Origin of the sequence: Psychromonas sp. SP041 (genome assembly GCF_000470315.2) — a bacterium.
Classification (GTDB): Bacteria; Pseudomonadota; Gammaproteobacteria; order Enterobacterales; family Psychromonadaceae; genus Psychromonas.
The window spans coordinates 1-96,696 of the sequence record NZ_CBRF02000018.1 but is presented as its reverse complement, the minus strand read 5'-3'; the positions used below and the strand labels follow the sequence as shown (position 1 = coordinate 96,696).

The 96,696-nt window shown below is 35.7% G+C and carries 84 protein-coding genes, 1 tRNA gene and 1 pseudogene; 46 read left to right on the top strand and 40 right to left on the bottom strand.

The window, feature by feature from the left end; genetic code table 11:
• Positions 1–143 precede the first annotated feature (143 nt).
• From SP041_RS11765 to SP041_RS11755, 3 genes are all read left to right on the top strand, one after another.
• Positions 144–770 (top strand): suppressor of fused domain protein, encoded by a 627-nt coding sequence (locus SP041_RS11765; protein ID WP_137297846.1) that lies wholly within the window; start codon positions 144–146, stop codon positions 768–770.
• A 153-nt stretch (positions 771–923) separates the two neighbouring features.
• Positions 924–1,673 (top strand): hypothetical protein, encoded by a 750-nt coding sequence (locus SP041_RS11760; protein ID WP_137297845.1) that lies wholly within the window; start codon positions 924–926, stop codon positions 1,671–1,673.
• Between the two features lie 121 nt (positions 1,674–1,794).
• A complete protein-coding gene (locus SP041_RS11755) occupies positions 1,795–2,037 on the top strand; it encodes a hypothetical protein (protein WP_137297844.1) in 243 nt (80 codons plus the stop codon).
• A gap of 220 nt (positions 2,038–2,257) precedes the next feature.
• Here SP041_RS11755 and SP041_RS11750 read toward each other — a convergent pair whose 3' ends face one another.
• The 11 genes from SP041_RS11750 to SP041_RS11700 form a co-directional block, all read right to left on the bottom strand.
• Positions 2,258–3,268, bottom strand: a complete 1,011-nt coding sequence (locus SP041_RS11750; RefSeq protein WP_205961195.1) for a nickel/cobalt transporter — start codon at positions 3,266–3,268, stop codon at positions 2,258–2,260.
• A gap of 9 nt (positions 3,269–3,277) precedes the next feature.
• Positions 3,278–3,919, bottom strand: coding sequence for a DUF1007 family protein (locus SP041_RS11745; protein ID WP_205961194.1), 642 nt, complete (start codon positions 3,917–3,919; stop codon positions 3,278–3,280).
• Between the two features lie 129 nt (positions 3,920–4,048).
• Positions 4,049–4,999 (bottom strand): metal ABC transporter substrate-binding protein, encoded by a 951-nt coding sequence (locus SP041_RS11740; RefSeq protein ID WP_137297842.1) that lies wholly within the window; start codon positions 4,997–4,999, stop codon positions 4,049–4,051.
• Between the two features lie 30 nt (positions 5,000–5,029).
• Positions 5,030–5,902, bottom strand: coding sequence for a metal ABC transporter permease (locus SP041_RS11735; protein WP_137297841.1), 873 nt, complete (start codon positions 5,900–5,902; stop codon positions 5,030–5,032).
• Complete coding sequence (locus tag SP041_RS11730) at positions 5,899–6,729, bottom strand: metal ABC transporter ATP-binding protein (RefSeq protein ID WP_137297840.1); 831 nt, start codon at positions 6,727–6,729, stop codon at positions 5,899–5,901. The genes SP041_RS11735 and SP041_RS11730 overlap by 4 nt, the downstream gene beginning before the upstream one ends.
• Positions 6,730–7,390: 661 nt before the next feature.
• Entirely contained in the window at positions 7,391–8,641 is a 1,251-nt protein-coding gene (gene sbmA / locus SP041_RS11725) for a peptide antibiotic transporter SbmA (protein WP_137297839.1), read from the bottom strand.
• Between the two features lie 928 nt (positions 8,642–9,569).
• A complete protein-coding gene (locus SP041_RS11720) occupies positions 9,570–10,997 on the bottom strand; it encodes an anti-phage deoxyguanosine triphosphatase (protein WP_240791459.1) in 1,428 nt (475 codons plus the stop codon).
• A gap of 348 nt (positions 10,998–11,345) precedes the next feature.
• Positions 11,346–11,909: a YceI family protein gene (locus tag SP041_RS11715; RefSeq protein WP_137297838.1), complete on the bottom strand. Its 564-nt coding sequence runs from the start codon at positions 11,907–11,909 to the stop codon at positions 11,346–11,348.
• Between the two features lie 50 nt (positions 11,910–11,959).
• Positions 11,960–12,475, bottom strand: a complete 516-nt coding sequence (locus SP041_RS11710; RefSeq protein WP_240791458.1) for a cytochrome b — start codon at positions 12,473–12,475, stop codon at positions 11,960–11,962.
• Between the two features lie 84 nt (positions 12,476–12,559).
• On the bottom strand, positions 12,560–13,192 hold the full coding sequence (locus tag SP041_RS11705; protein WP_137297836.1) for a glutathione S-transferase: 633 nt from the start codon (positions 13,190–13,192) through the stop codon (positions 12,560–12,562).
• Between the two features lie 417 nt (positions 13,193–13,609).
• A complete protein-coding gene (locus SP041_RS11700; protein ID WP_137297835.1) occupies positions 13,610–14,305 on the bottom strand; it encodes a cation transporter in 696 nt (231 codons plus the stop codon).
• A 106-nt stretch (positions 14,306–14,411) separates the two neighbouring features.
• Here SP041_RS11700 and SP041_RS11695 point away from each other — a divergent pair, with 106 nt between their 5' ends.
• The 8 genes from SP041_RS11695 (at position 14,412) to SP041_RS11660 (ending at position 24,844) form a co-directional block, all read left to right on the top strand.
• Entirely contained in the window at positions 14,412–14,822 is a 411-nt protein-coding gene (locus tag SP041_RS11695) for a MerR family transcriptional regulator (RefSeq protein WP_137297834.1), read from the top strand.
• 377 nt (positions 14,823–15,199) lie between these two features.
• Positions 15,200–17,230, top strand: coding sequence for a TonB-dependent receptor (locus SP041_RS11690; RefSeq protein WP_137297833.1), 2,031 nt, complete (start codon positions 15,200–15,202; stop codon positions 17,228–17,230).
• 22 nt (positions 17,231–17,252) lie between these two features.
• The gene (locus SP041_RS11685; RefSeq protein WP_137297832.1) at positions 17,253–17,789 is read left to right on the top strand and encodes a YfiR family protein; all 537 of its coding nucleotides are present in this window, start codon (positions 17,253–17,255) and stop codon (positions 17,787–17,789) included.
• Positions 17,790–17,803: 14 nt separating this feature from the next.
• A complete protein-coding gene (locus SP041_RS11680; protein WP_137297831.1) occupies positions 17,804–20,590 on the top strand; it encodes a response regulator in 2,787 nt (928 codons plus the stop codon).
• 48 nt (positions 20,591–20,638) lie between these two features.
• On the top strand, positions 20,639–22,723 hold the full coding sequence (locus SP041_RS21365) for an EAL domain-containing protein (RefSeq protein WP_137297830.1): 2,085 nt from the start codon (positions 20,639–20,641) through the stop codon (positions 22,721–22,723).
• 572 nt (positions 22,724–23,295) lie between these two features.
• Complete coding sequence (locus tag SP041_RS11670; protein ID WP_025562681.1) at positions 23,296–23,772, top strand: acyl-CoA thioesterase; 477 nt, start codon at positions 23,296–23,298, stop codon at positions 23,770–23,772.
• A gap of 240 nt (positions 23,773–24,012) precedes the next feature.
• Complete coding sequence (locus SP041_RS11665; protein ID WP_346763646.1) at positions 24,013–24,333, top strand: DUF2007 domain-containing protein; 321 nt, start codon at positions 24,013–24,015, stop codon at positions 24,331–24,333.
• A 106-nt stretch (positions 24,334–24,439) separates the two neighbouring features.
• A complete protein-coding gene (locus SP041_RS11660; RefSeq protein ID WP_025562679.1) occupies positions 24,440–24,844 on the top strand; it encodes a GNAT family N-acetyltransferase in 405 nt (134 codons plus the stop codon).
• Between the two features lie 84 nt (positions 24,845–24,928).
• Here the strand turns inward: SP041_RS11660 and SP041_RS11655 are convergent, their stop codons facing one another.
• Entirely contained in the window at positions 24,929–25,240 is a 312-nt protein-coding gene (locus tag SP041_RS11655) for a hypothetical protein (protein ID WP_025562678.1), read from the bottom strand.
• Positions 25,241–25,798: 558 nt separating this feature from the next.
• Between SP041_RS11655 and SP041_RS11650 the strand changes: the two genes are divergently transcribed.
• Positions 25,799–26,476, top strand: a complete 678-nt coding sequence (locus SP041_RS11650) for a PilZ domain-containing protein (RefSeq protein WP_170968546.1) — start codon at positions 25,799–25,801, stop codon at positions 26,474–26,476.
• A 116-nt stretch (positions 26,477–26,592) separates the two neighbouring features.
• On the opposite strand, the gene ggt is transcribed toward SP041_RS11650, so the two are convergent.
• From ggt to leuS, 5 genes are all read right to left on the bottom strand, one after another.
• Positions 26,593–28,362: a gamma-glutamyltransferase gene (gene ggt, locus SP041_RS11645; RefSeq protein ID WP_025562676.1), complete on the bottom strand. Its 1,770-nt coding sequence runs from the start codon at positions 28,360–28,362 to the stop codon at positions 26,593–26,595.
• Positions 28,363–28,442: 80 nt separating this feature from the next.
• Positions 28,443–29,090: a nicotinate-nucleotide adenylyltransferase gene (gene nadD / locus SP041_RS11640; protein WP_025562675.1), complete on the bottom strand. Its 648-nt coding sequence runs from the start codon at positions 29,088–29,090 to the stop codon at positions 28,443–28,445.
• A 10-nt stretch (positions 29,091–29,100) separates the two neighbouring features.
• The gene (gene holA / locus SP041_RS11635; RefSeq protein WP_025562674.1) at positions 29,101–30,099 is read right to left on the bottom strand and encodes a DNA polymerase III subunit delta; all 999 of its coding nucleotides are present in this window, start codon (positions 30,097–30,099) and stop codon (positions 29,101–29,103) included.
• Between the two features lie 6 nt (positions 30,100–30,105).
• Positions 30,106–30,648, bottom strand: a complete 543-nt coding sequence (gene lptE / locus SP041_RS11630; protein ID WP_051368414.1) for an LPS assembly lipoprotein LptE — start codon at positions 30,646–30,648, stop codon at positions 30,106–30,108.
• A 364-nt stretch (positions 30,649–31,012) separates the two neighbouring features.
• A complete protein-coding gene (leuS, locus tag SP041_RS11625; RefSeq protein ID WP_025562671.1) occupies positions 31,013–33,601 on the bottom strand; it encodes a leucine--tRNA ligase in 2,589 nt (862 codons plus the stop codon).
• Positions 33,602–33,822: 221 nt separating this feature from the next.
• Between leuS and SP041_RS11620 the strand changes: the two genes are divergently transcribed.
• Positions 33,823–34,458 (top strand): PilZ domain-containing protein, encoded by a 636-nt coding sequence (locus SP041_RS11620; protein WP_025562670.1) that lies wholly within the window; start codon positions 33,823–33,825, stop codon positions 34,456–34,458.
• 369 nt (positions 34,459–34,827) lie between these two features.
• Positions 34,828–34,918, top strand: a tRNA-Ser gene (locus SP041_RS11615).
• Positions 34,919–35,067: 149 nt separating this feature from the next.
• Here the strand turns inward: SP041_RS11615 and SP041_RS11610 are convergent.
• The 3 genes from SP041_RS11610 to SP041_RS11600 are packed head-to-tail and all read right to left on the bottom strand — an operon-like array spanning position 35,068 to position 37,982.
• On the bottom strand, positions 35,068–35,817 hold the full coding sequence (locus SP041_RS11610) for a hypothetical protein (protein WP_025562669.1): 750 nt from the start codon (positions 35,815–35,817) through the stop codon (positions 35,068–35,070).
• A 7-nt stretch (positions 35,818–35,824) separates the two neighbouring features.
• Positions 35,825–36,874 carry an AAA family ATPase gene (locus SP041_RS11605; protein WP_025562668.1) on the bottom strand — a complete coding sequence of 350 codons (1,050 nt, stop codon included), beginning with the start codon at positions 36,872–36,874 and terminating at the stop codon, positions 35,825–35,827.
• Positions 36,867–37,982, bottom strand: coding sequence for a DUF262 domain-containing protein (locus SP041_RS11600; RefSeq protein ID WP_025562667.1), 1,116 nt, complete (start codon positions 37,980–37,982; stop codon positions 36,867–36,869). Before SP041_RS11600 ends, SP041_RS11605 begins: the two co-directional genes overlap by 8 nt.
• A gap of 346 nt (positions 37,983–38,328) precedes the next feature.
• Between SP041_RS11600 and SP041_RS11595 the strand changes: the two genes are divergently transcribed.
• On the top strand, positions 38,329–38,739 hold the full coding sequence (locus SP041_RS11595) for a hypothetical protein (RefSeq protein ID WP_025562666.1): 411 nt from the start codon (positions 38,329–38,331) through the stop codon (positions 38,737–38,739).
• Between the two features lie 38 nt (positions 38,740–38,777).
• On the opposite strand, the gene SP041_RS11590 is transcribed toward SP041_RS11595, so the two are convergent.
• The 4 genes from SP041_RS11590 to SP041_RS11575 form a co-directional block, all read right to left on the bottom strand.
• Positions 38,778–39,056, bottom strand: coding sequence for a polyhydroxyalkanoic acid system family protein (locus SP041_RS11590; protein ID WP_025562665.1), 279 nt, complete (start codon positions 39,054–39,056; stop codon positions 38,778–38,780).
• A 143-nt stretch (positions 39,057–39,199) separates the two neighbouring features.
• A complete protein-coding gene (locus SP041_RS11585) occupies positions 39,200–44,104 on the bottom strand; it encodes a DNA repair ATPase (protein ID WP_051368411.1) in 4,905 nt (1,634 codons plus the stop codon).
• A 154-nt stretch (positions 44,105–44,258) separates the two neighbouring features.
• Complete coding sequence (locus tag SP041_RS11580; protein WP_025562664.1) at positions 44,259–46,316, bottom strand: hypothetical protein; 2,058 nt, start codon at positions 46,314–46,316, stop codon at positions 44,259–44,261.
• A gap of 19 nt (positions 46,317–46,335) precedes the next feature.
• A complete protein-coding gene (locus SP041_RS11575; RefSeq protein ID WP_025562663.1) occupies positions 46,336–46,971 on the bottom strand; it encodes a hypothetical protein in 636 nt (211 codons plus the stop codon).
• A gap of 876 nt (positions 46,972–47,847) precedes the next feature.
• On the opposite strand from SP041_RS11575, the gene SP041_RS11570 reads away from it, so the two are divergent.
• Both SP041_RS11570 and SP041_RS11565 read left to right on the top strand, forming a co-directional pair.
• Positions 47,848–48,273: a hypothetical protein gene (locus SP041_RS11570; RefSeq protein WP_025562661.1), complete on the top strand. Its 426-nt coding sequence runs from the start codon at positions 47,848–47,850 to the stop codon at positions 48,271–48,273.
• Positions 48,274–48,452: 179 nt separating this feature from the next.
• Positions 48,453–48,776, top strand: a complete 324-nt coding sequence (locus SP041_RS11565; protein WP_025562660.1) for a hypothetical protein — start codon at positions 48,453–48,455, stop codon at positions 48,774–48,776.
• 379 nt (positions 48,777–49,155) lie between these two features.
• On the opposite strand, the gene SP041_RS11560 is transcribed toward SP041_RS11565, so the two are convergent.
• Positions 49,156–50,109 carry an HPP family protein gene (locus SP041_RS11560; RefSeq protein ID WP_025562659.1) on the bottom strand — a complete coding sequence of 318 codons (954 nt, stop codon included), beginning with the start codon at positions 50,107–50,109 and terminating at the stop codon, positions 49,156–49,158.
• A 421-nt stretch (positions 50,110–50,530) separates the two neighbouring features.
• On the opposite strand from SP041_RS11560, the gene SP041_RS11555 reads away from it, so the two are divergent.
• The 4 genes and pseudogenes from SP041_RS11555 (at position 50,531) to SP041_RS11540 (ending at position 54,143) form a co-directional block, all read left to right on the top strand.
• Positions 50,531–51,370: a LysR family transcriptional regulator gene (locus tag SP041_RS11555; RefSeq protein ID WP_025562656.1), complete on the top strand. Its 840-nt coding sequence runs from the start codon at positions 50,531–50,533 to the stop codon at positions 51,368–51,370.
• Positions 51,371–51,619: 249 nt separating this feature from the next.
• Complete coding sequence (locus SP041_RS11550) at positions 51,620–52,243, top strand: LysE family translocator (protein WP_025562655.1); 624 nt, start codon at positions 51,620–51,622, stop codon at positions 52,241–52,243.
• Positions 52,244–52,595: 352 nt separating this feature from the next.
• Positions 52,596–53,114 carry a TetR/AcrR family transcriptional regulator gene (locus tag SP041_RS11545; protein WP_025562653.1) on the top strand — a complete coding sequence of 173 codons (519 nt, stop codon included), beginning with the start codon at positions 52,596–52,598 and terminating at the stop codon, positions 53,112–53,114.
• A pseudogene (locus SP041_RS11540) lies at positions 53,114–54,143 on the top strand (alcohol dehydrogenase family protein). The gene SP041_RS11545 and the pseudogene SP041_RS11540 overlap by 1 nt, the downstream one beginning before the upstream one ends.
• 469 nt (positions 54,144–54,612) lie before the next feature.
• Here the strand turns inward: SP041_RS11540 and SP041_RS11535 are convergent.
• The 3 genes from SP041_RS11535 to SP041_RS11525 form a co-directional block, all read right to left on the bottom strand.
• Positions 54,613–55,218, bottom strand: a complete 606-nt coding sequence (locus SP041_RS11535; RefSeq protein ID WP_137297829.1) for a YitT family protein — start codon at positions 55,216–55,218, stop codon at positions 54,613–54,615.
• Between the two features lie 1,117 nt (positions 55,219–56,335).
• The gene (locus SP041_RS11530; protein WP_137297828.1) at positions 56,336–57,463 is read right to left on the bottom strand and encodes a zinc-binding dehydrogenase; all 1,128 of its coding nucleotides are present in this window, start codon (positions 57,461–57,463) and stop codon (positions 56,336–56,338) included.
• A gap of 143 nt (positions 57,464–57,606) precedes the next feature.
• Positions 57,607–58,287 carry a glutathione S-transferase family protein gene (locus SP041_RS11525; RefSeq protein WP_137297827.1) on the bottom strand — a complete coding sequence of 227 codons (681 nt, stop codon included), beginning with the start codon at positions 58,285–58,287 and terminating at the stop codon, positions 57,607–57,609.
• 368 nt (positions 58,288–58,655) lie between these two features.
• On the opposite strand from SP041_RS11525, the gene SP041_RS11520 reads away from it, so the two are divergent.
• The 8 genes from SP041_RS11520 (at position 58,656) to SP041_RS11485 (ending at position 64,218) form a co-directional block, all read left to right on the top strand.
• Positions 58,656–59,111, top strand: a complete 456-nt coding sequence (locus SP041_RS11520) for a hypothetical protein (RefSeq protein ID WP_137297826.1) — start codon at positions 58,656–58,658, stop codon at positions 59,109–59,111.
• A 169-nt stretch (positions 59,112–59,280) separates the two neighbouring features.
• Entirely contained in the window at positions 59,281–59,544 is a 264-nt protein-coding gene (locus SP041_RS11515; protein ID WP_137297825.1) for a hypothetical protein, read from the top strand.
• Positions 59,545–59,609: 65 nt separating this feature from the next.
• Positions 59,610–60,017, top strand: coding sequence for a lysozyme inhibitor LprI family protein (locus SP041_RS11510; RefSeq protein WP_137297824.1), 408 nt, complete (start codon positions 59,610–59,612; stop codon positions 60,015–60,017).
• Between the two features lie 422 nt (positions 60,018–60,439).
• Complete coding sequence (locus SP041_RS11505; RefSeq protein ID WP_137297823.1) at positions 60,440–60,799, top strand: DOPA 4,5-dioxygenase family protein; 360 nt, start codon at positions 60,440–60,442, stop codon at positions 60,797–60,799.
• A gap of 319 nt (positions 60,800–61,118) precedes the next feature.
• Positions 61,119–61,628: a hypothetical protein gene (locus tag SP041_RS11500; protein WP_137297822.1), complete on the top strand. Its 510-nt coding sequence runs from the start codon at positions 61,119–61,121 to the stop codon at positions 61,626–61,628.
• A 168-nt stretch (positions 61,629–61,796) separates the two neighbouring features.
• Positions 61,797–62,606, top strand: a complete 810-nt coding sequence (locus SP041_RS11495) for a 2OG-Fe(II) oxygenase (protein WP_137297821.1) — start codon at positions 61,797–61,799, stop codon at positions 62,604–62,606.
• A gap of 186 nt (positions 62,607–62,792) precedes the next feature.
• Positions 62,793–63,350, top strand: coding sequence for a bifunctional adenosylcobinamide kinase/adenosylcobinamide-phosphate guanylyltransferase (locus SP041_RS11490; protein WP_170968545.1), 558 nt, complete (start codon positions 62,793–62,795; stop codon positions 63,348–63,350).
• Positions 63,351–63,603: 253 nt separating this feature from the next.
• Positions 63,604–64,218, top strand: coding sequence for an FKBP-type peptidyl-prolyl cis-trans isomerase (locus SP041_RS11485; RefSeq protein ID WP_137297819.1), 615 nt, complete (start codon positions 63,604–63,606; stop codon positions 64,216–64,218).
• Between the two features lie 488 nt (positions 64,219–64,706).
• On the opposite strand, the gene SP041_RS11480 is transcribed toward SP041_RS11485, so the two are convergent.
• Positions 64,707–65,681 (bottom strand): cobalamin biosynthesis protein, encoded by a 975-nt coding sequence (locus SP041_RS11480; RefSeq protein ID WP_025563061.1) that lies wholly within the window; start codon positions 65,679–65,681, stop codon positions 64,707–64,709.
• A complete protein-coding gene (gene mtnN / locus SP041_RS11475; RefSeq protein WP_025563060.1) occupies positions 65,681–66,376 on the bottom strand; it encodes a 5'-methylthioadenosine/S-adenosylhomocysteine nucleosidase in 696 nt (231 codons plus the stop codon). The genes SP041_RS11480 and mtnN overlap by 1 nt, the downstream gene beginning before the upstream one ends.
• A gap of 140 nt (positions 66,377–66,516) precedes the next feature.
• Here mtnN and tyrS point away from each other — a divergent pair, with 140 nt between their 5' ends.
• Together tyrS and SP041_RS11465 are read left to right on the top strand one after the other, a co-directional pair.
• Positions 66,517–67,788, top strand: coding sequence for a tyrosine--tRNA ligase (tyrS, locus tag SP041_RS11470; protein WP_025563058.1), 1,272 nt, complete (start codon positions 66,517–66,519; stop codon positions 67,786–67,788).
• Between the two features lie 12 nt (positions 67,789–67,800).
• Positions 67,801–68,514, top strand: a complete 714-nt coding sequence (locus SP041_RS11465; protein WP_025563057.1) for a hypothetical protein — start codon at positions 67,801–67,803, stop codon at positions 68,512–68,514.
• A 146-nt stretch (positions 68,515–68,660) separates the two neighbouring features.
• On the opposite strand, the gene folE is transcribed toward SP041_RS11465, so the two are convergent.
• A complete protein-coding gene (gene folE / locus SP041_RS11460) occupies positions 68,661–69,233 on the bottom strand; it encodes a GTP cyclohydrolase I FolE (RefSeq protein WP_025563056.1) in 573 nt (190 codons plus the stop codon).
• Between the two features lie 646 nt (positions 69,234–69,879).
• On the opposite strand from folE, the gene SP041_RS11455 reads away from it, so the two are divergent.
• The 8 genes from SP041_RS11455 to SP041_RS11420 all read left to right on the top strand — a co-directional run bounded on the left by SP041_RS11455 (position 69,880) and on the right by SP041_RS11420 (position 78,314).
• Complete coding sequence (locus SP041_RS11455; protein ID WP_025563054.1) at positions 69,880–70,296, top strand: cupredoxin domain-containing protein; 417 nt, start codon at positions 69,880–69,882, stop codon at positions 70,294–70,296.
• 3 nt (positions 70,297–70,299) lie between these two features.
• Entirely contained in the window at positions 70,300–71,172 is an 873-nt protein-coding gene (locus SP041_RS11450; protein WP_025563053.1) for an FTR1 family protein, read from the top strand.
• Between the two features lie 165 nt (positions 71,173–71,337).
• Positions 71,338–72,753: an imelysin family protein gene (locus SP041_RS11445; protein ID WP_205961193.1), complete on the top strand. Its 1,416-nt coding sequence runs from the start codon at positions 71,338–71,340 to the stop codon at positions 72,751–72,753.
• A 142-nt stretch (positions 72,754–72,895) separates the two neighbouring features.
• Positions 72,896–74,332, top strand: coding sequence for a di-heme oxidoredictase family protein (locus tag SP041_RS11440; protein WP_025563051.1), 1,437 nt, complete (start codon positions 72,896–72,898; stop codon positions 74,330–74,332).
• Positions 74,329–75,330, top strand: coding sequence for a hypothetical protein (locus SP041_RS11435; RefSeq protein ID WP_025563050.1), 1,002 nt, complete (start codon positions 74,329–74,331; stop codon positions 75,328–75,330). The genes SP041_RS11440 and SP041_RS11435 overlap by 4 nt, the downstream gene beginning before the upstream one ends.
• Positions 75,320–76,228, top strand: a complete 909-nt coding sequence (locus SP041_RS11430) for a sterol desaturase family protein (protein ID WP_037048056.1) — start codon at positions 75,320–75,322, stop codon at positions 76,226–76,228. The genes SP041_RS11435 and SP041_RS11430 overlap by 11 nt, the downstream gene beginning before the upstream one ends.
• Position 76,229: 1 nt before the next feature.
• Complete coding sequence (locus tag SP041_RS11425; protein WP_037048053.1) at positions 76,230–77,426, top strand: cytochrome c peroxidase; 1,197 nt, start codon at positions 76,230–76,232, stop codon at positions 77,424–77,426.
• Positions 77,427–77,675: 249 nt separating this feature from the next.
• A complete protein-coding gene (locus tag SP041_RS11420; protein ID WP_025563046.1) occupies positions 77,676–78,314 on the top strand; it encodes a PEP-CTERM domain protein in 639 nt (212 codons plus the stop codon).
• A 69-nt stretch (positions 78,315–78,383) separates the two neighbouring features.
• Here SP041_RS11420 and ettA read toward each other — a convergent pair whose 3' ends face one another.
• From ettA to SP041_RS11405, 3 genes are all read right to left on the bottom strand, one after another.
• Positions 78,384–80,063, bottom strand: a complete 1,680-nt coding sequence (ettA, locus tag SP041_RS11415) for an energy-dependent translational throttle protein EttA (protein WP_025563045.1) — start codon at positions 80,061–80,063, stop codon at positions 78,384–78,386.
• Between the two features lie 328 nt (positions 80,064–80,391).
• A complete protein-coding gene (locus tag SP041_RS11410; protein ID WP_025563044.1) occupies positions 80,392–80,646 on the bottom strand; it encodes a hypothetical protein in 255 nt (84 codons plus the stop codon).
• A 61-nt stretch (positions 80,647–80,707) separates the two neighbouring features.
• Complete coding sequence (locus SP041_RS11405) at positions 80,708–80,956, bottom strand: hypothetical protein (protein ID WP_025563043.1); 249 nt, start codon at positions 80,954–80,956, stop codon at positions 80,708–80,710.
• A gap of 260 nt (positions 80,957–81,216) precedes the next feature.
• On the opposite strand from SP041_RS11405, the gene fdhD reads away from it, so the two are divergent.
• From fdhD to glgC, 6 genes are all read left to right on the top strand, one after another.
• Positions 81,217–82,065 carry a formate dehydrogenase accessory sulfurtransferase FdhD gene (gene fdhD, locus SP041_RS11400; RefSeq protein WP_025563042.1) on the top strand — a complete coding sequence of 283 codons (849 nt, stop codon included), beginning with the start codon at positions 81,217–81,219 and terminating at the stop codon, positions 82,063–82,065.
• 67 nt (positions 82,066–82,132) lie between these two features.
• Positions 82,133–84,436 carry an FdhF/YdeP family oxidoreductase gene (locus SP041_RS11395; RefSeq protein WP_025563041.1) on the top strand — a complete coding sequence of 768 codons (2,304 nt, stop codon included), beginning with the start codon at positions 82,133–82,135 and terminating at the stop codon, positions 84,434–84,436.
• A 254-nt stretch (positions 84,437–84,690) separates the two neighbouring features.
• Positions 84,691–85,956 (top strand): serine hydroxymethyltransferase, encoded by a 1,266-nt coding sequence (glyA, locus tag SP041_RS11390; protein WP_025563040.1) that lies wholly within the window; start codon positions 84,691–84,693, stop codon positions 85,954–85,956.
• A 361-nt stretch (positions 85,957–86,317) separates the two neighbouring features.
• Positions 86,318–86,572: a hypothetical protein gene (locus tag SP041_RS11385; RefSeq protein WP_025563039.1), complete on the top strand. Its 255-nt coding sequence runs from the start codon at positions 86,318–86,320 to the stop codon at positions 86,570–86,572.
• Between the two features lie 370 nt (positions 86,573–86,942).
• Positions 86,943–89,111 carry a hypothetical protein gene (locus SP041_RS11380; RefSeq protein ID WP_025563038.1) on the top strand — a complete coding sequence of 723 codons (2,169 nt, stop codon included), beginning with the start codon at positions 86,943–86,945 and terminating at the stop codon, positions 89,109–89,111.
• A 393-nt stretch (positions 89,112–89,504) separates the two neighbouring features.
• Positions 89,505–90,767: a glucose-1-phosphate adenylyltransferase gene (gene glgC, locus SP041_RS11375; protein WP_025563037.1), complete on the top strand. Its 1,263-nt coding sequence runs from the start codon at positions 89,505–89,507 to the stop codon at positions 90,765–90,767.
• 162 nt (positions 90,768–90,929) lie between these two features.
• Here glgC and SP041_RS11370 read toward each other — a convergent pair whose 3' ends face one another.
• From SP041_RS11370 to SP041_RS11350, 5 genes are all read right to left on the bottom strand, one after another.
• Positions 90,930–91,262 (bottom strand): chaperone modulator CbpM, encoded by a 333-nt coding sequence (locus SP041_RS11370; RefSeq protein ID WP_025563035.1) that lies wholly within the window; start codon positions 91,260–91,262, stop codon positions 90,930–90,932.
• Positions 91,259–92,212 (bottom strand): DnaJ C-terminal domain-containing protein, encoded by a 954-nt coding sequence (locus SP041_RS11365; protein ID WP_025563034.1) that lies wholly within the window; start codon positions 92,210–92,212, stop codon positions 91,259–91,261. The genes SP041_RS11370 and SP041_RS11365 overlap by 4 nt, the downstream gene beginning before the upstream one ends.
• A gap of 343 nt (positions 92,213–92,555) precedes the next feature.
• Positions 92,556–92,858 (bottom strand): DNA-binding transcriptional regulator, encoded by a 303-nt coding sequence (locus SP041_RS11360; RefSeq protein WP_025563033.1) that lies wholly within the window; start codon positions 92,856–92,858, stop codon positions 92,556–92,558.
• A complete protein-coding gene (locus SP041_RS11355; protein ID WP_025563032.1) occupies positions 92,851–93,222 on the bottom strand; it encodes a type II toxin-antitoxin system RelE/ParE family toxin in 372 nt (123 codons plus the stop codon). Before SP041_RS11355 ends, SP041_RS11360 begins: the two co-directional genes overlap by 8 nt.
• An 821-nt stretch (positions 93,223–94,043) precedes the next feature.
• Positions 94,044–94,664 carry a hypothetical protein gene (locus SP041_RS11350; RefSeq protein WP_025563031.1) on the bottom strand — a complete coding sequence of 207 codons (621 nt, stop codon included), beginning with the start codon at positions 94,662–94,664 and terminating at the stop codon, positions 94,044–94,046.
• A 603-nt stretch (positions 94,665–95,267) separates the two neighbouring features.
• On the opposite strand from SP041_RS11350, the gene SP041_RS11345 reads away from it, so the two are divergent.
• The gene (locus SP041_RS11345) at positions 95,268–95,753 is read left to right on the top strand and encodes a hypothetical protein (protein WP_025563029.1); all 486 of its coding nucleotides are present in this window, start codon (positions 95,268–95,270) and stop codon (positions 95,751–95,753) included.
• Positions 95,754–95,910: 157 nt separating this feature from the next.
• Here SP041_RS11345 and SP041_RS11340 read toward each other — a convergent pair whose 3' ends face one another.
• Entirely contained in the window at positions 95,911–96,267 is a 357-nt protein-coding gene (locus SP041_RS11340; protein WP_025563028.1) for a hypothetical protein, read from the bottom strand.
• Positions 96,268–96,696: the final 429 nt, after the last annotated feature.

The window sequence follows — 96,696 nt, the reverse complement described above, 5'->3', positions numbered from 1 at the left end:
TTATGACTCAATTTAATCAATTAGTTAATAAAAACAAAATAATCTATTTAATCTCAAGTAAATGTAAGCTACTGTCATTTTTATTTAAAATAAACAGGCTGAAATGAGAAATTCTACAGCCTCGTTATAACTAAAGGAAGATTATGGGTCTGCTGGAAGATTCGTGGGAACAAAGAGAAGAACAAGTATATCCAGAATTATTTGGCGGTACTGGTGAAGGTATTTACCCGTTAGATGCCTCTCTATTCAAAAATCAATTTGGTATCGACAGCATTGATCCGAGATGGTTACATTTTGGTGTTTTCAAATGTGCTCCAACGAGTGACAGAAAAACTTGGGTTTATGTTACCTCTGGCATGTCGAATACATGGGAGTCAGATGACCCGCAAGAGTATTCAGGTTTCGGAACTGAGTTTATCCTTGAAACAGATGAGGAAAGTGATTGGGCCATAAATGCTTTACGTAGTTTAGTAGCTTTCAATATTCTTGTGTCGGTTGGTCATTATGGTGATAAACCTCTAGTGGACTATGGTGATCGTATTCCTATGTCAATTGAACCAAATATTTCAAGCTTAATGGTCGTAAAACCAAATCAATTCCCTGAATCATTCGACTTAATATCTGGCAAAGTAGATATACTTCAAATTACCGGTATTACAGCTCAAGAATTGGATTACGCGAAAGAGAAAAATTCAGAAGCTCTAGCAAATATGCTATTCAAATTTCAAGGTTCATTTACCTTAAATCCTGATAGGTTAGGTGTAATTTAGTTATAACAAGCGCATCAAATTTGACTCCGCAAGCAGTCCGATTTTTTGCAAAAAATAAAGGCGCAAAAAAGCGTCCAATTTGCTCCGCACTTTATGCGGGCGTTAGCACTCTTTAAATGTGCATCTTAATCATAATTATTTTAAGGGGGAATTATGGAAGTAAAATGCAAGCTCTGTCGATGTAAAGGCAAACTCTGTAATTCTCATGCTATTCCCGATAGCTTGTTTAAGGCAATATTTAGAGATAATAGTGGTAAAGCGATTAAGCTAAGTAGCCTAGATGATAAGCCAATTGAATATTCACAGGATAGCTGGGCTACTGAACAGTTATGTGAAGCTTGTGAGAAAAAGCTCAACAAAAATTATGAGTTATATAGTCTAAAAGCTCTGAGTGGCAAAAATGTGGATTTTACTCGCCTTGATGACGGCGTTTTATTTGAGTCTATTGATACGCAAAAAATTCGTGATTTTATAGTGGCAATCCTTTGGAGAGCAAGTATTTCTGAAAGCCCAAATTATAAAGCTATCGAATTATCCAATAAGCTAAATGAGAGCATTAGACTATCTTTAAATATTTCTTCTTCAGTCTCAAAAAGAAAAATTTTAGTCCGTGGATTTAAATTAATAGATACAGCGGAAGGTGGCTTTACACGAGAAAACCTTCGAAATTTCATTTCTTCACCATTTTTAAGGAATTATTCAGTGGATGAGGGCAAATCTAGCAAAGTAGTTTGTCTTGTGTTTTTAGGGTATTTGTTTGAAATTTTTATAAATTCTTACCCAAAAGATAACTCTTATCGTCATGAGTTCATTGGATTGGATAAGAAGAAATATAAATTTAAGTTTCAAGAAATAACTATAAATTGTGGACACCCAAACGTTGAACTCAGTAATATCAATTAGTTAATGATCAAATCAAAACTCAGCGCGGCTGCAAAAATACCACCGTTGAGCTTTCCCAATCAATGAACTCATTTTAGTAAAGCCAAACAGGATGTTTGTATTAGTTTCGGCTAGTGCATGGATGCACGTCCGAAACGGTACGTTTAAAATGGCGGAATTGGTTGGTTCAGAAAGCGACTCGGTGCCAGTCTCTTTGCTTACTTTCTCTGCTGGCAGAGAGAAAGTAAAGTCGTCGAAAGGGCGAAATTCAAAGCTAAAAACATCAGCCCACCTCGACGAGCGAAGACGAGATGATTCTGTCCGATTAAAACGAGAATTAGATGAGCTAAGGTGCTTCGGGGGCGATTGCGCCTTCTCTTTCTAGGGCGTAAAGGAGCACAAACCGACTTAGTGAATACCACTCATTATTATATAAATGTATGCTAGGTTTAACGAGTGACTATACTTGAAAATAAAGGGTAATATAATTATTAACCCTCTCTTAATCATTAGTGATGATGTTGTATTTAATAGTACTTCCTTGAAAGTCTACTGTTTATTATCAGGTTTTATTTGTTTATTTGTTTATTTGTTTATTTACTTATTTAAAATACCGCTGACATGCCAACTGGTTGAGATTTTAATAATATAACCCCCATTAATACTAATAAAATGCCACCCGTTAATTTAACTAAAGTATTGATATTTTTTCTTCTTTTACTTTTAAAGTGAATATTATTTTTATCCCCGTTTTTTAAGTAACCTTGTACTAGCTTTGTCCCTATTGTTGTCATAATGGCAATACTAGAGGTTGTTAATGCGGTACCAATTGACATAAACAATGCACTAATAATCCCTAGCCAATACAGCCCCAAGGTATTAGAAAAGAGTAAGACCATGATTGCACCTGTACAAGGGCGAAGCCCCACGCTAAAAATAATCGCTAAATATTCTTTAAATGAAGAGGCTTTATTAATGTCTTCGGCGCCTGCGAAGTGAACATGGCCACAACCACACATATTATTATGGCTATGCTTAATACTATTGGTAATAGGTTTTATGGCAGTTATTTTGATAGTAGAAGGGCGAGAGTAAAATTCTTTGAAAAGTGTCTTCATATTACGCCAGATGACGATTGAACCTAATATAACAACGGAATAAAAACTTAAACTGATGAAGTGGTTCGCTTCATTATTGACTTCGCGCATGGTTGAATTAAATAGCAGCAATAATATTGAGACAACAACGATAGCCACTATTGCTTGTAGCAAAGCAGACAAAACGGTGAGTATTAAACTTATTTTGACCTTAGTCGGGTGAGTTGCAAGATACGTTGTAACAATTAACTTACCATGGCCTGGGCCAAGGGAATGTAATACACCATATATAAAAGCCACAGAGATAAGTGAAAAACCAGAGGCCAAGAGTTGAGTTTTAGCTGAATATAATAACTCAATTATTTGTTCATTTATTTCTTTTTGCCAGTGCATACTGGCCATCATTAATGCAGGCCAAGCTTGCCAGATAGCATATCCAACACTTAAAAAGATAATGCTTGTAAAATATAACCAGGTTTTATTAAACGTTGTTGTGTTGAAGGTTATTTTATTTTTCACGCTAACTCCTTATTTAAGGCAATTAATGATTACTGTTTGAGTAAAAAGCTGTCCGAGAGCATCATCGGGATCTTCATCAACACCTAATGACATTGCATAGGTAACTTGCTCTGGTGTTGGGGTTGGGGGAATAAGTTCGAAGGTGCAAAATTGGCTTAATTCAGGAGATAATTCGATATCGCTTTTGCTATCCCAACTCATATCGACATAATAGCTTGGTTCAAAAATAGCCAGCTTGAAAGGACGGTTTGATATTGCTTTAGGTTTAGAAAGAGGAATATAAAAGTCGAGTGTTAATTTTGAGCCATGTTGCGTTAAGGTACCTTGGTTGGAAAAAGCATATTTAATTGGTATTTTACCATCATAAAAATAAGTAAAGTAATGCTCTAAATTAATATTTTCCATCACCGATTTTTTTATTTTTGTTAAGGTTTTTAATTTATTTTCCGCAGATAAATCTTCTCCATCAAGCATGTAAGCAGATGTTATTGAATCAAAAGTCCAAGACATGGTGAAACCTGATATTTGATTTCCTTTTCCTTCAATTTTTGTTTTTAAGCTGATCCAGGAGTGAGGATGAGCTTGTGCATGTATTGGAATAATCAGGTTAATAATGATAATAAAACATAAGTTTTTAAGGTTTTTTTTCATATTAATTAAATGTTCTTTTATACGCATGAAGATTAAAGTGACCAAATGTATTTGGCCACTTTTAAATCCCAGATAACCGAATTAACGAATTAACGAATTAACGAATTAACGAATTAACGAATTAACGAATTAACGAATTAATGCATCGACAATAGTTGTTACATTATGTTCTATCATATCTAGATAAGTTGATGCGGGACCTTCAGGCTCAGAAAGGGCATCAGAAAATAATTTACCGCCAACCTTAGTATCAGTTTCACGGATAATTTGCTCAACCATACGGTTATCAGCAATATTTTCTATGAATACCGCATTGATATTATCTCGACGAATTTGTTTAATGATTGTAGCAACATCAGATGCACTCGCCTCAGATTCGGTACTAATACCTTGGGGAGCCATAAACTCAAGGTCAAAGTCATGAGCAAGATAACCAAAGGCATCATGAGGCGTAATCACTTTACGTTGGGTTAATGGCACCATTTCCATTTTTTTACGCAGTTTACTTTCTAATTTATTGAGTTTTGCGATATAAATGGCTGCATTTTTTTTATATTCTTGGCTATTATCAGGGTCAACTTGACTTAAACCGCTTTGAATATTATTCACGTAAATTTTTACATTGGTAATACTGTTCCATGCATGTGGATCTGGCCCTTGGTGATGATGCTCAGCCTCCTCTTTTTTATCAGCGTGTTCTTTATGCTCTTCTTCATGCCCACTTATTTGTAAAACATTGATGCCATCTGATGCAGTTACTTTTACCCCATTAAATTGAGATGATTCAAGTAAACGTTGCATCCAACCTTCAAAATTAAGGCCATTTACCACTAATAATTGTGCATTTTTTACGGCTTGAGCATCTTGTGGTGTTGGGCTATAAACATGTGCATCACCATTGTCTTTGACTAAGGTGGTCAATTTAATATGCTCACCTCCAACTTCTGAAATCAAATCACCTAGAATTGAAAAGCTTGCTACTACATCTACTTTCTCAGATGCGGCTGCATTTGAACTAACGCCTAATATCAGCGCCATTGAAGCCAATAAATGCGCTTTTTTAAATAAGGTTAATGTCATTTTTTGTTCCTTTAATTAATAAAAAACTAGTTAAAAGTGAAGTTTATGTGATTTTTTTGAAAGTAATCCTCCATGTTGTCCAAATAAGAGCGATACGATATAGATGATGCCCATTACTAGTACGATGGCAGGACTTGTTGCAAAACTGACGTGGAATGAAAGAAAAAGACCTAAATAACTACTTATGATGGATGTTAATAATGCTATCAATAGCATGACACCTAACTTCTCACTCCAAAATCTTGAAATAGCGGCGGGTAAAATCATTAACCCTACAGACATGAGTGTCCCTAAAGCATGAAACCCAGCGACTAAATTTAATACAACCAATAATAAGAAAGCATAATGTGCAATAGCACTTAACTTACTCACAGACTTAAAAAAGTCTGGATCAACACACTCAAATACTAATGGTCGATAAAGCACGGTTAATGAAAGCACTGAAATAGTGGCAATAGAGGTAAGCAATATCAACGCGTCATTATTGAGTGCTAATACAGATCCAAATAACACATGTAAGAGATCAACATTACTGCCTTTTGCTGAGATAATAAGTACACCAGCAGCAAGTGATAACAGGTAAAAAGCAGCTAAGCTTGAGTCCTCTTCTGCGTTGGAGTAGCGGGCAACGATACCGGCCAAAATAGCGACAATACAACCTGCAATAATGCCGCCAATGGTCATCGCTATAATAGAGACTCCCGATATTAAAAAACCAATAGCGGCTCCTGGTAATATTGCATGTGCCATTGCATCACCGGTTAAACTCATTCTTCTCAGGGTGAGAAACACACCAATAGGGGTAGCGCTAATACTCAGTACAATGCCCCCCCATAATGCTCTTTGCATAAATGAGAAATCGCTAAAGGGTTCAATAAATAAACTATAAACGTTGCTGATCATGATATTTTTTCCTCATAATGAGCTGGGTTTGTACAATGAATATGTGTTGAATTCTTTTTTGGTAATGAGCTAGATACCTCATTATGTGAATCGACTGTTAATGGTGTTGAGATATCCATAGTGTGAGAAATATAGGCTAAGTGTTGATATCCAGCTTTCGATAAATTATCGCCTGTCATTACTGTTTTTACACTTCCACAAGCAATTAACTCTTTGGCCAGTAAAATGACATTTGGAAAAAAACGCGAGACTAGTAATAAATCATGGATCACTGTAATGATAGTTTTACCTTGTTGCTGGCAATCATTAATAACGTTCATCAGGTCCATCGTTGTTTGTGTATCAATTGCTGCAAAGGGCTCATCGAGTAATAAAATATCTGCATCTTGCATTAACATGCGGGCAAACAACATTCGTTGAAATTGTCCTCCAGATAAAGTACTTATTTGTCTTTCCTCAAAGCCTTCGAGGCTTACTTTATTTAATGCTTGTTTTAATAACTCATTTTCTGATGAACTAAACTTTTTCCAAAAGCCGATTCTTTTCCAAGATCCCGCTGATATAAAGTCTTTCACTGTAATGGGGAATTTTCGGTCTATTTTGTGGCTCTGTGGTAGATAAGCGATATCTTTAGACGTTAGTGCGCCTAGTTCAATGAATCCTGAACTTGGCTCCAACTGTCCCATTATAGCTTTCAGCAAGGTTGATTTTCCTGCACCATTTGCACCTACAATAGCAACAAGTTGTCCTTTTTTTATTTCTACAGAGATATTATCTAAAGCCGGTGAGTCTTTATAATTGACGCACAAATTAAGAATATTAATCATGAGTCAACTCATTAAAGTAATTGAAATAATATGAACCAAAGAATGAGAATTATTGCTGATGTAACAATTAGACGAAAGTTGACACCGAGTAATAATAGGGACTTTGTAGAAGTATTAATGCTGTTTAGATTATGTGGGTTCTTTTTCATTTTTTATTATTCTTATTACGGATGATAGATTTATATTAACTCTTTATTGTTATGTTATAACATAACATATTGAAGTGTACAGAAGAACTTCAATGGAAATATTAATTAAAATTTTTATGAAAGAATTTATAACAAAAAATGATAAGGGGACTTGTCTATAAAATGATAAAAAAGTGGTATTCGCTAAGGGGGGATTGAAACTAGTGATAATTACTTAGATTAATGGTATGGACCCTCTCCACTTACGGCTTCAAATGAGCCAATATAGAAGTGTTAAACCGTCTATATACAGAAATATGGTATAAGGCCCCCAAAACGTTGCTTGTTATATCAATACAAGTTTGAGAGGGGGCCTTAGCAAGCTTTAGTTATACCGATTACATTAAATAAATGATCTAAATTTTGTGCAGGAAAAATGTCTTATTTTAAGGCGTAAACGGAGCTAAACGTTTGTTCCCTTTACGAAATTTATAACGGAAAAATAAGTTATTTTAACCAGTAAAATAGATCAGTTAATTAGTGTGGTTGATATTATCATCCAATGTTGACTCAAATGCAGTGAGTCGTTTCCGAACTGATAAAAGTTCAACGATGGTTGTCCAAGAGTTAACTAAATATTGGAATGAATTACTCACTTGACCAAAGGCAGTCAGGATCTGTTGAAGAATACCGAACGTGATAGCGCCTATAACGATAGTGGGTACGAGTAGAATAAAGACAAAGATGTTATCTGCCTGTAAATACAACATACGGGCAACGTTGAAGTACATATAATGAAAGTATAAACGGAAATAGTTTTTGCGTACATTTAAAAACAATTCGTTTAATGTAATTGGGTCCGCACGATTAGCATCATCTTCCCCGTAAACTAATTCTTTACGAAATGCTGCTTCAACCTTTTGATTATTAAACTCTAACCCAGGTAATTTAATACCAATTAATGCCAGTAAACCTGTTCCAAAGATTGACCAAAATAACGATGCATAGAAGAGTGGGTGAGCAATTTTACCTATTATTGGTAACTCTGATACATATTCAGATAGGCTCCATAAGACGGGTAGAAATGCAAATAATGTCATTACTGCTTCCACTAATGCAACACCAAGGCTCTCCATAATAGATGCAAAACGCATCGTATCTTCTTGAATACGTTGGGATGCTCCTTCAACATTTCTTAATTTAAGCCAATACTGAGTATAATATTCATTCATGGCAGTACGCCAGCGAAAGATAAAATGGCTGACTAGAAAACGAGTCACCACATAGATGAAAATAGCTAAGAATGCGATCTCGCCAAATACAATTAACAGACCAAATAATTGCTCACTGGCAGAGTTGGCTGTCTGTGCATTAATCGTTTCTGTGGCGGTGTTATTGCCGATGGGTTTTAATAATGATTGAATTAAATCAAAAAATGGGCGACGCCAATTATTGATAGCAACGGATACTTGTACTGAAAAATAGGTTGAAAATAAAATGGTAGAAGAACCAATAATAGACCACCATTGCCATTTATGTGGCGATGCTTTGAACCATACAAAAGCAAAAATAACCGTACAGATAAAGTAGTAACAATAAAATAATAAAAAAGAATCAGTCACAAAATGCTTTAAGCCTATGACGGGTTCAGAGTCCGTAATATCAAGGCCGAAAAAGTCAGCCATTTGCTCGTTGTATCCATACCAAACAGCACAAGTAAGTCCGGCAAAGATCAATACCGAGATGAAGAATATCTTAGGATTAGGAAAGAACGATTTAAACATAGATGAGTAGGCTCTTATAATTTTGCAATGATTGTACATTGTTAGGTTGGGTCATAATTACATTTTCAATAAAAAAAGATATAAAAAATATTTGTCTTTTTACAAGGGATTGAGCAACTAAGTTGTTTTGACCATCATTTTTTATATTCCCTAGGCGATATTAAGGGGTATCTAATATCGATTCAGATACCTGCTTTTTTCTGCATTTATGAAAGAGTACGATGATAAATGCAGCTAACCATTTTTAGATGGAAATCATTCATTAAGGTGAAGGAAACCAACATACTCTACTCGAATTTAGTTGTCGATAGCCTAGATTATTTGAAAATTTTTTAGGAGATTAAATACAGGAGGAGAGTAGTTAATAGCAAGGAACGTTAACTAACCGATATCGATCGTTTGGCGTATGCCATCACCATCGAGAGGGGGGTTAACAGGATTGTATTAAAGTCTGTTCTGAAACCTTTGGATAAAAAACTATTTACAGGGGCAGGTAAGTAGCACACGCAGGAACCTCACCAATATTTATTTTGCATTAGGCCAGTATAATAACGTCATTAAATAACCTCATTTCTGGATAAGCAAAGTGATATAGCATCATTATTTCTGTGAACTTCTACGTTAAATTATTTTCCAATAACCCGTTATTACTTCAATAATTCACCTTGAATGACACTTCCATTGTTTTACCAGCGAATTTAACTCTGTGTATCCTGTTTATTTTTTGCGTGTTGTGATTAGGGATTTTTCAGATAATAAATAGCTGAGCCGCCGATAGAGTGAAAAGGCTGCAAAATTAATACCCTAATGACGTGACGAGTGTAGTTGAGCTGATTCTGATTTTTTATTCGATGACAACGCACAACTGAGTTATTTGAATAAGTAAATAACTCAGTTGTTTCTATTTACTGTAATAATAGTAAATCGATTAAAATGCATGTTCACCCATCATTGGGGTTGTTTGGTTACTGCTAAATAAACTCGCGTGCAATCTCAACGCATGATTGTCGGTTAAGCTTGAAATGTAATCTGCAATGACTCGTTGTTCGCGTGACTCATCACCATTCTGTGCTTTCCATAACTGTTTTGCGCTCTCAGGCAAAAAGCGTAAGGGTCCCGCTTTAAAGGTTTCAAACAACTCCATGACAATTTGTTGTCCTCGGTATTCTAAAATTTGTAAATCAGGGCTTTTGATAACATAGTTTAAAACAAAGCTTTTTAGAATTTCTAAAGCTTGGTACATAGCGGGATCTAAGTATGCGTTATAAGCCAATAATGGCTCTATAAACTGTTTATTAACACGTTGAATGCTGATAGATGTAATTAATGCATTCACTAATGAGCCAATCGCATCTTTACGCTTAAAGTGTTGCAATGAAAATAAATTGTCTGTTATTTCTTGTAGCTGGTCATGTAAACAAAAGTCTTTAATGTCATACAACTGCTTCAATACTTTTTCTTGCCATAGGGCTTTATTAATAATGCCCATCGCGATCGCATCTTCAAGGTCATGCACGCCATAGGCAATGTCATCCGCGATTTCCATGACTGAACAATCAAAAGATTTATATTTAGATTTTAAATGTTGTTTCGAGTCGTTTATCGGTGTTCTTTTACTGCCAAATAAACGTCGATCACTTTCACACAACGGCGCTAAAACAGAATCTAATAATGCTTTGTCATGATCATAAATACCTTTTGCAGGCATCCATTCTTCAGTTTTTAATTGACGAAAATTACGACTGTTATCAATAGGGTAGGAATTACTGAGTTCACTCAAACAGATTGGGTATTTTAATAGCCCCAATAAACTACGGCGGGTTAAGTTCATGCCGTTATGTTCTGTATATTGCTCAAGCTGCGTTAGAATTCGAAAGGTTTGTCCATTACCTTCAAAGCCACCGTGTTCTATCATCATATAATTAAGAGCCGTTTCACCACCGTGACCAAAAGGAGGGTGGCCAATATCATGGCTTAAGCAAATTGTCTCAATTAAATTGTTACCGGGTAACAAAGCATGAAATTCTGGCTGAATCATTTGTAAGTTAGCAATAATACCCGTACCGATTTGTGCCACTTCTAAAGAATGTGTTAAGCGAGTACGGTAAAAATCACTGAGGCCATTATTATGAATTTGAGTCTTCGATTGTAAACGTCGAAATGCTGCCGAGTGTAATACACGTGCTTTATCACGTTGAAAGGGGGTACGTTGGTCTAGTCGTCTTTTTTTATTCGGCTCTTCTATTAAACGTGCCAACCAAGCATTATTGATGGAAAGATCTATGCTGTTTTTTTCTACTGCTGTATCAAGCTGATTATTATCACTAACAGTTGTCATGTTCTTTTCTAAATGCATATTTTCACCGTAGTTTGCTAAGTACATAAAAAGTGTAACGTGTTTTTAGGCTGAAAAATACAGCTAAGTTACTGTAACAGAAAATCTAAAAGGGCTTATTGTCGTATTCTATTATTGAAATTTAATTAAATAGAGTCATTAAATAGAATAATTGAATTGAGATAATTTTTTATTAGGATATCAGACTTGGATATAAGGTTATTAGAACGACGAATTTACTAAAGGGTTATTGGTGTAACGCACTGAGACAATTAAGATGATTTTTCTGTGATAATAAAAGGCTTTTAAATAGCAACAATAGAAAATAACTGTCTATTGTTGCTATTATGTCTTTAATCTATTGTTCGATTACTGACGAATACCTTCTAATACGATATCTAAATCAACGTAAGTTGAAGCGCCTTTAACATTCATACCAAAATCAGCTAGTTCTAAGCGTGCAGTACCTTCTAAACCAGCACGGTAATTACCCCATGGGTCATCACCTTGACCAATGACTTTAGCATCAACCACAACCGGTTTAGTCACGCCATGGAATGTCATATCACCAGTAATTGCTAAACCGCCATCGGCTTTTTCTGCAACGCTAGTACTAACAAATTTTGCTGTTGAGAATTTACCTGCATCAATATAATCATCGCTTTTAAGATGCTTATCACGCTCTGCATGGTTTGAATCTAAGCTGGTTGTATTAACGTTAATCGTCACTTTAGATGCAGTTACATTTTTTTCATCGTAGCTAAATTGCCCTTCAAATTTATTGAAACGGCCTTGAATAAAGCTATAACCTAAATGGCTAACTTTAAAGTTAACAAAAGCATGCGTTGTATCTATTTTATAATCTGCTGCGATTGCGCTCATTGGTAAAGCCATTACTGCGCTTAAAGCTGACGCGATTAGTACTTTTTTCATGGTATCTTCCTTAGTTGAGTAAATATAACGTAGAACATGGTTTAAAATAATTAAAGCATTTTTTTAAGAGTATTATCTTTATTAATGAAATGATGCTTCAAAGCAGCAAGGGCATGTAAGCTTGATAATCCGATTAATACATAAGCTGCATATTCATGTACTTGTCCTGCAAGATCTTCTTGGTTTTCAATAAATGAGCCTAACCCAGGTACTTCTAGCCAATTAAAAATGGCGATACCACGTCCATCTGCTGTCGAGATTAAGTAGCCAGATAAAAACATGGTGAATAATAAGATATAAACGAGATAATGTGCATAAGTGGCTGCCTTTTTTTCAAAAGCTGAACCTTCAATTTTAGGGGCGTTCGAGATTAACTTCCATATCAGTCGGCCTAAGGTGATCAACACAAAACATAAGCCAAAGGACTTATGCCAATGCGGTGCCGTTTGGTACCATTCACTATAATAGCTAAGGTCGACCATCCAATAACCTGCTGCAAATAAACCAATGACCATGATGGCTGACAGCCAATGAAATGATTTTGCTAGTGTATTATATTTAGTCATTCTTTCTTCCATGATTAAAACCTGTTAATAATTATTTTTTGAATTCGATTTAACGATCATAATGAAATTCAGGTTAGCATTCGGTTAAGGGAATAAAATATCTTCGCCTGATTCAAGCCAGGTCGGGTATTTTTTCATGCAGTTTATAAACAGCTCGTCATTAACTAATTCCATTAACCATTGTTGGACTCGTAAATATGGGCTTTGTTCAAACCATGCTTTGTCTACACTAGCAAATTGTCGGATAAAAGGGAAAATTGCCATATCAGCTAAGGTTATATGATCTGCAAATAAATAGGTTTGTTTATGTAAACGAGACTCTAACTCCATTAAAAAATCTTCTGCTTGGTCTCGGTAGTAGGCTTGTTCATATTCTGGAAACCTATCTGCATACTTATATTTATCTAACCAAGACTTAAACTCATAATCATTATTATCGATTAGTAATAACATCTCTTGTAATGAATCATTTATCCATTGTTTAGGATCATGCTGACTTAAGGCCCAGACCATGATTTCTAGACTTTCATCTAATACTGCTTGTTCATTTATTTGTAGCACTGGAATTGTTTTATTCGGAGAGATAGCCAATAGTTCTGCTGGCTTGTGCTTTAATACTATTTCTCTTAATCGCACTTCTTGTCCGCTAATTGCAATGGCTAAACGTGCTCTCATTGCATAAGGACAACGTCGAAATGAATATAAAATAGGTGACATAAATAAGCCTTTCAAAAGAAGATAATTGATTGTGGCAAATTAAGATAATAAGTGCATGTTAATTTTTTGTAAACTTATGTTTAAATTACCCGTCTCAATTAAGTGATCCAGCTATAAGTTCATGTATAAAAAAGGTTCTTTATTTAACCCATGATGGCTAAATGATGAAGGGAGATAGGACAGGCGAATTAATTAAGCTTTCACAATGACATTAAATTAATTATGGAAGTTGAACGATTGAAGCTAAGTAATCAAAGCTAAGTAATGGAAGTAAATAAATGAAAGCTAAGTATTTGCATATAGGTAATTAACTAGATTAATGAATATGAATAAGCTGTACAAATTGCATGACCTTGTAAATTGTTCAGCTTATTCGTTCGTTTAATCTTTTGCTTAGTAGATTATTCACTCATAAATTTAATGCTTATGTCCATCATGAACATGGTCATTTGCTTTAGGTTTTAAACTACAGTGCCCATTACTTTGTCCATCTGCATTTAATCGTTGTAATTTCTTTTCCTGATTTGCTTGTTGAATGATCTGTTTTGCTGAGCTTAAGAAAAGAGTGGCTAAAAATGCCGCTACAATTAAGTCGGGTAAAGCACTGTCAGTTACCCATACTCCAGAAGCAGCGACCAATACAACTAAGTTTCCAATGGCATCATTACGGCTACATAACCAAACAGAACGTACATTGGCATCACCATCTTTATATTTCATTAATAGTAATACGCTGACAACATTGGCAATAAAAGCGAGTATTGCAATGCTTCCCATAATGCCCGCATCAGGTGTTTCTATAAACCAGAACTTGTATAAGGTAGAAGACAGTACATAGATAGCCATTAATAATAAGCTAACCCCTTTTAACAACGCGATATTACTACGTAATGACAATGACTTACCGATAACCCATAAACTTATACCATAGGTCAATGTATCGCCTAAAAAGTCTAAAGCATCGGCCTGTAAAGATTGTGAGTGTGATTTTACACCTGCAAACATTTCAACAAAAAACATAATCCCGTTAATTAAAATAATGGCGATTAATATACGTTTGTAAATGGGATCCATACCGGTGAAATCCGCTTGGTGGTTACAACATCCAGCCATAAAATACCTCTTTTTCTCTTGTTTAATTAATTTATAATGAAACTATACAAGCTCTAGTAACTAGAGGTTCAAGTCTTTTTTGAAAATAATTGAGGATAAATAAGAAATGGTTTATTCAATTGGTCAACTCAGTAAAGAAACACACTGTAAAGTACCTACTATTCGTTACTATGAAGACATTGGTTTATTGGAAAAAGCCCAGCGCAGTGCAGGTAATCAGCGTCGTTATACCAGTCAACAATGTCAACGTTTACACTTCATACGACATAGTCGTGCATTAGGCTTTAGCCTTGATGAAATTAAACAGTTAATTCATTTACAAGACTGCAAACATCATGATGCACACCAAGCGCACGATGTTGCACAACATCATTTAGTTGAAGTTCGTAATAAAATAGAACAGTTAAAACAATTAGAACAACAATTATTAACGATGATAGATAATTGTGATGTTGATGGATCTGATGATTGCTTGGTATTAAAAAGTTTGAATGAAGTCAGTGAAAAAGGTAATTAACATTAAATAAATAAAAGGTGCCTTTCTAAATGTTAAGGCACCTACTTTTGGATAAACTCTTTTATAAATTAAGCTTAAATACTTCCTTAATCTCTCTTCACACCCCTTACTAAAGCATTCATCATTAAATAACATAGATGATTTCCCGGTCAAATATTAACCTTTAGACTACCACTTTATGGTTGCTTTTTAGGTTTGTGTCTCAACGCTACCGTCCTGAACTGTGCAAAATAGATTTTGTTTAAAGGCTAAATCTTAATTTATTAAATAAGCATTTAGTGAATCTATAATCAGACTCACACTATCGATTTTACTTATCTCTATACCGCTCTATATTTTAAGTCCTATATTGAGAAATATTCATCAAAAGGAAGTGTATGAATTACATCAAGTGGTTAGCTATATCGTTAACTTTATTCCCATTTTATAGTTATGCTGATAATAGTGAGCAAGATTTTACAGATATTGATTTTGATGAACTAATGAAAATAGAAGTCACCTCTGTTAGTAAAAAAAATGAAAAACTGTCAGAAGCGGCAGCCGCCATTTATGTTGTTACAGAAGAAGAAATTCGCCGTACAGGTGCTACTAGTATTCCTGAGGCATTATTTTTGGTACCCGGTGTTGATGTTGCAAAAATAGACTCAAATAAATGGGCCATTAGTATTAGAGGATTTAATGGGCGGTTTGCTAATAAACTTTTAGTGATGATTGATGGCCGGAGTATTTATACGCCTACTTCGTCAGGTGTTTATTGGGAAAGTTTGAACTATTTAATGTCTGATATTAAGCGCATTGAAGTCATTCGAGGGCCCGGTGCCACTTTATGGGGAACCAATGCAGTTAACGGTGTCATTAACATCATCACTAAAGAGGCGACAGGAAAAGAAGCGGGATCTATTTCACTGAGCATGGGGAGTGAATCTCAAGGGCTAGGTGCTAGCCAAGGGGCGGAGATTAATGATAAAACTAAATTCCGTACCTATGTAAATGCGAGAAAGTTAGAGGAATCAAAAGATCTTTCTGGTCATGATCAAGATAACGAAGGCAAGTACCTACAAACAGGAATTCGTTTCGACCTTGAGCTAGATGATGACCAATGGTTAACACTACAAGGTGATCTTTATAAACACGACCTTCGACAACAATTCTCTATCTCTGATTTTGATGCCCCTTATAGAGCAGTAATGCAAAATGGAGATGTAGACCTGATAGGCGGTAACATTGGCGCACGTTGGGGAATGAAAACCAGTATTGATTCGGAACTAAATATCCGTACCAGTTATGACTTTTATGAACACAATGACCTTCAATTTAAAGAAACCCGCAATACTTTGAATCTTGAAATAGAACATCAATTTACTCCCTTTAAAAATCATGAGTTAATTTGGGGAGGAGGATATCGTTGGAGTCAGAGTGATATTGAAGGCTCTGCTTATTTCTCAACCTCATCTTCTATGGAAAATATTGATATATGGAATTTGTTTATTCAGGACACGTTAGACTTACCTGAACAAAATATGTCATTAACTTTTGGTGCTAAAGTTGAGGGTAATACGAATAGTAGTACAGAAGTTCAGCCTAATATTAGATTAAGTTGGTTGCCATCGAATAGGGTCACGTTATGGGGGGCTATTTCTCGTGCCGTTAGAATACCTTCTCAGGTAGAAAGTGATTCAACAATTAATATTCAAGTTATTCCACCTAGTAATTTCGATCCAACTTTTACACCTGGTTTACTACAAATCATTGGTAACAATAATTTCCAATCAGAAGAATTAACTGCTTATGAGCTTGGATATCGTTGGCTTCCTACTCCTACTTTATCCTTTGATATAGCTACTTTTTATAATGTTTATAATAACTTACAAAGTTATGATATTGGTGATGCAGAAATAAAAAATGTGAATGGGTCTACTTTTTATGTTATTCCCATTAACCTTGATAATAACTTAGAAGGTTACAGTTACGGTACTGAATGGCTAGTAACTTGGCAAGTAAATCGCCAATCTCGTTTACGTTTTTCATACAGTTTTATAGACATTAAATTAAAAGATAAAGCTGAGAATTTATTTAGTGATGAATCTATTTCTTTAGTGGCAGATCGTTCCCTTGAGCATCAAGCATCTATTTGGGGAAGTTTTGATTTAAGTGAATTTGTAGAGTTAGATTTACGCCTTTACTATACATCAGAACGTAATTGGAATAGCTCCAGCAGTGACTACTCAATCTCTGATGGTGTTGATAGTGATTTACGTATTGGGTGGCAAGCAACTAAATCATTAGGTTTCTCTCTCATTGGTCGTCATTTATTACACGCAGACAAACAGCAATTTATTACGGAATCATCGAGTACGGACTCTCTCATCGAACGTAGTATTGCGATTAATGCACGTTATCATTGGTAATGGTCATTAGAGATATCTGAATATGATAAATAGTTTCACTATTAAATATTACGTCATCTTGCTCTTTGTGTTGAGTGCCATTACGCCTGCTCGGTCTGAAGAGAATAACCCCAGTGCTGTAAAGGTGGCTTATATTTACAATATAGCTAAATTTACACGTTGGCCTGAGTCAACTTGGAATGATCCAAAAGACCCTTTTATCCTATGTTCTTATGGTGAAGATAACGTTAGTCATGAGTTAACGATATTAGATAATAAAAAAATAGACGACCATCCAATTACGGTTGTTAACGTCCAAAATGATCAAGATTTTCAAGACTGTAATGCATTATATATTAGTACTGATGATAGTCGGGTTTATCGTTATTTACTCTCCCTGATAGATCAACAAACAGTACTGACGATTACCGACGAAAGTCCTTTTTTCGACGCGGGTGGATTTGTTAATTTAGTGCGAGAAAATAAACGCTTACGTTTCCAAATTTCTAATCAACAGCTTGCTAACACTAAACTGATATTAAGCTCCAAATTACTCAAGCTTTCAATTTTAGTAGACTAATCTAAGGTAAATTTGTGAACAGAATTAAACACTTTTCTTTACGTACTCAATTAATTGCCATTGGTTTTTTACCAGGGGTATTAGCCACGATTGTTATTGTTGTTTTTATGAGTTTTGCACAAAACCACTATAGCCATCTTGATTCTGAAAATGAGCTTAAGACCTTGGCGGTATTAATGGCATCACTTAATACAGCAACGGCATTGTTCAAAGACAAAGAAGCCGCCAAAGAAAGTTTAGATAGCCTTAATGCCAAAAAACAAATTGTATTGGCGAGAATTTATGATCAGGACAAACAAATATTAGCGGAATATATTCAGCCATTTTTTCAAAAAACAGTATCTGCCTCATCCTTGAATATGACGCTAACTGAATTACAAAAAAAGGGCATGAATGACATGCTCATTCAACTTGACCCTATAAACTATGAAGGTAAAACATTAGGTTACATACTTTTAGTGGATGATTATAGTTTGCTAAATCAACGCTTACTACATCAACTGGCTATTGCTCCTTTCATTTTTGTCTTAGGGACTCTATTAGCGTTATTAATTGCAATCCGTATGCAAAGAATCATCTCTCGACCATTATTAGAAATTACTGGTGTTATTGATGCTGTCTCTGAACATAAAAATTATCAATTACGCATACCTGGCCAACGCTCTGATGAAATAGGGGCGTTGATGAACGGTTTTAACTTAATGCTTGAGCAAGTTGAAAAAAGAGATAAATCACTTCAAGAGCATCAAGATACGTTAGAAGATAAAATCACTTCACGAACCGTTGAGCTTGTTGCCGCTAAGGAGAGTGCAGAGGCATCGAGTAAAGCTAAAAGTGAATTTTTAGCTACAATGAGTCATGAGATTCGAACACCGATGAACGGCATATTGGGTATGACTGAGTTATTGCAGACAACAAAACTTGATGATCGTCAGAAACGCTTTACTGACACAGCCCATCAATCTGGCATTAATTTACTCGGTATTATTAATGATATTTTAGATTTTTCTAAAATTGAATCAGGAAAAATGCAACTTGAACTCATAGAGTTTAATTTACGTTCACTTATTGAAGAGTTTGGAAGCTTGTATGGAGAAACGGCCTACAAAAAAAACATTGAACTAATATTGTCTATTCCACCAAACTTTAATAATTTTTATATTGGCGACCCGCTTAAAATTCGACAAATACTCGCTAATTTGTTGAGCAATGCATTAAAGTTTACGGAGCATGGTCAAGTTATTTTACGTGTTATCGAATTGGAAAATGATCAATTACATTTTACGGTGACAGACACGGGTATCGGTATTGAGCATAGTAAAATCGATTATATTTTCGAGTCGTTTTCTCAGGAAGATAGCTCAACAACAAGAAAATATGGTGGTTCAGGTTTAGGCTTACCTATTGCCACACAGTTAGTTAATTTAATGGGTGGGACGTTATCAGTTAAATCTGAAAAATCACGCGGTAGTATTTTTTCTTTTAATATTTCATTGAAGCCGGTCGTGAATGAGCTAATAACATTAGATTTAACACCTGTAACAACGCATCCAGAGTTTTCAGTTTTACAAACAAAACGTTTAATGGTGGTTGATGATAATCCAACTAATCGAATGATTATTAAAGAACAATTAAATGCAATTAATGCAGATTGTGATTTAGCGGATGGTGGCCATACTGCATTAAATTTACTACAAAATGCCCATGACAATAATCATCCCTATGATCTATTAATTTTAGATGTACATATGCCTGAAATGGATGGGATCGAATTAGCAAAAAAAATTCGACACAACACACATTGGCAACAACCCGTTATTATTATGCTTAGTTCAGTGGTTGCTGACAGTGAGTTATTAAAAGCAAACCAAATCACCTGTTTTCTGAATAAGCCTGTTTTGCAAAAAGAACTTTATCAATGCCTGACAAAAGCGATAACAGGTTTAACGGTTAATACACAACGTTCAGAGAGTGGTGCACAAAGTAATACACCAAATTATCATTTCAATTACCCTTATCGCATTCTCGTCGCAGAAGATAATCCTGTAAATCAAGAAGTTGCCGTTATTATTCTTGAATCATTTGGTTTACATGTTGATATTGCTGATAATGGTTTAATAGCAGTCGAAGCGCTCAAGAAAAATAATTATGATGTGGTGCTCATGGACATGCAAATGCCTGAAATGGATGGTTTAGAAGCAACACGTACTATTCGACGTTTGGAATTGAACAACGATATTCCTAAAGGCAATACGATCATTGCTTTAACCGCCAATGCCATCGACGGGGATATGCAACGCTGTTTACAATCAGGTATGGACGGTTACTTAAGTAAACCTTTCTCAGTTTCTCAACTTTATGACCAACTAACCCCTTGGTTGAGTATTCCTCGTCAAAACGATACGAACAACAAAAATGAAGTTACTAATACAATCATAGAGCAGGAAGATGAAAAACCAGCGCCTGTCGATCCTGATGCATTAAATAAAATTGCCTCGTTACAACCAGGTCATTCCGGTGTGCTAGTTAATAAGGTGATCACGCTTTATATCAAGACGTTAACTGAGAGTTTATCTACTTTTAAAGCAGTAACGTCAGACTATGAAAGCGTTCGAAAAGCAGCACATACCTTAAAGTCTAGCAGTGCAAATGTCGGGGCTTTTCAATTAGCTAAATTATCAAATAGTTTAGAGCAAGCAATAACCTCTAAAGCCGATTCATCAGTACCTACGCTGATTGATGATATTGAAAATGAATCACAACGTGTCATGTCATATTTTAGTGAAAAATATAATGAGTAATAATTTAATGATTGATAGCGGTAAATTACTCTCGATATTGAGGTCTTTATGAATAAGAAATTAATATTAGTGATAGATGATGATGAAATGACTCGATTATTAATTAATCAAGTTTTATCACCTGAACTTTATGATGTTGTTGAAGCTAAAGATGGGGCTGAAGGTATTATTTTATTTAATCAGCAGGCACCAGACTTGGTTTTATTAGACGTTGATCTGCCTAAATTAAATGGCTTCGAAGTGTGCCAATTAATTCGTGAATCAGAAGAAGGGGAGAGAGTACCAATCATCATGATTACGGGGATGGATGATACAAAGTCTATTGAATATGCTTATCGTTTGGGCGCGACTGATTTTATTATAAAACCGATTAATTGGTCTTTGTTTGGACACAATTTGCGTTATATTTTACGTAATAGTCATTATTTTAAATCATTAAAGAAAAGTGAATCTCGGCTCGAGCATGCTCAAAAAATTGCACGATTAGGCTACTGGGAATTAGAAGGCAATAAAGGGCATCTACTGTTGTCTAAACAGCTTTCTAAAATGCTTTCTTTATCATCTTATAAGTTTGAAAACGGTAAAGAGTTTTTACTTGGTTTAATTCATCCTTCTGAAAAGTTTCATATTAAAAATGTTTTATTACAGGCTTTTAATGATGGCTTAGCGTTTAATTTAGATGTAAGAATGAAATTACCAACGGATGCGTTTTTACATTTAAAACTACAAGGTAAGTTGTTAGAAGATAATAAAACGGGGATGCCAATTATTTCAGGCATCATGCAGGATATTAGTGAGCTTAAAGAATCCCAGAAAAAGCTGGTACATATTGCTCACCACGATGCATTAACTAACCTTCCTAATCGAGTGCTTTTTAATAAAAGGTTAGAGGGAGCAATACAAAGAGCCGATAGACTCAATCGTAAAGTCGCACTTTTATTTATTGATTTAAATCGTTTTAAGCAAATAAATGATTCCCTTGGACATGAGGTCGGTGATTTATTATTAAAAGAAGTCGCATTACGTTTTAGTTCCGTGATACGTAAATTCGATATCGTGGCTCGATTCGGTGGTGATGAGTTTGCGATACTGCTTGATTCAATCGATGATTTAAAGCAAATACCTTCGTTCATTCAGCGGTTTCAAACACTTTTTGAAGACCCATTCTTTATTAATGATGAATGCCTCCATATTGGTTCAAGTGTTGGGATCAGTATTTACCCTGATAATGGCAGGGAGATAAGTGAATTATTAAGAAATGCCGATACGGCGATGTACCAAGCCAAAAAATCAGAACAAGAAAATGTCTACTTTTATTCGGACGACTTAACAGAAAGTACTGTTAAACGTTGGTCTATAGAAAATCAATTACGAGAAGCCATTGAGAAAGACTCTTTCATTCTTTTATACCAACCAAAAGTATGCAGTAAAACGGAACTAATCACCGGTGTTGAGGCGCTAATCCGTTTACCCATAAAAAATGAGAATCCCGTTTATCCCTCTGAATTTATCCCAGTCGCAGAGGAAACTGGTCTGATTATCGCACTAGGAAAATGGGTTATTGAACAGGCAATTCGTCAATTAAAAGCATGGCAGAATACGGCTTGTGGACACTTATCGATTGCGGTTAACGTCTCTAGCCGACAGTTATACAGTAAAGGGTTTACTCAATTTGTTATAGAAGCTTTAAGTATAGCTGGGGTAGATGCCACGCAGCTAGAAATGGAAATCACTGAAGAGCATTTAATACCCACGAATCAAGAAAATACAATTAAAGAAACATTAACTGATTTAACCGATATTGGTATCAAATTATCGATTGATGATTTTGGGACGGGTTATTCTTCATTGTCACAATTGAAAAGTATGCCTATATCAATTTTAAAGATTGATAAGTCTTTTATTGATCATATTCCAAATAACAAACAAGATACCGCGATGATTAAATCCATTATTAGCTTAGCTAAAAACCTAGAATTACAGGTGGTAGCAGAAGGGGTTGAAACCGTTGAGCAACTTATTTATTTACGTGATAATGACTGTGAAATTATACAGGGATACTATTATTCAAAACCTGTGTCCTCTGTTGAAATACAAAACTTAATAGAAAAGAAAACATGGGGCTTAATATAAATAAAGTGAATTAATCTTTAGTTGAACGCTGATTATTTGAGAGTATTAACTAGAAGTTTACAGGGTCGGTTTCTGAGTTAGATATATTGATGACCTTGTAAATAATACGGTGTAACAGCATCCATGACCCTGTAAATAATTCTGTTAAATCTTCCTCTTTCTGGCTAGTATTTTTTCACTTCGCCGCTGACTGAATTTTGGTACCTTGAATGGTAACGGGTATATATCATTTTAGTGTAAAAAATAACCCATTGAGCGGAGTCTTTGGTGCAAGCTTAACTGATAACAATTCTGTATTTTTGTTCATCGATGTTAAGGGCTAATATAAAGCGTTAAGTTTTATTGGATTTTTATCTATCGCCTTTTATTTACGGTCCTTTATCTGCGTACCTTTATCTAAGAAGTTATTGAGTGCTTTTGATTATGTTAGCTTAAGCTTATACTTCGAAACTTAAACGCAAATAATCAGTCGCTAGATATTACTAATACTCCTTTAATGACACAATTAATTATTTGCTAACGCACTGTTAAGCAGATAAATTTACTAACCATACCGAATTTAGAGAAATAATATGAAAAAACCGCAACGTGATATAACCCTTAGATTTTTAGCTGAAACTCAAGACGTAAATTTTGGCGGTAAGGTTCACGGCGGCGCTGTGATGAAATGGATAGATCTTGCAGCCTATGCTTGTGCAGCTGGCTGGAGTGGTCGTTATTGTGTAACGGCTTATGCTGGTGGCATACGTTTTGTCGCACCTATTCATGTAGGCAGCTTGGTAGAAGTACTAGCAAAAGTTATTTACACGGGTAAATCGTCAATGCATATAGCATTAGAAGTGAATGCTTGTGACCCTAAGTCATTGAACAAACGCACCACAACACATTGTATCGTTATCATGGTGGCAGTGGATCAAAATGGTCAATCAGAATTAGTACCACAATGGATACCTGAAACAGAAGCTGATATTAAACAGCATGATACAGCGATGAAATTGATGGAAATGCGTAAGAAAATTGGTGAAGAAATGGAAATTTTTGTAGATTAATTTCCCCAAAATCATTGTTAGTTAAGTCATATTTTAAAGACTAACAATGCTTAATAGCTTAATAACTTGATGGTTGGTTGGTACACCATCAAGTTAAATAATATTTACCATTCAAACTTGATATCACAACATTACTTTTAGCAATACCATCTTAATAGCTGAGTTAAAATATAAATATTTATGTAAGCATTAAGTGTTGAACTATTAATCAATAAACTGTTAATAAATAATCGGAAGGTCATGATGAAATTAGTGTATACACATGAAAATAATTTTATTGTCGGTAACATAAAGAATCTCATCGAAGCGAAAGACATTGGTGTTTTTATTAAAAATGAGTTTTCCCAAGGTGCGATGGGTGAAACGTCGGCGTTTGATTGTTGGCCTGAAGTGTGGGTTTTTGATGACAATGATTTAGAGGCGGCTACTGCGATAGTAAAGCAATCTCAACAATCAACAAATGCAGCTGATTGGGTTTGTACTCATTGTAATGAGAAAAATGATCCCGCTTTTGAAGTTTGCTGGAACTGCAATAATGACGCTCCAACATTGTTAAACTAGCATGGGCAATGAATACAGTTGACCAAGTAATATTAACAATCAAACAATCAAACAATCCCATTAAAACAATCACATTAAAACAAGTTAACAAGCAGATAGGTTTCTTTTGAACGTAGTAGAAATAAAATGGCAAGACACGATCCCAGTTCGTCATCAAGTTTTATGGCCACATAAACCGCCTGAATTTTGTCGAGTGGAAGGTGATGAGCAAGCTTTACATTTTGCTGTAATGAATAATCAAAACATAGTCTGTGTTGCCTCCCTTTATATCGACAATAATACTGCTCGATTAAGAAAATTCGCTACGCTGGATGCTTTTCAAGGTAAAGGCATCGGTGCTAGTATGATTAGCCATCTTATTAATAACTTAAAGCAGCAGGGCATTAACTATTTATGGTTTGATGCAAGAGAGTCTGCGTTAGGGTTCTATCAACGCTTTGGTTTTGAAACGACAGGCGCGTTATTTTATAAGAGTGATGTTGCTTATTATAAAATGTGCAAAAGCTTATAAAGCGATAAGCCTGTCACTTAGCCTTAAAACGTATCAACCATCCATGGTTTTTTAAACGAGTTTAGCTAATTTTTAATGACCAGTTTAATCACTAAATCCTTGGTGGATAAATTGATGTCTTAGTTGTACAAAATTCTCTTCAGTACAAGCTAAAAACGTCATTGCAAACTCGTAACCTTCCTCTTTAAACTTATCCAGTTTAGCTAATTCATACTCATTCATAATGATGTGCATTGCTTCTTGAACCAGTTCAGCTTCATCTTCACCAATTAACGTTTCTGGTGGATCAAAGTGTGTCACCATCCAATCTTGTAATTGTGCGTTATCAATTTTTTTTTGGTTCCAAAGTGTCAGCGTATCAACAAGTTGTTTTTTAGTGATAATAGGTTGAGTCATCGTTTTTCTCATTTAGTTACTTTAATTGCGATCATAACTGATCGTGTTGTCTATAACTACTCGGAGATCTTACTAATTCGATTGAGAGCGTACCGACATTATGTGTGGTTTATTTTAGCTGCATTTTGATCATCAAGTTATCGGTCTTTTTTGACATCATAAAGCGGTTATTACTAGTTGGATAGCACTGTTATATTGGGGTTATTGAAAAGTGATCACTCTAATGGCTATATATCTATGTTATTCAAGCGTTTAATAAAGTAATCGATACAAATAGTAGTAACGTATCGGTATTTTATTCTGCACCCATTTTAATAACAGACATCTTTATTTAATGAAATAATCATAAATACAATCTCCAGTTTTTATACTATATTAAGTGCTTATTAAATGTTTAGTCAGTAATTGGTTATCTATTCACTAGATTATTTAGTTTCAAGTACATGTGTGTATTTTATATCGGTCAAATTATTAAAACTTATCTTATTTAAGCCATATCATCTTATTAATAAGTGATCGTATAGCATTGGCGTATAAAGAAAAGTTGGAGAGATGAAAGTGTCAAAGATAGATAATCGAGAGCTTACTCGTTTAAATCAAGTCAATTGTGGTGAAATCATACATCTACAAATTATTACTGCGACTAAGCCAATTCGTTTAAAAACACGTTTAATTGGTGTAGATCCTAATATGTCAGTGATTTTAGCTTTTGGAAATGATGCAAATTGGATCAAAGCATTACCGCACATTAAAGAAACTAATGACGTCATTGTACGTTTTATGAACAATGATCAACAACAAGCCAGCGTCGTTGCTTTTCGATCTTCAATACAAAAAATTATGACAATAATGGGGCGTTGGTTAGTTTTAGACTATCCGAAAACGATTGAGTCGGCTACATTACGACAACATCGACGAGTTGATGTGAGTGTTGAAGCTTCAATGGTTGATTCAGAAACGAAGGCGGTTATAGCGAATGGCGTGCTGATTGATTTATCTATTCAAGGGTGTGCTTTTGTCTGCAAAAAAGAAAAGAGTTTAACCGTCGGTACTGTCTATGAGTTGTGTATTGATCTTGAAGAAGAAAATAAAAAGATTTGTCTTTCCGTCGCGTTGAAAAATATAAATAACTTAGGTGTTAATGATGAGGTGCAATGTGGTCTTGTTTTTATGACCCCAGAAACGGAAGCTAAAGCGAGTATTCAAGAGTTGTTATTACATCATTTACAAAAATAAGATTTACCTTTCGACCAATAAAATGTCAATCGACAGGCAACCTTATCTCATTTCGTTAATACACTAATTTAAAAGCAGTTTAATGCTTCCTCGTTAATGTTCCTTCATTCGTATTGCTAGTAACCGGCACTTAATGCAGACGGTCTACGAGGATCTGATGCACCGTATAAACCTGTTTCTGATTTCATGATACTTTGTGTGCTCCCCATTGCCGATTCTACTTTTAACTGATGGCCTTTTGCTTCTAATAGTTTGATCGTATCTGCACTCAAACCAGATTCAATACGAATATAGTCAGGTAACCACTGATGATGTATGCGTGTTGCAGAGCTTGCTTCAGCAACGTTCATATCATAGTCAATTACATTAGAAATAACTTGTAACGTCGTCGTGATAATTCGAGAGCCACCAGGTGTTCCTGTTACCATAAATAATGCGTTATCTTTTAAGATAACGGTTGGGCTCATTGAACTAAGAGGGCGCTTACCAGGTGCAATAGAGTTAGCTTCTCCGCCAATTAATCCGTAACCATTTGCATGGCCAGGTTTAGATGAAAAGTCATCCATTTCATTGTTTAATAGAACGCCTGTGCCTTTTGCAACAATCCCAGAGCCATAACTGTAATTTAGTGTGTAAGTATTACTTGCTGCATTACCCCATTTATCAACAACACTAAAATGTGTTGTTTGGTCACTTTCATAAGGTAAGTTAGCATCAGGCTGAATATCTTTACTTGATGTCGCTTTATCTGGGTCAATGGTGGCGACTAACTGTTTTGCATATTTTTTACTGGTGAGAGTTTTCACTGGCACTCTTACGAAGTCACTATCCCCTAGATGCAAACTACGGTCTGCATAAGCACGACGCATACTTTCAACCATGGTATGGATATGTTGTGCACTGTTATGCCCCATAGCAGCTAGGTCATAGTTTTCAAGCATATTCAATATTTGTACTATATGGACACCACCTGAAGACGGTGGTGGCATAGAAAATACTTCATAACCTCGGTAAGTCCCTTTAATCGCTTCACGATCGACTACGTTATAATTTTTGAGGTCTTTTTCAGTAACGACGCCATTGGCTTCTTGAATACTACCTGCGATTGCTTTTGCAATATCACCTTCATAAAAGCCTTTTTCACCTTCTTTACTGATGATTGACAGTGTTTTAGCCAAGTCTTCTTGTTTAAGAATGTCGCCAGGTTGATAGTTTGAACCGTCTTTTTTGAAGAATATTTTACGTGTATTTGGCCACTTACTTAAACGCTCTTTTAAGGCATTAAGTGAGGTTGCTAAATCAGCGGTGACGACAATGCCGTCTTTCGCTAATTTAATAGAAGGGGCAATTAACTGTTCTCTAGACATCGTACCGAATGTTTTACGAGCATGCTCTAGGCCCATTACGGTACCCGGAGTCCCGATAGCTAAACCATGAAAAGTCGATAAATTAGGCACCACATCACCATTTTCGTCAAGATACATATCTCGCGAAGCATCAGCAGGTGCTTTTTCTCTGTAATCGATAGCAACAACTTGCTCTTTGTCGGCTAGGTACACCAACATAAAACCACCGCCACCGAGATTACCAGCTCTTGGTAGTGTAACTGCTAATGCATATCCTACAGCAACGGCTGCATCAATGGCATTACCACCTTGCTTTAAAATATCTAACCCGATATTAGTGGCAATCGCTTCTTGTGAAGCCACCATGCCACTTTTCGCCCATACAGGATGATGGATGGCCATTTGACTGTAAATTGCTGTCTGTGGCGCAGCGGTTGTAGTGGTTGCTGCAAATGTAGATGGGGTAATCGCAAGTAGCGAAAAAGATAAAACAGCGAAGTTGAGAGGGTGAGATATTTTATTTTTAATCAGAGCTAACATAGTGATATTCCTTATTTAAAAGTAAAGTGTCCATTTCTTCTTATTATTATGATTATATTGCTATGGTTATGCTTTTTAAGCTAGGTGTAACAGTGTTGTTCCTTTATGTAAGTGCAAACAGATTGCGGGGTTAAAAAATGAATACTTTGTTGTGTTGATAATAGGTGACGAATTTGAGAAGAAGAAATCGCTAATTGGCTAGTGCTTTGAAAATAAACACATCCTGCTAAAGAACGATGTAATAGGGCTGGGTCTTGTATTTGATGATCCGATAAAAGCTTGCTCACCACGTCATTGAATGTCGGATTCCAACCCGGTCTGTGGCTAACCACGAGATGACAATAGTTTAATATGTCTTGATATTGATACCAGCTATCGAAATTAATCAGAGAGTCCATGCCCATAATAAAGCAGAGTGGTGTATCAGGATATTGCTTGCGTAATAACTTTAAGGTATCAACGGTATAACTCGGAGTCGAGCGTAATAGCTCTTGGGTATTGAGTTGTAATTCCGGTGTTTCTTGAATGGCGAGCTTAACCATTTCAATACGTTGTTCTGTACTGGCTAAGGTTTTTTCTTTATGGGGCGCGATATAATTTGGAAGTAAATATAATGACTGTAAATTCAGTGCTTGTTGAATCTCTAATGCAGGGCGTAAGTGACCGAAATGAATGGGATCAAATGTCCCACCTAAAAAGCCGATTGCAGCACAGTCATTAATTTTCATTTACATCCTTTTATTTTAAAAATTGATAACAAATCGCATTCAGTTGTAACCAAGTATCTGTTTTATTTTCAACCTTAACCGAGACTTCTAATTGAGCGCACTCAATGATCATTTTCTCTAATTGCAAAGTACTTAAACGGTTTAATGCTTTGGTTAATAAAGCTTGTTTCGCTGGCCATAATTTAGGTTTTTGTTGTGCAAATAGCGATGGTAACGATTGTGTTTTCATTTGATACGAGTATGAAAGCAGCTTTTGAATTTCACTGGCTAATGTTGCGCTCAGTAATAACAATTCCGTGCCTTCAGCCTGTAATTGTTTAATGATACGCGCATTACGTGCCTTTTCTCCTGCTAACAAACTATCTACCCATTGGAACAAGCTAAAATGATTATGCGTCGTAATACTTTGTTCTACTTGGGTTAAATGTAAATGTTGTTTAGGGAAAAGGATAGATAATTTTTCAATTTCTTGTTTCGCCGCTAATAAGTTACCTTCAAAATGTAGTGTTAAAAAGTCGATCACTTCATTGTCAGCCGTTAAACCAACAACACGAAGGCGTTGAAATAACCATTGAGGGAAACGTTGTGGCATTAATGCATTAGTGGCAACAAACAAACCTTGTTGCTCTAATTTATTAAACCAGACACTTTTTAATTGTTGAGCATTCAGTTTTGGTCCTTTGATGACCAATAGAATATCTGGATTTAAAAGCGGCGTGATTTCTCTGATGAAATCAGTATTTTCTTTGGTTGTTTTACTGAGCGTTAACTCAATAATTTGTCGTTCAGAAAACAATGATAGGGTATTGAATTGACTAAATATCTGGTCTTTATCGAAACTACCATCCAAGCTATAGCTAAAGCGCTCTAAAAAGCCTAGCGCCTTTGCTTTCACTTGGAGTTGTTCAAATGCTTCAATGGTTAATAGTGCTTCATCACCAAATATCAAACAGCAGCTTGGTAGTTTTTGTTGGATCTGTTGTGCTAACTGCTCAGGATAAATTCGCATAAAAAGTTACTCTGCCGTTTGGTTTTTTATGCTCAGCATAGTTGAAATAATATGATCGGCTGCAACACCTTGTAACTCTTTAATTAACAGTTCTTGCTCACGAGATTTTGCTAATGCTTGTGAAGAATCGTAAAGGAAATCTCGGTATAAATTAACGTCAAAATCTTTAGCCGTGAAATTAGGCATTTTTAAAGAATACTTCATGACATACCCAATCTCTTTTTCTGCATTTTGTGCCGTTGCATATAATGAGATAGTACGCTCACTCTGGCTTTCTGATTTTAGCCTTAACACTGCAACATCAGGACTAGGTTCAGTGAGTATTTTAATATTGGCACCACGTAAACGTAGTTTAACAAGACGTGTTAAATCACCTTTAGGGTTATTGGTTTGTAAATAAATTTCAGGGAACTTGTCGACTAAGCCATCACTATGCTTAAGGTGAAAACCACAACCACTTAGCAATAATGTCATCGCTAACGTCATTAATAACATGGTACGACGATAAAGAGTCTGGCGATAAAAAGCTCGAGGGTGAATTGAATGCATAAAAAGCCTTTTGTAATGTTTAAGAGAATGAATAAGACTAAGTCAGTTATTTAGTTATTTAGTTATTTAGTTATTTAGTTATTTAGTTATTTATTAAAAACAAATTAAAAAATTGATGATTATCGTATGAACAGATCATTCCAACTATCTATTTAATATTACTCGCTTTCTCTTTTGTCGTTTAACGCAAGAGTATCTTATATAGGGCGAGCTTTAGCTTATAAATATAAAAAATTAAGTGTCATTCATTTTATCTTATTAATAAATGTGATTAACAATAAACCTCTTATCCTAAAGAATAAGAGGTTTATTAAATAATCAAAGTCGTTCTACTCTAAGTAAATTGAATACGTTAACTAATAAATTAATTAGCCACGATATTCAATAATTTACCCGGTACATAAATTACTTTACGAACCGTTTTGTCAGTAGTGAATTTACTCACATTATCATCTTCATTTGCAAGTGCTTCTACTTCTTCTTGTGTAGCATCAGCTGCAACCGTTAATTTTGCACGTAACTTGCCATTAACTTGCACGATAATTAGTTTTGAATCTTCAACGAGTGCTGACTCATCAACCGTCGGCCAAGGTGCAGACAAAATATCATCTTCAGAACCTAATAAAGTGAATAGCTCAGCACATATATGCGGAGTAATAGGTGACAACATTTTAGTTACGGCAACTAATGCTTCCTGCAAAATAGCTCGATCTTGTGCGTCTTCTGTTGGTGCTTTAGTTAGTTTGTTCATTAACTCCATTACCGCAGCAATCGCAGTATTAAAGGTTTGACGGCGACCAACATCATCACTTACTTTCGCGATAGTTTTGTGCAACTCACGACGTAGTGTTTTTTGGTTATTGTTAAATGCCTTAATATCTAACGTTGCCACTTCACCTAATGAAACATGGTCAAATGCTAATCTCCATAAACGCTTAAGGAAACGTAACGAACCTTCTAACGCAGAGTCAGACCACTCCAGTGTTTGTTCTGCAGGCGCTGCAAACATCATAAATAAACGCACGCTATCTGCGCCGTATTTATCAATCATCACTTGTGGGTCGATACCGTTATTTTTTGATTTAGACATTTTGCTCATACCGTCATAAACCAATACTTGTCCGTCAGCTGTTTTAGCTGAAATAACTTTACCTTTAACATCTATTTCTGTAATTGCTTCAGTTGGAGATACCCAAACTTTACCGCCTTTTGCATCTTCATAGTAATAAGCGTCTGCTAATACCATACCTTGTGTTAATAACTTCTTGTAAGGCTCATCGCTGTTGACTAATCCAAAATCACGTAATAATTTATGGAAGAAGCGAGAATATAAAAGATGTAAAATAGCGTGCTCGATACCACCAATGTATTGATCAACCGGTAACCAATAGTTAGCTTTAGCAGGATCTAACATTTTATCGTCACTTTGTGGTGAACAATAACGTGCGTAATACCAGCTTGATTCCATGAACGTATCAAACGTATCTGTTTCGTGTGTAGCAGGTTGACCGTTATACGTTGTTTTCGCCCACTCAAGGTCAGCTTTGATAGGTGAAACAATACCGTTCATGGTGACATCTTCAGGTAAGATAACCGGTAACTGATCTTCAGGCACAGGCACAACCGTACCATCTTCAAGCGTTAATGTTGGGATTGGTGCGCCCCAGTAACGTTGACGTGAAACACCCCAGTCACGAAGACGGAAGTTAACCTGACGCTTACCTTTATTCTCACTTGCTAATCGCGCTTCTACTGCATCGAATGCGGCATCAAAGTCTAAACCTTCTAAAGCAGTGAAGTCGCCAGAGTTAAAACAAACGCCTTTATCAGTAAACGCTTCAGTTGAAACATCAACGTCAGCATCAGCTGGTTTAATCACTGCTTTAATATCTAAACCGTATTCTTTAGCGAACTCATAATCACGTTGGTCATGTGCAGGTACAGACATCACTGCGCCAGAGCCATATCCCATCAATACAAAGTTAGCCGTCCAAATGGGTACTTCTAAACCAGTAATAGGGTGGATAGCTTTAAGACCTGTATCAACACCCACTTTAGCCATCGTCGCTAATTCAGCTTCTGCTAATTTAACGTTTTTACAGCTTTCACAGAATGCCGCTAATGTTGGGTTAGATTTTGCAGCTTCTAACGCTAAAGGATGTTGTGCTGCAACAGCAACATAAGTCACTCCCATTACGGTATCTGGGCGAGTCGTGTAAACAGAGAACGTTTCATCGCTGTTTGCCACTTTAAAGTCCATCTCAATACCTTCTGAGCGGCCAATCCAGTTACGTTGCATGGTACGAACTTGTTCAGGCCATTCGTCTAACTGGTCTAAATCATCTAATAGCTCTTGTGCATAAGCTGTAATTTTAATAAACCACTGTGGTATCTCTTTTTGCTCAACGATTGCACCAGAACGCCAGCCGCGACCATCGATAACTTGCTCATTGGCTAACACAGTTTGGTCAACTGGATCCCAGTTTACCGTTGCCATTTTTTTATAAACTAAATCTTTTTCTAATAGCTTAGTGAAAAACCATTGTTCCCAACGGTAGTACTCAGGTTGACAAGTCGCTAATTCGCGGCTCCAATCATAACCAAAACCTAACTGCTTAAGCTGTGTTTTCATGTAAGCAATGTTTTCATAAGTCCAACCTGCTGGAGCAGTATTGTTCTTAATCGCTGCATTTTCAGCTGGTAAGCCAAACGCATCCCAACCCATAGGTTGCATAACATTTTTACCCTGCATACGTTGGAAACGAGACACAACATCGCCGATAGTATAATTACGCACATGTCCCATGTGTAATTTGCCACTTGGGTAAGGAAACATTGAGAGGCAGTAATATTTTTCTTTAGATGGATCTTCAGTCGCTTTAAATGATTGATTGTCATCCCAATGTTTTTGGAATTTAGCTTCAATCTCTTTAGGGTTGTATAACTCTTGCATATTAAGTCTGCCTGCAATGAAAATAAATTAATAAGGGCTGTAGGATACAGGAGCAGTTGCTTGGCAACAATATTTATGAGAAATGAAGCCTCATTTTTTAAAAAAGTTGGATTATTGCGAAAGAAAACAGATTAAAAAGTGATTATTTAGATATAAATTTGTGAAATTGTCGTAAAATAAAAGGGATAAGGACTTTCTAAAAAATAATAAGGCGGAGACCAATGGCTAAATCAGATAAAGAATTATTAATAAATGATCAGGAATTTGAGTTGTTGTCTGAAATGTTATTGGATACAGAAATTAGCGAGAACAAAGAGCTAAATTATGACATTTCATCAAAATCAGGAAAAGACGCTTTACTCTTTCAGCTTGGCTTAGCAGATGACTTACAACTTGTTGCTAATTACGGAAGCCACCATCTTATTTTTCCAGTACAAATGAAAATGGGCGATTTTACAAATTTTAGTATGACGCTAAAATCACCTAAGATTTATGAAACGGGTGATAAGTTACGTTCTTGGCGTTTGTCAGCAGATAAAACCATGAGAATCGTTAATGAAGAAGGTGAACTTTTACCTTACCGCGTTAAGGATCTTTCAGCGTCTGGTATCTCTTTATTAATCGATGATCCTGAAAATGAATCATTGCCAGAAGTCTTAAGTAATATTTATCTGCAACTACCAGATCGTGAAAGGTTAGCTATTTCAGGTTCTCAAATACGCCGCATCGACAAATACACAGTAGCTTATTCACTAGGTAAAGAGGGCGATGACGAAATGCTTTCTGCTTTAACTGAATATCTATTTGAGTGTCATGCAGAGCAGCACCCTGATGCACACATTAATCGATTCAAATAGTCGATTTAAATCGTAAGCTGGCGAAAGCTAGCTTATATAAGTAATGCTAAGTAAATATCACGTTACTTAAATATATATAATGGTAAGTAAAAAATGCTAAGTAAGTTGCTTTAAGCTGTCGAGTGATAAGTTAATCAATCAATTTAGTAAGTTGAAGTTCATCAGTTTCAACGAATGCGCTTAATTAATGAAGTACAGTTAATAAAGCAAAGTTAATAGATCCAAGTACATTTCTGAATAGTTGTATGAAATTCGGTCTTAATGTCTTTTATTTAAACTTTATGTTTAATTATTCAGCAAACAAATTTATTTCGTTAAAATAAACTTTACAAACAAGGCTTAAAGTCTGTATTATTCGTCTCGTTCTGCGGAGGGGTGGCAGAGCGGCTGAATGCACTGGTCTTGAAAACCAGCGAGGGTTAATAGCTCTCCGAGAGTTCAAATCTCTCCTCCTCCGCCACATTAAGAAAAAGGGCTTCTCATTTGAGAAGCCCTTTTTCGTTTCTGCAATATAATTTTAAATAAACTCTTGAAATAACTAACCAACAACCTCTACACGCCAGTAAGTTTCCTTAATTCCATTGTCACAGTATTTCTTTTAAAACGGCATCATGCCTCTCGAATAACACAAGTGATCTCTTTCGGTCGACTCTTCCAAATATGATCAAATCCACTTGAAAGCATGACTTCAATGTCACCTTGGGGAGATTCAATCAGTAGATAGCGATCGTGAGAGCCTCTATATTTTGTGCTTTCAGAGATAGACCACTCTTTACAAATGGTATGCATGAATCGCTCATTCATTTTGGAACTGTTCTTTGTCACTGTGATGACACGTGGGGTTTCGACATATTCTATTTGCAGTTTATGCCGCGGTAATACAAACCTAAATAGGCTTTGGGTATTGTCCCAGCCTTGTGCAAAGTAGTTATCACAAATGGTGATTTTAGTGGCACTCGCACACAGTATTTGTAAGTATTTAACTAAATCAGCACGGCTATCATCTGCTTGTAAACTCATTGATAATTCATTACTAAGAAACGATGAACGATAAAATACATAGGGCAACTTAGCGGCTTTATCTTCCGTTAGAATAATTTTTAAACTGGTGTTCATGGCCAACATTTCCAGGGAGTCATCTCTGTCATATTGATGCTGTAACTGAGGCATTAATCGATTGTATGTAACGTCGTTAAGCCCTTGGCTTTTTGCCTCAATTAACTGCCTTTTATTAGTTTTATAGGGCAATGCTAAGGTTTTCATTAAACGCTTATACTTTTTTTGATACTGACGAGCATCAAACGCCATGTTTTCGTAGGCGATTAATAAAGAGGTACTGAGCACCATTTTTTCAGCCATGGCTTAGTTACCTCATATCCATCAAGTCAGTTAAAGTCACATCAAAAAAACCTGCCGGGAAGCTAATGATATTGCCTTCTGGGTCATTAAATTCACCATTAAGGTCAATAGTAATAGCTTGAAAGTCTTCTTCTACATGTCCTTTGTAATGAATCACAACATCTTCACTTTCTATTTCATCTTCATATACTTGATAAGCGACTTTATTAATTAAGTGCTCACAGTGTGTTTCAATAATGAGCTGAATACCTGAACTGGCGATAAACGCGAGGAATACACCTAGTAGTGCCTGTGCTTTAGGGTGAAGTTGTACTTCTGGATTTTCAATTAAAATCAAATCGCCTTTTTTAGCCATTAAACACACAATGAGTACCTTGGCGACATCACTCATGCCAGCACCTAAATTGTAAGGGGAAACTTGGCTGTCTATATCTTTTACGTTGAAAGAGACTTTAACTTGATCGCTTGTTTTTTCTGTTTGCAGTTCTAACGAAGTACCTGTGATAAACGCTAACCATTGGCTGAGTTGATACGAAATGGTTTTCGACCCTTCAAATTTTAACAGTTCGTCGGGTAAAATATTGCCTTTTACTTTATCAAAAGTAGGAAAAACAAATTCACCTAATAAACCTATTTTTCGGTCGGCTACTGGCACTAATTCTTGTGCGCCAATACGGTTTGCATTTAGGTATAGCAGCTCTTGTTCAGTGATTTTTGTTGGCGGTTCATAGACGTACTGTAATTGGCTATCAGCTTCTGTGCCATCTGCATTTATGTTGATCTGATGGGCTTTATCTTGATGATCGATGACAGTGATATTTAATGATTTAGCATTGGTTCTTTTGTTACGAATAGCCGAGAAATCGTTCATATAGCGTAATAGTTCTTCCATACTAAAGCGATTGCTTGAGCCACTATGTTTGATTAATAACATCAGTGCCTGCATCACCGTGGATTTACCTGCGGAATTTGCACCCGCTAGAATGGTCAAGGGAGCAAGTTTTAATGATGTTTTACTAATACTTTTTAAGTTAGTAATATCGAGTTGCTTAAGCATTGTTTAATCCTTTCGTTATTTCTAGAGCAGTATTAAACCGCATTGTTACATGTTCAATAGTATCGATGGTACTGCCAAAAGTGCCTTGCTCATCGAGATAAGCTTTCTTCTCTTTAATGAGATTTTTAGCCTCTTTTATGTTCACTGTATCGAACTCTATATGGCTAAACGCAAAGACTAACATTTCGAATAATCCCATATTGAGAGGGCGTTTATGAGTCGATGCTTTAGTGTCAAAGCGACAAGCCTGATCGCCTATTATTTGATAGGTATTGTGCATCCCTTGCAAACAAGTTTGTTTAATATGTTGAATTAATTCATCAGACGCTTTCTCGTTTAAGTATGTCATCGTAGCTGCGAGAAAAGAGTCAATATCTGATTTAAATTCAATATTGGTTGTAGGTGTTTGTTCTGCCTTTAATAGATAAAAAGCGATAAAACGTAATACTAAATAGCGGTCACGCATTCGATCTGGTTTTACCCCATGATCAGTGCAAAGCTTGAATGCTTTACTTTCTGCTAGTTCTTGCAGTAAATCAGTGATTTTACCTTGGTACAAAGCATGGCGCATCTCTTGTTTGTTAATGCTGATCCCACTTCGATTAACCCGTTCAAAAATATTGAATTTCACAAACTCTGGCGTAGGAGGTTGAATGATATAAGTATGTAATTGGTAGTCTTCTAGCTTTGCTTGCGAAAGAGGGCGTATATCATCAAAGGTTTTGCCTTTTAAATCTGGCAACATTGACAGTGACGTTAGCGCGAATTCATTATTGAGGAACATTTTTAAGGCGGTAATTCGTTGCTTACCATCTACCACTTGTCTAATACCATTTTCATTTTCAAAAAGATAAATTAAAGGGATTGGAAACCCCATTAAAATAGACTCAATTAGTTCTGATTTATGTTTTAAATCCCAAATATCATTTCTTTGAAAATCAGGTGCCAATACAAGATCACCTCGTTTTTCACGACGAAGTAGTTCAAATACACTCGATTGTTCTTTTGCAATACGAACGTTGATCTCATTTTCCATATGATCAGGACGAATCGCTAAATTCAGCTCATCTTGATTTTCAATTTCAATAATCTCATCAGTGTTTGTCATAAGGTGTACCTTGGCGATTTTTATCAAGTAAATTTGGTGTCATTTATCGCATCATCATATCATTAAGTTGTGAGTTGAGATAAGGGTGTAACATTCACTAATTATAAAATGGTATTTATAATCAATTGATTTTTAAACTTTGTTTATAATAACGTTAAGTCGCGATATAAATGGCTTAATATGGTTCATCAAATTCCGACTTGTGACCTTTACCTTTATACCTAGCATTTGTTGACCTTACGACTTGCTAATTTTTAGATCTTTAATGGTGATGGGTATAAAGCCCACAATGAAATTTATGGTTCGACGTTAACTCTCTTTTTATTTAAATACTGGAATAATAACAATGCATTTTTCTCTGCCTATTATGATGTTAGTTGTGGCGTTATTATCGGGGTGTTCAAGTATCGTTAGTGAACGTAAATATTTAGTCGATATAGCCAGTGAACCTAGTCGCGCAGATATCACGCTCAAAAACAGAAACGGTACTTTGATACATACAGGTACAACACCAATTTCGCTTATGTTAAATGCGTCATCTGGATTTTATAAAGGCGAGACGTACACGTTAACCTTAAATAAAGTCGGTTATATTGAAAAAACAGTAATAATAGATAGCAACTTAGATGAATGGTATTTTGGCAATATACTCATTGTTAGCTTTCTTGGTATGCTCGTGGTCGACCCTGTGACAGGGGCAATGTTTGAGTTACCTGAGCGTTCTTATACTGTTTTAGATAAGAAGGTGAGTGAATAATTTACTACTCATCATGGTTTACTATGAATAATATTTTGCTATTCATTCAAATGTGTATCTAACATCTTGTTTATTTTTGATTCTATTTCACTTTTGGCGACTTTAAACAGTGTTCCAAGCGTTAAGTTCAACTCCAAGCTTTGTGCGTCAACTTCAATGCTACCACTGGCCCCTTTACGACGAAAAAAAAGACAGTTATCTTCCCATTCACTTTTTAGCTGATATTCAGAGGCTAAATCTGCCGCTATGTTATCAATTTTTTGTTTTAGGACTGGAATCGATAAGCTGTGCTCTCGCGTCATATGAATGAGTGCCATAGGTGAATCCTTAGTTAATTATTTCTTCGGGTTACAAAACTCACTTACGACCTCATCAATGAAGTGATAAGTGAGTTATATTAAACCAATTAAAGTGATGCTATTAAAAGCAATAAAGTGTTTATTGCTTTTATTTATTACTTTTACTTATTATTAATGGCATTCACGATATCATTCAGTTGACCTACAATTTGCTGTCCGCTATCTGTTTCATCGCCGCCCATTGCTAAGTTTCGTTTAAAGTCAGCCTTTATCGATGCCCAGCGTTTATTCTCTTCTGAGGTTAATAACCCTCGTAATTCAGCTAATTTTAATAGATTCGCTTCAGTGCCTGTTGTGAGTAACTGCGATTCACCTTGGTAATGATCATCAACCAAGTCGGCTAATTCTTTATCGGTCATAATGGCAGAGATCTTTTCAGCCATTTTATTCATATTACGATATGAACCTTGTAACTTGAATGGGGGCTCTGTGCAGTATTTAGGATCTTGTGCACTTGACTGAATGTATTGTTTATTCACTACAGCAACAACTGTCTGTATTTTTTGTAGTTTTTGTAACACCGTCACGATCTCTTTGCTTTCAGCGCCACTATATTGGTGACTAAAGTCAGTATTCGCTATGTTTTTGCCCTCTGCCATATCAACAAATTTATAGACATCATCCATCGAGCGACTGGCTAAAGGTGCTAACACTGCATTGGAAGAGAGGGCGTTTTCAATATAACTTAAGTTGAACACCTCTTCTTTACCACTTAATACATCACCTAGGTTATAAATATCTGCTCGGTTGGCTAACATATCTGGAATTTGGAATGTTTCACCGGTTTCAGTGTAGGGATTACCGGCCATCACCACACAGAACTTTTTACCGCGCATGTCATAGGTCTTGGTTTTACCTTGCCATACCCCTTCAATTTTTCTTGTACCATCACAAAGCGAAATAAATTTTTGTAAGAACTCTGAGTTGGTATGTTGAATATCATCTAGATATAACATGACATTACTGCCCATTTCTAAGGCTAGATTAAGTTTTTCTAGTTCTTGCTTTGCTGCGCTGTCGGTTGCACCATTTGGATCAACGGATGTCACTGAATGACCAATAACAGGGCAGTTAATTTTCATGAATATTAAACCAAGACGATCCGCTACATATTCCATTAGCGTCGTTTTACCGTATCCAGGCGGGGATATCATCAACAATAACCCCATCAAGTCGGTACGTTTACTGCTGCCTACTGTGCCCATTTGTTTGGCGAGGTTATCACCAATTAATGGTAAATAAGAATCAGAAATTAAACGGTTACGCACAAATGATGATAATGGTTTTGCTTTAAATTCATCTAAGCGAAGTAATGACTTTTGTTCGGCCATAACCTGTTGACGCGTACTTAAGTAATCTAAGTATTTTGGTAACACTTGTTGATGGAAATGATTGTTACGATCCAGAAAATCAGGTAATTGAATCGTTAAGGCTTGTTCTTTAATAAGCGTATGATTACCTAGCAACCCTGTAATGGTAAATTGAATATCAACTTCACGATCATTTCTGTCGATACGTTTTTCCGCATTAAGAATACCAATCGCTTCGCCGATAAATTCATATAAGTCTGTTTTACCTTGTGACTCAACAAATGCTGTTAACCAACTTTCTGTTAACTGCCAGCGTTTACCTGTTGCGCCTTGTAATTCGTTCAATAATTTTAGGTAGTCTTGCCAAACATCATGTGTATTTAAATACGTTGTAAAATCATCACATAAACGACGAGCATATTTACTGGTATCAAAACTAATTTGATCTTTTGCGAGCTCTTCACTTAAGTATTCACTTGCTCGTGCAATGATTTGTGTTGAAACAGTGAATTGATGTTTTGCTACAAAGGCGGTTAATGATTGTTGAATTTCATTAATGATGGTCGTTTTTGCCGTTAACTGGCCAAAAAGACGTTGCATCTGAGCTGCATTCTTACACGCTTGATGCCACAGTGTTTGAGGTTTTTCGGCTTGCGTATTAGCCCAAAAAATACAGGCTAACCCTCTCGCAAATGGACTGTGAACAAATACACCTGCGGTTTCATAAGCTGGGAATAATTTGGTTAATATTAATGTGGCATCAAAATCATGTATGCCTTTCTCATAACCTTCTTTATAACGTGTACTGGCAAATTCGCTGACTAATTTAGAGAGTAATTCTTGGCTTCCTACTACTGCGCTAAGTGATTGCCATGTTAAGCCATCCGTTTGATTAATAGCGGCTTGTAATATCGAATAAGCTAAGAATTCACTGCGGTATAGCGAGGTCGTTTCAGATGGATAATGTATATTCCAGTAAGGTTTTAAGTCATCTAATTTAGCATGTTGTAAGATTTGTTCATAATCTGTACCGGCTAATCGGACATACATCTGTTCGCCTTTTGCTAATATACTTAAATCTAAGGCTTGCTTGTTCACTGAGAATTTGTGGCGAGGACCTAACTTGATGACATTGCCACCTTCCTCAAATAAGTCACTTTTATCACGTAAAGAGCGTAATGCTTGTGCTTTAATGGCTTTTAGTTTTGCATCGATATCTTCCGCTTTAACTGAGCTATCAAGCTGGTTTAGCTGTTTAATTATATCGCGAATTTTATTGATTAAACTATCGGCTGCAAAAAAGGTATTCATTTCACTGGCTTCAGTAAAACGATTAATACGTTTCGTCACTGAGGATAAAATACGTTTTGCAGCATCCTCTAATGATTGTGCCTTGCGTTGTCTTGTTTCAATAAGCGTTTGACGATGGGCTTCAAAAGATTCAAATATCTCATCACGTTTTGTGACAATATCGCCAATGAATTCATCATATTCGCTGAATTCACTTTCTAATTCTTCAACTTGTACCATTAATCGTGCTGATTGCTCATCACATTTATCGGGTGAGGTTGAAAGGCTTAGCGCATTGTGAATGGTTTGGTTTAATAGTTTTAATCTTGCTGAAAATTGAGCTTGTGCTTCGTGGCTACCAAAACTTTTTTGTTGGTGGCTGAGCTGGGCTTTTTGCTGATTAATTTTACTGTATAAGGTAGAAACCGCATCAACAATCTGTGTTTGCATAGTGGCATCAGATACTTTTAATGAAGCCATGATCTGACTAATCAGATCTAATCCTTGTGAAATATCGTTCAATGCCTCTATTTGAGGAGATAGTTCTGCGGTAGATTGGGCCTTTTCACTGCTTGAAATAATCTGTTCAAGGTCACTGTAATAACTTTTTAAAGCATCATCAGACGATAAGAACTCAACAGTTTGTTGATTCAATTCTTCACTTGTTTTAGTCAGTTTTTGGTTTAATTCATCAATCGCCGTTACATCAATATAACGGTATTCTCTAATGGTTAATAAATGCCCTTGTTGTGCTGAGATGGTATTTAATCCATCTACAAAATCCTGCGGAGTATGCCAACTGCCAGGCTGAATTTGACGTAATATCTCGACTTGCTTTTTACTTGCTTCACTTAATGCTTTGTCTGATTGTTTACGAATACTTTCTACTTTTTCATATTCATCTATCACTGCTTCCGAGGTTTCTTTCACCGTATAAAGCAGGTTGCGGATCGGCTCAAGTTCTTTGCTGTCTAGCCAATAATAAGCATCAAAAATAGTGGCGCAATGTTTGATCAAATCATTGTAATGATTAGCAGAGCTGGCTTCTTGGTGAATACTTTTTGAGATGGTATATAACTCAGAAATACCACGTACAAGATCAGTGTTACCTATTTTACCGAAGAAAGTAGGGGACTGAATTTGTTGGCTAGCAAAAACATCTGAATAATAAGCTGTTTGCCAAATTTGCACAGGGTGAATGCGGCTTGCTTCTTGTTCTGCATAAAAGATGATCATACGGCCATCTTCATAGAAACCATAACCATGTCCAAATATTGGGTTTTGCAATGACTTATTGATTAAGTTGTATGGATATAACGCCACGATATTAGTATGTGGTTGATAGAACACGAATAGCACATCTTCGCCGTTAGGTGATTTCTTGGTGCTATTAAACACTAAACCTTCTAGATTATCTTCGAAGGTTTTAAACTCTCCGGTGGTGAGATAATAACCACCAGGGAATATAATGCCGTGGTTTTCAGGGAGTTGTTGGCACGAGTCGCCAATGGCATCAAGACGTTGTATATGTTGGTTATTTTTATTAAAAAGCAGGTATCGAAAATGCTCTTCTTGATAAGGTCTTATCTTCAATAAGATAATAGGGTCAAGGTCTGCGTAATAAAATTCAGCATCATTAATCGATTGATTGCTTTCTTGTACTGGCTCACTGTAGATACCTTGACCGACATCGGTATTATCTTCAATTTTTATGGTGATATCGCCACGTAAACTGTCAATGAACAAAGTGTCCAATATATTGATATGTGGATTACGCCCATCGATAACGTCTTCACGGCTACAACGATGCCATTTGAAATCATGAGTATCAGGCAGTTTTAAGTCACGTTCACCGCGATTATCGATATATTCAATATCATTACCGCTGACTTGCCAACGGAATACGCGAATATCCGTTAGTTTTTCACCAATGCTAAAGGCGGCTAACAGTTTGTTATTTCTTAATACTAACTGTGAGAGGGTGGCATCTTTATAATACGCATACACTTCTTGGAATTCAGTAACAAACCGAGGGTCTGATAGAAAGGAATTAGCTAACTCGACGTGCTTTAATTCATATTGCTGTTCGACTTGTTCTAATTTAAACAGAGAAAGAACATCACTTAACAGCGTTTGTTTTTTTAAACCTAGGAAAACATTATAACCGAATAGTACATAATCGCCGACGATCACTAAGTCTGTTGCTTGGCAATTATGTTCTGTTCGAATACGAGTACGCCCCAACACTTTCATTTCAGTCGCGCCGAACTCTTTTTGTCTCTCTAAGTTGAGCTGTTGCGTTAAGCTATCTAGTTGGTTGCCTTGTTCTTCAAGACGTTTACGAATGATTTCATAGGCGCCACCTTGTGCTACGGCTTGTTCTACTATCGTTGATTTATCAGTCACAATTACTTCCTAAACAGCTTTAATTGATAAGTCAGAGCAGGGCTCTGACTATAGATAGGTTAAATGGCTTGCTACTCAGGTAATCGTTTAATCAGGTGATTGAATATGACACATTCCTTATTAAACGATTAAATGCTGAGTAGGAAGAGGTTAATTAAACCTCAGGCGTTTTGGTTGTTTCTGTGATCGGTTGGTTTATCTCTTTTTCATTTGAGGTACCAGCCAATAATTTCTCCATCAAGCTTTGGATAACAGGGCTCTTTTCTAAGAATCCGTTAATCGCATTACCTGCGCCTAATCCTTTGTATAATTTATCAAAGTATTCACCTTGCCCACCCACAATATCGATATTCGCATGTTTAAGTGCCGCACCTAATACACTTGCTTGATCGTTTGAAATTTCTTTATTCGCTTCAATATTAGCGAGTGTTTGTTTGAACTCTATTTCAAGGTTCATACGGAACTCTTCAAATTCTCTGCTTTCTTTGCTCATATTGTTCATTGCAGCAAATTTTTCAACCAGACCATCGGCTTCCGCTTTACCCTTCTCACGAATGATGTCAGCTTCACTGATACCAATTTCACGAGTAGAGACAGCTTCCGCTTTCCCTTTTTCAGTTAATACTTGCGCTTCACTTAAGCCAATTTCACGTTTAGAAACCGCTTCTGCTTTACCTAGTTCTTCATTACCGCGAGCTTCAGCAGTGAGCTTTTCTTCCAGTACTTTAGCTTCTGCAAGTCCGGTCATTTCAGTTGCTTTTGCTTGTGCTTCTTCTACTCGAACTTTAGCCAGACCTTCTTTCTCTGTTGCATCTGCTTTTGCTATTAGGACTTTTGCATCTGCTAAACCGTGCGCCGCTTGCTCTGCTTGTGTACCTTCTGCGAGTTTTTTAACAGACTCTGCTTCTTTAGAGGCAACTTCCAGGTTTGCTTGCGCCATTAAGTTGATTTCACGAGACTTATGTTCTGCTTTTTGTTCATCTGCTTCAGCTTGCTTAACAACGCGAAGTAGTTGTTCTTGTGCTGTTGCTTCCGCTTCTATGATAGTAATTTGTCTTAGACGGTCAGCTTCTGAAACTTCTTGCACTTCTTTAATGCGTTCTTCTTCTTCAGCCACTTTACGGTCTACTGCAATTCGTTCACTGATAGTTTGAGCAATGATTTTACGTTCTTCTTCCAGCGCTTTTTCTTTATCAATTTCAGATAACTCAACTTCGCGTTTACGATTAACGATTTCCATTTCTTGTGCTCGAATGACTTTTTCTTTCTCAATAATAACGGCGCGTTCTCTGCTTTGTTCAGCAATTTCAACTTGACGTTGTTTAACCTGGTCTCGTATAGCGATTTGCTCATCAGCCTCTAGTTCTGCTTGTTCTGATTTGCTGCGCTCTTCTTGTTGAATTTTCTTTGTTTCAGCTTCTTCACGTGCTCTAACGGTTTCGATTTCACGCTTCTGTTTTGATTCAGCATCGACTTCTTGACGTTCTAACGCAAGCATTGCTTCACGTGTTTCTACGTTCTTTTTGGTAATAGAAAGAGATTCATCTTTTTCTAAACGGTTAGTTTCAATATTTTGTACTGCGGTTTTTTCAGTAATTTTACGAATACCTTCAGAGTCTAAAATGTTGTTTGGATCTAAACTAGATTTTGGTGTTTGCTCTAAGTAATCAATAGCAACATCTTCTAATACATAACCATTAAGGTCGTTACCTACGACTGTTACAATCTTTTCACGAAAGCCCATACGATTTTCAAAAAGCTCAAGAAAGTCCATACCTTTACCCGCGGTTTTTAACGCTTCAGAAAATTTAGCATTAAATAACTCGTTAACCGCATTTTTGTCAGACGCACGGTCAACACCAATTGCTTTTGCTACTTTCAATACATCATCACGTGTTTCATTTACACGTAAGTAAAAGGCCACTGTAATATCTGCACGCAAGTTATCTTTACAAATTAAACCATCACTACCGCGGCGGTCGATCTCAAGGGTAATTAATGAGATTTTCATTATTTCCATCTTGTGTACAACCGGTAATACCATCCCACCTGTAAAATGTACTTTTGGCTTTGAGGACATATCATTCACGATCATTGCATGCCCTTGACTAATTTTTTTATAAAAGGCACTGAATGTCATTGCCAGTAATATAACGATGGCAATGACAGCAACTACTGCAGTACCTATGGTGATTAAGATACTAGTATCCATGGTTTAAGCTCCGTATTTATTATTGATTGAATTGTTGTTCACTCACGACAACATAGACGTTGTCTATTTCTAAAAAGTCGATAATGACGACTGTTTCGCCATATATGTACTGATGTGTGCCGTCTGCTCTCGCATTAAGTATTAAACTAGCGCCGTCACGAGAGCATTCAACTTGCCCAGATATGTTGTCAATTTTAGTGGTTCGTACTCGTGCTCTTTTACCCATTAAGGTTTCTTGTGTGGGGCCTTGATTAATAGAACGAAATAGTGGTCTGAGTGGGGTAATGGTTTTAGCCGTAAGAGGGATTGAAATAGCACCAGTAACGAATAAGATAAAAGTGTTTAAAAGAAAGGTTAAAAAATTGCTATCAAGATAAATAATACCGCTAAGTGATGTTATTATTGAGCATAATGTCCAGCTATATAATATAAGAATACTGAGTACTAAAGTGAAAGGAACACCAGTTAATCCAAGTGTGACTAGCACGCCTAATGCACCACCCACTTCAGATGTGTCGAGATCTATATCAATATCTAAAACATCCATTTCAAATAAACCAATAACGGTCAATAGCCAAAATAATAATATTATTAACAATAATGTTGTGTAAATAACAGTTGGGTAGCTCGTTATATTAATGAGGAAGTGTTCCACAAATTTTCCTTTATATGTTCGGTTTACTGCTAAAACAAGATGTTATTTCTGTTTAGGCTAGTATTAAATGTAGCGATCTTTTGTTGTTTATAATTATTTTCTGCTCAGAGATTTAACGCTTATTAAGATCGCGTAAATCTTGTTTAATGAGTGATTAAACGAGAAAACTATTATTTGATGATTTTATTATATTTGTGGTTGGCGCAAAGAATTTACTAAAAAGTATAAATAAAGTCAACGTGTTAAGTAAAAGTTATTAAATAACTATGAAGAATATTTTCGAATCATTATTTTTATTGAGTTTAGGTTCGCCTCTGGGTCGTTAGCTTTAAAACTAACTCTGCGCCGCCACCATCGATAAGGACTCGCCACTATCATCATGTTGCGCCTTGATTTGGAATCCAAGCTAACGACTGAACAAAACATCTTGAACGGTAATGGATATATATAGCAAAAATAATCTTCAGCTTGATGTTAGGTATATTGAAGATGAGGTAAGGACTCTTAAATAACAAAATGCTAGAAAAGTTACGTCTACATTTTAATTCATTAGTGCATAACAACTTTTATAATTACAACATCATTTATTTTTTTGTTGAGGGATACTTCAATAAATAAATCGATGTTGACTATAAATTAAATATTCTATTCTCTTCTCTTTTTTCTTTAACTCGATAAATTCTTATCTTAAACTCTCACTTTAAATTCATTAAAAATAATTAAAATGTTGATTTTAAATGTAGATAAAGTAGCCTTGCGAAGTTATTTAATAATAACGTTTTCTGTTGTTTTTCATTAGGAATACAATACTTTATTATCAGTCATTTAGTTATAAATGGATTAGTTTATAACATTAATATTTAAGGATAAATAAGAGTGAATTTTATAAAAGGCATGACACTAATTTTAGCTATTGTAGTGTTATCAGGTTGTGTGAGAGGGTTAAATTCCATTGAAAAAAAAGAGTATGCAGCTTTTGAACGTGATGGTGTATTAATTGAAGAAAAAAATCCTACAACGGGTGCTGTTTTAGGTATTTTACCTGGATTTGGTTCTTTTTATGTAGGCCAACCTAGTTACGGACTGGTTAATTTATTACTTTGGCCTATTTCTATCTTGTGGGATCCTATTAGTGGTTATGATGGTGCAATGTCGATTAATTATGATGTGACTAAATATCAACTATATAAAAATAAACAAGCCGAATTTTCTGTTTTAGCTGAAAAACTGGCCACTCAACAGATTAATTACAATCAATATCTAGCTGAAAAAATAAGCATAGAACAAAAGTATAATTACTAAGATCTGTTTTTAACTCCTATTTTTGTAATGTTGAATTTTTATCATTTTGATAGGAGTTCAATTTTTATTTTATGGTGTTTTGACTGTTCATTAAGTGAATAAAAGCTAGCCTACCTAACCTATCAATCTCTTTCATCGAATGACTCTATTTTTTAAGTCGTTCATATGCAGGTAAAAAAATGCAAGTAAATCAAGAAAACGTTCAATTACTTTTAGCAACTAAGCATAAAATGCAATATTCATTATTTGGATTGTTAGGTATTTTTTTACTCGTTTTTTTTATTGAAAGTCAATTTGGAGGTATCAATATCATTGCTTATATTTTTGCTGTCTTAGCGCCCACACTCTGGTTAATCACGTTATTTTTTATTTTTAGAGTTAATTATCTTGTTAATTCACTTTTTAGTGCGCTGTTTAGAGTGGTTATTTCTATTATTCCAATATTTATGTTCTATGTTGTTTATCGCTCTTCTTACGATACTAATGTTTATATTAAGCGATAATAAAGCATATCGATAATAATTCGTAAGTCTTTGTATAAAATTATAAAAATATAAAATTATAAAATTATAAAATTATAAAATTATAAAATTATAAAATTATAAAATTATAAAATTATAAAATTGAAATCATAACTCTCATTGTCTATATCTATTGCCTCTGAACCCTTTAGCTTCGTCCTTTTGGCATGCTGTTTTAGATGCTAGAAGGTCGTTTGTTATGACCCAACCTTAGCCATCACAAATATCACTTTCAGATCCGCTTGATTATCTTTATGATTCTAGCTCATTGGTTTTCATTTTATATATGATATCAATCTAGCTTTCATTATATGCCTTAAAAATACTTTGCCGTATTAGGTTTCAAAATTAGGTTATCGCTTTAAGTCAATCTTTCCCATATACCGATATTGTTTTTGTTCACTTTAAACTTAGACCAAGCAATAAACTCCTTTACTGAACAAGATTCTAAGAGATTTATGTTTTCACCTGCGAGTACAAAGTATTTTACGGTCTTTTTATTACTTATCGTTAATACTTCTCTAATCTCCCATTCTTTTCCTATTTTCCCGTTGCTATAGGTTTGGCCTGATTCAATATTGTGTGGATGTACGTTGTCGTATTCAGCATGTTGCTTGGCTTTTTCAAATATCTCATTCCAACCTTCATCGGTCATATCGATAAATGAACCATGTTCGGTCACTGCCTTCATGAAATCCTCAACAGTCACTTCATTGGCTCTTGCACCAGGTGAAATAGTGTTGGTTAGGTTATTTTTGTAATATAAATGAGACGGATATCGTCGCCAACTAAATGGATAATTTAATGCGATTGCAACTGAAATAATGATTAAGCAGTTTAATAATGTCGGGATCAGTAAATAACTATAACCTAATTGGTGGATAGTATCTCCCCCTAAAACAGCACCTAATGCCGTTGCTCCACCTGGTGGGTGTACACACCTTAACAGTGACATCGTCATTATCGAAAACGATACAGACAACGCTGCAGCGGTTGCTAGATCATTACCGAAATATTGATAACAAGTCACCCCTATAAACGCGCTAACGAGATTACCTACAATCACTTGCCAAGGCTGAGACAACGCACCATGAGGAACAACAAATACAAGAACTGAAGTCGCTGCAATAGGAATTAAAATATAAATATTGGCATGCACATTAAAATAGCTTAATAGATCTTTGGAGATGTAAATGACACACAGTGTCGCTAATAAAGCGGTGAATGATGAAACAATTATTTCTTTAAAAGTGGGCCCTATTGTCGGGATACCTAAAAATAATTTAATCTCTTTGGTTAATCCATTATTCATCATTTAGCGATATCCAATTCTTTTAAACTTACTAATTTAAATGCACACAACAATTGATATAGGACAGCTACCGCATTGGTTCGAGCAAAAGTAAAAACAACCCAAACTGCCATAAACCAAGTCATCAGATCATTAATAATTAGTTGAATTATTGTTTTCTTAGCATCCATTAAATGAACTGAAAGTATTGTTAGTAAGGCTATAAAGAGGGCGTTCAACATTAAGATATTACTACGATTAATAAGTTTAAAAATATTCAAAGATTTAATACTTGTCTCCAATAATAAATAGCCATAATTAATGCTCGCACCATTATTGGTCGTTGGCACTAATTTGGTGCGAAATAATATAATAAATCAATGAGTAATGTATAATGAATAATATATCGATTTATTATTGATTATTTGAATGTAAAGGTGAGTAAGTGGATTATATTTTAGCTAAAACATTTCTAACTATTTGCGACTTGAACACTTTTGGTGCAGCCGCAGATGAACTTAACGTGACTCAAACTACCGTCACCGCTCGCATAAAGTCTTTAGAAAAGGTGTTGGAGTGCGCCTTATTTATTCGTAATAAAAGTGGTGCGTCACTAACAAAAAATGGAGAGCACTTTAAATCTTATGCGACACAAATAGTGCAAACGTGGGATGCTGCTAAAAGAGATTTGCCGTTACCTGAAACAGTGAAAGGTAGTTTAGCTATCGGTGTTGATTTGACGTTATGGAATCCTATTGCGGCAACGTTAATAACGCATTTGAATGAAACCGCCTCAGAGTTAGCGATAACCATTGAGGTAGGCGACAATAAACAAATGTGTGAGAAAGTGCGCTCTGGTGGGTTAGATATTGCGCTTGTCCATCAACCGGAATACAGCTCTCGAATTGTGGTTGAACATTTATTAGATGAAAAACTGGTAAGAGTTCAATCAGTCAATAAGCCTACTCCGTACCTTTATGTCGACTGGGGTGAAAAATTCAAAAGATTGCACGATTCTGCTTTACCAGAATTAGCGCGAAGTAATATATCGATCAGCTTAGGGCCTGTTGCTTTACAAGTGATGCTTAAAAGTGGTGGTAGTGGTTATTTTAGAACAAGAGTTATTAATCGATATTTACAACAAGGGTTACTTGAATTAACCCCTGATTCTCCACAATTTTCGTATCCTGTGTATTTAATTCGATACGCTAAAAAAGAGTTAAATATTAATAATTTAAAGCAACATCTTATACAAGTGTTAGAAAGTGAAGATGATTGGTTCTAACTATTTGATAGCCGTGATGATTTAATAAAATATGGCACATCAAACAAAGTATATGAATACAATACAACACTCTTTATGGTTAATTTTAGGGTTTTGTTAATCGGTTAGTTAATTGTTAATCGGTGAGCTAATTGAGGTGTATTTTAATTGTTCAGTGCTTTAATTTATTTTTTGGTGTAAAACTAGATTGTATGGCTTCTTTTACTAAATCAGCACAGATCTTTTCTGGTAGGCTTTTGGAGATGGTTCATGAATATCGATACGTTAATAATATATGTCTTTGTCGCCTTTTTTTATATCATCAGTCCTGGTCCTGCAATTTTACTCGCAATTTATAATGGCGCAGTTAATGGCAGTAAAGTCGTTATGGTATCTGCCTTTGGCAATATTATTGGTTTAATGATGTTATCAATATTGTCGATCAGTGGTCTTAGTGCGATCCTTTTAGCGTCTTCGACTGTATTTCTTATGGTTAAAATAGTCGGTGCTTTTTATCTTATTTATTTAGGGTTTCGACAGTTATTTTCAAAAAATAAAAGCTCAAAAGAGATATCTGGTATTAACAATAACCGCTCTTTGAGGTCTTACTTCAAAGAAGGTTTTTTAGTGGCGGCGACAAATCCTAAACCAATTTTATTCTTTGTTGCATTGTTCCCTCAGTTCTTAGATACAACTTATTCAATTATCCCCCAATTTATCATTATGACGGCTATATTCATGGCCTTTTCATTTCTATCATTATTTTGTTATGGCTATTTAGCACAAAGAGCAAAGGGAGTGCTATCAAATATAAATAACATGAAATGGTTCCATAGAATCAGTGGTGGATTATTTGTTGGTATGGGGACGAGTGTTTTATTTATTAAAAACTAGCACCTCTGCATACCTATCATTTATGATTGGGTCAGATCGTAAATGGGGGATACCTTAAAATTATTAATATTAACGTCATTCTTTTTACTATTTTCATTATCTTACATTCTCCAATTCTCCAATTCTCCAATTCTCCAATTCTCAACTTTTCTATAAACGCTGGTTACTGTCGCACTATATGCATGTTAAAACTTAAATAGCTGAAAGCTGGCTATAGATTATAGGCAGTAGAAAAACGAACGTTATAAATATTTTCCTCTTTAAATTAGCCTGTTTAATAAAGAATATTGACGAAGTAGAATGATCGCTCTACTCTTTGGTAGAGTAATCATTCTACTAAAGAGTTTCATTTATGCTTAAAGAGAAAATCACGGCCTCTCTTGAAAAAGAGTTCAGTCAATATGGGTTTGCAGAGCCAAGTGTCGCTCAATTAAAAGCGGCTTGTAATGTTAGTTTACGCACCTTATACAAATATTACCCTTCCAAAGAGATGATGATAGTTGCTGCATTAAACTATAGACATCAACGATATATTGCTTTTCTACAAAATAAATCACCTACTAGTGGTATTGACGCCATTCTGCATATTTTTAATAAACTTGAACAGTGGATGACGGAGTTTGCACCCCATGGTTGTTTGTCTATCAATGCAATTTCTGCTTTTCCTGATAATGCGGATATAACGAGTGCGGTTAAAGCTCATAAACGAGATGTTCGTATTTTTATCGGTCAGCAAAGCCAACGAGAAGATCTCGCGACACAACTTTTTCTATTACATGAAGGTGTCTCTAATGCTTGGCCTGTCTTAGGGAAAGAAGCAATAACGTCAGCTAAAAAAGCTATTTCACAACTTATGGAGACAAATAAATAATGGTTAATATTCCTAAAACAATGAAGGGCATTGAGCTTATCGGATATGGTGACATTGATATGCAACAATATAGTCGTGACATTACGGGTCCCACACCACAAGCTAATGACGTGTTGATCAAGGTGTCTGCTGCTGGCGTTAATAATACTGATATTAATACGCGTATTGGTTGGTATTCAAAAGGAGATGAAAACGATTTAAGTTCGAGTTGGTCCGGTAATAAGCTGAATTTCCCGCGTATTCAAGGTGCTGATGTTTGTGGAACCATTGTTGCTGTGGGCGATGGAATTAGTAAAGAGCGTATCGGCGAGCGTGTTTTAATAGAGCCTTGTCTTAAGGAAGCTGGTGGTCAAACACTTGATTCACCTTGGTACTTTGGTTCTGAGTGTGATGGTGGATATTGCAGAATATACGGTAGTTGCCTCAAAACATGCTTACGAAATAAAAAGCATATTGTCTGATATTGAATTGGCGTCTTTTCCTTGTTCATATTCAACGGCAGAAAATATGATGGTGCGATCTCAAGTAACATCAAAAGATAAGGTGCTGATCACGGGGGCATCAGGTGGGGTTGGCTCTGCTGCCATTCAACTTGCAAAAGCGTGCGGGGCTTACGTTATTGCTGTCACTAGCCCAAGTAAAAATCAACAATTGTTAGATTTAGGAGTCGATCAGGTCATTACCAGAGACGCTAATTTATCTGAAGTATTGGGCGAAAATAGTGTTGATGTAGTCATTGATCTTGTTGCTGGAAAGCAGTGTCCACAATTGTTAGAGGCATTAAAGCCTAAAGGGCGATATGCTGTATCTGGCGCGATTGGTGGCGCTTTGATGGAACTGGATGTTAGGACTCTTTACCTAAAAGATTTAAGTTTTTTTGGATGTACAGTGCTTGAACCTGAAGTCTTTAAAAGTTTAGTAAACTGGATTGAACAAGATAAAATTAAGCCAATCGTCGCAGCTACTTTTCCATTGGAAGAGATAAATAAAGCGCAAGATACGTTTTTGAAAAAGGCGCATGTGGGTTAAATTGTACTTAACGTTTCTGAGTAAAACTTAATAGCGGATGTGTATCTATGAAGACTGTTTTTTGTTTGTCCATCATCAATGACTGGTTTAATAGTTCATTGATAGAGACACTTCACTTCTGCTTTATTAGTTAAGTTAATTCTACCCGTTACCGTTTAAAGGTACTTTGTTCGGTTGTTAGCTTGGACTCCAAGTCAAGGCGTAACATGATGACAATGGCGAGTCCTTATTGAAGGTTGCAACGTAGAGTTGGTTTTTTTAAGCTAACGACCCAAAGAGCAAGCTGTGAAATCAACACCTTCGTTTTTAGAAAACGTTGTTAGAAAGTGTCGATTTAACGCGTTAGATCTTCCTCTTTCTGCCTAGAATGTGTTTACTTCACCGTTTGCTGAATTTTACACATTGAATGGTAACGGGTATATATCTACACAAACTATATTTATGTGTTTATTACTCATCATTAACACAGTTATCTTGCACTATAACGGCCTGGTTTATGGTTTATAACCAGTATTAAGTTATAAGAAATAGCACCGACGATTGATAACGCGATAGCATTCCAATCTACAATGAATATGGCAAGAATAAGAACGACACAATCCACCGCCATTTGAAATTTACCAATAGATATTCCATATTGTTTAGCTAAGTATTGGGCGAGAATAGTTAATCCTCCTAAGCTAGCTTGGTGTCTAAATAACCCCAGTAAACCAGATCCAACTAATAACCCACCAATGAACGCTGCATATATCGGATCCAAAAATTCAAATTGCATGAAAGAAGGAGCGTACTCAACAAAAATAGACAAGAGAAACACAGAAATAAAGGTTTTTAATGTAAAAGCTAAGCCAAGTTGTCGATATGACAAATAATAAAAGGGTAAGTTGATAACAAAAAACACATCACTAAATGAATATGAAGATGCATATTGCCCTAAGAAGGCTAAACCTGCGGTACCACCAATAAGCAACCCCGTTGATTTGAAAAACGTAATGCCAAGAGCCGCAAGAAGAGTACCTATCAATATGCCTTGAGCATCTTCAAACAATGAGTGTTGAGCTGATTTTGTAGACATAAGGAGCCTAATTATATGTTCGAGAATAAAAAACTAAGGATAAATTAATGCACTTTGAATGTTTGAAGTCGTTTAAACAATTCTTCATCATTTCCACTTTTTCTACCTATCCAAATTATGCACTTATTATTTGAATCTAATAAACAATAAATGAGAAACAATAAACTATTAATAATTAAAGAATAAATAGCAATAATTAGACCAATAATTAATATTCAATACCCCACATAACAACGCCGCTAATTTAGTGCTGTTTTGACCATAAAACAACCGCATTATTGAATAAAGTTGCATTAATATGGTGCAAGAATCACAAATGTTTGCATTGAAATCGTACACATCATTTTTCTATCCCCGTTATCGTTTAAGGTGCTTTGTTTAGTCGTTAGCTTGGACTGAAAATCTAAATCAAGACGCAACATGATGACAATAGCTAGTCCTTATTGAAGGTTGCAACGCAGAGTTTGTTCACCTCAATGTTTGCTGAATTTTTCATCTTGGATGGTAACGGGTATATGTAGTTGTTTTTTTAAATCACTTGAATTGAGGGACTTATTTTCTATTTAACCTTGATTCTAGTTAATGAAAGGATAATTGCATTTAAAATTATGAGGTTATGTTTTTCATTATACAGTAGCGAGATAGCTAAAGTTAACGATTGAGCAAGTTAAGTTATTAATTCGGGTTGTTAACCTTTATCTTTAAAGCTTAGTTTTCTCTCCTATTTTCTTGCTCAACTGAACCTTCAATTTTATTTTAAATGGCAACGAGCGTATGTATTTTTTTGATGAGAAAGGTCATGGTTTTATATCAAAAGGTTTTATATCAGAAGTTGTTTAGTTGTTTATTCCGCTATCAGATTTAACAATCTAGAGGTCGTGGTAGGTTTTTTCTGGCGAGCTTATCAGTGTAAATAACGTCAGTTAAAATAATAACTTGGATTTAATGATAAATGAGTAAAAAATACGATTAAGGAAATAAAACATGACAAGGAAAATAAATGAGCTCATGAGTGCTCCTGACAATAAAAAAGCAGATACCATCATCAATATCTGCTTTTATATACGTTAACGCTTAGTCAGTTAAGAGGCGGTGTTTTAAATATTTCTCGCACACGTTATTTTTGAGGTGTAATGAGGTATTTTTCACCTGTTGCTTGTTTAGAATAAGCAGCTATTGACTGTAATTTCAATGCCTCTGACAATGACACTTCATGTGTATAGTGACTTGCAAAAGTCGTCGTAATTTCATCAGCCACACGTTTGCGCATTGCAACGATGGTTTCAGAGCCTAATTTACCAAGCGCATTGAATAATAAGAATCCATTCACACCCCAAGCAAAACCAAAGTTACGATTTATTGTAATGGGACCACGATTTAACGCACCATAAATGTAAACTTGTTTGAATGTGTCAGAACCATAAATAGAGTGCTCTTTCATGTTTTTGGCTGCGGCTACTTCCATACAGTTAATAATGTCACTGGTTAACTGTCCACCCCCAATCGGATCAAACGCAATCGTCGCACCTGTTTCAATAATTGCTGCTGTTAAGTCATCAAGGAAAGACTCACTACTTGAGTTGACAATGTATTTAGCACCCATATCACGTAACAATGCTTCTTGTTCTGGTTTACGCACAATATTAATTAAATCAATACCGTCGGCAATACAAATACGGTTTAATATTTTTCCAAGGTTAGAGGCTGCGGCTGCATGAATAATCGCTTTATGGCCTTCTGCTCGCGTCGTTTCAACCATTGCTAACGCGGTAAGTGGGTTAACAAAAGACGATGCGCCTTGCTTAGCCGTTGTGCCTTCTTTTAATTCGAGACAATTTTGTATATTGGCGCAATGATATTGGCGATAACTACCTCCGCCAATTACTGCAACCACTTTACCCATTAATGCTTGTGCCGCAGGTGATGATCCGGCGGCGACTACTGTTCCAGCCCCTTCATTGCCGACAGGCGTTGCTTTACCGACACGCGCTTTAAGCGAAGGCATAAACTGAGCTGGCACATCTGCGGTAACAACTGGGCTATTTTCTGTGCCAGATTGAACTGCTGTTGATAGGTCGGCAGCGCTAAATAGAACACCTAAGTCTGATGGGTTTAAGGGTGCCGCTTCAATGCGAATAACCACTTCATCGGCATTAGGTTGTGGCATGTCGATGTCTTGTAAGGCAAGTGTTAATTTATTGTCTTCGCTGATAGTTGAAGTCAGTTGAATATTGGTATTTGTCATTTCGATTTTCTCCTACAAATAAGTAAGTTATTAACCAATTATTTTTATATTGATTATGTTTTTTTGGATGAGCTAATGAGTGCCAACTGTCTTGAAAAACACCGAAAAGAATCATTTTATTTTCGTTTTTAGTGCATCAACAATTACTGCTTAGCTTTTGAAGCTCTAATTTGAGCGGTTACTTTTTTAATAAATTCGGGAATATTTGTTAAACGATCTGCTTCAATCTTTTGAGCAATGGGTGAGTGACTCATAGACTCATTCCATTCTGCCATTCCTGGAATCTCTGCCAGTACATCCCATTCAAGTTGGCTAGATGCAAACTTACTGACAATGCTATTAACGTAATAAACGTAGATATCGGCCATTGTAAATTGCTCACCTGCAATCCATGGTGAAAATTGAGATAAATGACTTAATGCGGTAATACCACGTTTTAATACTTGGCGTATTTCTGCTTTAACCGGCTCAGGTGCTTCAGTACCAGAAAAGGCATAAGGTATAAAGCGTCTACTTGGCAATTCAAAGTAAAGCTCTGCTATTTTCATTATTTGACGCACAACAGCACGTTCGCCACTATTTTCAGGGTAGAGTTGAATATCAGGGTAAGTCTCTTCTAAAAAGTCACAAATCACGCTCGACTCTGAAATATTTAAACCTTCGGGTGTCGTGATAGCGGGCACTTTACCTACTGGGCTAATGGCTAATAACTCTTTGCTGCCTGCGTAAAGGAGATTTTCTTGAAATGGTAATTGTTTATAGAGAAGTACATGTTTCACTAGATTGTAATAGTTACTAGCGGCAAAACCGTGCAAAATTATCATAATTCACTCTTCTATTCTTAAGGTAAAATATTAACGTAGAACATCTGCATAAAGCATTCATGTAAAGTTGTTGTTAATGTCTTAATAAAGCATGCACATATAAGACGCTCCAACGGTAACAAGGTGCAATGTTTAATTTAAAAATATTATTACACCTTTAAATGTCGTTATATATGAGGAGTAATGTGAATCACTATTGTTTTTAAAGCAACAATAAGGCGAAACATTACTGTAAATCCAACTGTTAAGCCCATAGGTCGCTTTTAGAGATTACATTAATCAAAGCTAATCATTATTGATGATTTCATTTTGTATTAGGTGTAAAAAATGCACTTATGATACATTTATAAAATGACAAATAAAAATCAATGTTGTTTGAGTTTCTTATACAAGAAATAGAAAAATTTAATTTAAAAGAAAATATTAAAGAAAACTATCAATTAGAATTTGAGGAAAAAAGAGTTTCTTTAACTATTTCAGGAGTCATCATTGAGAAGCAATATAAATTAGAGGATGGATCTTTTCTTTTATTCTCGACTGATAATTGTGCGTTTGAAGAACAGTTGCATTTGACGCTAATAAGTCATGATCTTAAGTGTATAGATAAGATTGATCTTGGCCTCGAATATGTGTCTGGAACACTCGATAATATCCAAGTAATAAATAATCACTCTATTGAATTTGATTTCTTTCCAAATACTAGGTACCAAATTTTTATTAAGAATTCGGGCCGACACTTATTTACTAACCCATTATCAGAAGTTCATTATTCTAAACCGATTCTTTCAAAGAAATATTTAAAAATAGCTAAATTAGCTTGTTGAGATACTGGTGCTCGCTCAGTTGTAGTTCGACTCTAAAAGAGAGAAATTAATGTTTTATAGTCATAAAAATGCATAATAAAACATATAAATTATGCGAGTTTAATTTTTAAAATACTGTTGATTTAGTCAATTATTTTGAGTTATTTAATTAACTGTTATAAGGACGTGTATGGAAGAGAGTCTTAAGTTTGCTTTAGTTATTATATTTCTGCTTCTTAACGTTAATTTATTAATGTTGGTATTGGTTAAGCGGGTGTTTTTATTTGGACAGCATGTTAAAAAAAATGAAAATATGTCTATTTTTCAATTGAAAATGCAATGTAATCGATCTTTCTCTTTAGGGAATTGGTACCGAAAAGGTGAAAAAGGATACACCACTGCGATAGTGTGTAATCTTGCTATGTATGGCGGGATTTTATGGTTGTTATTGTAGGTAAATCAAAAGAAGCTTGGGATATTTTCCGAAGTATGTCGCTTGTAAATTAATACGAGGTTTAAATGAATAAATTTATTTTCTTGATGTTTGCCATCTACTCAAGTTTTGCGGTGAGCGATGAAATTGATTGTAATAACATGATCAGCACGTTGGATATCAATTACTGTGCAGGCGTTGAGTTGAGCAAAGCAGAACTCGAAATGACAGCTTACTTAGCTAAAAGTAAAGAAAGAAATAGCGACGATAAAGAGTTGATTGCGGCTATTGATAACGCTCAACAGGCATGGGGCGTCTATATTGAGGCACATTGTAGTTCTATTTATACTATGTGGCGAGACGGCAGTATTAGAGGCGTTATGTCTTTGAATTGTAAAACTAAATTAACCAAGCAAAGAACACATGAAATATGGTCAAATTTTCTGACTTATATGGATAGTACACCACCGGTATTACCTGAACCAAAAGTTTAAAGGGCATAGATGGTCGCTCTTTGTAAATCAAGTTTAGATTGATTTTTATCTACTATGTCATTTGTTTTTTAGTGATAACGTTATTTTTATTGATGATTTATCAAACTTATATTGTGTTTGCTTGAGAGTCGATTGGTTGCGCTTTGTTACACGCTTTTATTTACTATTTTATTTACTATTTTATTTAGTCTAATGCGGTAAGAAATACGCAAGAAAGACCTCTGAATATCCACTTCAATGGGTTGAAAGGAATACATTACCTTTCTTCAATTTTTTAACATCGACATTTGTATTTATGACATTATGTGTAAGTATTACACCTTGTTTCCATTTAGATGAACAACAGAAAATAGTGGCTTCTACAACTACGCGATAATATTTTAGTTAAGATTATAATATTCACAGTATTAATAGGTAAATTAATGAATGTAGATAAATTTCCAGTCAACGATCATGATATGTACCATGCTCATGTTTATTTTGAGCAAGAGACTGTAACGTTTGCCACCATGCTATGTGAAAAAGCAGCTCACTTATTTGGATTATCTATGGGGCGAGTTCACCGTAGAAAAATAGGTCCACATCCTAAATGGAGCTGCCAAATAATTTTCACTTCAAATGACTTTAATATGCTTATTCCATGGCTTGAGAATGAGCGAAATGGTTTAACAGTATTTGTTCACGCAGTAACGGGTAATAACTTAAAAGATCATACTGATATGGCATATTGGTTAGGTAAACCGCAAGATCTTAATTTATCTATATTTAAAGCCGATGCATAGTGTGAAGATGTAACAGCATAAGTTCAACTGAAATACTTTGTTCGTACATCCATAAGACATCGCGTGTTTAGTCTATATCATAATATCTATGCTTTAAATTGCAGACTCTTTCTTATCTTTTTTCAATTCTGAATATGCTCTTATTTATTTCAATTACTCAATCTTATTTACCCAATTGTTTAATTAGAGACGAATAATTAATTTAATATCAAGTAAATGTCAATTAACGTGGCTTTCGTTTTAATAGTTCGTCTCAGTATAACTCAGCTATTTACTGTTATGCCTGTGAATAATTAAGTTAATATTAAGGTAATTTATAATGGATATCGTTGATTTATTTTTTAAACAAACAAATTTTGATGTTTTAATTAAAGAAGCCATAGAAAAAGACATTATTTATATTGGTAACAATACAGATGATACGATAAGTGGCTTTGGTTATAGTGAAGACTGGTTAGGTCTTGGTGAGCCTTGTGATTTATGGTTAGCTTCGATTCTAACGGTGGAAGGGGAGCAAGAATTAGATGAAGATGATAAGTATGCGACAGGTTCTTGGGATGGTTTTGATCAAAGTTCTAACCCTGATTCAGTTGCGATAACGGATAAAATTTGTCAACAAATGTGGGATGCTGTTGAAGCGATTGAAAATGAAGAGTTGCAGGAGTCTTTTCATGAACGAGTTAGAGTGCGTAGTGCTGACATTTTAATTAGTTGTATTCCTCTCATTAAAGCAAACTTTACAACAATAAATCCATTTTTTGTTTCCATTGCAAGCCACGATGAAACGGTTGAAGCTAAAGACAGAATGTTAGCCTTAATAGAAAATTAAGTTGTTGAAATTAGTGTCGGAAAAGTAGCTGATATACTTTTTTATTAATGACGGTGTTGATTTATTTTTTGAATCTAAATTTCTATTGTTATTGTCATTGTTAGTGATAAGTTAGTTAACATTATTTCTCGCTTTATTAATATTCAAACCTTATTGGAATACCGATGTATGACATTAGAAGCAATAAAAGAACTGATCATCACTCAGCTTGAGCAACAAACAGAGTCTATTTTGAAACAATGGTCGACGCATCAAGGTACCTCAACGAATTATTTTTATATTGATAATTTATTACCTGTCGCATTAGTTGATGAAATTTATATGGCTTTTCCAAAAGAAGGTGATGGTTTTCATAAACGTAAAAGTTTCCGTGAACAAAAAAGTACCTTTGCTGCTTTAGCGAATAGCTCTGCTATATTGAGTGATATTACTAAAGCCTTTCAATTACCTGAGGTGGTTGAGAAAATATCATCGTTAGTGGGTATGAAAGCATTAGAAGGTGATCCTACTTTGTATGCTGGTGGGCTTTCAATGATGTTTAAAAATGACTTTTTAAATCCGCATATTGATAATAGCCATGATGGAAATAGAAAGCGCTATCGTAGATTAAATTTACTGTATTACGTAACGCCAGAGTGGATGCTTGAGAATGGCGGTAACTTTGAGTTATGGGATGCGAAAGTGACTGTTCCTGAGACCATCATTGCACAATTTAATCGACTTGTTGTGATGGAAACGAATAATAAATCTTGGCACTCAGTGAGCCCTGTTATTGCTGATAATGCAAGGTGTTGTGTTTCAAATTATTATTTCTCTGAAATATCACCTAACGGATTAGAGTACTTTCACGTCACCTCTTTTACTGGTCGACCTGGCGAAAAGTGGAAAAGAACCGTCGGTGTTGTTGATAATTTCCTACGTAATAATGTTGCTAAGGCACTAAAAACAGGTCGCGGAAAAGGGCTTATTAATAAATAATAAATCCTTTTATATGTCGTTTTTAATGTCATTGTTATGCTGCGCTACTTAGTTGAAAGCTACGTGATTTAATTGAAAGTATATTGTTTAGTTTAAGTAGGTTGTTTAGTTAAAATAGGTTGCTTAGTTTAAAATAATGAGACAAAAAATAGTCTCAAAATTACGTTGATGTTAAAAAGGGTGGTTATGATTCAGTTGTTTATTGGTGGTGTGCGAAGTGGCAAGAGTGCCGCTGCAGAAACGTTGTTAATTGAACGTGTTAAATCTCATTCTTTAAAACCTGCCTATATTGCCACTAGTGTTGCTTTTGGTGATGAAACGATTGAACGTATTGAAAAACATAAGCAAAGTCGTCAAGCACAGTTTGAGTTACCCATTTCTACTTATGAATTAGATTACCAACAGGTTGATTTGTTATCTGTTTTACAATCATTGAACTCCTCAGAAAATATTGTGTTGATTGAATGCCTTTCTACCTGGGTAGGGTGGTATTTATGTTTAGACAATTCTTTACAGCAGAACTTAACAATAATGGAACAACAACAAGCCTCTTTATTGTCTTTTTTAACGACAGCTAAATGTGATGTGATTATTGTAACGGGTGAAGTCGGATGTGGTTTAATTGGTGAAACACCTTTACAAAGACGTTATGCTGACAAGCTAGGCGAGTTAAACCAAAAAGTGGCTGCGTTATCTGAACATGTATTTTTAGTGACGGCAGGGATCAAGCAAACACTTAAATAATTAACTTTTTACCTGTTTGATTTGATGGAAGTTCTCATGAACAGTTAAGTGTTCTTACACATTCCTATCTCAAAGTGTTTGTTTTACTTCAATATTAAATAGAGATTTAAGCCGATATTGAGCAGTATGTAGGTTTGTTTTAAATAAAATTTAATTTTTTATAAATTTCCCCTTTAAATCTTATTTTTGTTCCCCATATTATTAATTAACATCGATGGGGAAACCCAAAAATTCTTAAAAAGAGAGAACATATATGTCTGATTATACTACTCAAGAGCAACAAGCAAGTTACGGTATCGGTTTACAAATGGGTGAGCAACTTGCTTCTAATCCTTTTGATGGTCTAGAAATCTCAGCTGTTTCTGCTGGTATTGCTGATGCTTTTGCTGGCGCAGAAAGTAAAGTTTCTCAACAAGATCTACAAGCAGCTTTCCAAGTGATTTCTGAGCGCATGCAAGCAGCTGCTGCAGAGCAAGCTAAAGTATTAGGCGCAGCTGGTGAAGCATTCCTAGCTGAAAACGCTAAGAAAGAAGGCGTTACGGTTACTGCATCTGGTCTTCAATATGAAGTAGTTGCAGAAGGCGAAGGCGAAAAACCAACTGCTGAATCTACAGTAAGTGTTCATTACCACGGTTCTTTAATCGACGGTACAGTATTTGACAGTTCAGTTGAACGTGGTCAACCTGCTGAATTCCCAGTTGGTGGCGTTATTGCTGGTTGGACTGAAGCATTACAACTAATGTCTCCAGGCGGAAAAATGAAATTAGCTATCCCTGCAGATCTTGCATACGGAGAGCGTGGCGCAGGTGCTGCAATCGGCCCACACGCTACATTAGTATTTGAAGTTGAATTATTAGCAATTAAATAATTTAATTCTAACGACGTTAAGTTTTGTTACTTAATGAGTTAAAAAGCCCTTATCTGTTGTCAGATAAGGGCTTTTTTATTGCTGTTTTTAGACAGTGATTCAATGAGGTTATTGATTAGTGTTCGCTGGTTCGAGTTAGCCAAATACATTTGTTAGCGATTAGTGCTTCAATTTAATTAATAAAAGTGGGCGTGTTCTTACTGCTTGAATTTATACCAATCACACTAATTAACTGATCTATTTTACTGGTTAAAATAACTTATTTCTTCGTTGTAAATTTCGTAAATGGAACAACCATTTAGCTCAATTTACGCCTTAAACTAAATTATTTTTCCAGCGCAAAATTTAGATCACTTATTTAATGTAATCGGTATTACTGCTTGAATTCAGTCATAAATGCGAGCTGTTTCTTTGAAAATCGCTTATCTATTTAACGACATTAACAGTCTCTTCTGTTACTAGAAAAGTACTTATTACAAAACAAGGACTTAATAACTGCCATTAAAATAAGCAACAATCTGCGGGAAAAATTCGTAGAGGCTAATACAAATTAACCAAAACCAAGCACTTAACCCTAAGCGTTGAATAGCTAAACTGACTTTATCCGCCGTTGGTTGGCTATCAATACCAATGCTGGCATAGGTGACTTTCTCTGATTCATATAAGCGAACACCACCAAGTTGTGTTTGAATGCTTAATGCAAAACTACTTAGTAATAAACCTGAAGAGAAGTGATGCCAATCAACGCTTTGCTTGAATTTTTTAAAGAGATGCTTGATCGGTTTATCGTACAAAGAAAATGTAAAGCTAACGAGTATATGTACAGGTAATTGAAGTAGTCTGGTAATGAAAGAGGGTAGTTGACCAAAAACTTTATACAGTGGCAATTTACAATTCCATTGTTGTGTACAAATATGCATTAGTTGATAAAACAAAGCACCATAAAGGCCACTGACTAGATACCAAAAAATAACCGCAAACCATCCATTTGTTAAATGTAATACTAGAGATTCAATGGTCGCTTTATTGGTGCCTAATAAAGATAACGGTTTTGTTTCACGTAATGTGAGTGGTGATAAGAATAACTTTGCCGTAGCCAAACTATTATGTCGTAGGTCACTATTAATTTGCTTGTAGACGTTCATTTTGTCGTGCCAAGACAATAAGCTATACATCACTACGATATCAATCACAAAAGGTTTAAACGCCACTACATATAATTGGCTGATGATTAAGACGATGGGAAAATAGATTAATAAAAAGGCGAGTAAACTAGCTAATCGTTTATATCCGTCACTGCGTTCCGGCAGGTTAACTTTAACCGCTATTTGTTTGAAAATAAGTGAAAAAGCGGAAAGGGGATTAAGATCTTTAGGTAATGAGAAACAAAACGAACACAGCGCAGCAAACATAAAGCTGAAATAAACGCTGTGTTGTTCCATTAATGCTAATGTGTCCTGCATTAATTGATTCTATCTACAATCGCTTCCACTAAGGTAGAGGCATTTTTAGCGGCAACAGGTAAGAACTCTTCAAAAGAAAGCTCTGATTTTTTACCTGCAATGTCAGACAGTGAGCGAATAATTACAAACGGGACTGAAAATTGGAAACAAACCTGTGCAATCGCAGCAGCTTCCATTTCACAAGCCGCCATGGTTGGGAAGTTAGTACGCGCTACTTCTGCTTTTACTGGATCAGCCATGAAGATGTCACCAGTACAAATAAGGCCTTTGATGATGTTCAAGCCTGGTAATGTTTGTGCAGCCTGTTCAGCAATATCAATTAATGAAGGCGTTGCTGCAAAAGCGGGCGGTAATTGTGCCATTTGACCAATTTCATAACCAAAAGCCGTTAAATCTACATCGTGAAATCTTACTTCTGTTGAAATAACAATATCTCCAACATTTAAGTTTTTATCATAACCACCGGCTGAACCCGTGTTAATGATTGTGTCAGGAGAGAACTTTTCTAACAATAAAGTCGTTGCGACGGCTGCTGCTACTTTACCAATACCTGATTTTGTTAAAATAACTTGTTTGCCGTTAAGGTCACCTTGGTAAAACTCACAACCTGCAATGCTAGTTGTTGTTACGTTATTCATTGCCGATTTTAGGATGCTAACTTCTTCATCCATTGCTCCAATAATGCCTATTTTCATGTAATTTTCTCTTTGTTATATCAATAAAGATGTAATGCTAACATATTGTTTGCGATATCTTCACTCTAAGGTTTTTTTGTGGCAAGTAACTGTGTAAAATCCAGTGTAATTAATATTGCTAGCAAACTAGGAAAAAGTAAATGAATGCCTTACTCGAAGATTTAAAAGCGCGTGGCCTAATTGCCCAAACAACCGCAGATGAAGAACTACATGAACATTTATCTAGTGCGAGCCGTACTTTGTATTGTGGTTTTGATCCTACTGCTGATAGTTTACACATTGGTAGCCTAGTGCCTTTATTGATTCTTAAGCGTTTTCAAGAAGCGGGCCATAAGCCGTTAGCATTAGTGGGCGGAGCAACAGGTTTAATTGGTGACCCAAGTTTTAAAGCCGCTGAACGTAAATTAAACAGTGATGAAATTGTCGGAAATTGGGTAGACTCAATTAAAAAGCAAGTTAGTGCGTTTATTGAATTTGGTGAAAAAGACAATGCTGCCGAAGTTGTTAATAATTTAGATTGGATTAGTAAAATGGATAGCATCTCGTTCTTACGTGATGTAGGTAAGCACTTTAGTGTGAATGCTATGATCCAAAAAGAATCCGTTAAACAACGTATCGACCGTGAAGGTGCTGGTATTTCGTTTACTGAGTTCAGTTACATGTTATTACAATCTTATGATTTTGCTGCGTTAAATAAAGAAAAAGCCTGTACGCTACAAATTGGTGGTTCTGATCAATGGGGGAACATCACGGGTGGTATCGATTTAACACGCCGTATGAATCAAGAAAAAGTATTTGGTATTACGATGCCGTTGGTAACTAAAGCTGATGGGACTAAATTTGGTAAAACCGAGTCAGGTACAATTTGGTTAGACCCAACTAAAACATCGCCTTACGCTTTCTTCCAATTCTGGATCACAACATTAGATGCAGATGTTTATAAATTCTTACGTTACTTCACTTTCTTATCTATTGAAGAAATTGCAGAAATTGAAGAAAAAGATAAAACCATTAAAGGGCGTCCACAAGGACAAGCTATTTTAGCACGTGAAGTAACACGTTTAGTGCACGGTGAGGAAGGGTTAGCATCAGCAGAACGTATTACTGAAGCATTATTTTCTGGGAACTTAAGTAGTTTAAGCGAGTCTGATTTAGCTCAGTTAGCGCAAGATGGACTTCCTGCTACTGATGTTGACACTGAAAGTGCTTCTATTGTTGAGTTATTAACGAGTTGCGAATTAGCTGCATCGAATAAAATGGCTCGAGAATTTGTAAATAATGGTGCTGTGATGGTGAATGGAGACAAAGTCACTGATACTGAAGCAACTATTCAAAAAATAGATGCATTATTCTCACGTTACACATTAATTAAACGTGGTAAGCGTTTATTTAATCTATTTATTTGGAAATAAAAGAGAATTCGTATGATCTTAAAAAACTATACCTTAAAAAATAGTGTCTTAAAAAGCTGCGCCTTAAAAGCGACGGTTGGCACATTTGTTGGCTTATCTTCTTTTGCTGCATTAGCAGCAGATGGGACAGAGCAGCCATGGGTGGATATGAGTGACCCAACCGCTGTTTATTCTAGTGCGACGATTGGTGGTGGTACTGAAGGTATTGACTTATCTGCATCTTACGGTGGTTATTTAAGTGGTGTTTATAAACATCGTTTTACTGTTGCAGCTAAACATGATTTAGATTTTTATGAAGTAAACTACTTATTATTAAATGCAAAGTCTAATTCAGGTGTTACTTTTGATAGTAGTTGGAGTGAAGATATCCGTGCTGATGGTAATGATTTCGATGATGTAAATGATACCTCTATTGGCTTCTTTGCCAAGCTTGCTTTTATGGATAATCATCTTAACTTTTACCCGAAAGTGAGTGTTGGTTATTTGTGGGATGGTGATATCGAAGACACTACCTATGTTAAATTTGATGCGACGACACGGTATACATTTAATCGTATGTATTGGGTTGGTATTACGCCAAGCTATGCACATGGTTTTAAAGGTGCTGACCTTAACGAATGGGAAGCAACGATAGACGCAGGTGTTCAATTATCTGATACGTTTGGTTTTAGTGTTAGCGCGAATGACGATGAAGAATTTACTGCAAATGTAACTTTTGCATTCTAATATTTCGTACTGATGTAAAGTGCTAGCTGAAACACTTGTTTTAAGCGAATAAAAAGCCTGATTAATATCAGGCTTTTTTGTATTTATTTTATAGGTAAATCAGACTTTACATTAAAAAAAGGGCTTACCATTGCTTATTAAAAAGCTTATTTTCTTAAAGAAGACGACACAATTGATAAGAATTCATCTTTAGTCTTTTTATTCGATTTAAATAAACCTCTCAATGCAGAAGTGACTGTCGTTGAACAGATTTTTTGAACACCACGCATCTCCATACACATGTGTCTTGCATCAATCATTACAGCAACACCTTTAGGCTGTAGATGTTCATTTAATGCATCACAAATCTGCTCAGTCAGTTGTTCTTGAATCTGTAGGCGCCTAGCAAATACGTCGATGACTCTAGGTATTTTAGATAGGCCTACAACCTTACCATTAGGGATATAAGCGACGTGTACTTTGCCAATAATTGGCAACATGTGATGCTCACATTGAGAATAAAACTCGATGTCTTTGATAACAACCATTTCATCATTAGTAGAAGTGAACAGCGCTTTTTGAAGAATTTCTTTTGGATCTTGAGTATAACCGCCACACATAAATTCAAAGGCTTTTCTTACTCGAGAAGGGGTGTCTATTAGACCTTCTCTCGTTGGATCTTCACCTACATGTTCAAGCATTTTTTTAACCGAATTCTCGAACTCTATATTTTTGTCCATGAAATGTTTCCTTTAACTTTTGTTATATTTTTATATGTGAATTTAAGAGGTGAAACAGAGAATGTACCCATTGAATCAGGCCTTTATAATCATTCAATTACCGTTATTAATAAGCTTAATTTAAATAAAAATCATGATAACAATATTTATAAATATCAGTTTTATTTCAATGACTATTATTCATGTTATTGAGAACACACACTTAACTTAATTAATGTTGAGTATGTTATCAGTATTCATGGTCAGCAAGAAATAAAAAAGACTGAATTAAAGTCAGGTTTTTCAGGTTTATGTTTCATCATATTATTTTAAAGATAAATGATAGAGAAAATTCGGCATTAATTTGAAAATACGGCACAAATTCAACATGACACCTCACAGATTTATATTGAACTTATTCTCAAGTTCAGTCGTATGTCTTTTTTTAAAAACAAAGGGTAAATAAACAGATGGATTTTTTAGAACACTATTTTGACAAAAAGCTAACTCGAGAAGGCATGCAATGAGATAAATATAATTTCTTAAATAGTAATGATAGTTATTATTGCTTATGATGTTTTATTACTTTATGATCCACAATGTTAATAAAATTGACAAAGTTGAGGGATAGACCTCACTTTTATAACCAGATATTTGGATATTTTCAATGAAATTTGTTCGTGATTTTTTTATTTCCTCTTTTATTGCTGTTATCTCAGTTAATTCTTTCGTTTCAGCAAGCGAAGCTTCAGTTAGTTCACAAAAAGACGCCGATGGTTTTAGCGTTGAATTGAATGACCCCCGTTACACCAAACTTAAAACTTACCTTGTAGAAATGAAAGATGGTGACTTAATTCCTGCTGAATTAGTCGTACCAGAAAAAACAAGATTCCGTATCGTGATTCGTAATATTGGCAATAAACCTGCTGAATTTGAAAGCAATCAGTTACGCCAAGAAAAAGTCTTGTTCATGAAGGCAGAAACCAGCGTCGTTATCATACCTTTAGATATTGGTACTTATGATTACTTCGATGATTTTGCACCAACAACGCTAGGTAAAATTATAGTAAAAGGTAAGGAATAAAAAATGGGTCAGACTATATTCGTCGTATGCAGAGAGAGCATTGAAGCGCTCTTAGTAATTGGAATTCTGTATGCTTGGATGAATGATAGGCAGGATGCCAAAACGGGGAAAAAATGGTTGTTTGCCGGAATACTAGCAGGATTCGGACTAGCAACATTACTCACATTAACATTGATTGGTGTGACAGATATTTTAGGCGGCGAAGCACGTACTTGGTTTGAAATCGGTATGTTGGCATTTGCAAGTGCATTAATTGTTCAGATGGTTATGTGGATGCGTGTTCACGGCCGAACGTTAAAGCAAGAAATTGAAAGTGGCTTAGCAACAAACTTGAGCGGTGAAAAGAATTGGTGGGGTGTGTTCTTCCTCGCGATGATAGCAGTAGGGCGTGAAGGATCTGAAACAGTGATGTTCCTTTACGGTTCTCTTTTACAACTAGATTCTTTTGCATCGTACATGAGCTTCTTTATGGCAGCGGCTATTGGTTTAGCACTGGCGATGATTTTATTTTATGCCTTACAACTAGGTGGTCGCTTCATTTCATGGAAATGGTTTTTCCGAGTGACTGAAATCATGTTGCTTTTCTTAGGCTCAGCTTTGTTTTTAGCGGCTTCAGAAAAACTATTAAGTGGTCCTTTAGGCGCAACTGAATTGCCAGCGTGGATGTATAGCAACATGTGGGATATGACCAGTATTTTAAGTGATAGCTCAATATTAGGTAATTTATTGGCTTCATTATTTGCTTATCGCTCACAACCGATTGGTTGGGATCTGATGATATTAAGTACTTTTTGGGTTGCAGTATTACTGTTGCTTAAATGGCAATCAAATAAGAAGTCTAAACCTATTGCGCATCTAACGGCTGAACACGCTTAAAGCGATATAAAAAGTTATATAGAAAGCTATATAGAAAGTTAAAAAATTACATACACCAATTGCAGAACACAATTAATACAGTTGCAGGAAGCAATTAACACAATGAGTTTTATTGATAACGATAAAACTCACTAACGTTTTTAATGTACATCCAGGAGTATAAAAGTGAAAAAGACAATGTTAAGCACGATGATCGCAGGAGCTTTATTAGTTTCAGCTTGTAACTCAGAATCAGAAAAACCAGCAGTACCGCAAACTGAAGCGCCAGCAGTAGAAGCTGTAGCAACAGAAGCGGTAGCGAAGACTGAAGCAGTAACTGGTCTATCTCAGAGTGATAAGTTAGCGACATTATCAACTTATGCAAATATTGCTTCAGCTAACTACTCAGATGCTGTGAAAGATGCAAAAACATTACAAACTGCAATCAGTGCTTTTGTAAAAGCACCGACTGATGCAACATTACAAGCGGCTAAAGATGCTTGGTTAGTCTCTCGTGAAAGTTACGGCACAACAGAAATATTCCGTCTTTCAAATGGTCCTATCGACGCTGAAGACGGTTGGGTAGCTGAAACTTATGGTGGTGTAGAAGGTGAGCTTAACTCATGGCCTTTAGATGAAAACATGATCGATTACACTGTTGATGCTAACAATGAGCGTACTAGCGGTAACATTATTGATACTGTTGGACTGTTTACACCAGGCGGTGAAGATGTAACTGCTGTTGACGTAACAACACTAACACCAGCAGTATTAGGTGAACTAAATACAAATGGCGGCGATGCAAACGTAGCAGCTGGTTACCATGCCATTGAATTCATGCTTTGGGGTCAAGATCAAGATTACAACAACATGATCGAAGACACTATCAGCAATGGTGCGATGACTGCTGGTCAACGTCCATTAACTGACTTCACAATAGATAAACTAGCTGAACGTCGTCTTGCTTACCTTGGCTCTGTTGCACAAAAAATGGTTGATGATTTATCAATTGTAGCAAGTGCTTGGGAAGATAAAGTAAATGGTGATAAAGGTCTTTACCGTGCTGCTTTATTAGAGCAATTAACAGGCGATCAAGCATCTAAAAATATCGAGCTATCTACTGCGTTAAAACAAATCTTTGCAGGTGTTGGTGTATTCTCTAAATCAGAACTAGCTAACGAACGTATTGCTGTTGCAGTATTAACGCCAAGTGAAGAAGATGAGCATTCATGTTTCTCTGATAATACACACCGTGATATTGCATTGAACTATCAAGGCATTAAGAACGTATTACTAGGTGAATACAAAGGTAAAAAAGTAGGTCCAGCTTTCATTGATAACTTATCAACTGAAGAGCAAGCTGAAATTGCTACATTAATGGCTGATATTGAAACGCGTATTGCGACCATCAACACATTAGCAACAACAACAATGCATTTTGATTACCAGATTCGTCCAGAAAACGAAGAAAGTGTACAAAACATTGTCACGCTTAAAAACCAATTACGTCGTCTAGGTGACCAAATGGTGACTGTGTCTAAAGCGTACGGTATTTCATTAACAACTAATGATGTTACTGATGCTGAAGAAACACAACTTTAAAACGATGTAACTGGTGATACTGTCGTCAATGTTATTGTCATAAATAACATACAGTAAGGTTATTAGTTTAAACGCCACTATCCGGAATCGGTTGGTGGCGTTTCTCGTTACCTATAAGTGTAATTTATTTTGAAAGTGAAGTATGAAAATCAATTCTAATAAGGCAGTAAAAAATACACTCAAAGGCATTTTTTTATTTCTTGCATCGAGTCATTTTGTTCATAGCGAAACGAACCTCAGTGCAAATAATACGACGAGCAAGACCGCTAGCAATGCTAATGCAGATGAATTTACTAATGCAGCTGGTAGTAAGCCTTTTTCTCATCAAATTAAGATGAACGATACCGAATTTGACCAGTATATTCTTGGTCGCTCTTTTTTTACTATCCCATGGGTAGAAGCACCCAGTGCAACAACAGCACGCGATGGACTAGGCCCACATTTTAGTTCGAATACCTGTGTGAGTTGTCATATCAATAACGGCAGTGCGCCAACCATTAGTGACGAAAACCAACCATTACGCAGTTTAGTTTTTAAGTTAACACAGCCAAGTAAACACACATCTCGTTGGTTAGTGAATAATCTTGATACGCCAATGCACGATAGTGTACCTGATCCCGTTTACGGTGCCCAAGTGTCAATCAGAGGCAACGGCAAAGTAAAACCAGAAGCACAAACAAGATTAAAAACAGAATCTCATTCTTTTACCTATCCTGATGGTCAATCACTAACGTTAACGACTTTCATTCCGTATTTAGATAAATTAGCCTACGGACCGTTAGCGAAAGACACTGTGATTGCATTAAGACAACCGCCTACATTAGCGGGTTTAAGATTAATAGAACAAGTTTCAAATGAACAAATACTTGCATGGGAAGACCCACTTGATACGAATAAAGACGGTATTAGTGGTCGTGCAAACTGGTTAAACGCACCCGATCAAGCTGAAAAAATATTAGGGCGTATGAATTGGAAAGCCAGTGCACCGAATATTGTTGGACAAACTGCCAATGCCGCTGCGCATGATTTAGGGCTAACCAATCCTTTTTTCCCTGAAGAACTTTGCCAACCAGCACAAGCAGATTGTTTGGCTGCACCTCGAGGTGATGAAACAAGATTGGGTAGTTTAGATTTACCTATGTTGCGTTTACAAGCCATTGCTTCTTTTATTCGCGATCATAAAGCACCTCAATCTGTTGCGTTAGATACTACCGCGCGTCAAGGAAAAGCATTATTTGAAGAAGTCGGTTGTGGCGGTTGCCATCGCTCAACATTAACGACGACTAAAGGAGTTGAATTTCACCCTTATTCTGATTTACTCTTGCACGATATGGGTGAGGCACTACAAGATGGACGCCCAGAGTTTCTCGCAACTGAACGAGAATTTCGTACTGCGCCTTTATGGGGAGTAGGGGCACGTGTTCGTGCACAACATCGTTTTTTACATGATGCACGAGCGAAAACACCGGAAGAAGCGATTCTTTGGCACGGTGGAGAAGCTGAAATAGCTAAATCAAAATTTATTAAACTAGACCAAACTGAGCGTTTGGCCTTGTTACACTTTCTGGAGCAACTATGAAAATTTTTACCCCCCTGTCAGCTATTTGTTTACTTAGCGTACCTTTGGTTAGCCATGCTCAGCTGAGTAATGCACAGGAAAAAGACCCTTATGCTTCAATCTATGACCATGTTATTCAGCAAAATGCGGATAACGCAGTGCAATATTGTGCAGATTTACAAACGTCTTTAGAAAGCAAATCAAGTGATGTGCGTCACCAAGCATTTGTGCAACTGGCTGAAGGCTGGGGACGAGTCCAAGCAAGTTACATTCTTGGTGATTATGATATGAATGCCATGGACTATCCATTAATGGTTGATTACTTCCATAGTGGCAATGAAAACATTCATGAAAGCATTGAGCGTTTAGTAGGACGTGATTCAAAACCTTCAACCGCATTGTACAAAAACTCTTATAAAACCATGGGCGCTATTGACTCAGTCATGTTCAGTGGAGAATGGTCTGAACGTAGAAAAGAGTTTGCAGAAGTCATGGTAGCGAACGTGTGTAAACGATTTACGCAGATTAGTGATGGTTATAAAGCCAATCGTGATGCGTTTCTTTTCGATGTAGACAGAGGACTGTCATTAGTCGTGAATGCTGAGATTGAACATATTTATAAAACACGAGATTGGCGTATTGCACAAGTGAGTGGGTTAACTAAAGCCAATCTTGGTGAAACTAAACCTGAGCATCAACAATACCCATACAGTGAAGCATCTTGGGCATTTATTGGTGGGATTTTAGAGACCAATAAACAACTTTTAGGCGAAGATCAACAACCGAATGTAGCGACTATTGCTTATGAAAAGCACGGTAAAGAAGGTATTCATGCTGTGCAAGTAGCGTTAGCGTCTTCATTGGAAGCTTATAAAAATACACCTGTTGATCATAACTTTAATTTAAATGACATGATCCCAATATTTCAGGGATTGTTAGATGTTCAAAAAGCCTTTTACAGACACTTAGTGAGTCAAATTGGCGTATCGGCGAATTTAATTGATGCAGATGGCGATTGATACACCCTTAGCGTTATTCATGAATGGCAGTAGCCGCATATTCTGGGGTTACCTTATTGTTAGCACTGTCATTGCTATTGGTTGGTATGTCTTTAAAGTGGGGGCAATTTCAGCGCCCACGTTAAAGGCTTATTGGTTTAATGCTGACTCAAAATTAGATTACCGTTATTTTGTATTCAATTGGATATTCAAGGCATTATTTATAGTGCCTGTTCTCTTGTCAGCGAACACCGTTGCCCTATGGACATTGAATTGGTTGAGTTCGGTATCGGAGCCTTTATTTTTGTCTTGGTACTATCGCGATATTATGGTCGCGTATACCTTAAGTTTATTCGTGCTCGGTGATTTTAGCCGCTATTGGTTGCATCGCTGGCTGCATACCAATCGTTGGTTATGGAAGTTTCATCAGGTACATCATAGCGCTGAATCATTGAATCCATTGACCTTTTATCGTTTGCATCCGGTAGAAATTATGCTGTATGCATTACGTAATGCATTGGTTGCTGGTGTGGTGACGGGGATCTTTGTTTTTTGTTTTGGTGCACGGCTTAATCTTTATTCGGTATTAGGTGGGAATGCCTTTGTTGTCATTCTATTTTCTTTTACTGGTAACTTGAGACACAGCCATATTCGCTTAAGTTATGGGCGTTGGTTAGAGCGTTTATTAATATCGCCTGCACAACATCAAGTTCATCATCAACAGAAAAATATTCACAAAAACTTAGGTAGTGTATTAGCCCTATGGGACTGGGTATTTGGAACATTAAGGTTATCAAAAGACGTGCCTTTAGATCAAAAGTTTGGTTTAGGGCGAGGTAAAAGGGAAAAATTTGATGGCATTGTAAAAATTATTATTCAGCCATTTTTTGATATTTATAGAAGTATTAGACGGAATTAAAATGAAAAAACTATTTTATTGTTTATTAGTATTAGTCACTTGTAGCAACGCAGCGAATGCTGCCAATCAACTCACTGAAGCAGAATTAGGACAGATATTGTTTTTAGATACTGCCTTTTCTACTAACCGAACGATGTCTTGTTCGACGTGCCATGAACCTTCAAAAGGGTTTACTGACCATCGTGTAAATGCATCAAAAAACATCGTTTCGCTAGGCGATGATAGTGCATCACTAGGCTCGCGTAATACGCCGATGGCAGCCTATTCAAATACCTCACCGTCGTTTCATTTTGATGAGGTTTTAAAAGAATATGTTGGAGGACAATTCTGGGATGGTCGTGCCAATACATTAGCAGACCAAGCCATGGGGCCGCCATTAAACCCAGTAGAAATGGGCTTGCCTAATGCTGAAACATTAGTTGAACGTCTTAAAGAAAACCCTTTTTACGTGTCTACATTCAAACGTTTATATGGTGATAACGTTTTTGAACCATCATCTAAAGGTACAGTGTTACCGGCTTTTCAAGGATTTGCTAATGCATTACAAGCATTTGAAAATACTGAACAGTTTGCGACTTACGATAGTAAATATGACCGTTTTTTAAAAGGGGAATATGATCTAACAGTATTAGAAGATCTAGGTCGCACCTTATTTTTCTCAAATAACAATGTGAATTGTAATAGTTGTCATTTATTGAAAACAGAAGACAGTAAAAAAGAGCCTTTTACAAACCATCAATATCGTAATATTGGAGTACCTGCTAGCATCGATTTAATAAGTTTAGGGCATTTAAAAGCTGATTTTATTGACCATGGTTTATTAGAAAATCCAGCAGTAGACGACCCAAAATATGATGGTAAATTTAAGAACCCATCATTACGTAACGTCGCGGTTACTGGACCTTATATGCATAATGGTGTGTTTAAAGAATTGCGTACCGTGATGGAATTCTATGACCATTATAATAATGTTGAACGCTCTATTAACCCTGAAACAGGTAAACCTTGGCGAGCGCCAGAAGTGCCTACTACGGTAGACAAAGAAGATCTTACCGCACATGCATTATCCGATCGTAAAATCGACGCCTTAGTTGCTTTCATGAAAATCTTGACAGATAAACGTTATGAGCCGTTATTAGAAGCACAAGAAAAATTCGAAAAAGACAAGCTTGAAAATAAGAAGAAGGCGATTCACTAATTATCAAGCCCTCTTTACTGGTTAATCTCAGTCGCTTTCTGTTGTAAACCCAACAGAGCAACTATTATAAAATCACTATATCTATAGTAGTTGCTCTCTATTTTCTTGAACTGTCGGTTTATTTAACATTTTTCCTTTTTTACTTTTAAAAATTTTAATTAACCTCTTTAGTTTCAATTTATTATGATTTTTGCTTTTTATTTCTTTGTGGGTAGTTTTTGCCCAGTTAAATATTAAAAGAAAAAGTTAATGAGAAAAATCATCTCAATTATAGTGCCATTGTTATTTTCAATGGCTACACAAGCAACTGTCATTAGTCATAATACAATTGGGCAACAAGTATCTAGCTCTTATGCCATTGGTACTGTTACACAATATAACGATAGTTTATTTATATATTCAAATGGCGGTAAAAGTGATAGCAAAGTTGCCGCTTTTACTGGTACAGATAAGAGTGCTTTTGATAACATTTCAACGGGTAACGTAAACTCTGGATCTGCTTATCAAAATACCGTTACCGTGGATACTGGCTCAGTTTTTTCATTTGATTGGCTGTGGTATAGCGATGAAAAGTCAAATTCAACTTTTAATGATTTTGCCTTTGTTAACTTGAACTTAGGTGATCTAAATTGGCTTGCTGATACGTCGACAGCAGATTGGACAACAGGCAACTTTTCTTGGACTGCAACAGAGTCTGGTTTGTTAACTTATACCCTAGGGGTATTCAATGTTAATGACAATACTGTCAAATCAAAATTGGTAGTTAATAATATTTCTGTTTCAAATCCAATCTCAGTTCCAGCGCCTGCATCATTGGGGATATTTGCAGTAGCGATCCTTGGATTATTTGCTATTAATCGCCGTAAAAGAAACTTATCTAACAGCTAGATTAGAAAGTCAGAACATAAAAAAACCATTCAATTTGAATGGTTTTTTGTTTTCTGCTTTATTAATCTATTAACTTATCCGTTTGTATTTAATACGTGTTGGCTCAACAGCAGCTGCACCGTATGTTTTCTTCATCCATGCTTCATAATCACTGTAGTTACCTTCATAAAAGTTAACCTTACCTTCATCGCGGTAATCAATGATGTGCGTTGCAATACGGTCTAAGAACCAACGGTCATGCGAAATAACCATGGCGCAACCAGCAAAACCAAGCAGGGCATCTTCAAGTGCACGTAATGTTTCGATATCTAAATCATTGGTTGGCTCATCGAGTAACAATAAGTTGCCACCAGATTTAAGCAGTTTAGCCAAATGTAAACGTCCGCGCTCACCACCTGATAAATCACCTACGATTTTAGATTGGTCAGAACCTTTAAAGTTAAAACGACCTAAATAAGCACGGCTTGGTATTTCAATATTACCCACTTGAATAATATCGCTGCCGCCAGAGACTTCTTCAAAAACACTTAATTTATCATTCATGTGATCACGGAACTGATCAACACTCGCCATTTGTACTGATTCACCCACAATGATTTCACCAGAGTCAGGTTTTTCAGTGCCGTCTAACATTTTAAATAACGTAGATTTACCCGCACCATTGGCACCGATAATACCAACGATCGCACCTTTAGGAATACTGAAACTTAAGTCATCAATTAACACGCGGCCATCAAATGATTTAGTTAAGTTATTAACATCGATAACTTGATCACCTAAACGTTGGCCTGTTGGAATAAATAGCTCATTGGTTTCATTACGTTTTTGGAAATCTTGATTATTAAGCTCTTCAAAACGAGATAAACGAGCTTTGCTTTTAGACTGACGTCCTTTCGCGTTTGAACGAACCCATTCAAGTTCTTGTTCAATTTGGCGTTGACGTGCTTTCTCTTGTCCTGCTTCTTGTTTTAAACGCTCATCTTTTTGCTCTAACCAAGACGAGTAGTTACCTTCCCATGGAATGCCGTAACCACGGTCTAACTCTAAAATCCAACCTGCTACATTATCAAGGAAGTAACGGTCATGGGTAATGGCCACAACAGTTCCTTCATAATCATGTAAGAAACGTTCTAACCAAGCAACAGATTCCGCATCCAAGTGATTGGTTGGTTCGTCTAGTAATAACATGTCTGGTTTTTCAAGTAATAAACGACATAACGCAACACGTCGACGTTCACCACCAGACAGTACTTTAATCGGTTGATCCCAAGCTGGTAAACGTAGTGCATCGGCAGCACGTTCTAATTGATTATCAAGATTATGTCCGTCATGTGCTTGAATAATATCTTCAAGTTGTCCTTGGCGTTTTGCTAAGGCATCAAAGTCTGCATCTTCCTCAGCATAGGCTGCGTAAACGGCATCGAGTTCTGTTAGTGCAGATTTAACTTCAAATACTGCTTCTTCAACCACTTCACGTACATTTTTTTCAAGATCTAATACAGGTTCTTGTGCAAGGTAACCGATTTTAGTGCCGTTTAATGCGCGTGCTTCACCTTCAAATTCTTGATCGATGCCGGCCATAATACGTAATAAGGTTGATTTACCTGAGCCATTTAAACCTAATACGCCGATTTTAGCGCCAGGGAAAAAACTTAATGAAATATCTTTTAAAATCGTACGTTTAGGTGGAACGACCTTAGAAACGCGTGACATAGAATAAATGAACTTATCAGGCAATGCTTGAGCCATGGGGAATCCTTTATAATGAATAAAATAATTGTTAGCTATTGTAGAGTATCTACCAATCAACAAGCAACAGACGGTAATCGCTTAGGTAATCAAAAGTGATAAAAGTAGATTAATGATCAAGCAATTATAGCTTAGTGTGAAAAAGGATAGTGAGATCAGGTGAGTTGAGTTTGATAGTAATTAAAGCAAGCGTTTAGATTGAATAGGGCATCTCTATGTTTTTCTTTTTCAAAGTGATTAACTAAAATACTGCGAAGAAAAACAACTGTTAATAATTCAATTCTTATTATTTACAGGGGCTAGTTGAATTCAATTTTTTATAAATAGGTTATACAAAGCTTATTAAATATTTTTTTGCAGATTCAATCGTGGATAAAATTACCTTCGAGTTTTCGGGTATCCATATTGGCAGACACCATTGAGGATCTTTATTTTTCACACAAGAATAAGGTTGATAATTTCCATCGACTCTTTCATATATTATTTGTAGTTTATCAATATTAGGTAAATACTCTTCAAAGACAATTCTTGTTGAATTTTTTTGCTCAGTTTTTATCCAAATAGCGCCATATTTTTCAATCATAATTCTGGGCACAAAATAAAGCGATAATATTTCTCATTTTTATCCTTAATTATATTTTTTGTTAGACAATATTTATTATGATTATTTCTGCAATCTCTTCTGCTGAGTTTTTACAACTGATGAGTTGGTTTTCTTGATATTCTCCAAGATAAATATCTACATGACCTCGATCAGAATGAAGAGTAAATTGAACATAGTTATTCGAGATTATCACAGCCCAGCCCATTCCTGCTAACTGATAGTCAATAATTGACCATTTAGCGCCTAATAATTTCAAAACATCTATTAATTTAGCATCATAATCAGTCACTTTATTTGGTCCTTGTTCAATATTTTAAGGGGCATTTTTGTTGAAAGTAGCTTTTGCTCTTAATGAGGCGTTATAAAGCGACTATTTATGCTGCTAGTTAACTGTCCTAAATATTTTTTAGTAAATTGCTCATTAACTCTAAAAATTTTGTAAATAATATGTTATAAATCTGAATTCTACGAGTCATCCTCCTATTTGTTTTCTAAATAAATATCAGCCTGAATCATTTTTTTAAAAAAATAATTTATCAAGGGTTAGTAATGAGTTCAATGTCCTATCAGTATGTTAATCGACAACGTTATCGATTAACTCCAGAAGGAACTGTTGATCTGCGCTTGAGTGAAGATATTGTGATAAGTGAAGAACCGCTCAATATTGTATTGCATTGGAACTGCCCAAAGACGGGCAAGCAACTTGAAAAACCACTGATGGTAACAATGAGAACACCGGGGCAAGATGCCTTTTTGGTGACAGGGTTATTATTATCTTACGCGATAATTCATCATGCAGCAGATATCGAAAAAATCAGTTGTGAAGAGCATAATCAATGTGATGTTTATCTCGATAAACATATTCAATTCGATTGGAAAAGCTTAAGTCGTCAGTTTGTTAGCCATTCTGGTTGTGGAATTTGTGGTGCAAACGATGTTAAAAAGTTAGCACACACCTTTACACATAATATTGATGATAAAACTCACTGGTTGTCCATTAATCAACTCTTATCACTTTCTACAAAACTAAGAGAGCAACAAGCTTTATTTACCGCTACGGGTGGGGTGCATAGCGCGGGAATTTTTACCGTAGATAGTTGTTTGTCCGTTCAAGAAGATGTCGGCCGACATAACGCTGTAGATAAAGTCATCGGAGAATTGTTACAGCAAAGTTTGTTAGATAATCAGAATATATTAATGCTTAGCGGTCGTGTCAGTTTTGAGTTGATGCAAAAAGCAGTAGCGGCAAACATACCAGTAGTCGTTGCCATTGGTGCACCTTCAAGCTTGGCTGTTTCAGTCGCAAAACAATTTAATATCACCTTAATAGGCTTTGTGAGTGAATACACTTTTAATGTTTATCACGGTGATTTCCGTTTAATTAAAGCACAGTGTTAATCATTTTATTTATAACCATTTAATTTTTAATAACAACCATTAATCTAATTATCATAGGTAGGCCTTAATGACCGTTAAAAAATATACTGCAGCAGCTGGTGGATGGGGTTCACTAGCCAGTACAGCTAAACATTTATTACATAGTGAGAACGTCGCTAAAAACATATTAAATTTAATGAAAACCAATCAAGACCATGGGTTCGATTGCCCAGGTTGTGCTTGGGGTGAAGACAGCAAAAAAGATCGTTTCAAATTTTGTGAAAACGGTGCAAAAGCAGTTAATTGGGAAGCAACATCACGTCGTTTAACGCCTGAATTCTTTGCCGAATATTCAGTGTCCGCATTACGTAAACAAAGTGACTATTATTTAGAAGATCAAGGTCGCCTATCTGATCCTATGGTTTACCAAGCAGAAACAGACAAATACGTCGCTATTAGTTGGGATGACGCTTTTGCATTAATTGCCAAGCATTTAAATGGTTTAACCGATCCTAATCAAGCTGAATTTTATACCTCTGGCCGTGCTAGCAATGAAGCTGCTTTTTTATATCAGTTAATGATTAGAAAATTTGGCACTAATAATTTTCCAGATTGTTCAAACATGTGCCATGAAGCCAGTGGTTATGCTATGAAACAAGCGATTGGTGTCGGTAAAGGAACAGTAACACTGGAAGATTTCGACCACGCTGATGCTATTTTTGTTTTTGGTCAAAACCCAGGGACTAACCACCCGCGTATGTTGCATACCTTAAGTCATGCTGCTCAACGTGGTGCGAATATTGTGACGTTTAATACTTTAAAAGAGCGTGGTTTAGAGCGCTTTGCCAATCCACAATCGCCAGCTCATATGGTGTTAGGTGGAGAAACTAAATTAACTAACCAATATTTTACGCCTAATTTAGGTGGCGATATGGCTGCTGTGCGCGGTATGGTCAAAGTCTTACTAAAACGACATAACCAAGCACTTGAAAATGGCGACCGTGTCTTTAACATTAAATTTATTGAACAACACACTAGCGGCTTAGATGCTTATTTAGAACAAGTGGATGCCACACCTTGGTCTGACATTACTGCGCAGTCAGGTTTATCAAAAAAACAAATAAAATCTGCTGCGGATGTGTATCAACAATCAAAACGCGTTATTTTCACTTGGGCAATGGGTATTACACAACACAAACATTCTGTTCCAACCATTAATGAAATGACTAACTTACAATTACTGTTTGGCAATATAGGTAAAAAGGGCGCTGGTTTATGTCCTGTGCGTGGTCACTCAAATGTACAGGGCGACCGCACGATGGGAATTGATGAAAAGCCCAATAGTGTATTGTTAGATAACATAGAGAAAACCTTTAACTTTAAACCACCAGCAGAGCACGGACATAATGCCGTTCAAGCAGTGGAAGCTATGTTACGTGGTGACAGTAAAGTGTTCATTGGTTTAGGCGGAAACTTTGTTGCTGCAATGCCAGACTCTGAAATCACACGTCAAGCTATGAGCCGCTGTGATCTAACGGTTAATATCGCGACTAAACTAAACCGAACCCATTTATACCCAGGTAAAACCGCATTAATTTTACCTTGTTTAGGCCGTACAGATATCGATTTGCAACAAGGAAAGTCTCAAAAAATAACCGTAGAAGACTCATTCTCTATGGTGCATAGCTCTCAAGGTGTTATTAAAAGTGATATTCGCCAAATGCGTTCAGAACCCGCGATTATAGCTGGCATTGCGCAAGCAACCTTAGGAAGTTCGCCTATTAATTGGCTGGAAACGATTAAAAATTATGATTTGATTCGCGATTATATTAGCCAAACTATCCCAGGGTTTTCTGATATGAACCAACGCTTGCAAGCACCCGGCGGTTTTTATCTAGGTAATGCAGCAGGGCAACGAATATGGAATACAAATGATCAAAAAGCACAATTCCATAGCTCACCTTTACCCGATTCCATTGTGTCAGCATCACAACGAGCCTTAACTAAAAATCGTATCTTTGTGCTTCAAACACTGCGCTCTCATGATCAGTACAATACAACGATTTATGGATTTAAAGATAGATACCGAGGTTTAAGTGGTGATCGTAATATCATCTTATTGAATGAGAGTGATATCACTGCATTAGGGTTAGCCTCAGGTGATAAAGTCGATATCGAAGCATTATGGGGAGATGAAGTGGTCAGAGAAGTCACTAATTTTACAATACTGGCTTATGATATTCCGACGGGTAATGCGGCTGCTTATTATCCTGAAGCCAACCCATTAGTGGCGTTAGCTAATTACGGTGATTTTACGTTTACACCTAATTCAAAATCGATTGCTATTGTTATTTGTGCCGCGAAAAACCCTTTACCAGAACGTATTGTATAGAGGTAGTTTTAAAGCTTGAATTCCGCAGTATTTTCACTGAGTTTTTAAGTCGCAGTTTAATTAAAAAGGCAGTGAATGATTGATTATTTAGCTGATTAATCATTCATCTGCTTATTTTATTATTCCACATTATTATTCTTCACGTTCATCTCAGATATATTTCACATCATTTGCTCTATGCAATAGCACAAAGATTGCGTAAAATGCGCTACATCAAATTGACTTATACTTACAATTCCTAGCAGGAGATGCACATGTTTAACCGAGATATGAATATTGCTGATTACGATCCAGAGTTATGGCAATCAATGACTGATGAAGTACAACGCCAAGAAGATCACATTGAGCTGATTGCGTCAGAAAACTACACTAGTCCACGTGTTATGGAAGCACAAGGTAGTCAATTAACAAATAAATACGCTGAAGGTTACCCTGGTAAACGTTACTACGGTGGTTGTGAATATGTAGACGTTGCTGAGTCTCTAGCAATCGAACGTGCTAAATCTTTATTTGGTGCAGACTACGCAAACGTACAACCACATGCTGGTTCTCAAGCAAACAGTGCTGTTTACGCTGCATTATGTGCACCTGGCGATACTGTTTTAGGTATGAGTCTTGCTCACGGTGGTCACTTAACGCATGGTGCATCTGTTAGCTTCTCTGGTAAAGTTTACAATGCTGTTCAATACGGTATCAACCCAGATACAGGTGTTTTAGATTACGCTGAAGTTGAGCGTCTAGCGATTGAACATAAACCAACAATGATTGTTGCTGGTTTCTCTGCATACTCAGGTATTGTAGATTGGGCTAAATTCCGTGAAATTGCTGACAAAGTAGGTGCTTACCTGTTTGTAGACATGGCACACGTTGCTGGTCTTGTGGCTGCGGGTCTTTACCCTAACCCTGTACCATTTGCTGACGTTGTAACAACAACTACGCATAAAACATTAGGTGGCCCACGTGGTGGTCTTATCCTTGCTAAAGCGAATCCAGCACTTGAGAAAAAATTAAACTCAGCTGTATTCCCAGGCGGTCAAGGTGGTCCATTAATGCACGTTATCGCTGCTAAAGCGGTAGCATTTAAAGAATGTGCTGAACCTGCGTTTAAAGTGTACCAACAAAACGTGTTAGACAACGCTAAATCAATGGTTAAAGTCTTCCAAGATCGCGGTTACAAAATCGTATCTAACGGGACTGAAAACCACCTTTTCCTAGTTGACTTGATTGCTCAAGACATCACAGGTAAAGAAGCTGATGCTGCACTAGGTCTTGCTCACATCACTGTAAACATGAATTCTGTACCAAACGATCCACGTTCTCCATTTGTTACATCTGGTCTACGTATCGGTACGCCAGCATTCACTCGTCGCGGTGCAAACACTGCTGATGCCGCTGAACTAGCTGTTTGGATTTGTGACGTGCTTGATGCGATTAAAGATGAAGAAAAACTAGCTGCAACAATTGAAGCAGTTAAAGTTAAAGTTGCTAAATTCTGTGGTGAACACCCAGTTTACGCTTAAGTCTTAAATGACTCTCAATAGTCGGGTAAGTTAAGCTTGTTATAAAAACTTATTAAAACTATTTTAAGGCCGTAGTTAACTGCTTTAAATCCGTACTTGTTTAACAAGTGCGGATTTTTTTTGTCTAAAATTTACGTTCTATTTTACTTACATTTAACTGTGTTTATGTCTGGATGTATTTCTATTTCTGTGTGAGTGTATTTAAGAATGTCGTTAACACTGTCCTTGGTTAATAGATACGTACTTGATTAATAAACATATAGTCGCTAATAAATAATTATTGTTATCTTCTATCTTTGCATATTTTTTGCACAATCTTATTGTAGAGTAGCCAATAGTGTTAAATTTATTGGAGTACTTTATGAAAAAACTGATGCAAAAAGGTATGAAAAAAGCAACATTATTGATGGCAACTGTGGTTCTTTTGGCAACAACCGGATGTGCTCCTTTTTTCCACGATGGTCCTGGTGGCGGCGGTGGTCCTCGGTTTGCTGAACAGCAGTCGTATCTTTATGAAGGTAAAAATGAAGATGTACACCAAGTTATAAACGAAATGATCAGCCAGCATAAAGCGAATCAAGAAAAAGAAATTCAACTTGTTACGTCGTTAAACTAATCAAATTTTTAATGCCTCTTATTTCAATGCCTCTTATTTATAAGTACTACTTAAGAGGCATTACCTTACCAATATAATGCTAACTACTTATTCAATTTTTCATATCAATTTATTTATATGAACACTTCTCCAATACATTATAGGAGTGGCTTTTTCTGTGTGTAATGACGTCGACTAGTATGTATAAGTGGCATGTATTACATCTTTTTAGTTATTTTAATTTTAAAAAATTATTATAAAAAATAAATGTTAATTAGCTTTATTTTGATTTTATCAATAACATATCTTTGTTTTGATAAATGTGTTATTTTTCAACGCTTTTTTAAACCTAAATTCAATTTATTAGACTTAATTTATAAGGATTTTACAAGTGTATAATACCGCCGTAATGATATTCAACATTGTAGTAGTTATTATGATGATTTATTCATTGATCAACTATTTTTCACATAAATCAAATACAAAGCAAGCGGAAAAAAAAGCATCAAAACTTGCCAAAGAATTAAATAATTTACAAAGTGATGAAGTTGAGATTATTCAAGCGACCGCGGAAGAATTAGTTGTACTGGATCATTATTACAATATTGACACTAATGAACCTGCAACAATCATAGAGACGGATAGTGACGACATACAAATATCAAGCTTAACTGAGAACGGCCGTATTTCAGATTTAGTACTAACTGTTTTTGAAGCCAAAATTGAAATTCCATTTAACTTTCTCAATATATTAAAAAACAAGGGTATTTCTACCCCTGATAATTCTTTAGATCTTCCTAATCTTAAACTCGCAGTAATAGATGAAAAAATTTATCTATTATCTATCGGAGACTTAAGTTTGGTAGAAGAGTATCGTCAAGAAATTCCAGAGTTGAAAAAATGGGATAAAAAGCGTGAACTTGAAAAACAGGTCAGAGAACTTTCAAAAAATAACGTTCGGGGTCAAATAGATTCACTTCCATTGATTGTTACTGGTGAACGTGATGCAACAGAAAATGAAAACTGGTATTTTGATCCCTCTAATAAAGGAATTGCATATACCATTGTAATGGCTCTCATTTTTACCTTTGCGCCATTAAATGACCCTGAATTAGGTTTTATCTCACTGGCAGTATGCACTGCCACTTTTTTGATCGGTTTTATTATTTGGTATATATCAAATAAAGCAAAGAGAAAAAAATTCAAGGTCACGAAATTACGAGGGAAGTTTCATGAAATGGAGGAAAAAGAATATGGAGATTATGCCTATATTTATGATAATGAAAAAGTTGGAAAAACTACCTTTTCTATCCCAGATTATTGGCAATCAAAAAATAAATTTCCTTTGCAACAAGAAGTTAATTTTGAAGTGTTAAGTGGCACCAATGATATTGTCAGTATCGGTGATATTCACTCTTTAGAGAATAACTTTAAAACTCAACGTCCTACTCGAAAATACTTTCCATGGATGATAATAACATTAATTGTCTTTGCAATTAATTTATGTGTTGGTACAAACCTACAACAAGCTAAACTGGCTTTTCAAATGCTGTTTGCTCCCTCTGCTATTGAAATTAATACATTACAAGATTGGTCTTCCATTAAAGCAGGGCAGCACATAACAGCAAAAAATATTAATCGACAGTGTATATTAGTTAGCGAAGATACAGAGCCAAACGAGAGATGGACTGATATTTGTGATCAATTTAATATAGTAGATAAAGCCCCAAACACTGATTTCACTGCTGTCGCCAAACCAATTTTAGAGGACTTAAAAAAAGTCGTTGATACATTAACCTTCCCAACTATTTCAGATGCAGGATATGCTAGTTTCAACTTACGTATGAGATTAATAATTGCAATGCAAGGGGAGACAAATACTTCTGAGCCAATTCAACAAAGTTATATTGCTGAATATGATAGTAAAATATTATCCAGTTGGGCAAATTGGGTGGATAAAAATGATAAAGATAATCAGAAGATTAAAGATAAATTGCTTTCTATGTGGAACGTAATAAGTGACAAAGCTTGTACGGTTGATTGTTGGGATGAAATACTTCAAGGAGGCTCAGAAGAAAGCATGGGGTTATCATATGAAAGGCGCAATGAATTGTCAGCATTTAGCGCGGCAGTAGATAATTATGCCCAAAAAAAAACCAAAGAATTATTAATACAATGGAAAGACGCTTTAAATAGTGTAATGGCACCTGGAGAAAATAAAATTCAAGTTACTGCTGTTGGTATGGATACACCTCATGAATATTGGGATTCATTATTATATTCATATCAAAGAAATTATTTCAGGCGGAATAAAAGTGTTGAACTTATATCGACAATTATAAATTCGACTGAAGAATTACATAAAATGGAGTCAACCTCGATTATGTCTGTAGTGGTTAGTTCTATTCATCATGGTGAATCTGGCACTGAAATAGTTCTCGATTTAACTATGACAGACTATTTGTATATTAGTTATTTGATAAGAAGCGGTTTATTGCTTTTCATATTATTATTTGCACTCTGGATCACTCGAAAAGAGTTACATCCGCCAAAGTCGTAAAAAGAAAACATTACTATAATTTTATTTATATACTATGACTTGTTAACGACACAATGCGTCGTTAGCAAGTAGTTAACTATAACTTTGAGTTTTTATTAACTGCAGGTTAATAAAACCTATTTTTTCATTCTAGAAATGCTCAGTTAAATACTCAATTATTATAATAACTTTGAGTTATCAGCCATGCAGACTCTTCTTTTCTTAATCACTTCCTAGATCAGAATTTCAATAAAAACTCTCTTTAATTAGCCTTTATTCTCTTCATTGATGCAAGTCAATAGACCTTCTATTGTTCATAATTTAAGCTTGCTTGTTTAAATAATTAAGCGCCAAATGATCTATGCTTGATGGATGATAACGTCAGTGAAAATCTTTAAATTAGCTGGAGGACATATGTTAAATAACGATGATCGATATATCAGTAGTTTAAGTAAAGACACCTATGCAATAATTTTAGCCGGAGGTCGTGGGAGTCGTTTATTTGAGTTGACTGACCGCCGCGCTAAACCAGCGGTCTACTTTGGCGGTACATTTCGTATTATCGACTTTCCTCTTTCTAATTGTTTAAACTCAGGTATCGGTCGTGTTGGCGTCGCAACACAATATAAATCACATTCTTTAATTAGTCATATTCACCGCGGGTGGGGGACTTTTAAAGCTGATTTATCTGAATTTGTGGAAGTACTTCCTGCGTCCCCCCATAAATTAAACGATTGGTATACAGGTACCGCTGATGCGGTTTATCAAAATATAGATATTATTCGCAGCCATAAACCAAAATACATATTAATTTTATCGGGTGATCATGTTTACCGTATGGATTATGGTAAGTTGCTGATACAACATGTTGAGAATAAAGCGGATATGACAGTATGTTGTATTGAGGCAAGTGTCGAGGAGGCCGCGGGAAGTTTTGGTGTGATGTCGGTAGATGAAAAAAATAAAGTGATCGCATTTAATGAAAAACCAGCCAACCCTAAAGAAACGCCCAGTAAGCCAGGTGTGTGTTTAGCATCGATGGGTAATTATGTTTTTAATACAGAGTTTCTATTTGAACAGTTAAATAAAGATGCAATCAATCCTACTTCAAACCATGATTTTGGTTTAGATATTATTCCTTCTATTATTAAACAGTATGAGATCTTTGCTTATCCGATCGAAGACCCTGACGCGAGTAAACCGCCTTATTGGCGTGATGTAGGGACCATTGATGCACTGTGGGAGGCTAATATGGAATTAATAGAACCCAAGCCTCAATTCGATCTCTACGACCGATCATGGCCAATTTTTACTTACCAAAGTCAGCTACCGCCAGCTAAATTTATATTTGATAGTGCCACTCGCAGAGGGACTGCACTGGATTCAACAGTTGCTAGTGGGTGTATTGTTTCAGGTTCCACTATTCGTAAGTCGATATTATATTCGAGCGTACATACCCATTCTCATAGTGTCATTGAACAATCGGTATTAATGCCGGAGTGTGATATCGGTAAAAATTGTAAATTATTTAAAGTCATTGTCGATGCTAATTGCCGCATTCCTGCCGAGTTAACGATTGGTTACGACAGAGAAAAAGACATTGCGAGAGGATTTCGAGTCTCTGAAAAAGGTATTACCTTGGTCACTAGCGCCATGATTGAGGCACTAAAAAAATAGGATCACTATTTTCTGATATTTAATCTGCCGATATAACTCATTATGAAGAAAGCTGGTTCTTAAGAAAGATGATTATTAAGAAACTCATTATTAAGAAAGCTGATTAATAATATAAAAAAGGAACGAGGAGCTAAAAGCTCCTCGTTTATTATTCTCGCATTATTAATACTCAGTAAAACGGCTCAACTGTTGTTTAAAAAATGCATTTTCTTTTTGTAATGCATCTCTCTGTTGAATTAAATCGATAAGCAAGGCCACCGCAAGCCAGTCAATTTCTAAATCTTGGTGCAGCCGTACTGCTTTTTTTATCCAATAAACACTGGCCGTTTCAAACTCCCAATCAGGCTTTTTGTTGTTATCGGTAGCATCCGCGCTGATCGTCTTAGCAATGGGTTTAACAATACCGTTCTCAACGATTTCAATAATATGATGGCTTTCAATTCTTTCTAATTGACATAATTCACTGAGTGAAATGACCGTTAATCTGTGCATCATAAATATTCTCCCCATGAAACCCGAGGGTCAAAAGCTGATTTTTTTGCAAGCTCTTGCCATAACTGGTTTGCTTTATCATTGCTGACAGGCGGTATAATCACATTAATGATGACATAGAGATCGCCCAACTTACCTTTTCTTTTTAAGCCTTTACCTTTGACACGCAATTTTTTACCCGATTGAGTATTCGCGGCTATCGTCAACGTTACTTTGCCATCGAGTGTCGGCACGGTAACCTTAGTTCCCAGTGCCGCCTCCCAAGGAGCAAGTGGCAAGGTTAATATTAAATCATGTTTTTTTACATCAAAAAGGGGATGGCTGTTTACATGAATATGTAGATAAAGGTCACCCGGTTCACCTCCGCCATAACCCGGCTTTCCTTGGCCTTTAAGACGAATACGCTCACCATTAATAACACCTTGCGGTATTTTTATATTTAATTGTTTTTTAATCTGGCGTATTTTTCCACCTTCAGAAACAGGCAATTGATAGTGAACCGTTTTAATTTGTTGATGTAGTGTTTCTTGTAATGAAATAGCCAATTCTGTTTCAACATCTTGGCCTCTAGCGTGATGTGGTTGAGCTCTACCATTAAAATGGGATTGATCAAATCCACCATTAAATATGGAATTAAAAAAATCTGAGAAGTCCTGATCGGCGGCAGGATCTCCTTGAGAAGTATGATGGTTTTGTTGCCATCCAGGTGGAGGCTGAAACCCTTGGCTTGATTGATCTCCATATTCAAGCAATTCATCAAATTTTGCTCTTCTATCTGCATCCTTTAATACTTCATAAGCTTCAGCGATTTCTTTAAATTTGTCACCTCCACCTTCTTCTGGATGTAAGTCAGGGTGGTATTGTCGGGCAAGTTTTCGGTAGGCTATTTTAATATCTTTAACATCAGCATCTTTGCTGACTCCGAGTATTTTATAATAATCTTTGAATTCCATAAAACGACCTAAGAATAAAAGTATGAACAGTGTAAAACGTACTTTTAAGCTTACTCTTTAATTATTTTTTAATCACAAATTTATTAAATAATTAAATTTATAAAGGCTAGTTAACATCACACCAGAATGCGCAGGGTTATGATTAAATTGATAGATTTAACATGCAAATTAGTCTCTAAACTTTGTTGGAATAAGGCCTGCATTATTACTAGCACTATAGCTAAAACCTCCGCTCGGTTAGCTTGCTCAAATGACTTTATTATTTTTCTATGTAGGTGGTGGGCTTTATAGGCAAAAGGCAAGATCAGACCTGATTTTTTCTATTTTTTCAGATTGAGTCCGATCAAGCGATTATATCAAGGCCTTTTTTTTCAGCGAGTGATAGCATTTTTAATGCAGCACCTCTTGGTTTGCTGTCTCCTTGTTCCCATTTTTTTACTAATTTATCACTCACATTAAAATAACGAGCAAATACGGGTTGAGAAAGTTTATTTTTAAGTCTAAGAGCTCGAACTTGATCTGGCGTAAACTCATGCACACTAGTTAAACAAAGTGCATCAAACTTACGCATAGTCGTTTTATCTATCGCACCAGATTTTTGTAGGCCTTTAGCTGTTTTATGTACTGCTTTTAAAATATCACTCATTGTTTTCTACCTTAATAAGTTCGCCATTATTTACAAGTTGGTTTAGCTCATTCTGATCAAACCCTAGAAATTCTTTAGCTAACTCTTTTAGTGCTAATTTCTCTTTAGAATTAATATTCGCTTTGTCACTCTTGGCAAAGACATATAAGAAAAAATATTTATCGTTGATAACCGCTCCAATAATGGTTCGATAGCCGGCACTTTTTCCTTTATTGCCAGCAGCAATGCGTTTTTTATAAACACTACCACCTAAGTCTGCATCAAAAAGTCCTTGGCTCATTTCTTGACAGGCATTAATAAGATCATTATCAGATAAAACTAAGGTTTTTGTTAAAGAAACAAAAACCTTAGTTTTATAGATCAAAGTATACTCCAGTAGGGTATGATTTAAAAACAAATAAACTTGTATAAAAATTGAATTGAATTCAAGAAAAGTAATACCAAAATCGATTAAAGCTTTATCTCAATTTATTATCGCTCTTGAATTCAGTAACATGTTCATTGGTATAATAATAGTTGAAATATATTTGATTGTTTTGATAACTTAGATTCAAATAGTAAGTACAGAGGTTTTAGTTTATTTTCTTTTAAGTACCCAGAAAATTATCAATTGATAATTACTTGTCTGAATACTCATTCAATTTTGGTAAATTGTATCTCTTCGTGGAGTGATCATCTCAGCGTCCAATAAGGTAGACCATTGTGCAAGATAAAGTGATATTTTTGGCTATCAAAGTTAATGGGTGCCTTGCACTTTTTCTGGTCAGAGTGAGCCTAAGCCAAGCATCCTGTTTGGCATTTGCTAAAAGCAATGGATTATTTGGGAACGTTCAACGGTGGGGGAGTTGCAGCCACCTTTTGTTTTAGCTCGTCTGCGCTCGTCCAGTCTGTTTGATGTTTATTTACAGTGTTTTCGCCCTGTCGGCGAGTTCATTTTCTTTATACGAACAAAGAAAACAGAACCAAAAGAAACTCGCCCCAACTCGTTTTTTAATCTGAATAAATAACTACCTTCTTAACGCACCGCTCATACGCCACATCCATGTGGCGAACTGAGCTAGCAACGGCATCCATGCCTTAGCTTGCTAAAGGCACTCATTCATTCAGAAAAACTCAACGGAGGTGAATGGACGCAGCCAAGTTGAGTAAGGTTTTATTATAAGCAAAAAGCTAAAAGCCACTTTTTTATAAATAATCATTACCTACATACACCATAAAATCTGCTGTATATGCATCATCTGAAGAACCATCTGAGTGATTGTAGTTATACGGTAAAATAGAAATTCGCCAGCTCGACTTATTGTTGGTTACACATTCATGCATACCGAAGGCGCCAGCTTTCCATGCATTATACGCTAATTCGGCAAAACTATGTGTTTGTCTACCTAAAGCCTCCATTTTTAGAGTCCTAGAGAAAGAAACCCCTTTTGCATCAAGACTAAATATTTGTTTCGCACTATCTCGATAAACCAAGTTTAGGGTGCCACCTTGATATTCACAATATGCTTTTGCATTGTTCAAGGGTTTGTATAAATGGGTATCATTTAATTTGGTAAAGTAGGAGCGGAAAAAAATAATTTTATTTCCAATTTCACTACCATAAATTTCTGTCAAATGTGTTCTAAGTTGTTTTTCATGTGGATGATCTAATAAGCCTAACCCTGTTACGTCAAACTCTAAGGTTGAAGTAATAAATTCATTTGGAGATGAATACTCTTCTAGATCCTCATCACTAGGGACGGAAGACATATTTGTAGAACACCCAGTCATAGAACTTACAGCTAATATAATGAGTACTTTATTCATTTTAATTTCCTTATAATATTATGCAAAAATGAACTTAAATCTTATTTTCTACTAAGAATCGAATAGAGATTTGATGTAAATCTGCCTATATTTTCAATGGATAAGTGTAATGATTTAATTTTGATTAAACAACGCATAAAAAACAAATTATTCAATATGTTAAATGTAAATATAAAATTTTAATCATTTTAATGGGTGAAGTGATTCTGTATTAACAAACGAAATATGGAATGAATATTGAACTGTTTATAAAACAGTTCAATATTAAACTGAGGAGTAAAATATGAGATTTTGATTTTTAAATGCTGTTGCAGATAATATGTAATTGAAGCTTTATGCAGTAAAAAAATTAAAAATTAAAAATTAAAAATTAAAAATTAAAAATTAAAAATTAAAAATTAAAAATTAGGTCATGTACAAGAGTGAGTCATAGCTAGTTTTTTATAGGCTTGAATGGATGTTTTATATTCAATAGTTTATACGTTTTAATCTTGATAGGTAAGCTATCAAATTAGTAAAAAAATAAGAGGGTGCTATTATTGAATAATGAACAATAATTGCCACGATGCAACACCTTAAATTAACTGTAATAGGAATTGTTTTATGAATTTATTTAAATTATGTTTGATCAGTATCTTTTTTATACCTATGTTCTCTTATGGTATCGGCGGTGATGACCCAATTAACGGTATCGATATTATTATAAAGAAAAATCCTGGCTCAAAGCCAATTACAAATTTTTTTTTAGGTGATCATGTCATAAAAAAAGCAAATGCCCTAACAAGTAAAAAACGTTCTAATTATCTTACCAGAGCTATAAATGATCAGTTAAACAAGCAAACAGATGGGCAATTTAAAGGTAAAGAATGGCAGGGTGTACTATCCAAAAATATAAGCTCTATTAAGTGTTTTTCCTGTAAAGATGCTAAAATATTCAACTTTAAAACCAAAGAAGCTAGCTATAACATCCAAATAGTAATGAATAAGAGTGTGATAAATACAAAGCCTGGTAATGCTATTTTGAAAGAAAAAATTAGCTGGAATCCAGAAAAAGTTGCGCCTAGCAGATATTTTAAAAATCAAGAATAGTAAAAGAATGGGATCAGATTTTGTTTTTTCCTTTACAGTCAAAAGGTAAGATCTGGCCCTATTTTCTTACGATTTGTTGTTTCTTGGTCGAAAGATCAGATCGTGGAGTTAGCTTTTAGTTTAATTTTTATCCCGAGATCAGGTTAACTAATAAATATTAAATTTTTATTGTCGCTTCATAAATGCATATAAATCTTCCCACTTGGAATTCTCCATATGAAAAAATATGCAAATGCTGACCGTTATTATAAAAATATAGTTTTAACCCTTTTTTACTACCTTTATATATTGTTAATGAGCCTAGCTCAGTAACACCAAAATTTAAATCTAATATTATTTCTTCTATGTTTAGGGGGAATCTAATATTAGAGTTAATAAGGTCTTTTAGTGGTTTTAAGCTTCCTAAAGTAAAACTAATATTCTCCCCTCTAACAGAAAAGACAATAGTAATGTCTTTTTTGTTAATATCACCATCAAATAAATTTAGAGGTGTTTGATCGTAAAAATTATACATTTTGAAAGGCCTGATGTTTATTTACAGTGTTTCTGCTCTGTCGGCGACTTTACTTTCTTTCTGCCAGCAGAGAAAATAAGCAAAGAGACTGACTCCGATCGTTTTTAAATCTGAATAAATGACTACCTTCTTAACGCACTGCGCATACGCCACGTCCATGTGTGAACTGAGCTAGCAATAGCATACATGCCTTATCTTACTTGGAGGCAATCATTAATTAAGAAAAACTCAACGGGAGAGGGAACGTAGCCATATTGAGCAAGGTTTTTATTGTAACTCTTTGATATTTCTTATTTCAATGAATGGGTGCTGAGATGGTCACTCCACGAAGGCATCACAATGTGCCAAGATTGGATAAGTGTTCAGCAAATCAATCTAACCATGGAGTGACCAAAATGAAATGTAGCGTAATTAGTATCGACCTAGCAA

What these genes read in the sequence shown, in the direction of transcription:
- SP041_RS11765 (WP_137297846.1), top strand. Translation starts at nt 144, where the DNA reads ATGGGTCTGCTGGAAGATTCGTGGGAACAAAGAGAAGAACAAGTATAT.
- SP041_RS11760 (WP_137297845.1), top strand. Translation starts at nt 924, where the DNA reads ATGGAAGTAAAATGCAAGCTCTGTCGATGTAAAGGCAAACTCTGTAAT.
- SP041_RS11755 (WP_137297844.1), top strand. Translation starts at nt 1,795, where the DNA reads ATGCACGTCCGAAACGGTACGTTTAAAATGGCGGAATTGGTTGGTTCA.
- SP041_RS11745 (WP_205961194.1), bottom strand. Translation starts at nt 3,919, where the DNA reads ATGAAAAAAAACCTTAAAAACTTATGTTTTATTATCATTATTAACCTG.
- SP041_RS11740 (WP_137297842.1), bottom strand. Translation starts at nt 4,999, where the DNA reads ATGACATTAACCTTATTTAAAAAAGCGCATTTATTGGCTTCAATGGCG.
- SP041_RS11735 (WP_137297841.1), bottom strand. Translation starts at nt 5,902, where the DNA reads ATGATCAGCAACGTTTATAGTTTATTTATTGAACCCTTTAGCGATTTC.
- SP041_RS11730 (WP_137297840.1), bottom strand. Translation starts at nt 6,729, where the DNA reads ATGATTAATATTCTTAATTTGTGCGTCAATTATAAAGACTCACCGGCT.
- sbmA (WP_137297839.1), bottom strand. Translation starts at nt 8,641, where the DNA reads ATGTTTAAATCGTTCTTTCCTAATCCTAAGATATTCTTCATCTCGGTA.
- SP041_RS11720 (WP_240791459.1), bottom strand. Translation starts at nt 10,997, where the DNA reads ATGCATTTAGAAAAGAACATGACAACTGTTAGTGATAATAATCAGCTT.
- SP041_RS11715 (WP_137297838.1), bottom strand. Translation starts at nt 11,909, where the DNA reads ATGAAAAAAGTACTAATCGCGTCAGCTTTAAGCGCAGTAATGGCTTTA.
- SP041_RS11710 (WP_240791458.1), bottom strand. Translation starts at nt 12,475, where the DNA reads ATGACTAAATATAATACACTAGCAAAATCATTTCATTGGCTGTCAGCC.
- SP041_RS11705 (WP_137297836.1), bottom strand. Translation starts at nt 13,192, where the DNA reads ATGTCACCTATTTTATATTCATTTCGACGTTGTCCTTATGCAATGAGA.
- SP041_RS11700 (WP_137297835.1), bottom strand. Translation starts at nt 14,305, where the DNA reads ATGGCTGGATGTTGTAACCACCAAGCGGATTTCACCGGTATGGATCCC.
- SP041_RS11695 (WP_137297834.1), top strand. Translation starts at nt 14,412, where the DNA reads ATGGTTTATTCAATTGGTCAACTCAGTAAAGAAACACACTGTAAAGTA.
- SP041_RS11690 (WP_137297833.1), top strand. Translation starts at nt 15,200, where the DNA reads ATGAATTACATCAAGTGGTTAGCTATATCGTTAACTTTATTCCCATTT.
- SP041_RS11685 (WP_137297832.1), top strand. Translation starts at nt 17,253, where the DNA reads ATGATAAATAGTTTCACTATTAAATATTACGTCATCTTGCTCTTTGTG.
- SP041_RS21365 (WP_137297830.1), top strand. Translation starts at nt 20,639, where the DNA reads ATGAATAAGAAATTAATATTAGTGATAGATGATGATGAAATGACTCGA.
- SP041_RS11670 (WP_025562681.1), top strand. Translation starts at nt 23,296, where the DNA reads ATGAAAAAACCGCAACGTGATATAACCCTTAGATTTTTAGCTGAAACT.
- SP041_RS11665 (WP_346763646.1), top strand. Translation starts at nt 24,013, where the DNA reads ATGATGAAATTAGTGTATACACATGAAAATAATTTTATTGTCGGTAAC.
- SP041_RS11655 (WP_025562678.1), bottom strand. Translation starts at nt 25,240, where the DNA reads ATGACTCAACCTATTATCACTAAAAAACAACTTGTTGATACGCTGACA.
- ggt (WP_025562676.1), bottom strand. Translation starts at nt 28,362, where the DNA reads ATGTTAGCTCTGATTAAAAATAAAATATCTCACCCTCTCAACTTCGCT.
- nadD (WP_025562675.1), bottom strand. Translation starts at nt 29,090, where the DNA reads ATGAAAATTAATGACTGTGCTGCAATCGGCTTTTTAGGTGGGACATTT.
- holA (WP_025562674.1), bottom strand. Translation starts at nt 30,099, where the DNA reads ATGCGAATTTATCCTGAGCAGTTAGCACAACAGATCCAACAAAAACTA.
- lptE (WP_051368414.1), bottom strand. Translation starts at nt 30,648, where the DNA reads ATGCATTCAATTCACCCTCGAGCTTTTTATCGCCAGACTCTTTATCGT.
- leuS (WP_025562671.1), bottom strand. Translation starts at nt 33,601, where the DNA reads ATGCAAGAGTTATACAACCCTAAAGAGATTGAAGCTAAATTCCAAAAA.
- SP041_RS11620 (WP_025562670.1), top strand. Translation starts at nt 33,823, where the DNA reads ATGGCTAAATCAGATAAAGAATTATTAATAAATGATCAGGAATTTGAG.
- SP041_RS11610 (WP_025562669.1), bottom strand. Translation starts at nt 35,817, where the DNA reads ATGGCTGAAAAAATGGTGCTCAGTACCTCTTTATTAATCGCCTACGAA.
- SP041_RS11605 (WP_025562668.1), bottom strand. Translation starts at nt 36,874, where the DNA reads ATGCTTAAGCAACTCGATATTACTAACTTAAAAAGTATTAGTAAAACA.
- SP041_RS11600 (WP_025562667.1), bottom strand. Translation starts at nt 37,982, where the DNA reads ATGACAAACACTGATGAGATTATTGAAATTGAAAATCAAGATGAGCTG.
- SP041_RS11595 (WP_025562666.1), top strand. Translation starts at nt 38,329, where the DNA reads ATGCATTTTTCTCTGCCTATTATGATGTTAGTTGTGGCGTTATTATCG.
- SP041_RS11590 (WP_025562665.1), bottom strand. Translation starts at nt 39,056, where the DNA reads ATGGCACTCATTCATATGACGCGAGAGCACAGCTTATCGATTCCAGTC.
- SP041_RS11580 (WP_025562664.1), bottom strand. Translation starts at nt 46,316, where the DNA reads ATGGATACTAGTATCTTAATCACCATAGGTACTGCAGTAGTTGCTGTC.
- SP041_RS11565 (WP_025562660.1), top strand. Translation starts at nt 48,453, where the DNA reads ATGCAAGTAAATCAAGAAAACGTTCAATTACTTTTAGCAACTAAGCAT.
- SP041_RS11560 (WP_025562659.1), bottom strand. Translation starts at nt 50,109, where the DNA reads ATGATGAATAATGGATTAACCAAAGAGATTAAATTATTTTTAGGTATC.
- SP041_RS11550 (WP_025562655.1), top strand. Translation starts at nt 51,620, where the DNA reads ATGAATATCGATACGTTAATAATATATGTCTTTGTCGCCTTTTTTTAT.
- SP041_RS11545 (WP_025562653.1), top strand. Translation starts at nt 52,596, where the DNA reads ATGCTTAAAGAGAAAATCACGGCCTCTCTTGAAAAAGAGTTCAGTCAA.
- SP041_RS11535 (WP_137297829.1), bottom strand. Translation starts at nt 55,218, where the DNA reads ATGTCTACAAAATCAGCTCAACACTCATTGTTTGAAGATGCTCAAGGC.
- SP041_RS11530 (WP_137297828.1), bottom strand. Translation starts at nt 57,463, where the DNA reads ATGACAAATACCAATATTCAACTGACTTCAACTATCAGCGAAGACAAT.
- SP041_RS11525 (WP_137297827.1), bottom strand. Translation starts at nt 58,287, where the DNA reads ATGATAATTTTGCACGGTTTTGCCGCTAGTAACTATTACAATCTAGTG.
- SP041_RS11520 (WP_137297826.1), top strand. Translation starts at nt 58,656, where the DNA reads ATGTTGTTTGAGTTTCTTATACAAGAAATAGAAAAATTTAATTTAAAA.
- SP041_RS11515 (WP_137297825.1), top strand. Translation starts at nt 59,281, where the DNA reads ATGGAAGAGAGTCTTAAGTTTGCTTTAGTTATTATATTTCTGCTTCTT.
- SP041_RS11510 (WP_137297824.1), top strand. Translation starts at nt 59,610, where the DNA reads ATGAATAAATTTATTTTCTTGATGTTTGCCATCTACTCAAGTTTTGCG.
- SP041_RS11505 (WP_137297823.1), top strand. Translation starts at nt 60,440, where the DNA reads ATGAATGTAGATAAATTTCCAGTCAACGATCATGATATGTACCATGCT.
- SP041_RS11500 (WP_137297822.1), top strand. Translation starts at nt 61,119, where the DNA reads ATGGATATCGTTGATTTATTTTTTAAACAAACAAATTTTGATGTTTTA.
- SP041_RS11495 (WP_137297821.1), top strand. Translation starts at nt 61,797, where the DNA reads ATGACATTAGAAGCAATAAAAGAACTGATCATCACTCAGCTTGAGCAA.
- SP041_RS11490 (WP_170968545.1), top strand. Translation starts at nt 62,793, where the DNA reads ATGATTCAGTTGTTTATTGGTGGTGTGCGAAGTGGCAAGAGTGCCGCT.
- SP041_RS11485 (WP_137297819.1), top strand. Translation starts at nt 63,604, where the DNA reads ATGTCTGATTATACTACTCAAGAGCAACAAGCAAGTTACGGTATCGGT.
- SP041_RS11480 (WP_025563061.1), bottom strand. Translation starts at nt 65,681, where the DNA reads ATGCAGGACACATTAGCATTAATGGAACAACACAGCGTTTATTTCAGC.
- mtnN (WP_025563060.1), bottom strand. Translation starts at nt 66,376, where the DNA reads ATGAAAATAGGCATTATTGGAGCAATGGATGAAGAAGTTAGCATCCTA.
- tyrS (WP_025563058.1), top strand. Translation starts at nt 66,517, where the DNA reads ATGAATGCCTTACTCGAAGATTTAAAAGCGCGTGGCCTAATTGCCCAA.
- SP041_RS11465 (WP_025563057.1), top strand. Translation starts at nt 67,801, where the DNA reads ATGATCTTAAAAAACTATACCTTAAAAAATAGTGTCTTAAAAAGCTGC.
- folE (WP_025563056.1), bottom strand. Translation starts at nt 69,233, where the DNA reads ATGGACAAAAATATAGAGTTCGAGAATTCGGTTAAAAAAATGCTTGAA.
- SP041_RS11455 (WP_025563054.1), top strand. Translation starts at nt 69,880, where the DNA reads ATGAAATTTGTTCGTGATTTTTTTATTTCCTCTTTTATTGCTGTTATC.
- SP041_RS11450 (WP_025563053.1), top strand. Translation starts at nt 70,300, where the DNA reads ATGGGTCAGACTATATTCGTCGTATGCAGAGAGAGCATTGAAGCGCTC.
- SP041_RS11440 (WP_025563051.1), top strand. Translation starts at nt 72,896, where the DNA reads ATGAAAATCAATTCTAATAAGGCAGTAAAAAATACACTCAAAGGCATT.
- SP041_RS11435 (WP_025563050.1), top strand. Translation starts at nt 74,329, where the DNA reads ATGAAAATTTTTACCCCCCTGTCAGCTATTTGTTTACTTAGCGTACCT.
- SP041_RS11430 (WP_037048056.1), top strand. Translation starts at nt 75,320, where the DNA reads ATGGCGATTGATACACCCTTAGCGTTATTCATGAATGGCAGTAGCCGC.
- SP041_RS11425 (WP_037048053.1), top strand. Translation starts at nt 76,230, where the DNA reads ATGAAAAAACTATTTTATTGTTTATTAGTATTAGTCACTTGTAGCAAC.
- SP041_RS11420 (WP_025563046.1), top strand. Translation starts at nt 77,676, where the DNA reads ATGAGAAAAATCATCTCAATTATAGTGCCATTGTTATTTTCAATGGCT.
- ettA (WP_025563045.1), bottom strand. Translation starts at nt 80,063, where the DNA reads ATGGCTCAAGCATTGCCTGATAAGTTCATTTATTCTATGTCACGCGTT.
- SP041_RS11410 (WP_025563044.1), bottom strand. Translation starts at nt 80,646, where the DNA reads ATGATTGAAAAATATGGCGCTATTTGGATAAAAACTGAGCAAAAAAAT.
- fdhD (WP_025563042.1), top strand. Translation starts at nt 81,217, where the DNA reads ATGAGTTCAATGTCCTATCAGTATGTTAATCGACAACGTTATCGATTA.
- SP041_RS11395 (WP_025563041.1), top strand. Translation starts at nt 82,133, where the DNA reads ATGACCGTTAAAAAATATACTGCAGCAGCTGGTGGATGGGGTTCACTA.
- glyA (WP_025563040.1), top strand. Translation starts at nt 84,691, where the DNA reads ATGTTTAACCGAGATATGAATATTGCTGATTACGATCCAGAGTTATGG.
- SP041_RS11385 (WP_025563039.1), top strand. Translation starts at nt 86,318, where the DNA reads ATGAAAAAACTGATGCAAAAAGGTATGAAAAAAGCAACATTATTGATG.
- glgC (WP_025563037.1), top strand. Translation starts at nt 89,505, where the DNA reads ATGTTAAATAACGATGATCGATATATCAGTAGTTTAAGTAAAGACACC.
- SP041_RS11370 (WP_025563035.1), bottom strand. Translation starts at nt 91,262, where the DNA reads ATGATGCACAGATTAACGGTCATTTCACTCAGTGAATTATGTCAATTA.
- SP041_RS11365 (WP_025563034.1), bottom strand. Translation starts at nt 92,212, where the DNA reads ATGGAATTCAAAGATTATTATAAAATACTCGGAGTCAGCAAAGATGCT.
- SP041_RS11360 (WP_025563033.1), bottom strand. Translation starts at nt 92,858, where the DNA reads ATGAGTGATATTTTAAAAGCAGTACATAAAACAGCTAAAGGCCTACAA.
- SP041_RS11350 (WP_025563031.1), bottom strand. Translation starts at nt 94,664, where the DNA reads ATGAATAAAGTACTCATTATATTAGCTGTAAGTTCTATGACTGGGTGT.
- SP041_RS11345 (WP_025563029.1), top strand. Translation starts at nt 95,268, where the DNA reads ATGAATTTATTTAAATTATGTTTGATCAGTATCTTTTTTATACCTATG.
- SP041_RS11340 (WP_025563028.1), bottom strand. Translation starts at nt 96,267, where the DNA reads ATGTATAATTTTTACGATCAAACACCTCTAAATTTATTTGATGGTGAT.